This window comes from Paenibacillus sp. UASWS1643 (genome assembly GCF_008693195.1).
GTDB classification, from domain to species: Bacteria; Bacillota; Bacilli; order Paenibacillales; family Paenibacillaceae; genus Paenibacillus; species Paenibacillus amylolyticus_B.
This window is the reverse complement of sequence record NZ_VXKZ01000110.1, coordinates 1-115,343: the sequence shown is the minus strand read 5'-3', so window position 1 is coordinate 115,343 and position 115,343 is coordinate 1. Positions and strand designations below refer to the sequence as shown.

The following is a 115,343-nucleotide window of genomic DNA, read 5'->3' as shown; positions in this document are numbered from 1 at the left end:
GATCATTACCTACTCCGACCAGGCCAGTGAAATTGAGAGTTATCAAAAGATCGCACCTACCGTAGTGATTCCTTATGGTACATTCACCAATGTACATGACGAAATTCGGGGATTCGGAGAGTTGATGAACAAATCCGAAGCATCCGAAGCTTGGCTGAAAACGTACGATGAACGGATTGAAGCCGCTCGTGCCAAGGTGAAAACCGTCATCAAACCGGAGGAAACCTTCTCCATCCTTGAAGTATCCGACAAAAGTTATTATGGATATGGAGACAATTTTGGTCGAGGCGGACAAGCAGTCTACAGTGCTTTGCAACTTGCCCCACTCGAAATCACCAAAAAGGAACTGATGGGTGATACCCAATGGAAAGAGATTTCGCGTGAAGTTGTTGGTGATTATGCAGGGGATCATATCTTCTTAACCGTTGGAGAGAACAATAAAAATTATCAAGGCGACTCCATCTGGCAATCCCTGCCGGCTGTAAAAAACAATCAGGTGTATGAGTTGCTGGAAGACCGTTACTGGTACTTCGACCCGATTGCGATTCAAGGTCAGGCTGAGGAATTCGCCGATATGATCGTAGAACGTGCCGAGCAAAACCGCAAATAACATAAGCATGAATTCAGGTGTCCGGACAGGCTGATCAGCCTGCTCGGGCATTTGTGTCATATCATATGCTTCGCTGTTTTATGTCCTATTATCGCCCTTACAAAAGGCTCTTTATATTGGACTTCTCCTGTGCCATCGCCGCCGCGCTGCTGGAGCTGGCCTTTTCACTCGCCGTTAACCGGGTTGTCGATCAACTGCTTCCGGCTGGCAATTGGTCCATGATCTTAGCGGCATGTGTCGGACTACTCGGTATCTACCTGCCCAGTTCCTTTTTCCATTATGCAGTCACCTATTGGGAACAATAAGACCGGGCATCTGGTCTCCCGCATGACCAACGATCTGATGGATATTGGTGAGATCGCGCATCACGGACCCGAGGACTTATTTATCGCCTTTATGACACTCGCCGGAGCTTTCGGGATTATGCTGGGGATCAACTGGCAGCTCGCTGTGATGACGTTTATCATCGTGCCGCTGATGATCTACCTGTCACTGTATTTCAGTCGCAAAATGTCCAAGGCATTCAAGCGCATGTTTGCGGATATCGCCGATTATAATGCGTATTCCTCGGACCGATCGAGAAGATAACTCCGTCATCGAGACGTACCCCAAAGGCATCGCCGGATTCAGACGTTACCTGGAGCTGCTTGAAGCTGTACCGGATGTGAAAGGCGATATTGCCTTCCATAACGTTACCTTTTCTTATGGTGAACATAAACCTGCGCTGTCTGAGGTCAACCTTAATGTTCAGGCAGGCCAGACAGTCGCTCTGGTTGGACCTTCAGGAGGGGGCAAAACGACGTTATGCAGTCTGATCCCACGTTTCTACGATGTGGATGCGGGGCATATCTCCATTGATGGCATTCCCGTGAAGGACATGACGCTGGAATCACTGCGCTCCCATATCGGGATTGTGCAGCAGGATATTTTCCTCTTTGACGGAACGATTCGTGAAAATATTGCATACGGCAAGCTGAATGCTTCCGATGACGAAATCTGGCAAGCCATTCGCCGGGCCCAACTGGAAGAACTGGTACAATCCCAGCCAGATGGACTGGACACCATGATCGGTGAACGTGGCGTAAAACTCTCCGGCGGACAGAAGCAACGTCTATCCATCGCAAGAATGATCCTGAAGAACCCGCCTATCCTCATTCTGGATGAAGCCACCTCCGCACTCGACACCGAGACGGAAGCTGCCATTCAACTGGCCTTGTCCGAGCTTGCTCAGGGACGTACCACTTTGGTGATTGCCCATCGACTGGCGACCATCCGACACGCGGATCGCATCGTAGTAGTGGAGAACGGCAGCGTAGCCGAACAAGGCAGTCATGAAGAACTGCTCGCACGTAAAGGCTCATACAGCCGACTGCATCAAGCCCAGTTTGGTTAAGTAGCATGCCCTAACATAGCAACCATCGAAAAAAACAAATACGGAATGAAAACAACCTTCCCTCTGCAAACGAGGTGAAGGTTGTTTTATTCATTTCAGATATCCTTTTGATTTCCAGAATCGCTTCGCAAATGATTCAGCAGCGTACGGTGGCTCCCCATTCAGTAGATCCTCATTCGCTTGAATGAGCACTTGGCGTCCACGTTCGAGCAATTGAACGGCATGTAGTAATTGAGAGCCGCCTATATAATGAAGTTCAAGCAACAACGGTTCTTCTTCCTCATCCTCGTCATTCTGAGCCGAGTATTCAATCAACACACTTTCCGAGCCGTCCGCATGTTGGTGCAGGGTATAATAGTATTTCTCCACCTGAGTCTCCCCTTGAGCATCCACATACTCTCTTCCAATACGTAGCATGGCTGGCTGGGGAACACCATTAGACATCTGACCCGCTTGTCGAAATGCAAAATATAACTCTCCAATCCACAGTCCGTGCCGATCATCATCATAATAATCGTCATATGGCTCCACGACAGGCAGTGCTAATAAATCATAGATCAGTTGTTGCGAAATTAAGGAACGGGCATACTGATAATTCGATACAGACTGCAACAAGGTGCTCCATCCTTGCTCGCTTAACTGCTGAATATCAGCAGGTGAGTTCTCCGAGAATACGTTCCATTCCGAATTCTCATTGTGCAGATAACGATATGCTCCTGAGATCATCCAGACAGGTTTACCCGATTGTACGATATGTTTATCAGGAGAGTTGGAACCTTGATCTGATGGCTCCATCTTAAGCAACAATGCACAATTGTGGTCATCCTGAAAATACAGACTGCGGAAATACCCCTCCGTATGCTCATCTCCATAGACCGATACTCGGCAAAATTGCTCGTCCAACCAAAATTCATAACTGTTCAGCAACTCATCCGCCTCTCTTACAGGCAACAAAGATGGATGAGTAAGACGCTCTATGTTCTCAGCGGTAATCCGATGATCTTCGAACCAATCCGGCACATCTGGCTCTGATTCATCAGCATGAATGTACTTTCGGTTGATTACAGGTTGTCCTTGCTGCAGCCTCCTTAACATTTCTTCTCGCCAAGGAAAAGGCTCTGTATCTTCATCAATTACACATTCAGGAACCAATAACGTCAACATGTCAGAGCCCCGCCATGGTCCGAGATCCTCCCATTCTTCAAGCTGACGCTTCACATTACGCTGTCCTTGAACCTGAATCGTATATTGCTCGGTACTTACCAGCAATCCACCTTCTACATTCCCTCTCACTGTCAATTCTCCATGGTTATAATCCCCCCAGAACATATCCTCCACATAGAGATTACCTGTAATATATATTTCCTGCCCACCCACGATCATATAGGGCGTTATGAGATTCCCAAGTACAACCAGATTTGAACTGGCCGCGTCGGAACTTGTATTTCCAATATAACGATCCACTGTCAGATTTCCGTCAACCAAGATCAAAAAAGGTCCTTCATCCAACAACAGTTCACTGATATGAAGATCACCAGAATGTAACCATACTTCCTCGGCTTCAAATTCACCGTTGTTCGCTTCATTCTGAGTGTACATCCAACTTTTCTGAGGCAACTTCGTATGTATATCTGCAAAAGACACCTTGTGACCTATCTGATGTATGGACATGTCCTGACACTCCTCATCCCATAATATATGGATAGAATCTATCTGATCTACTGATAGGATGACTACCCATTTTTATTATACTAGAGGAAATATACACCACTCCATAACAAAAACCCTCACTCGAGTAGAATGAAGGTTAAGCTTGTGAACGATAACGACCCCAAGCTCATTAAATACATATATGATCTAGTCCATTCTTATAACTTCCCACCCAGAATGGCATTTGCCCGCTCACGAAAATCCTTTGCCGCCTGCTCTGGCGTAATTTTGCCAAACAACAGCAGATCATACAACTCACGTAACACGGCAGTCACCTCGGCTGCACCTACAGGATCAGGCGGGTCCATCTGGCTGCTGTGATCCGCAACCCAATCAATATAGTCAAACACCTGTGCCAGTTCCGGTTCAACCACCAGCTTCATTCGCTCTTTGACACGGGATGAGACAGGCACACCCCGCTCCCCTTTGAGCAGCAGATTGGCATCCAGATCATTTACGAAAAAGCTGATGAACTTGGCGGCCTCCTCCTTATGCCTGGAATTGCCTGCGATGGAGAAAAACATGCCTGGCTTCAGGAACAACCCATCCTGGCTGTTTGGCCCAGGCATCGGTGAAATGGTTAACGGTTTGCCGTAACGTTGAGTGGTACTGATAAATTGGTTGGAATACCCCCAGCTAAACAAAGCCTCTCTCAGATAAAACGGATCGTTGTCAGGTTTGCCAATGTCGGATGTCCAGATATCCGGTGCAAAAATAAGCTTCTTCTCCGCGAGTTGCTGCATTCGGCCAAAATAATCAATAAATAGCCCATCGTCCTCATAACCCAACCTCTTGCCATCCTCGGCGTACAGCTTGGAACCATATTGTCTCAAGTAATACGCAAAAAACTGTTCGGGCGTGAAATAGGTTCCCAGATAAATGCCTTTCCCCAGCAATTGCTCGCCCATCCGGTCAAAATCCGCCCATGTCCACGTATCCGTTGGCAATTCAATATCATTGGCCTTCAATACTTCCGGATCATAAATACTAAGCATGGCGTTAACCCCCAAACTGAGTCCGTAGGTTTTTCCATTCAGGCTCCCACTCTCCAGCTGTTCCTTCTCTATATCTGCCGTGTCAATCTGTCCGCTCTGGATGTACGGCGTCATATCCTCCAACAGTTGCAACGAACTGTACTGGGACAGATAGGAGACATCCATCTGGATAATGTCGGGTAACGCATTGCCTGCTGCATGTGGGGCAAGTTTTCTCCAGTATTCATTGAAACTGCTATATTCGTATTCAATGTTCACATGTGGGTTCAACTTCTCATACCGATTGATAACAGCTATCGTTGCATTGTTGCGAAACTCCCCACCCCACCAAGCGATTCGCAGTGTGATCGGCTCTTCTTCCACAATCATGCCTGGCCTTTGATCCCACTGGTTCACACAGCCAGAAAGAGTCAGTATAAGACAGATCATGCCTATGGCTCGCATCCATCTCCCCATATCTTCTCCTCCTTACCTGGCGATGGTGGTGGCAGCAATACCGTTACTCTCGTTCCATACCCCGGCTTGCTCTCCAGCAGAACATCATATTCTTCGCCAAAAGCCAAGCGTACCCGCTCCCTGATATTCAGCAGACCAATCCCTGTTCCTCTGGTCTTCACTTCTCCGCGCAGCACTTGTTCCACATATTCGGGTGCCATGCCAGGACCCTGATCTTCCACGATCAGGGCCAGCTTGCCCCCTGATATCTCGGCATACACTCGAATCAGACAGGATCCAACCTGTGGTTCCAAGCCATATTGAATGGCATTTTCCAATAGGGGCTGTAGGGTTAACTTGGGAATGGCACAACCCAGATAAGAAGCAGGCACATCCATACGGAAATCCAGCCGCTGCCGGAAACGGTAGGTCTGAATGGTGATGTAATGATTGACGATCTCCAGTTCTTCGGCAATGGTAATGATATTTTGCTTGAAGCTGATGGAGGAACGCAGCAAATACCCAAGTGACAGCACCATACTGGAGATTTGCTCCTGCCTGTTCTTTTTGGCGAGCCAATGGATCGAGTCCAGCGCATTATACAGAAAGTGAGGATTGATCTGCGCCTGTAGCGCCTTGAACTCCGTTTCTTTAATGACCAGCTGGCTTGCATAATTTTCTTTGATCAATGTATTAATATGTGTAATCATCAGTCGGTACGTACGTTGTAACAATCCCAGTTCATCCATGTGCTGGTGCGTTGGAATGGACAGATTGGCATCCATATTCTCCAGATCCCCATACTGAACCTCCTTCATCTGACTGATGAGCTGCCTGATCGGCCTTGTCAGACTGCGTGCGAACACCATACCAAGCGCAAGCACAACCAGAATGGCGATAAGATAAACGACAATCAAACTATTCTTCAACCATATAATCCGTTCAAAAATTTCATCGTAAGAGGCCATATTGTAATAAACCCAACCGGTGTAAGAAGATTTCTTCTGGGAAAGGAATATCTCCCTTCCATCCAGATTTTTGATCTCATAACCCCCACTACCCGGAAGTGGATTCAATCCCGCGGACACCGCTTCTGGAAGCTGGCGATAAGGATAGACCACCTCACTGCCTGCTTTCAGAATAATGTCACTGTCCTGGCTATCCATGCCCGCATACTCCTCAACGAGTCGCTCAATATTAATACGCAGAAACAGTATGCCTACCGGTTCCAGGGTCATCGGTTCGTAGGTTCGCACCTGACGCACCATAACCAGCATCGGATCATCGTCATCCGGGTATAACCAGCGTACTGCCCCGTTCGCCTGCTCCGCAGCCTCAATCATCCGATCATATTTTTCCGGGGATACGGTTAGTGTTTCACCATATTTATTCACTCTCCCCTTTGAATCAATCAGATGAACGGACTGCACATATCGTGCAGCCCCACTAATATGCTCCCATAGTCGATCTGTGATCTTCTTCCGTTCAATAAAGCTTGAATATGCGCTATCGTCATCCAGCAATGACTTCAAAGCCCTTTGAATCTGCGTATCTGAAATCATGTTTAATGATAACGCTTCCAACTTCCGAAGTTCAACATCCACTGTAGACGAGGAAAGGTTCAGAAGTCGGGACGACTTATCAAACAGCTGTTTGTCATAGACGGAGTACGTATAATACAAGGACCCAAACGCGAGGATGATGATAAATGCCATCATGAACATAATCATCAGAAACATTTTCATTTTGATGCTCAGTTTGCGGTAGGCTGTCATGACCAAAGCGCTCCTTTGAACCACGTGATACTACTAGGTATATCACATGCAGGAAGGTTTTCCCTAAGTTTTAGCGCTCGATTTCTCACGGTTTATTTGGACTGATATCGGTCATAGGCCGCTTGATGAACTTCAATCGCCCGGTCAATGCCCATGCTCTTGATTGTTTCGGCCATCGTGTCAAATTCGGTGATTGGCTTCTGTCCGCTAATGATGGAAGTCATCGTTTCATTCAAATACGTATTCACCTGGCTCATGATGGACGTACTTGTAGTTACCTCATCCGATGACAAACGAATTGGAGGAAGCGTTAATGCTGAGCTTGCTTTCATCCATTCCGCATTCGCTGCACGCTGTCCGTCGTCAAATAATAAGGCATCCAGGTAACGGCTATCCTGATTGATTGGACCGTCCATGATGGACAAGGCATAGGAAGCCAGCGCCTGGTCGTACGTCAGACCGTTCGGATTATCAATAATGGTATCTGTGAATTTGACACCTTCCCCGTCACGAACGTAGCTGTCATTTTCGATACCAAAGTTGAACAGATCACTACCCTCTTCGCTGTAGTTGTAGTCCATCCACTGTACAATATATTTCAGTTTTTCTTCGTCTGCGGAAGCTGTAATGGCCTCACCATAACTTAGTACCTTATTCTCCAGATTGAAGGTAGCATAAGAAGTGCCATCCGGAGATACAGGCCACGGTACCCCAGTTACATTAAAGTTCGGATCGGTATCTCTCATCAGATTGAAGTATTTCCCCATACCACTAAACACACCACCCTGATATGCGCCTGCCAGATTGCTGGTAACCTTATAGTCGAATGCTTTACCGTCATTGGTCATGATCTCGGGATCAATCAGCCCTTCCTTGTACCACTTGGCCATGGTCTCCAAGAAATCACGGTAGCCCGGCTGAATCGGTCCGAACTCCACCTTGTCTCCATTCATCTGGAAGCCACCAATTACACCAAAGGCCGCGGCAAAATCATGGAGCTTAGTCAGGTTACCCGGTCCCCAGTTTCCGGTGAATGGCAGCTCATCTGGCTTGCCGTTGCCGTTGGGGTCCTGTTCCTTGAATGCCTTAAGCACCGTATACCACTCATCGATGTTGGTAGGCACCTTAAGGTTCAATGCATCAAGCCAGTCCTGGCGCATAATTAAACCGGAAGTAGCATTCAGCTTCAATGCATCCAGCTTCAGCAGCGGGAACATATAGATCGTGCCATCGTCGAGTGCAATCTGTTTCTTCACATCTGGATCGGATTCAATAATCCGCTTCAAGTTCGGTGCATAACTGTCGATCAGTTCGTTCAATCGAATGATCCGACCATCCTTGATCATTTTTTCCGGTCCGCCAACGGCATCCGCCCAGTTATAATAAATGACATCCGGTAGCTCTTTCGTGGAGATCAACAGATTGAACTGGTCACGTTGTTGTCCAAGCGGAGGATGTGTGAACTTCACTTTGATGCCCGTCAATTTCTCCTTTTCCTTGTAAGACGCCATATCGCCAAAATTATTCAAGGAAGCAGTCAATTTGGCATCATTGGCGCGCCAGTAGTCAATGGTAAATGGCTCACTTGTAATCGGTAGTGGAATCTCGGTCAACGCCTGAACCGCAGGTTCTGTTCCTTCTGCTGGCTCTGCGTTACCTGGTTCATTATCCCCCGTACAGCCCGCCAGTAAAGACATGGTAAGTAGCGATGACAACAAGATGGACCCCATTCTTTTTTTCACGTAATTCGCCTCCATAGGATACATTTTTTATTGTTTCACAGCACCGATTAGAGCGCCCTGAACAAAATAACGTTGGATGAACGGATATACCAGCATAATCGGCAGGGTAGAGATAATGATGGTTGCATATTTGATGTTCTCCCCAATGGCAAAGCCGGTATCAGCGCCAGCGCCCATGGCCTCCGTACTGCTGCTGATCAGAATATCACGCATAATAATCTGGATCGGATACAGTTCCTGACTGCGCAGGTAGAGCATCGGTCCGACATAATCATTCCAATGGTCAACCGCATAATACAGCATCATGACCGCCAGGATTGGCTTTGACAATGGCAGTACAATTCGGAACAAAATCAGAAAGTCATTGGCGCCATCAAGCTTCGCCGATTCAATCAGACTGATCGGAATACCCTCAAAGTTTGTTTTCATAATGAGGAAATAGAATGTGCTGATGGCACCCGGAATAATAAGCGCAAAACGGGTATCCACCATGCCCAGATTCTGAATCAGAAGAAAAGTTGGAATCATACCCCCGCCAAAAAACATCGTGAACGTAATTAATTTCATCAGCGTTTTTCTGCCCATCAGATCACCACGTGACAGACCATATGCAGCCAGCGAAGTCATGAGCAGATTGATCGCAGTACCCACCACAACATAGAACAAGGTGTTCATATATCCCGTATAGATGCGAGTATCCTGAAATACCGACTTGTACGCTCCCAGCTGAAAACCTTCAGGAATGAGCATCAGTGAACGGGAACGCAGCATCTGGTCCGGGTCGCTGATGGAGGAATTGAACACGTACAGCATCGGGTAAAAGCATAAAACCATGATCACCAAGAGCAGCAGTGTATTAAATACATCAAAAAGTCGTTCCCCTATAGACTGTTTCATCGCTTCACCTTCCGATTACCATAGACTGGTTGAGTTAAGCTTTCTGCTGATCGCGTTCGCGATAATGAGCAGCGCAAAATTAATGACGCCGTTAAATAGTCCGATGGCGGTTGAATACGTATAGTTCCCCTCCAAAATACCTGATCGATAAACAAAGGTGGATATGACATCCGATGTCTCATAGGTCGGTGCCGTTTGCATCAACAATATTTTCTGAAAATCCGCGTTCATGACCGCCCCCATACGCAGAATTAACATAATCACAATCGTTGGCATAATGCCCGGCAGTGTAATATGTAATAGCTGTCTCCAGCGGCCTGCGCCGTCAATTTTGGAAGCCTCATACAACTGAGGATCAATACCACTTAGTGCTGCCAAAAAGATAATCGAGGCCCAGCCTGCGCCCTGCCATATGTTGGACAGGATGTACATCGGACGGAACATATCTTTTTCCGCCAAAAACATGATTGGCTGCAGATCGAAAAAGTCACGAATGACGTTAAATAACCCACCGTCCAGAGATGAGAACGTTTTCAACATTCCGACCACGACGACAACCGAGATGAAGTGCGGCATATAACTAATGGTCTGTACTGCGCCTCTGAACCACTTCTTCCGGACTTCATTCAGCAGCAGTGCTAGTAGAATCGGAGCCGGGAAACCAAACACAATACTGTAAAAACTCAAAATCAGTGTGTTCTTAATCAGTCGCCAGAAATAATAACTTTCAAAAAACATGGTGAAGTTGTCAAATCCGACCCATTCGCCTGCCAAGATTCCTTTGATCGGGTTGTAGGATTCCTGAAATGCCATCAGTAGCCCGTACATTGGCCCATAGCTGAAAATCAGATAGTAGGCTACCACAGGAACGAGCATCAGATACACGTATCTGTTGCGGACAAGTTCCTTTTTCACCAAACTCCATTTGCCAGCTGGCTTCAAACGCCCAGATTCAATCCCGCGGCTTCGATTCAGCTCCATCCACTCAACCTCCACTCTCGATGTTCATTCACTAACATGACACTTCTAATGATAGAATCGAGCGCCTTTTCTTCCCATGCTCATTTCCGATAAATGGATGTTCAAAACCGAGTTCCGTCCGACAAAAAAAGACCCTGCTGCCGATGAAATGGCGTACAGGGCCCGATCACAGATTAGATGTAGATCGGATATACAGGTAAGCTATGCAGAAGCCGGTATCAACGCTGTTCTAGGGTACTTTTTTATACTCGGAAGGGGAGAAACCCGTGTATTTCTTGAACATTTTGCTGAAATACGGCCAGTTGGCACCAAACCCTGTCTGCTCGGCAAGCGAGGATACAGTGCAGTTCCCATCTTGCTCCAGAAGCTCCAACGCTTTACGGATGCGGTAGCTTAACACATAGTTCGTAAATTTCTCACCGGTTTCTTTTTTGAACATTTTGCCGATGTAGTCTGGATTCATGTATATTTCCCCAGCGATGGACTGGAGTGTCAGTGTCTCGTCCCTGTAGCGTTTCTCTACCAACTGTTTCACACTACCTACCATCTGCGATTGTCTGGAACGATGTTGTTCATAGCGGCGCAGGGTGATTTCCTTGCCGACAGCAAGCAGAAACTGTTGAAAAGAATGCAGGGTGCTGGATTCAATCATGCCTGGCAACTGGTCCATATACCTTTTCATCTCGGCAGAGCCACTGAGTCGAATCATCTCCATAAACATCTGAATAAGATAGGACTTTGTTTGGGATATATCGTATCGCAAGCTGGCAAGCATCTGAAACATCCGGTTCAGCTCTGATCCAACTTCCTGCCAGTGTCCCGCCTTGATTGCAGTAACCATCCGCTCCGGATCGTATTCGAATTCAGGAAGAATGCGCTCTCCGGGAGAGTAAATATCCCGCTCCATAATGAGACTCCCCTCACCGAGGTAAAAGCGGTAATTGAGATACACTAGCGTCTGCATGTACAAATGGCGTGCCTGCGAAAGATCTCCTGGCTCGCTCAGCGCAATCGTGAGATCGTCATGATAATATCGGGTAAATGTGGCGCGAATCTCATCGATATTATGGAACAACTGCGTTTCAGACAACTTGTCCTCCATAATTAGTAACACATGCCCTCCAACCGTGGCACTTAAGATGGGATTGTGAAAAATATCTTCGGCAATGTTCTTAACCGCGAACAAGTGCAAATACTCGTGATCCCCCTCAATCTCTACCAGCAGCAACCGCACACGTTGATCCTGAAACTGTACATCGAATAATTCCTCGAAATATTTCCATTCCTTGACCCCGTATGTTCTGTTCGTGACCAGCTCTTTCAGAAAATATTCCTTGGCATGTGGCAGTACACGCTCCAGATTATATTGGATCGACTGCACAAAACGCTCCTGATCGGTTAACTCCCTCTTCTCACTGACCAGTTCACTAATAGCCTGTACAAGATGCTCTTCACTGCAGGGCTTGAGCAAGTAGTGCTTCACCCCATACTGCATGGCGGTCTTCGCATATTCAAACTCCGTAAAACCCGTGAGCATGATAAACGAGATATGCTGATACTTCTCAGCCACAGCTTCAACCAGCTGCAACCCATCCATTCCCGGCATACGGATGTCCGAGATGATGATATCCGGGCGTTGCCGCTCAATTGAAGCAAGCGCTTCCAATCCATCTTGAGCAATGCCGATCAGTTCTGTTCCTAATCGGGACCAGTTCACCACACTGGAGATCCCGTCCGAGATCATAAATTCATCATCAACCAACAAAACCTTGTACATCGTATGCATCCTCCTGCCTTTAACCAGTTCCATTCTATTATATGGGCATTATGCACAAATAGAGGGGAGGACATTGAATGACATGGAATTGCACCCTAACAAGTCTGATTTCTGAACATTTGTATCACGTGTGATGTTATTGGCTACAGAATAATGTTTGTGCTGGTCCTTTGATCAAACCAAACAACCTTCACCCTGCCACAGGGTGAAGGTTTGCCGCTGCTATGCAAATGCGGGCTATATAGGTGACCATACATGCCCGGATCGATTTATTTTTTTACTGCGTGAATGAAATGTATCGTTTCAAATGCCCTTAGATGATCGATTCGATCCTGGAAAAACTGTTCCTGAATCGCCTCGGGAGTCAGATGCTCATAAATAAGCAGCCCTGCTTCATCAAGCAAGGCCTCCATCTCCACATATGCGTAGCCGGATTGCATCGGCTCACCACCCATTGCAGCCAATTTAATCATATTTTCAACCCGATTAAACATTCCTTTTTCCTCAAAAAGGTGCTCATCTGCATAATCCAGAACTATAGAGCTTCCGATTGGCAGGTTTGCAAACACATGACGAATCACGTTAAACAGATCATTTTTGGGCAAATAATACGAAACACCCAAGAGGCTAGCCAACGTCTTCCGTTTCTTCAACCCTTCAAGAGTCAAGCTGTCATTCGAAAGCTCACGCGTAAAATCCATGGGTACAAAGTGAAGATTGTCCGGAATAGTCAGCTTGGCCTGATTCAGCCGCTCCTTCTTGAAGTGCTGTGTAGCCGGATAATCCACTTCAATGATATCCAGCGTGTCCTCCAATTCCGGATGCCTCAAAGCAAACGTATCCATCCCGGCGCCAAGAATGACTACCTGCTTCAATCCCAACGCAACTTCATGCAAAAGTACATGCTCACAGTAAGCGGCCCGAGCCAGAGTTATTGGAGATAACTGTACCTGGGTAATCCATTTTAGAATCTTTTCCGGGTCGTCCTTGAGCTGTTGAGCCATATCCGGGTTGAAAAAATGAATACCTCTAACCATGTTATTGCTAATATCTGAAAACTCTTGAGAAGAGATCAGCAATCTCGCCATAAAATCATTGAAAATAAGAGGTGTATCATATTGGCAATGATAGGCTCGGCCAAAAGCCGAAATCAAAGATGTAATACTGGATTCATTCTGCTTCATGCCTATTCCTCCCGTACAAACAAAAATAAGATTCCCCCTGGCCAGGAGAACCTTAGTATATACGGAATATTTTTATATGTAAATTATAGCATAAATATATTTTTTTGTCAACCATAATTTACGGATGAGCAGACAGGTTAAAGTAGCTTTCTTTCCTCCTCCACTCTAACCTGTCCTCTCCCTTCATCATACGATTCAGCCCAAAAAGGCTAGGCGTTCATCCCATACTCCTTCACTTCACGATTACGGTTCAACACTGCATGCAGCACAAAACCAAGTACCGCAATTGCCGCTGTGCCTGTTGCCAGCCACGCTACCGGAATAAGTCCCTGTTTGTCATACATGACCCCCATCGCATATGGCCCGATAACCCGACCAACCGCACCAATCCCACCCGATATCCCGATGTAAAAAGGTGCCGCCCTGCCAGCATGCTCCGAGATAAACGCAGGTGTTGCAGGGGAGATTAACATCTCCCCAAACGTGGCCAGTACCATTGCTAGCACCATGCCCGGATAGCTGTACATGGTGATCATGACAATGTAGGCCATGCCATAGAATACCGCACTCGCGGTCATCTGGGCAGTGGAGGTACGGGCCATGGTCCGTTTCACCCAGCTGGTGAAGGGTTGGCCCACAAAGATCAGCACCCCGTTCAGGGTCCAGAGCAGACCATACATTCTTTTTTCCATACCCTCAGAAATGATATACGGGGACACACCTGTGTTCCAGATGGAGTTGCCGAATAACAGGAAGAGCACACCCAAGCTCATAAACAGATATAATCGGGCATTTCCAAGCAATGCCCAGACGCCCGGCCCATCGGGGACAGTTTTCCGTTTCGTCAGATGTACTTCCCCCTGATCCGGTTCAACCCGGGACAGATAATACCAGAAGAAAATTGCAAACCCAGCTGAGGTCACCCCGTTCAGTACAAAGCTGAGGTGATAGGAAAAGTCAGCCAGAAAACCACTCAGCGCCGTTCCAATCGCCACCCCGATATTGTTCGCTACATAGATGATATTGAATAATTCACCGCGTCGCTCCGCAAACCGGAAGCCAATAAAGGCCTGAATCGCTGGCAGCGACAATGAACTGAACAAGCCAATCCAGCCCATGGCACATATAAATACGACCCAGTACGCGCTAATCCAGGGCAGCGCAAACAAACCTAACGCATTCAGCGCCAGTGAACCAATGATCAGCTTCTTCACACCCACCCGATGGTACAACGAACCTCCAAGCAATTGTCCAAAGATGCCACCCAGGGATTGAATGAGGATTACAAAACCCGCGTTAGCCATCGTCCGTCCTAGCTCATCAAACACATACATGGTGGTCAGCGGCCACATCAGTGCACTGCCTGTTGCGTTAACCAGACTTGCCAGCAAAAATATTCTCACTTCTTTTGGATAGTTATCCAGCCATCTCATCATCGTTAATTCATTCTCCTTAGTACCTCTGCACAAACAAATAGCCATAAAAAATAGACCTTTGCCCTGACGGCATAACCATAACCAGCCAGAGCGAAGGCCTTTGGAAGTGTTACATCTATTGCACTATAATCCTGCTCAAATTCTAGCCTTTGTTCATCTTACCTCAAAAAAATCATGCTGCAAGCACACTCATTGACGCTTCACTTCGACAGTGGCTGAGAAGAAGGTCGCCCCGTTCCCCATGTCCGACAACCGATTGGACGTCAGTGAATTCGCTCGCTGCTTCTTGCCGTCACCATCCCACCATAAGCCTTGGCTGATGACAGTTCCCGGCAACATGGCTTCACTCACCTTGGCGGTAAGTTCCATACGTCCACGATCATTCCATACGACCAGCGCATCTCCATCCTCCACGTTTCTGCGGCTAGCGTCCTCAGGGTGCATTTGCAATAGAGGCATCTTTTCCAAACGCTGGTGTTTGGATGAATTGCCAAAGGTGGAGTTCAGGAAATTATGGTTCGGCGGCGATAGGAACATCAGTGGATACGTATCGGCAGGTCCAGCCGGATTCTCCCCATCATATCCTTCAATCAGAGCGCTATAGGTAGGGAGCGGCGGAAGCCCTCGCTGTTCCATAGTCTCTGAATACAATTCAATTTTGCCTGAAGGTGTGGGGAGCTGATCCAGAAATGCAGCATGTGGTGTCATATCCAGCTTCACGAATCGGTGTTCCTTCAGTCCTTCTAACGTAACTCCATTCATGTAAGGATTGCCTGTATCCTGGAGTGCATCCTTAATCATCTGCTCCGGTGTTTCTCCGAAGATTGCAGGATCGTACCCCATAGCCTGCCCAAGCAGTGAGAACAGTTCCACATTGCTCTTGCTCTCCCCAATCGGTGCAATCACCGGCTCTTGCAGATGAACGTACTGATGCCAATAAGAGGTGTACAGGTCCGTCGCTTCAAATGAAGATGTGGCTGGCAATACGATATCTGCATATTTCGCGGTATCCGTTATGAACAGATCGTGTACAACCGTGAACAGATCTTCCCGTGCAAAACCTCGCTCCACCCGCTCGGTATCCGGTGCCACCACCAGTGGATTGCTGCAGTAAACCATCATTGCCCGGATTGGCTGCTCTGCTTCCAGCAACGCTTCACCAATCCGGTTCATGTTCACCACTCGCGGCTCTGGATTCTGCCGCAGCTCCGGACGTTCGAGCGCGTCGCTATTCGTGCTCGCGTAGCTGTTGGTGCGAATGGCACCGCCGCCTTGCTTCAGCCATTGCCCTGTAATAGCAGGCAGACATGCAACGCTACGCACGTTCATCCCCCCATTATCATGGTGCTGAAGGCCGTTGCCGATGTGAATATGGGCTGCCTGTGCGTTGCCGTATAGTTCGGCCAGCTGCACAATCGTCTCCTCCGGCACGCCCGTAATACGTGCAACGCGGTCAGGGGTGTAACTGCGGACATGATCACGTAGTGCCTCATGACCCACTGTATACTTTTGCATAAACGTTTCATCCGTTAGTCCCCGTTCGAACAACACATGCATCAATCCTAGCGCCAGTGCACTGTCCGTGCCCGGATACAGCGGAATAAACCAGTCACCCCACTGTGCGGTACGATTGCGATGAACGTCGATTACGACGATCTTGGCGCCTTTCTTGCGGGCTTTCTCCGCCAAAACGACTTGGTGCATATTTGTACTGACGATATTGCCACCCCACACCAGGATGAGATCCGCGTGTTCCGTATCTTCCGGCAACGTTCCCCGGTTGGCCCCCATCGTATATTTCCAGCCGGTATTTCCAGCGGCATTACAGATCGTCTGCTCCAGTACACTCGCACCAAGCGCATTGAAGAAACGCCGATCCATACCGTCTACGCCGAGAATGCCCATGTTACCGTAAAAGCTGTAGGGCAGGATGCTCTCCGGGCCGTAGGTTTCGGACAATGCAGTGAATTTGGTCGTAATCTCGCGAATCGCTTCATCCCAACTGATTCGTTCGAACTTGCCTTCACCTTTGGCTCCTACACGTTTCATCGGATATTGTAGACGCTCGGGATGGTACACCCGCTCGGTCATATTTCTGACTTTATTACAAATGGCACCCTTCGTTATCGGATGATCCGGATTACCCGCCACCTTCACAATTTTGCCGTTCTCTTTATGTAGTAACAGACCACAAGTGTCCGGACAATCGAGCGGGCATACCGCTGCAAATACCCCATTCTCCTGATCGATCATCGTATGGCTCCCCTCTTTAAAAGCTATCCCTATATCATATCTTCTTCGAGGTTATCGCGTAAAGAGAACAGTATGTTTTTGCTTCATATTCGCCGCTATGGCGGCTTTAAAATATTTTCAAAAAATGTTTTTGAGTTTGATTCAACTTCAGAATTCAGGGGTAAATTAAAAATAAGGCATTAGGCTAGTGTTTCCCCACTTCCTCCTCATGCCATATCATGGACCACTCCCGAAATTCGCCATGAACAGGTTTCGTTCCCCCGAACCTTGTCATGGCGAATTTATTTTGCGTTGAATTCCAATAAGGACGCCAAAAAAAAGATTCCGACCTGCTCCATCACAGCATATTTGCCATGAACCGAGCAAAGTCAGAATCGTCTTCACTTCTATGTGTATATGATGTGCGTGTATCGAGTCATGCACTGTAGGGCTATATTCCGCTACGCCTGCTTGCTCCACATCGCTCTGGCCTCCGTCTCCACAGCTTCGATCAACGTTGCTACCTCCGGTTTCACTTTCGGCTCAGTTTGGCGCAGGTACACCACCCAGTAGGCTGCAGCTACAAACAGAGCACCACCAGTCAGATTCCCGAGCCACACTGGAATGAAATTCATCACATATTGGCCCCACGAATAATGCCCTTCGAAGATTGCCGCCGGGATGAGAAACATATTGGCCACAACGTGCTGGAATCCAATGGCCACAAACGCCATCGTTGGAAACCAAATGCCCAGTACCTTGCCACTCATCGTATCCGATGCATAAGATAGCCACACAGCCAGCGCGACCAGCCAGTTACAGCCGATACCAGAGATGAAAGCTTGTAAGAAGCCGTCATGCAGCTTGTGCCCGGCCATATCCACTACTTTAGCCAAATACACGCCCTCTCCAGTCAGACCAAGCACATGTCCAAAGGCGTACGCGACAAAGATTGCTCCAAGAAAATTACCTATCGTTACGAATGTAAGATTCTTCACCATGCTGCCTACCGACAGCTTGCGTGCGATCGTAGCGAGCGGAACAGCCATCATATTGCCTGTCAGCAATTCACCGCCACCGATGAGCACCATAATTAGTCCCACCGGGAACACTGCTGCACCAATCAGATTAACCAGACTTCCCCACTCTGCCGGCGCGGATGCAATCACCCGGATATCCAGTAGAAAACCCAGCGCAATAAAAGCCCCTGCCAGAAAACTAAGCACCAATACAGAAGAAACCGGATATTGAGCCTTCTTCATGCCTGTTTGCGCCGTATATTGTGCAACCTCAAGAGGTGTTTTTGCTGCCATATCATTCATCCTCTCCTTCATTGTTCATCGTTTGGAAAAACGACCTGAATTTCATTGTTTATGCGTTGAATACCATATTTCAATTGTATCTTGGTACTGCGTGAAACTTTGTGCAAATTATCACAATGTTGTTTAAAAAGATACTTTAAGATTCTTGGAATAGTTAAGTCAGCAAGCGTATAGTAAGGCCTTTTGTAGCTAAAAAACCAAAAAAAGACTGACGATATACTCGCCAGTCTTCTTTTTCCTTTATAATCGTCCGCCTTGTTTCGTAATCCTGGCAGTTATTGTACACCTCATATTTACGGATAAACATGACTTATCTTCTTATGGCGTTTATCATGCTCGCTGTTCAACCGTCTATTCTGCTTCCTTACACCATTGCTGGTGCTTTTACTTCTATTGGAGGCAGTGCTTGCAGACCCGCCGTGTTCAGGAAGTTCCATGGTTTGTTGTAATGTGGCTGGAAGAAAAAGTCGATGAAGGCCAGCTCATCTACGGTCATGTTGTTTTGGATGCAGACCGAGATCGTATTAATCGATTGGGTCAGATCAACCTGAGACATCACCTGTGCTCCGACGATCCGACGAGTAGCCTGCTCATATACTACTTTGAGCAACAGTTTCTCAGCCGTTGGCATGAACTCCGGACGGTAGCTGTCTTCCAGTACGACAGATTCAACAATCAGACCTTCATCAGCAGCAGACGTTTCCGTCATCCCGGTACCCGCGATATTTTGCTCATAAATTTTGATACCCGATGTTCCTTGCGTACCCATATACGGTGTCGTAGGACGAACCAGGTTACGAGCTACGAGTGTACCCATCCGCACGGCGTTGGTTGCCAGTGGAATGTAAGATGCTTTGCCTGTTGGGTTGTAATGAATAGCACAACTGTCACCCGCAGCGAAGACGTCTTTTTGACTCGTTTGCATGTATTTATCTACGATGATTGCGCCGTTTGGCAACATATCCACTTGGCCTTTAAGCAGCTCTGTATTTGGACGGAAACCAATGCACAGAATAACCAGATCGGTATCAAACTCTCCTTTGGATGTGATCACTTTAGTCACTTTGCCATTTTCACCAGTAAACTTCTGTACCGTTTGACCAAGAGCCAGCTTGATGCCGCGTCCAGTCAACGTATCTTCGATCGCATCCGTGAATTCAGGGTCCAGGTATTTGTTCAAAATCCGGTCCACACTGTCGATTAGAGTAACTTCCTTGCCATTCATTTGGAAAGCTTCCACCAGCTCTACACCGATATATCCTGCACCTACAACAGTAACGCGTTTCGCATCTTTAGCTTTTTCGATAATCGTGTTGGAATGATTGTAGTTTTTGCACAGCAGAATGTTGTCCATCTCAATGCCTTCAAGCTTTGGAACGACAGGCCATGAACCTGTTGTCACAATCAGTTTGTCAAACGTATCTTCAAATTCTTCCCCGGTTTGCAGGTTTTTAGCCCGAAGGGTATGGCCCTTGGCATCGACTGCTGTGACTTCGTGAAGCATCTTGGTCACTACACCGAGATCTGCCAGTTGATTAGGCGAAGAATAGAACAAGCCGTCAGGGTCTTTCACAACCCCACCTACGTAGAGCGCAATGCCGCAAGATAGGAAGGAGATATTGTCATTGCGCTCATACACGGTGATGGTAGCATCCGGGTACAATTTGGCGGTATTTACGATGGCTGCGGTCCCTGCGTGTGTACATCCGATAACTGCGATTTTCATTAAAAGTTCCTCCTCGAAGTATATAAATGAGTTTGAATATAACGTTATTATGGTTGTGAAATATTTCACTTCTAGTTCGAAACTGTGTATGTGATTTATTTCACTTTATACACTCATTATAATGTGATCTTTTTCACATTGCAATAGGTAGTGCAAAAAAAGTTTGTCGAAGGAGGTCATTTCCCTGTATTTAAGCCTTTCTTCCCTTCATTGTATTGATTTCATTGTCCCCGGATTTGGGCGGGTTTATGCTATGTAATGGCTTCCGCGATCCCTGTAGGTCATATGGAGATATACAGTTAAAGTCCCCTCTTGCATTCATGTTTTACTTGTAAAAAAATAAATGCATTCAATTTCAACTACAGGGTTGATTTTTAAATTGGTAAGCGCTTACAATAATATTGATCCTTTAAATGGATTTTATGTAAATTAAACACCAATTCAATTATTCGTTCAGGAGGCGTTCATTTGAAGAAACGTTCAATGCCTGTCGTATTCCGCATGGTTCCCGTTACGCTTGCGATCACCATGATGACAACTGGAGTAGCTATCCCCTTTGCTGCTTCTGCCGAATCTCCACCCGTTACGATTAAAACCGAAGTTCTGTCCTCTAACGTTCCAGCAGGTGCCGATGTGTCTTCACTACTTCAGAAGTTTAGGGATTTCAGTCATTTTGCAATCGGCGACTTGGCCAAAGATACGGCCTATGCCCTGAATATCGTTTCGTGGCAAATGCCGCACGGTGGATTCTACAAAGACATGGAAGAGCAGTACGCAGCCCCATGGGATGGCGTAACCGCTCGATCAGGCTGGAAAGACCCGAATGGGATTGAACTTGGCACCTTTGATAATGATGCAACAACATCCGAGATCCGCTTCCTTGCTGACATGTATGATAAAACGGGCAACCAAGCCTTCAAGAACAGTGTGCGTAAAGCGGTGGAATTTATCCTGATCTCCCAATATCCCTCCGGAGGTTGGCCGCAGGTCTATCCCAAACGAAGTAACTACTCCGACGCGGTGACTTACAACGACAATGCTATGGTACAAACGATGGTTTTATTAGACGATATGATTGAGCGCAGAGGTGGGTTTAACAACGATATAATGACTGCCGCTGACCGCATCAAATTGAAAAATGCACTGGATAAAGGCATTGATTATACGCTGAAAGCACAAATTATCAATAATGATCAACCCACCGTTTGGGGTGCCCAGCACGATCCTGTGACCTATGTTCCTGTGCAAGGCAGAGCGTATGAATTAGCCTCCAAGTCGGGCTCAGAGTCGGTGGCGATTACTGCTTTTCTCATGTCCAGACCTCAGACTCCCGAGATTGAACAAGCCGCCAAAGCAGCTCTGCGATGGTTCGATAACGTTCGAGAGAACGGAACCAAGTATAACCGGCAAGGTCCAGTATATTTTGAACCGGATGCAGGGAGTTTGATCTGGTACCGTTTCTATAACGTGGATGAAGATGTGCCTTTCTACGCGGACCGGGATGGGTTGAAATATATGGACATTCTGGACATCAGTGAAGAACGACGACATGGCTACTCCTGGGCCGGAAGCTATGCACGCAACCTGCTTAAGCTGGCCTCCGATCAAGGTTACTACATGCTTAGTCAGCCCTTGCCCTGATTTGGAAGCCTGCTCCTTCTGTGAAGAGAATACCGCCGGTGTATGTAAAAATCAAAGAAGCCTATCCTTGCACATGCAAGAATAGGCTTCTAAAACGCTCATGTATTAACCGAGCAATTTCTCGATATCTGCAATCATTGTCTCCGGAGATTCTTTCGGTTCAACACGACCTACCACTTCACCTTCACGGTTAACAAGGAACTTGGTGAAGTTCCATTGGATGTCGCTTGTTTCGCCTACGCCAGGTTGTTGCTCCTTCAGGTATTGGAACAGGGGATGAGTGTCCTCACCATTCACATCTACCTTGGCAAACACCGGGAAATTCACACCATAATTAATCTGGCAAAATGACTCAGCTTCCTCACTTGTACCTGGCTCCTGCCCTCCAAACTGGTTACAAGGGAAACCCAGTACAACGAGACCCTGATCGCGATAACGATCATAGAGTTTTTGCAATTCACCATATTGCGGGGTTAGTCCACACTTGCTGGCTGTATTGGCAATGACCAATACCTTACCTTGATACAGATCCAGTGAGACTTCCTGGTTCGCGGTAGTTACCGCTTGATATGAATATACGGACATGACTGATTCCTCCCATGATACGTGTTGGTTTGGGCTGCGCCGAGCACATTAATATAACCAATGAACTTACAGCCTGTCTTATTATTATAAACCTGATCCGATGCGATTACCAAATTCCGGGTCTACCCATATTTCTATACTCCCATGAATGCGAAAGAGCCGCATGCGATAGCGCACAGCGGCTTCATTCGTTCTATTATGCAGGGCCAACATATGGCCGAATTCATTAACTTCCTATCGCTTGAACGCGCTGTTCTGTCCGTCCTCCAGCATGAACCATTGCACTGTTCATGACCTTCGTATCTGGCGTTTTCGATTGCTGGCGTTCACCAGCAAGAGCGTATGGCAAGCAAAGCGGTACACCGGAGCGTGGATCAATCACAATATCTGCTTCAATGTTAAATACTTCACGAAGCACATCCGAGTTCATGACTTCCACAGGCGAACCATGAGCAATGGCTTTACCTTTTTTGATACCAATCATGTGATGTGCATAACGGGAAGCATGATTCAAGTCATGTACAACCATAACAATGGTACGGTTAGCTGTGGCATTCAGCTGCTCCAGCAGTTGCAGTACTTCAAGCTGGTGAGCCATATCCAGGAACGTTGTAGGCTCGTCCAGGAACAGGATATCCGTCTCTTGAGCAAGTGCCATGGCAATCCAGGCACGTTGACGCTGCCCACCGGACAGTTGATCAATCGGGCGATCATGGAATTCTGTCATGCCTGTCACTTCAATAGCCCATTCAATCATACGTTTGTCTTCCGCACGCATGGAGCCAAATCCTTTTTGATAAGGAAAGCGACCATACGATACCAGTTCAGTAACGGTAAGTCCTTCTGGTGCTGTTGGATTCTGTGGCAAAATCGCAAGCTGCTTGGCAACTTCACGCGTGGACTGTTTATGGATGGACTTCCCGTCGAGCAATACATTACCTGCTTTTGGAGCCATAATACGTGCCATCGTTTTCAGGATGGTTGACTTCCCTGAACCATTGGCTCCAACAAGTGCTGTAATTTTTCCTTGGGGAATCTGAATATTCAGATCCTCTACAATTAGTCTTTCCTCATAAGCGATATCCAGCTTGGTCGTCTCCAGACGAAACATGCGATCATCCCTCTCTCATTTATCCCGGTTATGTAATCCGGCTATGACACAAAAACGAAATTGTAATTCTGTGTATTTCCGACGCAAATATCTTCTACACTAAAGATACTGATAATCATTATCATTTGTCAACATAAAAAACCAAATTTTCTTCTCTTTTCGTGCTTTATTTGGTCTTTATGTAGCAGAAATCCCGCTCTCTTCCCAAGTACACATGAGATCTTTTCTCATTCATTCCGCGCACTTTATCACTTCTGACTGTCTTTCAAACTCTTGAATCGCAAATTTTGTGTCTGAATTGTGAATGTGTGAGTTTTATTCATGCGTTTGCTATATCCACCATATCAAACAAAAAAAGATGACCTTGAAATTCAAGTTCAAGGTCATCTCACATACGCTCGTTTAATAAGGTATGAAGCCAGCATTTTTCCTTATTGGATCAAAAGACACTTAATGAATCTATGCAACACGCTCAAATAATATGACTTACAGCTTAATTAGGCTGCGGCATCAATTGGATCACTGTCATATTGCCCTGCGTACTCTTCACACTGACAATGCTCTCGGCATCCATATTCACTGGAAGATCGATCTGTAATCCATACGGATAGAGACGATCTACCTCTCCAATAGATATCTGTGCAGGAGTGGTCGCATCCGCATCCTGTTCATTGGATACTGATGTGTCAGGCGATGTGGAACCAGTAGCTTGATCGGCATCCTTACCTTGATCCGTGTCTCCACTCGCAGCATTAGACGATGCATTCGTCCCTGTATCCGTTGTTGCATCAGTAGTAGAATCTGAAGTGGCATCACCCGATGTTGCTGAATCTGCCTGCTGATCGCCATCCTCCGTCTGCTCTGTGTTCCCCGCGTTTCCCGCTGATGAACCATCCGTGCTTCCTTCGGAAGTACTTCCTGAACCACCATCGGAGGTATCTTGGGTATCAGGCTCTTCATTCCGATTAAAGCTCTCCCACTTGTCTGTAGTATCCAACTCCTGAGTACTATCATCCTTCATCGTCAATTGAAGTTTGCCTTGCTCAAACTCAGTGCTTCCCATATCGTTTCTGAAACGGATCACCAGTTGAGCAGGTGATTGCGTACCCTCCTGTTCACTCGCAGGAATCATATAAGCAATCTGCTCCGCGAGCTGCACCTCAGGTTCAGCCGGTATGACAGGCTCCTGGGTAGATGGAGGAGATGCCGCTGGCGGCTCTACAGAATCTTTCATCCATGCATATGTACCGCCCGCAATACCAAGAACCAGGATCAAGAGGATTAATCCGAACAGATTTTTCCTTTTACCCGTTAGCATTCGCACCAGTGGAGATGACAATTCCGTCTTCGCACGGTCATAGACCGGCTTCATTGTCTTGCTGGCTCTCACGTAATACGGTTTGAAAGCTGACTTCGACTTAAAAGCTTCACGGTCATGGGCTTTGAAATACGCCACGATGGCATCCGCATATCCTTTATGCACATTGGAACCTCGGACAAACATTCGATGATCTCCGGACCATTCGAAGAATGGATACAGCCCTTCAGCACGACTTGCATTCGTGCGGATGAATTCAATCAGTCCAGGATAATCCAACCGATTGCTGCCGCTTCCTCCCCGATAAAAAGCCATCGGCAAAGCTTCATATGCCGCAATCCCCGGATGAGCCTGCAGCTCTCCGGCAAGCCAGCGACGCGTCCAGCGTTGAAGTTCATTGCGTTCTGCCAGGGAAAGTGCCTCCAATGCCTCTTCTTCATTCCCCTCGCCACTAAGCCACACTCTCGCAGCCAGCATCATGTTCGTTCGAGCAGATACATCAGAGCCCTGACGTGCCGCCCAATCCCGAACCTCATTGCCATGCTGCAAAATATCAATGCTTAATAGCTGTTCACGGTTAACCCGTTCCAGATCCAGATCCTGAATCATAAACAGGTTAATAACATAAGCGAGCTTGTCTGCAAGGCGGGTTAACTCCTCCTGATATGTCGAATCTTGACTGGCAGACGGGGATCCCCCTTTGCGATTAGGGCGGGCTGTAGCTTCAGATTGACCAATTCTTGCCGTAATGCCTGTATCATAGGTGACATCAGCTGATACCCGATCCAATATACTAACACGCTGGAGGGCTTCATTCGCAGACTGTACCGGATTAGGCGCAGAACATAACCGTTCACGCAGCTCATTGGCTGTCCGCTCCTGCAAGAAGCTGTAGTGGATCGCAGATGGATGGGACGTAACCCATCTTCGGATCACTTCAACCACGTTCGCTGCCGATTCCGTGCGTTTTAGCTGATTGTCCAGATAAGGCTCGAACAACAGCTTGGTAAGCGATTCATTGGCCAGCACTTTATCAAAGAAGGCTTGATTCAGCTGCGGATCCCGATCCAGCACAGCATACAATTCCTGCACAGCACGCATACGCTTCTGGGCGCGGGCATTATTCACACCGTAGATGAAATAGTCCACAATCCGGGATTGCACCACGGGCGCGGCAACACTAAAATATTCTCCAATGCGAGCTGCGACGTCTTCTTCGGGTACGTTCTCACGCTTCACGCTGTCCAGTTCCCTGCTGAGCAAGGTCAGGAACAGTTCGTTCAGACGGGAACGTTGCTGTAATCCACCATCCGGCTTCAAATAGGTCAGCAAGCCACTCAGGACATGACTTTTGTTATCCAAATACAGGTCTTCCATGCCTTGTTCAAGACCATAGAACACCGCAAGTTCGCCATATGCTTCAATGGAAAGTTCCCGCCCAGGTTCCATGCCAGACAACATTTCATCCGCAAACGTATAGAAAGCATCCGCCGCACCAGGTTCCTGCAATAAAGCCCAGGCGAATTCCGCATAAGGTAACTTCGCTACAGATGCATCCGCATGTGTCACTCTGCCGGATACCAGATCAAAGGTGAAATCCTTCTCCGTATTCCGGTCTTTCGGACGTAACGTGCCTCGCTCTACAAACTGGACGTGAATGCCTTTCTTGGCCTGTGGCTCCTTGGCAAACGTCATGAATCCCAACTGCCGCCGGAATGCGAATGGTAAAGCCGTGTATAGCAAACGTAGCAATCCTTTGGCCCCTGCAGTCACTTCTTCTGCGGGAAGGTCCAGCGCAATGTATACTTTTCTGCGTGTTGCTACAGACTGCATTACCGCATAGAGCAGGCGCTTGAACAGCACTTCGTTCATCTTCAAGGCGCTCAGCACTTGGGTTGGTGATCCTATGCCAGCATCGGTCGCCCCACCCTGTCCGCTCCTAGGTGATATAGGCAATTCAGCAAGTGCTGGCAGAACTGTACCTTGTTCGATGTCATAGGACGTGGCGAACACGGCATCCAGCCACCCACCTTGTTTCATCTGCTCTTCCGAGCGCTTGGGAGACAAGACGTAATTATGTGCAAAAAGGGCACTGCGCAGCCCGGTGAAATCTGCAGACTGGTACACATTTTGCCCAAGAATCGTCTCTCCACTCTCCAGATGAAGCAGGTGAATGGAAGCCGGAAACTTCGTCTCGTCCTTCTCGCTACGGCCTGTTAGCTCCGCTGGAGCGTCATAGACACAGTAGGGGTGAAGCACTTTTTTGATAAAAGAAGGGTCCAGTCCCGGCGATGCCGCAACCGTATCAAACCCCTCTGTTGTGCGAAACACCCCGCGCCGCTCTCGGGTATACAGCTGCTGTTCAATGGGCGGGGTTACGGAAGAACGCATCATCCCACTCTCCCCTCAATGTACTTCAGCTTGTACAATAGCCATAAGAAGGGTTCATCCACGCGAATCGGACTAACCACACCTTGCAATTTCATATCCACAGGATTGCTACCCAGCGCAGAGACTGCGAAATAGGCTGTATCCTTGAAGTACACATCCATCGTTCCCTTGAACGGACGATCCACCTTCTCGATAAAACGCCGGATCTCCCCGTCGATATTCTCGAACTCGGTTAAGTCGAACCAATCGCGGTGCACCATGTTGCGGAAGACATTGCTGTTGGATTTGATATAATCCCCCTCTTCATCCTTGAGGGAATGCAGCATGTCGCTTTTCGTGAGCACAACGGCCGTTGGAATATTCGTTTTGGCTTTGTCCTGATACGCGATAAAATCTCCAAACATCGTCAGCACCACGTCACGCGGTTCATCGTATCGCGGTGTCCACTCTCCCGGCTCGTTGCCGAGGTTAATGCGGATTTTGTCCCGAATCGATCGAATTTGAAGCGGGTCCACCATAAACAGAATACCTGCCGAGTTCTTAATATGCTGCCCGTGAAGTCCGAGATAATCCTGCTCCACCATACCTTCACCCGCAACGTCAAAGAACACCAGTGTCAGCGGCGCTTTATCTTCGTCCTTGAACACAAACTGGAAGATAAACGGCTCCTGCAACTTTTCCTTCTGTGTGGAATCCAGCAGATCGCCCCGTTCAAACAACGGTTCTTCATAATCCGCACGGAACCGGCGGCTGATCTCCGCATTCAATGGCATGCAAGCGGCGTCAAAATGATCGGCCGTATAATGCTGCAATGTATGAATTAATGAAGTCATGTAGACGGATTTACCCACCTGGGATGCACCAATGATAGAAATGATGTTGCTCGGTGCTTTACCTGCCGTAACAGGTAGCTCGTTATGACATTGCGGACACAACCGGCGGCGTGTAACGACACCGTACCGATCGTTCAGACCCATCACGATGTTATCGGAATAAATACGATGTTCCTCCGGTACATCATGTGGGGCCAATACGGCCTCCATATCAAATACCGTATCAAGTCCGAACCTTTCGCGATACCGATTCAACTTCGCATCTTCCCCGAGTGCGTAGTCCTCATCATCATCGCGGTGATGGGCGGCGCGGAACACCACCTCTTCCGGTGAAAACTTGCTGAAACAATAAGGGCATACAATATCGTAAAACAGCGGACGTTCCTCCGGCTGTTGTCTCTTCAAAAACCGACTAAAAAAGCTCATAGCCACTCCCCTCCCCTGATCAGTCAGACTAAGGTGATTTACACTTGCACTACGATGACAGAGTAACCTTCCAATCGCTAGTCCAACTATCTAGTCTGATATAAGCCGATAGGCGGCTCCATATTTCGGTCCGTCCGTGAAGAATAATCGCACATAATCATCCTTGGCGACTTCAACGGGCGGCATCTCATTTCTTCCGGGAGCAAAATCACTCACAAAAGGGTACACCGTGCCATCTTCCTTATTCAGCGGTACCCCGCCCTGCTTGCGAACATAACAAAGGGCTTCCTTCGGAACAGGCACTTCCGCTGTGACGGTGATCAATACACTTTTTCGCTTCTGAAAAAAACCGCTCTTGTAGCGAATGGAAAAGCGGATATCCGCCTTGCCTGCGCTTGCAATCACCATATTGTCTTCATCTCGTTGACGGATCAGCACAGGCCCGTCTTCCTGCATCTGACACACATACACCGTGTACTTGATGGCACCAAAACCTGTGATCCGATCCGTGTAACCATTGCTCGCCTTATATTCCTCTCTCGTGTACAGCTTCATCTTGCCCTGTGCAGGCTCTTCCCCGGTACGATCATCGCTCATCATATCCAGCTCCAGCCGTTCCACATACACAGCTTCTACCCGTTCCGGCCAGAGCCAGCGAAGTGTACAACGTCCTTCGTCCACCGCAAGTGTCAGTCTTCGAATCAAGGGTGTCGAAGGGTCTGCATCCGTAAACCGCATTTCCATTGACCTCCCGACGTTAGAATCCTTTGCTGCGTGTATCTCTTGGTCTCTGACCAAACCCTTCGGCAGAAGAAGTTCCGCCGCCAGCTTCACGACGACCCCGGCTCTTCCGCGGCGTGTTCTCCTTAATCGGAACAATCCAGGAGAAGAGGGTCAATACGCCTGACAAGATGAGCATCGCACCAAGTCGTACAAATGTATCACCCACGTTCGAGCCGTCGAGGCCCCATTCCAGCAGAAGCCCTGCCAGTAGACCCGACACCGCACCACCAATACCAAAGCTGAGCGCGAGATGACGGTTATCAAATACAAGTCCGAGTGACACACCCAATGCTACTCCAATCAGTAACACTGCTGCTACACGGAAAATCGCCAGATAAACGCTGTGCTCCATCATGCCTGTACGTTCCGTTACCAGTGTCCGTTCATCAATCGTATCGTAGATCTGCTGAAATGCCAGATTCAGACCACCGGAATCCGGTACATCATAGTACATGCCACCCGTTTGCTGAGCAATATTACGCAGCAGATCCGTACCGGATGGGTCCACCAGGCTTAGGCCGACTGTATTAATAGAAATCTGTTCATTGGTATATTGGGACAAAATATCGGCTGTATCCGCTTCACTGAAGCCATCGGATAACAAGATGACGACCGTACCACGTTTCGGGTCCTGTTTGCCCTGAATCTGTTCCATGCCTTCCCGCAGCACAGCATCAAAATTGGTGCCGCCCGAAGTCGTGACAATACCATCGATTTTGCCATAAACCTCATTCTTGGCCGCTTCACTATCGAGCGCAATAAACGGTTGCAATAACTGCGGCTGGTCATCAAACGTAATGACAGCCACCTGTTTGTCACTCTCCATTTGGCTAATCAGTGTCTTGGCGGCTTCAAAGCGTCCGTTATCCGGATCTGTCTCGCTCATGCTGCCCGAGTTGTCGATCATCAGTACGATGTCCTTGACTTGCTTCACACCGCCCGGATTGATCTGATACAACAATTGCAGGGCGAGTCCAACAACAAACAACAGAGCCAGCGTTGCCGGAACAAGCAATTTCCACGACAGTCCCAGATACCGGAGCTTCCATGAAGCACCATTCAGCTTGGGTGAGATCATCTCTGCGATCAAACAGAACAATCCAACGCTCAGCGCCAGTACGCCAAAGTATAATCCCATCAGCAACAGACGTGGCATCTCCCCAAGCCATTGACGCAGCATGATTTCTCCTGCCGCAAAGCCCACTGCCCCGCCAATCAGGCTGAACAGGACCAGGAGAAGATTGATTTTTCGCTGCATGTCTACATGCATCCTTTCCATACCAGCCGTAAACAGGCTGAGTTAATACAAGATTGGTGCTGGGTGCAGGACACCGCCAGATGTCTTAACGAATGGGTGACAACTTTTCCACCAGACCTGCGGGGTGAAGCTCATAACCATTCTCCGTGTACGAGTCATAGTATACCTTGCCGTTTCGATACACCATGAGATCCTCCAGATGGAAACCTCCCATCAGATTCAGCTTCTCCACACCACTGCTGCGTTCTTCGTACACCACACCCAGCTTGTAGATGCGTGACGTCTCTTCGGCATGTGCCGCGTAGTCCATAAAAGCACTATGATGGTCACCAAAGAAATACTTCTCTTCATAGCGATGTTCCTGCGTATAATCGAATACCCGTACCCGAACAACCGCCTGATCCTCCAGCGTGTGGTACAACCTGCGGAACAGATCATCCCGGGTTAATACGTCTTTATCTCCGTAAGCAATCGTAACGTTGGCCCGCTGCAACAGCTCTTCTTCAAATGGTAACCGCAACGGCTCGGCTGTAAGCAGCAACGAGTGACATACCTCCATCAGCCGTTTCAACAGACGATCATCGCCTTCTGTGGCAAGCCGGTTCATGTCTCCCATGTAACGGTCCTCAAACCATACGTCCCGTCCGCGCTTGGCTTCCAGGTCGGTGATTAGCTCTTCCGTCACTTTGCCGTAGTATTCCATCACGTTCTGGCCGATGTATTCATCCGCAGCGGCGATACTTTGGACTGCTGTCTCGCGCAATGTGCGTTCCAGCGCTTCAAGTGCTGCTGTGACTTGGCCACTGAAACGATGAAGTTCTTCCATCTCCGTATCGTAGATACGCAGCAGATGTAATTCATTTTCCAGTCGCAGTAATTCTACCTTCGGTACATACACTCGCTCCAGCATACAGTCAATCAGATTGCGTACATTTTGTTTATCACGGAACAACGCACGTTTGAACGACTGATCTTCCACCCACTCTTGCTGACGCTGCTCCAGCAGAGCACGTGCCGATTCAAGCTGCATCGATTTATCCCGAATCAGTCCGAGCAGCGCTTCACGTACACTGCCAGGCTCATTGTCACTCCAGGCTGCCCACTGGAAGTACCCAACCTCTGGATGCTCCGCGCGAGATTGCTCGGCCTGACGGCGCAGAGAGCCGCCAGAACTGCGCTCGCGCACACGCTCTTCAACAAGACGGACGACGTTATCACGAAAGTACGCTTCAGCGCCTTGTCCGAACAGCGCTCTCTCCGCTTCACGAAGCGAGAGCGGCTTCAGATCGGAGAAACTGACGTTATGCGTCATGATGCCACTCATGCCACTAACCAGATCTTCATTAGGTAACAGGCCTTCGACTTTGCGTTCCACCGAAGCCGCGTCCAGTCCAAAGAAAGCGAGCTTGTCCTTGATGCTCCAATCCGGCTCTTGCCGCATGCGTGCGAGCAGATACCGATACATGTGATATAACACCGCCAGTGCTATCGGCTTGTTTGGCCGCCTGATCTCGGCAAAACCCGCGCTTGCATAACCATGCTGATCAGAGGTGGTACGAATATTGTTTTTGAAGGATGTATTGTTGTACGTGTTCGCTCCCGTGCTCGAAACGGTACCCGCGTGATCCGCATCCTGCTTCCTGTTCTTCAACAGGCAGATGCGGCAGATGATCTCGGCATTTTCGATCCAGCCCCCGGGAACGCCGGTTCCACGCTCATTTTTGTCGGACAACAGATATACAAGATCAAACAACGGTGACGCGTGATGTGTAACGGGAATGGAGATCCCATCCTCCGTCACCAGCAGATTACCGCTGAACGTGTAGTCCAGCGACTGCATATAATCCAGCTCCCTTAGAAAAGCAAGGCCTGCTGCGCTGGCATACCCGAAGGAATCCACCTGTTCCATCTCGCTGACCAATACATGCAGATCCGTCTGCACGGACTTGAAGGCTTGGGACAAAATGGTCTCCGTCAGCTTGGTGAGCTCTGGCAACAATACATTCAATGGATCATCGGCTCTGGTTACCACCGTAACGTAAATCCGATCAAATGACGAGTACAACCGTCCATAATCGGCAATTCGGTTACTGACCCGCCGAAGCGTACGATTCAGGTCATAGAGCGCCTGATCCGATTCGTGGAAACTGCGGTGCACATCCTTCCGCCGTGTTTTGGATGGTCGCTCCGTCTGCCCCGCGGATAGAGGCAAGCGGTGACGAGTCACCTGACCATCATCGGACGAGCCACTATTCCTCGTTTCACCCGGACCCGCTTCCTGATCTTCTGTCCCAATCTGAACGTAGACCACACCGTCTCCATTATCCCATTTCAGCCGATTGATCTCCTGCACAGCAGACACGGCAGGTGCAACCAGATCACCTACGAAAAGGAACAAAGCCGGGTAATGGATACTGCTGCGTCCATCCCCCAGGCTGCCTTGACGCTCCTGCTCCATTGCATACTGTGCTGCGTACTTCTCCAGATCGCGCTTCAGGGTATTGTTCGAATTGAACTCCATCCCGGTCACCATCTTACTTCAGCCTTCTGCGAATGTCGTTCAGCTTGGACGACATCGTTCTGTAGAACTGATAGATGTCTTCTCCGTTAGCCAGTTCTACCCGCTCATATTCCAGACGATCACGTGATTCCATGAACAGCGCAGCCAGATCATCCAGCTTTGTCAACAATGGGGTGATATCTTCTGAAGCCGTGAGATCGTTATCCCGACGGGAGGCTTTGCGCAGCAATGTACTGCGATCCTTCTCCGACAGACCGCGGAAGTTGCCAAACACTTCATACTCGGCAAAGTTACGGCTCTTCATCAGGTTCGCGAATGGTTCCCATGCGTCTTCTTCCGGGTCACGGTCATAGACGTAGAGCGCACCTTTTTTGACGATGGTGTCGGTATATAACGCTTCGATGAAGCGGTCGTACCACTGCTCTTCGTCCTGGTACTGGGCAAGAATGCCTTCGAGTTCGACGACTTTGGCCGAGATGGCATTCATCTTTGCCAGTTCCTCACGTACACGTGCGATCAGCTGCGGGGAGCGTACCAGGTTTTCTTTGGCCATATCTTCATTAATACTTCCGAAAATATCCTTAACTCCTACACGTGGCAACCCTTCGGATTGCAGACGTTTCAGCTCAATCACCGCCCGCTTCACTTCGCCGAGGTTCGGCGTGGTGGACGTCAGACGCATGTCGTAGGCTCCCAGTTTGGCAGACAAATCAAACGCTTCTGTTGTCACAATCGCATACCGGTTACTTGTATTCTCATCAATGGATTTGGCTGTCACGATGTTGTATCCAAGCGCCTGCTCGAATTCGCTACGCACACGGGCGTTATACTGCTTCACGCGGGCGTTCTCGTACACATCTCCCCATGATTTCTCCGGAATCGGTGACGGCAGATAGGTCCAGTTATTTTTCTCCGTTTGTACCAAGTGACGACCAATGCCTTCTTTGTCCAAAATGGTACGTTCATAACTTTCCTCATATACTTTGAGTGGTGTATACACAAAGAGCGGTACCCCGTTGCGGGTATTCAGCCAGAAGATCCGGTTACGTACTTCACTTTCCTTAACAGTAAAATGAGACTTGCCTACCGCATTGTTCTGATAATTACGAATCCCTTTCAGAATGCCCGGCGCCTGTGCCGGTACCGATACAAATCCCCATGAAGGGAAATGCAGACTGCCCGTACTGTTGCTCAGATTGAACACCGGAACGGCCTCATCATCCAACTTGCCGGCAATGAAACGTTCCACGAATTTTTCGACCGACTCATCCTGACCGTATTTGATCACCAGGAAATCTTCCATGGAACGAGTAATCAGATCACCGAATTTCTCGCTTAGGAAGTCGGAGATGGAGCTGACGATATCAATCTCGTTTTCCTTCACCCACTGGCTGGAGTTTTCCAGCAATTCACGGGAGAAGTCACGGATCAGATCATCTGTATCACGCTTATCCAACAGCCCGTCCACCACACTGACGATATCCGGTACACTTACGACGTTCCAGTAATATGTTTTGTTGCCTTTGTGGTCGGCTTGTTCTTCGCCGCGTGTCAGCAGGTCACCGTTCTTCGCAAAGATCGAGCTAAGGGCGTTCAGCGTTTCGGTAAATACGTTATAAATGCGGCTGTTCTCCTGGTTCAGCAACTCATACAGATCTTCATAGAACTCGATCATCTGATCGTTACGTTCCACGTCGGCGTGAAGCCAGTACTCATGAATTTTTGCTTCAATATAAGCATTCTTTTTCTTCTCTTTGGAGACAAAAGCACTCTTCGCATCGCCCAGCTTCTCTTCGGACTGCTCCTGAGCTGCTTCAATATCACGCGGAATGCGGAAGGCATTCTCACGCAGGGTTTCGATGTACGACTGAATCATCTTCAGTACACAGAATCCTTTTTCCGTATATATTAGACGGGAGACATAAAACGGACCTTGTTCGGGATGCAAAAACATACGCCGGATCTGTTCGGTGAACTGACCGGCAATCTCACCCGGCAGCTGTTTCTTCGCCTTGATATATTCCTCGCGGGCACGCGCCAGGAAGTTCTGTTCCAGTTCAGTGTCCATATTCACAACCTGTGATTTCACCACGTTGCCATAGGATAGGCGTTCACTGTTTTGATAACCAGGCAGCGGCTCTGGCACGCGGGCTTCAAAGGACTTGACCACACTTTCGAGATCAATGCCCAGCTTGCGTGCAAACTTCTCGGTATCCTCCTGGTTCGGTGCTTTGGAGAACATGGTGTTCATTTTATCGAACATGCGATACGCCAGATACGTGGTCATCTCTTCAATCGGCAGTACAGCCGAAGAGGCACCAATGATGTTGTAATCATAGTTGGCCGGGTACACCTTGTTCATCTGTGCAATGTTGGTCCGAATGTTGCTGATATAGTCATGGATCGCAAACTCCTCACCCGACTGCTTCTCCTCACTTGCCATGAAGTTGGTAATGTTCTCGGCCGTGACGTTCATGCAGTAATCGTAGGCGTTCTCCAGCAATTTGCCCTCGGTATTCGTCGCAGAGATCAGATGACACAGGTTAAATGGTGGCAGTGGTGAGTTAACGGTTAAAATATTGCCGTACTTCTGTGTAAACCGCTCACCGCGGCTATCCACGTTCATCCAATAATCCAACTCTTTGAGCGCAGCATATCCGTTCTTACGAATGTATTCGCGCGTGTGTTCGCTCAAGCTTTTGTTGGACAGGTTCACGTCTGGTGTGAACAGGTAGCCCAGCGTATTCACGCGGTCAATCCCGGCAGAGCCATGATCACGTTCGATAATACCGCGCACGATATAGGAAATGTCGAGGAAACAGCCACTGCCTGTACCGCCGGACAGACCTGTCAGCAGGAACACCATCAGTTTTTTGTTGGTGCCTACGGATAAGGTTTTGATCTTTTTGTCGATGGCCTGTACAACCTGATTAATCTTCGTGAACAGCAGCAGACGTCCAGCCTGACGCACACCTGCCGCGCCATTCATGCCGTCCGTGATGCTCAGTTCCGGAGACAGCCAGTCTGTAATGTACGGCTCCAGCACGCTGCGGTTCTGTAGCAGTCCGCCAATCTCGGCATTGGACAGCAATACGAATTCATTGATCGGATCAAGTCCGATTCCTTTATACTTTTTGGCGCGATCTTGTTCGTTCGTCTCAAAAGCCAGAAACTCCACATTGTCCGGCTTATCCATTTTTTTCTTGGAAACCGGATCCTGTGGCAGCTTGAAACGACGGTTGATCTGATATTTGAGACGCAACAGTGCGTCAATTCCCGTTCCCCCCAGACCAATAATCAGAATGGGGTTATCAATGGTATCAACTCTGATCTTCTCACTGACAATACCTCCGCCAAGTGATACATCCAGTTGCTGAATATGTTCTCTAACAATCGGTTTCATTCCATGTCCTCCTTTGATTAACGCACATATGCTTCAATCTATACAATTCAAACTAAAGAAATTTTACACTTGCCACTCCGATGACAGAACAACCTTCCGATCGCTGTTATCCCCGGATTTTTTGATTCTATTTTTCAATGGTGAAAATCTGGGGATAGCGTATGCTTCCGATGTAGCTTTCTTTCAGAAAGCTTTTAGGCGAACGCTTCCGCTTCTTCACGTTATTTCTGTCCTCTGCGTTCTCGTGTAAACAGTTGGTCCCAAATTATATTGGCATTCCTTTTAAACCAAACAATCAATTTAAATCAAATAATCCTTCACACCAAGTACTCGATCAAAATCGTTTTGTCCGCCTGTTGCAGCGGGATGCTCAGTCGGTCACCGTTCTTCAGTTCAACGCCTGAGCTTGCATCAACTGCACGACCGGATTTCTCCAGCGTACCGCCTGCGGTGTTACGGATGATAATTCGATCCCCATTGCTGGGCGTAAATACATATTTTTCGGTTTCCTTCAGCTCAGGGTCCAGCTGCAATAACTGATGCAGATGGAATCGACCCCGGAAGGATACCAGCTTTTTATATTGTGGATATGACTTGTCGCCCGTGTTCTCATCCCGAATCTCAACGATCATCTGACCGACAAAGCCCCGGTTTTTGCGTTTCAGCCAACCCATCAGGAACCAGACACCAACACCGACCACAATCAGGGCTATAACACCCAGGATGACAGGTAACCAAGGAAACGGCTTGTCCTGTTCACCGCCCGGCGTGGTCGGTTGAGCACCGCTTCCAGTTGCTCCGCCTGCGTTAATCGTGATTGGTGCACTTTCACGGTAGAAGCTGTCTTCTTCCGCACGGATGACCAATTCATAGTTATGATTGTCTGGTACTTCAAACGTTCCGGCAAAACCAGAACCTGTATTGTCCAGAGGTTGTTCTTCACTTTTGCCTGTATCCACATCTTTCACAACCAGCGTGGCCTTCATATCCGTATACAGGTCATTATCCTGAAGCGGCTGACCGCCATTCTCCAGTTTGGCTGCAAGATCAACTTTATCCCCTTTGGTATAGGACTTGGTCTTAATTGGGTCCACAACGAGCTGAAGATCATAGTTGAACAACAGGTTGATATCGATGCTGTCTTTCGGAGCCCCTTTTACCCGAAGTTTCCAGTCTCCTTCTTGGGGTTTCAACAGCTTCACGAGTGAATAACTCTTCGACGTCGAGAGCTTGGCTGCATCCGAGTTCAGATCCACGGCTTGTCCGGAAGGGTCCGTCAATTGCACTTCCACCGGCTTCGAGGACATAATCGAGATGTTTGCTTCCAGTACACTGTCATTTGGCACGTTCACGGTAACTTCCTGATAACTGCCGTTTCCTGTTACAGAGGGCAGCTTCACCACATTGAGTTTAGCATGATCGGCGAAGATCTCACTCAGAATCTGTGGCAGATCATCCGGCGTATCGGTAATGAATGACTTGCCTCCGGTCTGCTTCGCGAGGTCTGCGAGTGCATCCTTGTTCAACTTGCCATCCGCGTTCAGTCCAATCGTATACACCGGGATACCCTGATCTTGTGCTTCCTTCACGGATTTCGCCAGATCAGCGTCGGATTGTGCCTGTGTACGGCCTTTGGTTTTGTTAAAGTCATTGTTGCCATCCGCCAGCAACACGATCATTGGCGAGTGGGATGGGTCTGCATCATGATTCAGTATGTTCACGGCTTCGGCGACACCAACCGAGACATCGGTATATGGCCCCCGGCCGAGCTGATCAATAAAATCCTTCAGGCTGCTCTTGTCCGTATCGGACTGAATCTCCAGCATAGCCTTTTCCCGCTCCACCTGATCGGTATAAGCTACAATTCCTACCTTGTCCCCCTGGACGGGCAGCATATCAATAAACATTTTCATGGCTTCATTACTGATCTTGTCACGGTCACTTGTATTCATCGAGTTACTTACATCGGCTACAAGTACCGCATCGATTCCGCTTGTCTGTGCCTGAGCCGCTGCAGCTTGTGGCAGCAACGCTTGAGGTAACAGTAGCGTTAGAATTGCCAGCAGAACCATCGTTCCACTAAGCCAGCGTATTTTGCGTGTCCGCAGCATTGGGTGTACTCCTTCACGTTTGAGATTAAAATGGGAATAGTTTATTATAGGCGTCAAGCCTTAAGGAAATCTTAACAGTCTACTAATAAATTCTGAAAAGCACCCCTATCTTGAGTTACAGTTTTGTAATGACTGACAAAAATCGACGATTTCATGCCTTGAACTGGCACAAAAGTACCAACTATGGAAATATGATATAGTTATTGCCAGCAAACTGCAATATAACAGCGCTTGTTCACCAAGCCATAGAAGGGAACGGATTATGGTTACATACGGATGCCTCGCCATATTGTTTCTTTTTGTCATCATAAAGGTAATTGCACTCCAGCTTCATCGGCGGAAACCAATCTCCCGCGAAGACACGGATCGTACCCTCTACACTATTCTGAATGGTGAGCGTGATTAAGCATGAGTACTAAACTAGTTGTATCTATAAGACCATTTCAACGAACGACCTATGCCTATGAAAAGTTGCAAGTCTGCACCCGTTGTGGACAGTATACCTGCCTGTGGGAAGAGGAGTGCACGGCCTGTGGCCGGGGTACCCTGAATTCCGTTCAAGCGAAGGCAACTTCCCGTGTGAAACGTCGAATTGCACGCGACCTGTTCATTACCATATTGTTCGGTGCAGCTGCCACCTATTTTGGTGAGACCATAGATCAGACCATGGCGGCAGCCAGCGTTTCCCTGCTGCTTCTGGCCTTACTGATCTTCATGCAGAAACGTTCGTTCGAGGTAGAGCAGCAGCGCGAGTTGAAGCGCACGTTGCAACAGGATGAGGAACTCATCCGCCAGGGCATTAACCGCAACTGGGCTCTGGTCGCCGAAGCTCGAAAGCAGGATGAAGCACTTGCCTATGAGATGCTCCGCGAGATCGGCTCACTCGTCTACAATGACCGGATTCGACTGCAGCAGGTTGCGCTGTTACAATCCTTTGTCCTGCGCAGTGATATGGATCTGCAGCTCAAGCCCTTGCTGTTACGCAGCTTCGAGCGGCTGCTGGCTGAATATATCGGTGAGATTGCTCGGCTTAAGCCGGATTTGATCCGTGAAGATGCGATTCGTTATATCGCAACCTATGAAGTGAACATTTTACAGCTCCACAATGGAATTCAGATACTTACAGCCGTAGCTGCTGCTGCCGTGCGCAAGAGCAAATATATTGAGTTATTCCCTAGTCTTATTACCCGCTACGCCCGCTTTATGCCCAAGGATCGCTTCATGAGACTTTATCACACGATTGAACGCTATCCGAGCAAGGCACGAGGGGGATTGGCAGAGTCGGTAGGTCGGGTGTATAACGAGAAATATCGGGATCAATACGCAGATGTTCAGCTGTAGAGATGATATATTGAGAAAGAAAAACGTAGTTTAGTGCAAACTCACTCCCTGTATATAGACGAATGCAATTTCATCCATCCCTGCATGTGCGTCAGCACCACAGATCGAAGGTTATGCTTCTAATGATATAAGAATTAATCCAAAAACATCCCATCCTTAGGTCTAGGATGAGGTGTTTTGAATTTTATGGCATTCTGCCACGTGCTATACGCAGTACACGAAAAAAAAGAAAAACTAGATGGGTAATACCTAAATGGCATCTTCCATGGATCAAACAGGCGCGCAAACAGGCACTCGCAGATGACAAAAAGAATAAGCGGAAATGATCATCTGTCCTGTTGAAAAAGGGCCGCGACGTGGTTCCGCCCGCGACCCTTGATCTGAGGGTTCGGTACATGTGTACACGAACCCTCTCATATGTGCCATGCCAATCTCTGTGGCATGGCACAGTGCCTGCGCAATTGCGGCTACATCGCCGCTTGCGCCAAGGCTTTACCGTCCGCGACGAGAATCGCGACGGTCGCCCTTCGCCGGTCCGCGTCCTGCGGATTCCGGACGGCGAGAGCCTTCGCTGCTGCGCCCGGAGGTGCGCTTGTCAGCACTACGGCCAGCCCAGCCGCTGCTAGCTGCGCCACGTCCGCCTTGGCCCGCTGCACCGCGACTGCTGTCGCTGCTGCGCGCGGAACCACGACCTGCGCTGCGCTCGTCGCCACTGCGACCCGCACCGCGTCCACCTTGACCTGCTGCTCCGCGACTGCTGTCGCTGCTGCGGCCACCGCTACGACCGCTACTGCGGCCGCCTTCACTGCGTCCACCTTCGCCCCCGCGGGAACCACGCCCCCCACGTCCGCCATCTCTGCGATCGTTACGGCCTGCACCGCGACGGGCACTGCCAGTTCCGGAAGAGCGTCCGCCTGAACGTTCGTCATCCCCTTGACTGTTAATGGAACGTCTAGCTGCTCCAGTTGAAGCAATTGGACCTTCGCTCGTCCACTGGATACGGGACAGCTTCTGGTCGATACCTTGTTCAATACGTGCAAGTTCCGGTCTGTCGTGCTCTGTTGCAAACGTTACAGCAAGACCCGTACCGCCTGCACGGCCCGTACGACCGATCCGGTGAATATAACTTTCCGCATCATGCGGCATATCGTAGTTAAATACATGCGTAACGCCTTCAACATCAAGTCCACGTGCAGCTACATCTGTAGCAACCAGCACTTGCAGTTTGGCATCGCGGAACGCTTTCATTACGTTCTCACGCTTGGATTGGGACAGGTCTCCATGAAGTTCATCACTTGCATAACCTGCTTCACGCAGATCTTGGTTCAGCTTGGATGCACGACGCTTGGTCCGGCAGAAAATAATCGCCAAGTATGGGCGATACGTATCAATCATACCGCGAAGCGCTTCAAGCTTACCGCGATCCGTACATTCCAGTACCTGCTGGCGAATCTGTTTGATCGGAATAACAGATTGGGAAGATACCTTCACATCTTCCGGATCTTTCATGTAGGTCTTCGCCAGGTTGCGAATGCCCTTAGGCATCGTTGCTGAGAACAGCATTGTCTGACGTTTATGTGGTAGCTCGCTAAGAATCGTCTCCACATCGTCCAGGAAGCCCATGTGCAACATTTGGTCGGCTTCATCCAGCACCAGTTTTTTCACATTATCAAGCTTCAACGTGCCACGGCGCAGGTGATCCAGCAGACGACCGGGTGTACCAATAACGATCTGGGTACCATTCTGCAATTTACGCAGTTGCTTGTCCACATCCTGCCCGCCGTATACGGCAAGCACGTGCAGTTTATCGTCGTTAGCAGTAAGCTTCTTCGCTTCTTCCGTAATTTGCAGCGCAAGCTCACGCGTAGGCGCAATAATCAGCGCTTGCGGCGAACGGTCGGATACGTTAATTTTCTGAATAATCGGCAGCAAAAATGCCAGCGTTTTCCCTGTGCCTGTCTGTGCCTCGGCGATAATATCGCGTCCACCCAACAGTACCGGAATCGAACGCTCCTGTACCGGAGTCGGCACAGCGATGCCCTGATGTTTCAGGATCTCGCACCATTCCGGGCGAATGCCCAGTTGTTCAAAGTTTGCCAATCGTTACACCTCTGTATATTCATTTAGATAAGTCCATTTCATAATGACTCAGTATCAGTATCTGCCATCAACACTAGTTTTCCTTATATCAATCATGATTATGAAATGAATTTTTTAAAAAGCAATCCACTCGTTGCTCTTCTTCTCCATACCCTGTAGTTTACACGTTAGTCAAGCAAAACAAAAGGGGATACAGCGTTACCCCCTAACTTGTAGCACAAAATTCCAAGATCAGCGTAACTTGTATCGACCAAGTGACTTTAAGTCGGGTAGCAAGAGACTCTAGATCTGCCTTCAGGTTGCTGATCTGTGGATATGACCTAGCATGCCTCCGGCTCTAATAAAAAACAGCGACGCCCTCTCCCCGATTTCCGGAAAAAGTGCGCCGCTGATTATAAATTATCTTTTTATGTTATCTATTCGTTGTTTACTTCGTTCCAACCAGATTACGAACCGTGCCCGCCTGCTGTAGCAAATCCACTCCGTTCAAGAATACGAGAGCTTTCCTCGTTTAACCCGCGCAGGTGCACTGTTTTGCCCAGCTTCGCGTATTTGAACTTCACTTTGCCGATAGCCACAACCGCGGTATTATCCCAGATATGTGACCCTCCGAAATCAATCGTGATTTCCTTCGGATCGGCCTCTGCATCGAACTCATCCACAAAGCGGGACGAAGAACCAAAGAAGAACGGTCCGTGAACCCGATATATTTTCTGCCCTTGCTCTTGGCTCGCCTGTACACGGATCTTGGTCTGTTTCCAGCCAAAATGCAGCACACTGAGCACAACGCCGACCATAACCCCGATCGACAGATCGTGGGTATAGACCACAATAGCCACCGTCACGATCATGACAAAGGCTTCCGCCCGCGGCACGCGAGCAATATTTTTAATGGAACTCCAGTCGAATGTTCCGATACACACCATAAACATTACACCGACGAGCGCACCCATCGGCACCTGTTTCACCACTCCGCTGAGCAGCAACAACAGGATTGCGAGAAACGCACCTGCGGTAAACGTGGATAATCTTCCGCGTCCGCCAGACTTCACATTAATCACCGATTGCCCAATCATGGCACAGCCAGCCATACCACCGAACAAACCGTTAATGAAGTTGGCAATCCCCTGACCGCGTACTTCGCGGTTTTTACTGCTCTTGGTCTCCGTCATCTCATCCACAATGGTAGCGGTCAGCAGAGATTCCAGCAAACCGACGAGTGCCAGAGTGAATGAATAGGGCAGCAGAATCATCAGTGTTTCCCATGTCCATGCAATATTAGGCAAGTGGAACATTGGCAATGTACTGGTCAGGTTCCCCATATCGCCGACAGTCTTCACATTCAGATTTAACATCGCCGTAATGATCGTCATCACGATGATCGCAATCAGTGGAGCCGGTGCGGCTTTGAAAAAACGTGGCAAAATATAGACAATCGCCAGCGTACCTGCCACCATCGCATACATAATCCAATTCGCTCCCGTGAAGTGAGTTAACTGCGCCATAAAGATCAGGATAGCCAGTGCGTTCACGAATCCGGTCAGTACCGAATGAGGCACAAACGTAATAAATCGCCCAACCTTAAATATGCCTAGCAGAAACTGGATAACACCCGTCAGTATCGTAACTGCAAAAAGATATTCCACACCATAATCCTTGACGAGTCCAACCATCAGTACCGCCATTGCACCCGTTGCCGCCGAGATCATACCGGGTCTTCCACCTGCAATCGAGATCACAATCGCAATGGTAATCGAAGCGTACAGCCCTACCATGGGATCGACTCCTGCAATGATGGAGAAAGCAATGGCTTCCGGAATTAACGCCAGCGCTACCGTAATGCCTGCCAGCACATCTCCGCGAATGTTGCCAAACCATTGTTGTTTTAAAGTATTCATATGTTCTCTACCGTTCCTCCTACATGTCATTACTCAAATTGGAAGATGACCCTGAAGCTTAACGGAAGCATTCATCACTGATCAATACACTCAGCAATTAATAAAAGTGTGTGAGACAGCACAAAATAGCGGAATCTTCTCCGCACAATTGCCTATGCATCTGAGTTACATGCTCATTCACCACCCCTATCGTATGGATAGTTGGATGAATCATCATGTCTGTTTTCCGTTCCAGTGTTTTTGCTTCTTTTCCGTTACAACGATCAGTTATCTTCCTTGTGTGACATCCTGGTCTACTCCAGATGCCCATGGGTTTCCCTCTCTCAGAAAAACCGGGTCCGTTATTCTACTGACCTATTATTATAGTCACTGGAATGAATATGTACTAATACAGTTAAGCCTTAAAAATAAAACCTTATCTCCTATTATCTTAATATTTCTGTGATATACTCATCCATCCTCTATTCACGAAAAATAACCCGCAAAGATCCTTTGAAGAAGGTCTCTTTACGGGTATTCTCGCGATACTTTGCTAGAATCTTCCTGATTTGAATATCGAATAGAGCAGGAAAGCCACCATCAGAATCGCCACCAGGAAACCAATCTCAATGACCGGAATATCCCACAGCATCGTGGACTGATGACTGATCGACGAACCGATAATCAGGCCCACCATGATAATACAAAAGGCAAGTAACACAATACTGAAGGACAGCCGATTGCTGATCTGATCCATTCTGCGCATGAGTGCGTCCAGCTCAGGAACACTGATCTCCAGCCTCAGCTTGCCTTTGCTAATAATGGATGATAATTGCCTTAACTGCCCTGGCAAACCAATGACACTCTCAGCCATATCAGCCGCACTGCGGTACAACCGATTCTTGATTCTTCCGGCGCTAAAACGTTCCTTGATCAGCTTCCGCCCAAAGGGCTCCGCCATATCTACGATGCTCAGGGAAGGATCGAGATGTTCGATGACACCTTCCATCGTCAACAACGATTTACCGAGCAGCAGAATATCCGCAGGCATGACAACCCGGTGCCTCTGGGCTACGCCGAATAAATCATTCAACGCCTGACCCACACTAATCTTGGAAAAGGGAATATCGTAATATTTGCTACGCAACTTGTCCAAATCCACATGAAGACCACGCAGGTCCATGTCATCTGGCATCATGCCGAGCTTCTCAATCGCTCGGATCATACTGTCCGTATCTTTGCGCATTAACCCAATAATAAGCGAAGCGAGCTGTTGTTTCATCTCATCACTCAGACTGCCCACCATGCCAAAGTCTATAAAGGCAAGACGACCATCCTTCAATACCATCAGATTGCCCGGATGTGGGTCAGCGTGGAAGAATCCCTGAATAAAAATCTGATTCAATAATGAATCCACCAGCCGCTCGGCAATGTTATTCAGATCATGACCGCGTCTGACCAGTTCTTCACGATCATTAAGTTTGATACCTTCGATATACTCCATAGTGAGCACACGGGACGAAGTCTGATCCCAGTAAATTGCCGGGATTTTCACCTTGTTGTCCTGTTGGTATTGCTGTGCAATCTTTTCCGTATTGCGGCCTTCGACCGTATAATCCAGTTCGGCCATCAGTGCCTGAGCATATTCTTCGACCATTTGCGGAATCTGATATTGCTTCACCCAGTCCCAGCGCTTCTCGGCCATGGCTGTCAGTTCACGCAAGATATCCAGGTCACGCTGTACAATACGCGATATACCCGGCCGCTGAATCTTGATGGCTACCGATTCACCGCTTCGAAGTTTGCCGAGATGCACCTGTCCAATGCTGGCCGCAGCTACAGGGGTATCCTCGAACCGGGAAAAGATCTCCTCCAGCGGTGTATCCAATTCCTGTTCCAAAATACCCCGTGCCGTTTCGGAAGAGAACGGCGGGACCTGATCCTGCAACTTCACTAGCTCGCGAATGACAGACTCAGGCAATAGATCTGCCCTTGTGCTTGCGAGTTGCCCCAGCTTAACGAAAGCTGGCCCCAGCTCCTGCAGCACAAGCCTGATGCGCTCACTCAGCGTTTTGGTGGTGTGTGCTTCACGCGACATCCACCGTCTGGGCAGAGCCAGCAGCTGGAACAAACCCAGCTCCTCGACCATATAACCGAAGCCATGACGCACTAGCGCCATGGCAATTTCACGGTATCTGCCGACATGTTTGATTCGCACGGCCATCTACTCGATCTCGTTTCCTTTGAGAGGAGGAGGAACTTCAAGTGGAGCTGGGGATTCATCAGGTTGAAGCTGTGGTGATTGGCCCAGTTCGGCAAGTCTTTTCTCCAGGACAGCAACGCGCTGTTCCAGACTGGTTACATCACTTTCGGATGCCACACCGGCTTCCTGAAGCACTCGCTTGACCTGTTCCTGAATCATTCTCTTGAACTGACCCTGTTCTTCATCGCCCCGTTCCAGCAGACGTTCGACCAAAGCTTTGGATTCACCGGGCGCAAGTTCCCCGCGCTTGACCAAATCATCCACGGTTTTCTCAATTTTTTCTTTGCTTACAACAGTAAGACCAAGCCCTAACGAGATCGCCTTTTTGAACAAATCGCTCATTTTTGTCATCCTCCTCTTCGTTGATCTCTATATTATACCCCTTATACTCTGCATGCAAAGATGTCTGTCCGATCAGACGTAACGTGCAGCCCATTTGCCTGCTTGCAGCAGTAACTTCCGGTACGTTTCGTGTGCAAAAGACGGCACATGGTGACCCGGCATCAGATAAACAATACGCCCAACACCATATCGATGAGCCCAAACCGCAGGCTTTGGTCCATCTTCGGATTGATATTCCAGCAATATCTTCGTTTCGGCAAAAGAACCAAATTCGAACTGATACGGCTCTTCTTCCATTGTGAAATTCGATATGCCCTCCGTCACGGGATGGCTTTCCGCCGTTACAGTGAATTCAAGCGGTGCATACGCCGGATGATGCAGGAACTTGGCACCGATCATCTGTTTGAGTTCATAACGATTTTGGAGCGAAATGCCGTTATGTATAATGACCAGTCCACCTCCATTACTCACATAGGACAACAAACCTGCTGTCTGCTGAGGAGAGACTTTCCCTTTCCAATCGTCCATGTATGAGATACATACATCAAACCCGGTTATATTTTCTTGAAGCAACATATTCCGATTCTCACTGCACTGCACAGTCATAGTATCATGGAAAATTCGGCTAATCTCCGCATCCACACCTTGAAGCGGATGCCAATCTGGATGTGTATAATCGCCAAGTAGTAATGCTTTTTTACGATGATCCATTCAATCAATCTCCTTCCTTGTTCACCTCACTGTATCAATCAACTACCAGGGGAGCTTCTCGCCCTTGTAGTCCACATATGCGGGCTGATCTCCTTTAAACTGTTCATGGCGGTCAATAAGTACTGCGATATGCTGTGCAGATTGCTCGGGCGTGAGATCCGCAGAAACATCCAATTCGCCCCTCATATAACTCTGTACCCAACCGGGATGCACAAGCATCACTTGTCCGCCTTCATCCTTCAGACCATTGTGCACAAGACGGGCTTGCATGTTCAAAGCAGCTTTGGACATACAATAGGCAAACCACCCATCCCGACTGCATAGCTCTATACTTCCAGCCTCGGAAGAGATATCAACAATCAGCTTGACCTGTCCTTGAAGAAGGAGGGGTAACAGGGAATGAGTCACACGCAGTGTACCTAGGGTATTCACATTAAATACTTCAGCCATCTCCGCCATATTCAACGGCCCGCGGATATGATCCGTAATACTCCCTAGTATAGCCGCATTATTGATCAGCATATCCAAATGATTCGTACCCAGCTTCAATGTCTCCGTGAATAGAGCCACCGACAGGTCGTCCGCAATATCCAGTTCGATGGCGCGCAGATGGTCAGGATATCCTTCTGCAAGCATACGAATTCCCTCGGAATCTTCCACGTCCAGACCGGCCGCATACACGAGATACCCTCTCTTAAGCATCTGTGCCGTCAAAGCCAATCCCAATCCCCGAGCAGCTCCCGTTACACATACGGTTCTCATCATGATGTCCCTCCCTCGCATAATGATTCTGTCTTTTATTCATTCCACATATTCATCTGAAAACCTTTAATTCAGAATGGGATCGCCAACTTCACGACCAAAGACTCATTAGGCAAAAGCAAGATTAGAGCCATTTTGCTTATTGAATTCAGCTATCTATTTGAGCTATAAATAGCTGCTATTATCTCTGCATATATCGCTCCTGCCGATAGGCTAAACAATGTTCCACCCATCTTCGAGCGACTGCCGGGTAAGAGCCCAGATGAACGTGCGTATACCCCGCCACGATGTTGCCTGCCGCATACCCTTCTTGCTTCAGGCCACGCAACCCCTTGGTCTCATACGCATAAGGGATCGTTTCTTCATCACGATAAGTCATCGTGGAATAATGAAATTCATGACCCCGAAGCACTTCACCCTTTTTCAGCAAAAAGGAATCCTGAACGCTACTCGCTTCACGGTAGCCAAGCGCAGCGCGCTTCTTCTGCATCTGCACCTGCGCAGGGATAATACCCGCCATGTCGAAACTAATTCCCTCACGGTTGGTCAACGTTTCCCCGAGTACCATGTAACCGCCACATTCTGCGAATAAAGGCATGTTGGATTGTGCTGCTTGTCGAAGTCCTTCCAAGAACCCTTGGTTACCGGCAATCTCTGCTGCAAACTCTTCTGGAAATCCTCCACCCAAATAGATGCCATCCACATCCGTTGGAATACCTTCACCAGCGAGCGGACTGAAGTATTGTAATCGAGCCCCGGCTGCTTCGAGTAATTCCAGATTATCGGGATAATAGAAATTAAATGCGGCATCGCGCGCAACGGCAATGACAGGCTGTACCGCATATGATACATGTCGATTATTAACGTGGATCACTGAATTGGAATGTGGGTCGTAATTCGAGCCTGGTTCAGTATTAGCAGGATCAGTGTGGGTAGTAGCGGCAAGACTCCCTTCTTCTTGTTGAAGCGGCGGGGCGCTTGCCGCCAGTTCCAGCAGAAGACCCAGATCAGTACCTTCCATCAACACATCGGCTGCCCGCTGAAATAATGGTTCCAGTTCACCGCGCTCGATGGCAGGTACCAGTCCCAGATGTCTCTCAGGGATGGACATGTCCTCGTCACGCTTCAACCAGCCAACCACCGGAATGCCGCACATCTGCTCAATGGCTTTTTTCACAATCGTATAATGCCCCGCACTTCCACACCGGTTGACGATCACTCCGGCAATATTTAATTCAGGCTCCAACTGTTGAAAACCCAGTACAATCGCGGCTGCACTGCGAGCCATGCTGCGTACGTCCACAACCAGGATCACAGGGGTCTGAGTGACCAGAGCAATCTCTGCAGTTGAGCCTGTATTGCTGAGCGGATCTTTGCCATCATAGAGGCCCATAACGCCTTCTATAATGGAAATATCATGTCCGGCTGATGCCTTCTGGAACGTATCCCTCACATACTCAGGTGAGGTCATCCATGCATCCAGATTGCGTGACGGTCTGCCCGTAACAGCGGTATGGTATGTCGGATCAATATAGTCCGGGCCGCATTTGAACCCTTGTACACTCAAACCACGCTGAGCGATTGCTCTCATTAGCCCCAAGGTTACTGTCGTTTTCCCTGCACCACTTCCGGTGCCTGCAATGATCAGTCGGGGTCTGGCATTACGATCTGAAATGCTCATCGTCATATCCACCTTTTCTTCGAGATAACAAAAGCTTCTGATCGAAGCACTATCAAGGATGAACCATTCGTGTTTTAGTTGTAACGTATAAATTCTATAATCTAAACAAAACCGCATCATATAGCGATGCGGTCAAGATTAATGCACACTTTTTATTCATGAAATGAATGTTTACAAAATAACGGAGAGGGCCTAGGACAGAAAAAACCTGAAGAAGCGCGGCTATGCCGACCTTCTTCAGAACAGTACATGTTCAATCCTCAGCTCTGTTTACTCAGATTATCGAACCAGGCCACTAATCTCTAATCTTGGCCGCACGCCCTGCTGCAAAGTAACGTCCAAGCTCAACGATGAGTGCTCCCATCTTCTCTTCCTTCGGAATGACCAGTGCCTCAATGCCTTCTTCACGCATGGAGTTTGCTGTTACTTTACCTACAGACGCAGGGATTACACCTTGTCTGAAGGCTGCAAGCATCGGCTCAAGCTTGTCCTGGGAAGCCGCATATTGGGTCAGAAATCTGACCTGCGGTCCACTTGTGAACGCAACAGCATCTACCTCGAAATTTAGAATTTCATTCAATAACTGTTCCAGCTCTGCCTCTTCCGGCGGCACATGGCGGTAAGGAAGCACTTGTCTGACGAGTGCGCCTTGTTCTTCCAACCATGCGACAAGTTTGGGAGCTGTCTCCCCATGAAGCTGCAACATGACCTTTTTCCCTGCGAGGTCATGTGGGGCGAACTCTCGAATGAGCCCGTCCGTGCTACCGTCATCATCTCGTACCAGCGGTGTTAACTTGCGCTTTTTGAGCGCATTCACCGTCTTGTATCCCCTTGCCGCAATTGAGGATTCCGATAATACATCCAACAATTGGCCTGCCACTTCCATATCCTCAGCCATTTCAAACAATGCATCCAATCCCATACCCGTAGTTAACACCGCCCAGTCTGGCGGGTCTGAGATCCAGGATACCAGCCCATCCCTGATACTCCGATCATCCAGGAATACGGTCCCCTGTGCCGGTCGCACAAGCGGGATTCCACCCATTTTTTCAACCAGTACGGACATTTCTTTCGATTTTCGTGGTCCTGTCAATGCTACACGCACACCTGCCAAATGTTGAGCCATTCATGTTCCCCCCGTTAGTTCAGCCGAATGTTCATCAGTCTGACTACAGTATACAGGGTACTTCTGTGAAGGGATACTGTGCTTTCCCTCTTTTTGCCCGTTCATCTATAAGGATTTTTGATGGAATGCATCAGGAAGGCTGGAGTTCTCCGCCATGAGAATCTTTCCGCCTTTTCTCCCCGTCCTTCTCCGAATCAGCCGATTTTTGTTCCGGCTCATGGTTCTGTTTCTTTGACTGGTCTCCCGATCTCTGTTGGGTAGATTCTTTTTTATCCTTTTTGCGAGGACGAAGGAAAAGAAACAGCACAATGGGGAACAACACTTCAAAAATAATGGCAATCCATGTCCATTCCCGAGTAAAGCGATTGAGCTGAATGGCATTTCGGAAGAACCAGAATGCACAGACAAATCCGACGAGGGCAATCGGGCCTGTCAATACCTTTCCCGATGCGTTCGGAATCATTCGCTTCAATCCCCAGCAGACAAAGTACAGGTCAAAAGCAATCTTCGTGATCATGGTAGGCAAGGTTGCCGCTGCCAGCGCAAGGTCAAACCGATCCAAGAAGTCACTGATTTGCAATTGTCTTGCCAGTTCATAGGAGGGATACACCAACCTTGAAGCGATAGGAACTCCAATGGAGGTAATAGTCTCAACAAGGATTAGCATCATCAACAAGGCTGACAATATAATGCCTGACACAACCGACTTAAATCGAAAATCACTGCCCTTGATAACAAAAGGCAATGCAATCATCTCTCCGTAGAACGAAAATATGTACCAACTCCCCTTGCCCACTCCCGCAACATCAACGTGAAAATATGGCATCAGGTTATCCATATTGATCTGTTGAATGAGCATGAAAGGCACAATCACGGAGTTTAAGAGAAACAATGTCACATACAACTCCGACATACCGATCAAGGAGCCGAGCCCACCTCTGACGATAAAAACTCCCATAACGATCAGTGATAACACAATGATGGAAATGGGGGTGGTCTCTAACAACGTTATGCTTATATAATCACCCGTTAACCGGATATCCCTAGCAAACACAAAGAAAAAAAACAAAATGTACATCAATCCTGCGAGCCTTCCCAAAAAGGGGAACCGCCCAGCAAGGGCTTGAAATAGATCCTGATCCGGAAATCTCCGCTGAACCCGACTTATCATCCACATCGATGCAAGCATCACTACGACTACAGGTATATACGAGAGATAAGCGTGTTGTTCCGCATAGTAGATAGCTTGCGCGTGTGGCTGAATTAACGTTCCTGAAATACTGAGCAGGAGCACGAGCAGGATCGTCTGACGGTGTGTTACTCTCTGATTCATAATATACCTCCTTTCCCTCTCGCAAACTTAATGCATCCTGTCCACAACCTAGGGCAGGGGCAGTAAGCGCTGGATAATGTGGCTTATCCATACCGACACAAATAAGGTTTTGCTTAGATTAGTCACATAGAACCAAATGCCCGTAGCCACTGCTATCAAACTATAGGATAGCCAGCGATTAATGGCAGCTGCCTGTTTCAAATGTCTGAAATCCATCAAGATGACCACAATTGCCATGGCCAGGTAGGTAAATAAGAGTGGTTTAATCATGTACAACTTCCTCCTCTACGACGCCGATTGGTTTATTGCTCACCCCAACGTTTTCAATAATGACATGGGGGGTAACCGTCACCTCAACTTCAGGGTATATGTCATCCCAACGATCCTTCATCGTGTCCCACTTGGCTGGCATATGTTGATGAATGGATCGACCGATCCCAAGGATGTCCGCATGGTATTTTCCCTGTACCAACCGGACACCTTCCTCGATATCCAATTTTATTTTCTGGTGAATGGCTTCATGTAACTTCAGAATCTCATTCTCACGTCGGTCACCATAATTGGATTCGTTATCTACGAGAACTCCCTTGGCATATAACTCAATATTCACGGTGACCTTGTCAGCCTTGATACTGGGATGCAGTGAAGCGTTGTTCTCGTTCAACTTGATGAACATATCTCCATCTCCGCCAGGAGCTTTAACCATAATCTCCGGCGCATTGGCCTCGCCCATAGCAAGAATGAGCGCATCAGCCGGAGCTTTGTCGATCATGCCAACCAGCTTATCTTTCTTGAAAATGGCCAATCCATCAAGCTTGATGTTTGTTTTGGCGTCCTTCCACCCTTTTGGAACATTGCTCACTTTCGAAGCGACAGGCAGGAATGGATCCACACCTTCACTAAGAATGGCATCTATAAACGTTTTAAGTGAACGTGGATTACGCATATTGAGGAAGCACAGTTCCCGCACCATCTCGGATGGAAACTTCTCTATCGGTGCATCCGTATCCATGACCTCATATGCTGAACCTTTTGTGACCACTGGCAATGCAGAGAATCGGTTCAGCGGATACCGCGTAAACAGATCAAGCATGGGGGCCACTCCATCCTTGGCAAGCTCCTCACCAATAAGCATCGTACGGCGATGCGCATAATAGATTGTTCGTGAGAGTTCCTTTTGACCTTCAATAGACGTACCATGCAATGATTTGGCTGTATTGGATAACATGAACCAGGATTTGTCCCCACTTGTACCCCCGCCACCTCCCGAACTGCCGGTAGAACCGGATTGACCGGGAAGTGCAATCTGCAGACTGGATCTGTAGTTGTCTCCTTCCTTATCAACAGCAATACCAATCACAAAGGCAACATCGTTAATCTCCTTACGATCCCAGCAACCTGAAATAAAAGTGGTACATAACAACAGCGCTATCACTGCCCGGTACTTATATATGAACTGCATGGGTTCACCACCCCTCCTCAGCTTCAGGGGAACCGTTGATCTTTTCGGTCATCCGTTTCTGATCCCGATGTACCGTAGAAGGACGATTGATCATTTTCCACCATGGCACACGAATGAGAATGTCTTTGGTATCTGTTTTACTGTAAGGGCTAAGACCGGAGAGATATGGGACACCAAACGAAGTCATCTGTGTCAGATGCACAGAGATCAGGACCAAGCCGATGACGATGCCATATAATCCAAGCATACCTGCCAGTAACATGATCGGAAATCGGAGCAGACGCACCGTAATCGCAAAGTTAAATCGCGGGATCGTGAAGGAAGCTATACCTGTCATGGATACGATAATAACCATCGGGGCGGACACAATCCCGGCCTGAACCGCAGCCTGCCCAATCACAAGTGCGCCGAGAATACTGACGGCCTGCCCTACTGTTTTGGGTAACCTGACCCCGGCTTCCCGAAGGGCTTCGAACGATAGCTCCATAATGAGCGCCTCAACCAAAGCCGGAAAAGGAATGGCTTCCCGGGCACCTGCGATACTTAGAATCAGCGTAGTTGGCAGCATGTCCTGATGAAATGTTGTAATAGAGATATACAAGGCTGGCAGGAACAGAGCGATGGCTACGAACAGGAAGCGAATCCAGCGCACCAGATTACTGATGAAGAATCGTTCGTAATAATCCTCACTGGCTTGCAGCATCTGCCACATCGTGACTGGAGCAATCAGCGCGAATGGGGTTCCATCTACCATAATGGCAAAGCGTCCTTCCAACAGATTGCCTGCAACGGTATCCGGCCGCTCCGAGTAGTGCATCTGAGGGAAAGGCGAATACGGATGATCTTCAATCAATTCCTCGATATAACCCGTTTCCAGGATGCCATCAATATTGATTTTTTCCAGACGTTTCTTGACATCTTGAATCGTTTTTGGATCAGCAATACCTTCCAGATAGGTCAGCACAATATCGGTCTTGGTTTCTGTGCCAAGAGTCATGCTTACCATCTTGAGAGAAGGTGTTTTCAGCTTGAAGCGCAGCAAAGCCGTATTCACGCGCAGTGTTTCGGTAAACCCCTCCCGCGGTCCCCGAATCACGGATTCTGTCTGCGGTTCCTCCACACCACGTCTGACGCCGCCTTTGACATTGAACATCCAGGCTTCGCTACTTCCATCGACCACCAGAAGTGCGGAGGATGCCAGCACCCCTTCTGTCGCAGCAGCCCAGCTTTCAACGCGCTTCACCTGGGTCAGCTCAACGGTTGTATCGTCCAGCGGAACATCGGGTTCATCTGTGCGCTGCTGCACCAAACCTCGAATAATCGGACGCAGCATGTGTTCCTGGATATCAGCCGAATTAACAATGCCTTCGATGTAGACCAGAAGTCCTTTCACTTCAGGCGTAATCATGACATTGCGAAAAACCACATCCGAGCAATCGGAGAATATCTCCTTTACCGCCTGAATCTGAGTTTCATGTACTGCACTAATCGGCTGCCGAAGAAAAGGCGGGGATGGCAGTCCCAAAGGGATATGTTTTTTCTCTTCTGAAGCTCGTCCCGGTTGTCGGGACTTGACCTTCCCAGATGTTTTGTCCGCCATATGCCGCCCCTCCGTTCTTGTTTTTATACAAGGTAGCTTGTGCCAGACAGCTGGGAATTATGTGGTCTTTTTTGCAAAATTACGATAAATTCTCTGAGTTTTCAGACAGCAAAAAAGGCCTCTGTATTTAACAGAGACCTCTGGGATGTTCCAAGTTCTATAGTTACTTATAAGTTAATCCGCAAAATAATCTTCAGGCACATAACGAATCTCCGACTTCGCATAGATGCTTAGCGTGTGACTCTCCCTGTCGTACACAACCCGTTCACCTTCTACGTAGTACCAGTGTTTCAAAAGGGGCTGATCTTTGCGTTGGACGAAACGAAATACGTTCAGTTCCTGTCTAAGCTCCATAATCTGTTCCACAATCTGCTCGTCCAGACCCGTAACGGTAAATATGAAGCCTGTACCTTCCTGTTGGAACCGATAGGACAGCGAATCTGTTTTGCTATTAGCTAATCCTCGCCCGGTCACCGCATGTTTAACCATAAACCATTCCTGTTGCGCCATACGTGTATATCCTCCTTCATCTTGGAGTTCATTTCATCAGCCATCTACGGCAAATCAATAATCATATAGAACGTATCTTCGTTTCCTTGCAGTTCGATTGAATCCCGCTGTTCCACACGAGCCGTGTCGCCTTCGTTCAACAGGTACTCTCCATCCAATCCCAGCTTGCCTTCGATGGAGAAAATGTACATCCGGCGGCCCGAATCCTGATTAAAGGTTAACGTTTCGTCTTTGGCTAATCGGCCAAGGTAGATCGTCATATCCTGATGAATGGTCGCAACTCTTGGTCCCCCATCTGGGGATACAATCGGCACGAGTGCTCCTGCCAATGCCGCTGGATCAAATGATGTGGTCTCATACGAGGGCTCTAACCCTTTTGTCTGTGGCATGAACCAGAGCTGAAGCAAACGTACTTCTTCGGTATCGGATGCATTATGTTCGGTATGAATCATGCCACTGCCTGCTGACATCCGCTGAATACCACCAAAGCCTGTAACGGCTACATTGCCCAGGTTATCTTCATGTCGCAACTTGCCGTTCAGTACGATGGATACAATCTCCATGTCACTATGCGGGTGAGCTCCAAAACCGCGACCAGGCGCAATCACATCGTCGTTCGCTACCCGCATCGGTCCAAACGCCGTATTCTCCGGGTCTTGGTATTCTCCGAATGAAAAGCTGTGACTACCACGGAGCCAGCCTCGATCGAAGCTGGAGCGGGCATCGGATGAAATGACGTTAATCATAAATTGCATCCTCCTTATTTTTTCTTAGTAGCATACTTATTCTCATTGTAACAAACCTCAGGCATGTCGTCCAAACGAAAAAAGTTCTCTACTGATCAGCCCGGTTCGCAAATCAATTCCCGAACCGGCCTGGCCAATAAAGAACCTCATTACAGGACTAATCCTGCACTTCATTATTTTTAGCAATCGTTAGTCAAATCAAGCACTCACATTCTGGCGAGCGTTCCCCTGTCTGGAGAACAGATAATCCACGGCCAGGAGGCGGCTTCCGGTGAAGAGCAGTGTCAGGGAACCCGCAAGCAGCAGGTAATCTAACTCGGTACCACTCAGGAACGGCTCACCCATTTTGGCTGTAAACAGAACGCCAACCATCACGATGGCAAACAGGGCAGCAAACACACGTGTTCCCAGACCCAGAATCATCGCTGCACCACCTACCAACTCAATGATGGCTACAACGTATGCAAGAAATCCGGGAATACCGATACTTTCGAAGAAACCTACTGTACCGCTGATTCCACCTTCGAATTTACTCCAGCCATGCAATACAAAGATCAAACCGATCATAATCCTTGAGAAAAGTAATCCAATCTCTACACTTTTATTATTCATGTTCATCTTCCTTTCTCATTATATTCGACTTCAATTTAGCCCAATTAATCTATCCGATGGACCAAACAAACAAGATAGACAGCAATAGAAAAACAGTAGCCGACATCAAAACAGCATAACGTGGCAATCTCAGCGTCACGTCCTGTTCCGGGTCGAGCAGACGTGAAATTCGGACATTCACCGACGTATCCGCAAATGAGGACTGAACGGTCAGTTCCTTTGCCCCCCTAGGTTCAGGACAAGCACGAAGCAGCTTGAGCAAAGCACTGCCAATGCTTGCCACATTGCCTGTACGCTCAATAGCCTCATTGTCTGCCAGAATTTCTCTAACGATATTGTAATGTTTCGAAGTATGCTTCAATACGGGAATATATGGCATCATGATTGCAAATACCGATAACAGTGTCGTCTTCAGTGGGTCACGGTGCCACAGATGATGGACTTCGTGGTACACAACTGCCGTCTCCTCTTCTGCATCCAGCATCGTCAGAAGCCCCGTGGAGAGTACGATGCAAGGCCTCCATAAACCAATTGTAAATGCAACCGGAGAATGCTTGTCCACCACAATGAATCCCGGCTGTCCGAGATGGTGATACTTGGACTCCAGTTCGCGGGACAATGCACGCACTTCCATGGAGCGAAGCTTACGTACGGCTGCTCTGGTTTTCATCATACGCACCATTAGCAGCCAACCTGTACCCGCAAATGTTAGCAATACCAGTGCCAGCAGGAAATGTCCCACGGATAACCAACCGAGTCGACTCATCCAATGATTGCAGAGCCAGAGCAGGTTAAACGGGATATCCCAGCCAAAAATTTTGTACATCGCGTACATGAACATCTGCATGAACACGAGTAACGGAATGCCAAACCCGACGGTAAACAAAAGTTTCGAGCGGGTCTTCCACATCTTAATCGCTATCCTTTTTCCATTGTTTGATCTTCTGTTCCAGGCGTTCAATCAGACCCGCATCTGCTTCGTCCAGCGCATCCAGCATATGATTCAATGCCAGAGCTCCGAATTCATCCACCAACTCATGTGACAGTTCCTTGGATTGATCGTTCATAAACTCCTCCTTGCTCTGTACCGGTTGGTACAAAGATGTTCTGCCCTTTTGTGACTTTCCGAGAAGTCCCTTGTCTACGAGCCGGTTCATCACGGTCATGACTGTATTAAAATTGACGTCTTTGTCTTGTTCAAGTGCGGTCTGCACTTCACGGATGCTGCTGCCAGGACGAGCCCATAAAATGTCCATGATCTTGGCTTCCAGTGGACCAAAAAATCGGTTGAGCCCACGCTCACCCACTTTGAAATTGTGTATTCTCATTTTCTGACACCCCTCACACTACCCATTGTAGTGCCAACAAATGAGAAGTCAACCTCTATGTCAGCTATTTTATGTAAATGATTTGTAAATTTGTTTTCCATTTCAGTAAAAAAGGCCAAAGACCGGGAAATTCCGCACGTTCGCGGTTTTCCCGGTCTTCCCCAAATATTAGTCCGTATGATGTTGCGAGTACAGGGTCAAACTGCACTTTATTTTCCATCCTGTGACGGCATATGTGCAGAAATATCCACGCCGAGTCCATGAGCCAAACGTCCGCCAAGCTGTCCATCCGCCCGGAAGAAATGGCATAGAGCACGCATTTGAATATCAACAGATACGCCCTTAAGGTCATTGATCAGATTATCCAGCAAATGCTGCTGCTCTACAGGAGTAAATGAACGGAAAAGCTCACCTGACTGTGTGTAATCATCCGTCTTCTCGATTTTCTCTCTTGTAACATGCCCTTGCAGCGGAACCTGACTGTCCCGGTATGCCGGATCTTCTTGCGGGCTGTTTCCTGAACTGTTGGGTTCATAGTTCACCGGAGATGGGTCCTGATTCACATTCATGAGTCCATCACGCTGATAATTACGAACAGGTGCGTACGGGCAATTCACCGGAATTTGCAAATAGTTCGTTCCAAGCCGGTGCCGCTGTGTATCCGGATAGGAGAATAGGCGTCCTTGCAGCAATTTATCTTCGGAAGGCTCAATTCCAGGTACAAGCGCACTAGGAGAAAAGGCCGCCTGCTCCACTTCAGCAAAGAAGTTTTGCGGATTCCGATTCAGGGTCATGGTGCCCACCGTATGGAACGGTAATACATCTTCAGGCCATGTTTTGGTTGGGTCGAGCGGATCAAAAGCAAAATCATCCATTTGCTCTGGCTTCAAAAGCTGTACCTGTAACTTCCACTGCGGGTATTGCCCGTTCTTGATATGTTCATGCAGGTCCCGGGTAGCATGATTAAAGTCCTGTCCTTGTACCTCGGCAGCTTCCTGACGAGAGAAGCCTCGCACGCCTTGTGCAGACTCCCACTTATATTTCACATAATGGACTTGCCCCTGTGCATTAATCCATTTGAAAGCATGTACGCCGAAACCATCCATCTCCCGATAACTTGCCGGTGTACCCAGATCAGAGAACAACCAGGTCATCATATGTGTTGATTCCGGTGAGAGGGTCATGAAGTCCCAATAACGAGCTGGTTCCTGAATGTTTGTATCTGGAGCCGGCTTCAAGGAATGCACCATGTCCGGGAACTTCATGGCATCACGAATGAAGAAAACGGGCAGATGGTTGCCTACGATATCATAGTTGCCTTCCCGTGTGTAGAATTTGACGGCAAATCCACGTGGATCTCGTGCAGTCTCTGGTGATCCCGTACCGTGAATAACGGTCGAAAAACGAACCAGCACATCCGTCTCCGTACCCGGATCTTGCAGGAAGTCCGCTGTTGTATACTCCTTCATACTCTGCTCTAGCGTGAATACACCATGAGCGCCTGCTCCTCTTGCATGTACAACTCTTTCGGGAATACGTTCACGGTCAAAGTGGGCTATTTTCTCAATGAGATGGTAGTCTTCAAGCAGTGTTGGTCCTCTTCTGCCTGCTGTGCGGGAATTCTGGTTGTCACCTACAGGTGCTCCCTGATTCGTTGTCATACGTTCTGTCATCATGTCGTCCTCCTCTAATGGGTCTCACGGCTGCTATATATCTACTATTAAAATCATATTCGGCTTCAGTTTAAATATACATTTAGACTTGATCTAACTGTTAAATTGATTCTAACATGTCCCACTCTGCTCTTGCATGAGGTTCGCATGAGATTAAGATGAGGTTCTTCAACACTTCATGAATGAACTATGAACATGTTTTTAAGGAAGTGATCCGGATTTACTATATCTATTAGGTTCTATCCGAAAATACATGAGGTCAACGATAACATTAGGCAAAAAAAAAGCGGACTAATCCGCCAGGCGGTAGCCCACTCCTCTTACAGTGACAATATATTGCGGCGAAGATGCGTTATCGCCCAATTTTTTGCGCAAGCTTTTGATATGAACATCAACCACATTACTTCCACCCGTAAAGTCCGTCTCCCAGATATCGCTGAGCATCTCCTCACGGGAAATGACTGCACCTTTGGCATCAATCAGCTTGAGTAACAGATCATATTCGGTCTTGGTTAGATGAATCCGGTTATTATCGCGCTGTACACTCATCCGTTCACGATCGAGCCACAGATCCTTAAATCCGATACGGTGCCCTTCCTCAGGCAAAAACCCACGATTGGGCAAAGCAGGACTGTTGCCAATCATGCGCTGCACCCGGTAAAGTGCCTCCTGCGGGCGTGCAGGCCACACCAGCAATTCCTCCTGAAGCATCGGTCCACTCGCACTGCCAATCATCTTCTCACCGACCAGATACAGACAAGGGGTTGTATGCTCAGCCTCACGATTCAATCGGCTGCTAATTCCAGCAAAAGCATCGATAGTTCCGGCCACAGACAGGTCATAGATCAACAGATCAAAGACAAGACGCTCATGCAGATCCGGTTCCCAGCGATGGAAGACCAGTACATCAAAGCAGCTATCCGTTAAGGCTTTTACCAGTTCATGAACCTGCCCCGGCATCGGGCTGATCAGAATAACACGCCGTGTAACAGGACAATTGTCCACAAGCGGTGCTGAGTCGGACAAGGCTGGTTTAACCCTTAGGGGTAAACGGCGGCCAGGCAGTTTTATTTTTACTTGATCCGTTTGTTTCTGCATTCCCCGCAGACACCTCCAAAGACCACATGAGCATGATCGATTGCATATCCGGTTTCTTCAGCTACCTGTTTCATCCATTGTGGAGGAACCTCCGTCATCACCTCGTCCACTTTGCCGCACACTTCACACATGATGTGCTGATGATCATCCATACGGGCATCGTACCGGCTTGCTGTCTCTCCGAGTTTAAGTTCCCGTATCAATTCTTTGTCCGTCAGATAACGAAGAGAATTATACACCGTACCATAGGCCAGATTATATCCTTGTTCCACGAGTCGATTCATGACATCAGCAGCTGTTGGGTGATCCTCCGAATGACGCACCACATCATATACCGCTTGCCGTTGTATCGTCAGATTTAAAGTTCTCACAACCATTTCTCCTTTATTATTGATCCATTTTATATGAAATCAGACACTGATCTTCTACTTATGATGGTCTTCCCAAAAAGAAAGAATAAACTTTGATTTAGATTAAGTATAAATCTTATTGTATATTGAAGTCAATATCGCTCTAACATCCTGTATATGCAAATAAAACACCTTTCCCAGCAATCCCCTCATAAATTTGGGATAATATGGTTCGCTACAGCACCACTTTTCAGATAAAATGTAGGGATGTGCGTATAAAGGGGGAATGTCGGTTGTTTAGCACTTTTTTCATTAATATCTGTGTCATGATTACGTTTATGTATGTGTCTGGGATCATCGCAAAGTTCTATAGTATCCGATTGCCTTTTCCCTCGTTACGTGTTCAGTTGATCGGCGGCTTATTGTTCGGTATATATGGCACAGTACTCATGAACTATTCTTTCCCTCTGAACGAAACTACGATTGTAGACCTACGTCATCTGGCCATCGTTACCGCAGCGGTATATATGGGAGGATTGGCTTCGGTCGTTACGGGACTCATGATCTCGGTCCTTCGTATTCTGATGTTCGGCTTATCATCCTCTGCCATAGATGCAGGATTTGTCATGACTCTGATCGGACTGTCCGGTGTATACTTCGCCTATGCTCCCTGGTCCAGACTGACCAAAATAATTACAATGAATCTGCTTGGCATGACATTAATCTTTATCATCCTTATGTTGAATACAGACAGCATAAATTCATTAATGAAGATATATCCGTTACAAATGACCATTTCCTTTGCCGGTGGATTATTTATCTATTTCATCGCAGAATTCATTAATAAATCCAATGAAATGTTATTTCTATTGGAAAAAAGAGCATCTACCGATCATCTTACCAACCTTAGCAATCGACGACAGTTCGAAAAGTCACTTCAACTGGAACTCCAGCGTTCCCGGGATTACCAACAGAAGCTTTCCTTGCTTGCCATTGATATTGACCGATTCAAAAAGGTAAACGACACCTATGGTCATTCCGCTGGCGATGCGGTCCTGAAGCAACTTGGACAACTGCTCGTTGAGCATGCACGTGCTGCTGATATCGTGTCACGAAACGGTGGGGAAGAATTCGCCATTCTCTTGCTCGACTGTGGACACCGTCAGGCCGTGGCTACCGCCGAATCTATCCGACAGGCTGTAGAGAAATACCATTTTGCTCTGCCCGACGGGCACACGACACGTCTAACTATCTCCATTGGAGTAGCCGTGTATCCCGATCATTGTGATGATCATGACGATGACGACTTCTTCGAACAGGCCGACCGTGCTTTATATGAAGCGAAGAATACAGGGCGTAATCGTGTGTGTACCTTAACTATTCGTTCCTTGCCTCTTACACTTTAAAGTAAGATCTAACCTTTCAACGTTCTCCAAAAAAGGGATGTCTCTTTCGCCTATTCAGGCGCACAGGACATCCCTTGCTTTATGGATTATTATATTTCATCTCAATTTGTGTGCTGACAGGAGATCAAGCAAGGATGCTCTCAATCTCCTCGATAATGGCAGCATCCAGCTTCACGCCAGATGCAGCCGCGTTTTCTTTTACTTGCTCGGGACGACTCGCCCCTACAAGTGCACTGGATACATTGTTCTGGCGCAGAATCCAGGCAAGGGCCAGTTGGCCAACCTTCAGATCCAGCTTGTCCGCCACTTCAATCAGCTGACGAACTTTCCCGATACGATCCGCATTGATCTTTCCTTCGTCCCATCCTAGCTTGGCAGCACGGCTATTCTCTGGGATATCGGAAACGGACGTATATTTCCCGGTTAATAGACCTTGAGCAAGCGGGGAGTATACGACTTGTCCGATGCCTTTACGCTCGCCGAGCGGGATAATTTCATTTTCGATATAACGGTCAAACATGTTGTACACCGGCTGATTGACCACGATACGATCCAGGAGCAGACGGTCTGCTGTACCCAACGCAGCTTCCATCTGAGCCGCAGTCCACTGGCTGACGCCTACATATAACACTTTGCCTTGTCGTACCAGATCATCGAGCGCGCGGAGTGTTTCTTCAATTGGTGTTTCGGTATGATAACGATGGCAGTAATAGATATCCACATATTCAACGCCCAGGCGCTTCAAGCTGGCTTCACATTGCTCCTTGATATGTTTGCGAGACAACCCCTGGTCATTCGGACCATCACCCATTTTGCCAAATACTTTGGTTGCGAGTACATAAGAGTCACGGGAGTACGCTTTGAGCGTCTGCCCAAGCAGTTCTTCTGCTGCACCCCGTTCGTATACATTGGCTGTATCAAAAAAGTTGATGCCTTCATCAAATGCAGTTTCAATTGATTTCACCGCATTCTCACGTTCCACATACCCTCCGTACGTCAGCCAGCTTCCCAGGCTGATCTCGCTAACTTTCAGTCCGCTTCCACCTAATCTGCGATAATCCATTGATTGCATATCCTCCTCTGTTGGTTATAAAGATGAAGTTCACTTTCTATTGTAACGTAACCAGCTCGGAATAAAAGGGCTTTGGCTCAGAAAATGGAAAATGAAAAAAAGCGCACCTATAAGGTGCGCCGAATAAAGATTTGTCTTCTGATCATGATTTAAGTCAAAGTAATACTCAATGCATTCAACAGATCAGCCTGTCTGACCGGTTTCGTCAGAACAGCATCAAAGGTTTCCGCTTCGTGCGGGTCAATGTGCATACCATATGGAACCAGAACAATGACGGGCAGATTCTCCAGCCGCTGTTTCATTTCATGTACGAAATCAACTGCGCCGCCCTCTTGAAGTCCCATATCCACAACGGCTACATCCGGCTTGAAGCCCTCCTTGATCCACTCATGTGCTACACTCGAACCCGAGGTCATATGCACATCCATCTCCCATCTGCGCATCAGGGAAGAAACGCCTTGCAATATATCCGGGTCCTTGGCGAGCAGCACCTTTTTCCCTTTTAACCGCTGCTGAATACTTGAAAGTTGAGGTAACTCCCAGTATCTGCGTAAGGGAAGGGCAATATGGAATTCCGTCTCATTCTCTCCCACACTACTCACCTGAATACGGCCATGCATGAGAATGGCAAGATTTTGGCTTACCGCCAAACCCAGATTGCTTCCGATCAGTTTTTGGATATCCATATTTTCATCTTGGCCGTTCAAAGTACGCAAATTCTTATCGGATACCATCTGACCCGTGTACTTCACCTTGAGTGCAAGTGTACCCATATCCTCCGTCTCTTCGCCGTTCACCACGGCCGTGATCAGAACTGAGCCTTCACGTGTTGAATCCAGAGCATATTGAATGACATGTGCGAGCAGCTGTCCGATCTTGATCTCATCACCAACAAATACTTGCGACACATTCAAATCAAGATTCAATCCCAGATCAATATTCTTGCCCGATGCCATTCCGGCATAGAGATAAACGGTATTTTCAATGGTGCCAACCAGATCAAATGGATCATCATGGATAACCGTTTTGCCTGCCTCATTAATATTGAAGTTCATCATATTATTCAGGAGCGAGAGTAGTATGTTGCCACTCGTCTCGATCATATTTACATACTCCGATTGCTCTTCAGGCATGTCCGGTGTACGCATCAGATCTGTCAGTCCCAAAATACCGTTCAAGGGATTGCGAATCTCGTGACTCATCAACTTCAACATCTGTGTTTTGGTCATGGCCTCAGATTCGGCACGTTCTTTCTCTGCCTGGAGCTGCTCTTTCATTTGTTCCGAGTCACTCAATTTTCGTTCCTGCACATGCAGGGTGCTCTCCAGATCCACAACATATCCCAGAAAGACAGCCATCGCGTTCAGCGTCTTCATATCCGTTTCACTGATCACATAACCAGCATTGTCCATTAGACATATCGTTCCAAATGCTTCGCCAGATCTTCGTATGATAGGTACACCCACGAAGAAACGACTCCCAAGCCCACTCGTGACGTCCATGGAGCTTGTCATTGGGTTTTCACATGTATTCTGAATGGTAAGAACGCTACCTTTGTCTCTTAACACCAGACTGCAATATGATTCGTTAAATGAAAGCTCACTGCCTTTAACAATCAACTCTTCCGTACGATTAAAGGCCTCCAAAATGACATTGGTCACCCCGTCATTCGTGGCAACAAAGATGGTATTGACCTTCAATATACCGCTTAATACGTCTACGATATGGGCCGCAGCTTCCTTTATATCTTCATAGAAGCCTCTCGTAATGCCTTCTGCCGTCCCCATGATCCACCCCTTTTGTCTTAGCTGCACTTTCTAATCTGTATATCAGAATGTTTAATCACGTACAAGGGTTCATCAAGAATCCGAATAGCTGTCACAATCTATACTTATATGATTAACACCGTAGAAGTAAAAGAGAATCATTCTGCCTGCCGATAGCCCGTTGTCGGACAAAAGCAGGTCTTGAACTGATAGTTTAAAAACGGAAAATGTATTGCAAATTGCCTTTTCAGATTGATTAAAGTCCATCTTGTCCGACTTCGTATAATTATCCTTGCAGGATAACTAGCAATTATACGCTTCTACTCAGACTTTGGGAACCTTTATCCGCAGCAATTAAAGGAAAGTCCACTTTGCCCTCTACGTTGTGTGACCATTATCACACCCAAAAAACCACATATAGTTTATAAATGGATAATACGAATCTACATATAGTATTTATCGTGAATTGAATGATACCCAAAATCATTTTAGGAGGAACCTTACATGAACATGCTTGAGTATGCCACTCCACCGGCATCCGATCTATTATCCGACCTGGGAAGACGAATTATTGGCGCAGAAGACGCCGATACGCTGAGGGAAAATGCGAATCTGAACGGTGACTCCTTCAGCGGTAAGATGAGCAGGCTCGGTTCGGAGACAGCCAAGTGGCATGCTCTGCGTCATGTGTTGCCAGAAGAGCTTGCCCAAGCTGTGGAGAATGGGGATCTGTATGTACACGATCTGGATCAGTATGCACTTGGAACGACCAACTGCATCTTTATTCCGTTTGACCGTCTCCTTGCTGCGGGCTTCAATACAGGCAACGGATCGGTTCGCGCACCTCAGACGATCATGTCTGCAATGGCACTGGTTGCGATCATCTTCCAATCCCAGCAGAACAGTCAATATGGCGGTGTATCGGCCAATAAGATTGACTGGGATTTGGCCCCTTACGTACAGCGATCGTTCCGCAAACATTATCGCAAAGGGCAACGCCTTTTTGGTGAGCATACCCTGCTCGAGGATGAACAGCTTCATCTGGACAGCATCGAAGCGAAGAATCAGTGCCCGCGCGCATATGCCTTCGCCTATGAAGAGACTGAACTGGAGACAGGACAAGCTGCTGAATCACTGATTCACAACCTGAATACGATGAGCAGCCGGGCAGGTGGTCAGATTCCATTTACTTCACTGAACTATGGATTATGTACATCAGCAGAAGGTCGGTTGGTATCACGCTCATTGCTGGAAGCAACCATTCGTGGCCTGGGCAACGGGGAGACTCCCGTGTTCCCTCAACATATTTTCCAGTGCAAACAAGGGATCAATCAGGCTCAAGGTGAGCCGAACTATGATTTGTTCCGGCTCGCAGTCACCTGTTCATCCCGGCGGATGTATCCTAACTTTGTCAATGTGGATGCCTCTTTCAATCTGCCTTTCTATCATCCGGAAGATCCGGATACGATCATCGCAACTATGGGATGCCGCACACGTACACTGGCTGACCGGTTTGGTCGCAATCGTCAAAGTGGTAAAGGTAACCTGTCCTTCAACACCATTAACCTCGTCAAGCTCGGCATCCGATTTGGCATCTGCCAAGGTGCCAGAGCTGTCGCTGACCGGGCCGGATTCTATACTGCTTTGGAGTCGGTTATGCATAATGCCGCTTCCGGCCTGCTGCACCGCTACCGAATTCAGACAGCACAGCCTGCCAAGGCATCGGACTTCATGATGCGGGAAGGTGTATGGGAAGGTGGAGAACAGCTTGGTCCGAACGAGCCGGTTGCCGATCTATTAAAGCATGGAACGTTATCTCTTGGTTTTATCGGTCTCGCGGAATGTATGACAGCTCTCTATGGGCGCCATCATGGGCAGGACCCTCATGTACACCGCGAAGCGCTCAACATTATTCGGACCATGAGAGAGTTCTGTGACCGGATGAGCGAGCAGCATAACTTGAATATCACACTGTTTGCCACACCTGCTGAAGGGTTGTCCGGCAAATTCACGAAGATCGACAGAGAGCGATACGGCCTCATTGCTGGGGTTAATGATCGTGAGTATTATACGAACTCATTCCATATCCCGGTATATCACACCCTTCCAGCTTATCGGAAGATTGAACTGGAGGCCCCGTTCCACAATTTATGTAACGCGGGTGCAATCTCCTATGTGGAGCTTGACGGAAACGTTCGGGCCAACACCGCAGCTTTCCTGCGAATTGTGCAGTATGCACTGGCGCAGGATATCGGTTATTTCTCCATTAATCATCCGATTGATCGCTGCCCTGCATGTGGTTATGAAGGCGTCATTGGGGATGTATGCCCAGGCTGTGAAGCCCACGAGAACCATGTACACTTCCAGCGATTACGCCGCGTAACTGGCTATCTGACCGGAGATTACAAAGTACGCTTCAATGCTGCGAAGCAGGCCGAAGTGCGGGATCGGGTGAAACACCGGTGAATCTATATGGTTACATTCCGGAATCGGTGAATGAAGGGACAGGCCTGCGTGCCGTGTTGTTCATCAGCGGATGTCGTCACGCCTGTCCGGGCTGCTTCAGTCCGGATTCATGGAGCTTTCGAGCGGGTGAGCCCTTTACAGAGGAGCGGCAGCAGCAGATTCTGCATGAAGTGACGACCCATCCATTGCTGGATGGCGTTACGTTGTGTGGTGGTGATCCCTTTTTCTCGGCGGCAGAATGTACGTCCTGGGTCCAGCAGCTCCGCGCTGCACGTCCTGATCTGACGGTATGGGCCTACACGGGATTTGAATATGAAGAACTGATTACCGACCCTGCGAGAGCAGAGCTTGCCCGGTTATGCGATGTGATTATTGACGGTCGATACGTTGAAGCGGAGCGTGATGTCTCCCTGCCCTTCCGCGGCAGTCGAAATCAACGTTTGATTGATGTCAGTGCAACACTAGCCACTCGAACCATCGTTACAATACAGCTCAGTATGCTGTAAACATTGGTTTTATTCCCCTCACCAACTAACAAGACACGGGTCCCAGCGGACTCGTGTCTTGTTGGCGTATAGCGGTCTGCTTTAAGAAATAGGTTTTATCCATTCTCTCTATTTTCTTCTCTATTGCATGACGATATATAATATAGGTAGTTATTAAGTTAGCATTTAAAAATTTAACCGTTTACATAAGGTACCAGGGAGGAATCATCTTTTATATGGATATTGTTCAAGCATTAATTACATGTATGCCTTTCTTTCGAGATACGATTCGTCAGGATGTAACCCTCTCCGTTATTGATCATGAGAAATTCCTATATTTCTCAGCAGGGGAATCGTTAAAGCAACTGAATTATCAACCCGGCGACCCTCTATTGGATGGAAATCGAAATTTTGCCGATCTCAACGGCGGTACAGTCAAACGATTCGATCACTACCCTAAAGATTTATTCGGAGTTCCTTTTGACGTGGCCTTTATCCCCATTAAAAATGAACAAGGTGAAGTCATCGCCCTGTTTAACCTGCTCTACAGTATGGATGACCAGGACCAGCTGCAACAGCTCATGGATGCTACCGAAAATCTGACTAACCAGCTAATTGACAGTGTACAGCATGTGGCAGCACACTCCGAGGAACTCAGTGCCACAACCGAAGAGATCCGGAACAACTCCAAACAAGCCGTACAGAAATCAGGAAATGTAACTCAAGTCGCCAGCTTCATTCGTGAAATCTCCGAACAAACCAATCTGCTCGGCTTGAATGCAGCCATTGAAGCGGCTCGTGTAGGTGAAGCAGGTGCAGGTTTTGGCGTAGTTGCCAAAGAAATTCGCAAACTGTCTGTCGATACCAAAGAAGCAACGGCCCGTATTGAAGATTCTCTTCTCTCGGTTCGGCAATCCATTCAAGGCATGGAGAATGAACTGGGTGAGATCACTGCAAGCTCCCAAGAGCAGGCTGAACTCGTAAACAATTTTATGAGCACGATTGAGCAGTTGAATGAAACCAACAAACAATTGAAGCAATTTGTACAAAAAATGATTACGTTTGACGGAAAATAAAAATACGTTTAATGGACAATAAAAAATGCGTTTGATAGCAAACAACAAACAAAAGCCCCCGAATGTATTCGGAGGCTTTTTCATGAGCTATTTGACTTAATGAATCTCGAAGTGACTGATACGTACACCTGCCGACAGCACAATGTATACATCCTGCGCGCCTGATGCACCTGTGAGTTCCGCCTTCACGGTAGACCACTGCTGGGCTTCACCTTGCGCCAGTTCCACACGTCCTGCGAGCGTACCGTCTGGTGAACCGAGTCGAACTTCTAACACAGCACCTGCTTGTTCTGCGGAGACTCGCACTTCAATTGCTGCTGCCCCACTACCCAGATCGGCATCCTTGAAAGCAATCCATCCTTGCTCTCCAACTACACGGACAGCACTTCCGCCCTCTTTGCTCTCATCCAGATCAACACCCAGGTAAGCATCATAATTTTCAGCACGAGTAGCCACACCCAAATTACGGGCAGGGATCGTCTCTCCTTCTACCGTCAGGTCTGCAACCAGCTGAACATCAGAGGATGACTTGGCAACCATGATGGAGTAAGTTCCACTTTCCACGACATACCGATCACGAGTTACATCCCAGATTGCCAGTTCCTGAACAGGCAAGGTGAAGCTGACTTTAGCTGTACCTCCCGCTTCGATATGAAGACGACGGAATCCTTTTAACGTTTTGAGTGGACGTTTCACCCGGGATTTGCCTGCACGAACGTACAACTGTACAACCTCGTCACTGGCAATTGAACCGGTATTGGTTACATCTACAGTTACCGTAACGCTGCCCTCTGTACCCACTTGAGTTGGGCTAAGTTCCAAATTGCTGTATTTAAACGTTGCATACGTCAAACCATGTCCAAACGGATACAATACATTACCTTCAAAATATTGATATGTCCGACCGGATTGAATGATATCGTAATCCTTGATGTCGGTCAGTTGATCTGCTGATTGTACCCATGTCATGTTCAAACGGCCTGCTGGCGCATAGTCGCCATAAAGTACGTCTGCTACTGCGTTACCCAGTTCCTGTCCTGCGTGTGAAGTGTACAATACCGCCGGGATGTTCTCCTGAACCCAATTCGATGTGAATGGATAACTGCCCACGATAACGACTACCGTGTTCGGGTTCGCGGCATAGACCGCCTCAACCAGACGTTGCTGGGATTCGGCGAGATCCAGACTTGGACGGTCAATCTCTTCTTTCCCGTTTACAAGCGGATTATTACCGACAAAGACAATCGCCGTTTCCGCAGCCTTGGCAGCTGCTACCGCTTCCTCCAGTCCATTCACAACCACATCCTGCTTGAACGTCTCTGTGGCACCGAAGGTTTTCAGTTCTTCGGACACCGCAAATGCATCGTTTCCACCATTAGGAGCAGTCACCGTTTTGCCATTCCAAGTGGTCAGACCTACACTGCCGTCCTCTTGTGGCAACAGGTGAAATACTTCCTTCACGAACCAGCCGTACACTTCATCAGCGGAAGCCGTTACGGTCTCTTCATCTGTGGTCAGATATTTGCCGTTGCTTTCGGCCTGCAAGGTATAACTTCCGAAGCCCCAGTCGGACACCATAAACGTCTCCGCTTCTCCCGAAGCAACAACAGGTGATTTCTCACCATCTGCCAGTCCAATCTTCTGCCCATTGGCTACGGAAGTTAACGTAATGCGATCATTACCATCCTTGAACGATACTTTATCGCTGCCTACTTTGCCACGGATCGCCTCAAGTGGGGATACGTTATACGGCATGGTGCCTGCATACCAGTCACGATAGACCGTTCCGCCCAATTGACCAATCACAGCCACTTTACCAGCTTTTGTTTTGTCCAGCGGGAGCGTGCCTTTGTCGTTTTTGAGTAATACCACTTGTTCTCTTGCGGCTCTGAGCGACAGTTCTTTTGCTTTATCTGTCATCATGGACTCTTCACCAATAGCAGCGTACGGGTTGCCTTCTTCCGGATCGAACTCGCCAAGACGGAAACGCACACGGAACGTATTAAACAACGCTTTGTCGATGTCATCCATCGTGAGTGTACCTTGTTCCAATCCTTCACGCAGTGCCTGTTTGGACAGCTCAGCATCATCGGTGATGCTATCAATTCCTGCCTTCACAGACTCTACCGTACCTGGTGTGTGTGAATCATAGTATTTATGATCGTTCTTGATGCCCATTACGTCTCCTGCATCACTGACAATGAAACCATCCATGCCCCATTCGCCTTTGACAACCTCGTTCACAAATGGATGCAACAACGCTGGCGTACCATTAATGGAGTTGTACGCCGTCATCATGGACTGTGCGCCGCCTTCCTTAAATGGCTTCTCGAACGCCTTCAGATAATATTCACGCATGTTACGTGGATCAATGCTGGACGAACCGCTTCCACGATCTACTTCGTTATTATTGGCGAGGAAATGCTTCAAGGTAGCGACCGCTTTGTAATACTTCGGATGGTCGCCCTGAATTCCTTTGACCAATGCTGTTGTCAGCTCGGCTGTCAGTTCCGGATCTTCACCATACGCCTCTTCATTCCGTCCCCAGCGCGGGTCACGTTCCATATCCACTGTAGGTGCCCACAGCGTAAGACCGTTCACTGCCGGATTTCGTTTATAAAATACACGCGCCTCGTCTCCGAGCACGGAGCCAATCTCCTTCATCAGATCCGCATCCCATGTGCATGCTAGCCCCACCGGTTGTGGGAAGGATGTTGCTTCTCCAAGCCAGGCCAAACCATGGGCCGCTTCTGTTCCGTGTTTGTATGCAGGCACACCCAGGCGGTCTACTGCTGGCTGATATTGCAGCATGGATTCAATTTTTTCATCTTCCGTCAAGCGGGATACAAGATCCTTCACCCGGGTGTCTAACGCTAGTGCTGTATCTTGAAACGGATATTTCGTTTGGTTGGTCGTCATATAGAATCTCCTTTGGTTATAGGTAGTTAGGACGTTTCTCAAAACTCGCTAAATTCAAAATGATAGCGAATACATACCTCAAGAAAAAGCGAGGATTAATTCGGATGGATTTGTTCTTCCAATGGATGGATTAATCCTTTTGTAATCAACGTTTACAGGTGTATAACTCTATCTTCTTTTCAAAACCTAAAACGATTTCGGTAATCTAATCATATAGTATGTTTAGCAAAAAAAACAGAGGTGCTCCGCAGGAAATTGTGAACAGCTCTCTGCAAAATCTAAACAGCACCGTTTTTTCCTGGCATAGTCTGGCAATCATGGATAAGAGTACAACGATGTGCACTGAACGATAAGCGAATCAACCGAATGAAGATAAACAAGGAGGAAGAAAAATGAGCGACAATCAGCAGTCCAAGACGGGTCTGCCCCCCGTCCCCGAATCATTGTGGCGTGCTACGCATGAATTCAATGCCTATCCAAAACTGACCGAAGATATCACCGCCGATGTAGCGATTATCGGTGCCGGTATTGCAGGGATTACCACCGCTTATCTGCTGGCACAGACGGGTATGCGTGTAGTCGTACTGGAGGCTGGAAAAGTACTGGATGGCACGACCGGTCATACCACGGCCAAGGTATCTGCACAGCACGGTGTCATATTTAATGAGATCATGCATCACTTCGGACAAGAACAGGCCCGGATGTATTACGAAGGCAATGCCCAAGCCGCCAAATGGATGCGCAATCTGGTGAAGGAAAAACAGATTGATTGCCAGTGGGCAGAGGAAGATGCCTACGTCTACATTCAATCAGAGGAAAACATCAAAAAACTGGAGATCGAACTGACCGCCTATGGCAAACTCAATATTCCTGGCGAATGGGTAGACCCACTCCCTATTCCTGTTCCCGCCAGGGCAGGTATTCGCATGCCGGGTCAGGCACGCTTTGATCCGTTGGCCTACCTGCACTACTTGCTCGATTCCGCTGTGAAACATGGGGTACGTATCTATGAGCACACCACCGTAACCGATGTGGAGGAGGATGCTTCCCTGCATGTACGAACTTATGGCGATGGCCCATCCGTAACAGCGGAACATGTTGTCGTGGCTTCTCATTTCCCTGTCTATGATCCTGGATTCTATTTCACGCGGTTGCATGCGGAACGATCCTACGCCGTATTAGTCGAACCGGAGAAACCCTATGCGGGCGGTATGTACATCTCAGACGATAAACCGTCCCGTTCCTTGCGTACTGTCTTACATGACGGAAAAGAACATATCCTCTTTGGCGGTGAAAATCACAAAACCGGACAAGGCATCTGCACCTTCGGTCATTATGAACGCCTGGAGCAGTTCGCAGCAGAGACATTTGGCATTCGCAACATTCCATATCGCTGGTCAGCCCAGGATCTGATCTCCATTGACAAGGTGCCTTACATTGGACCGATTACCGGAAGACATGAACGTGTCTATGTGGCGACCGGGTTTGCCAAATGGGGTATGACAACGGGTACCATGGCTGGTCACATCCTCGCAGATCGCATCACCGGACGTGATAATCCGCATGCTGAAGTATTTGATCCAGCAAGATTCAAAGCAGATCCTGGCATGAAGAACTTTATTGTGGAGAACGCCAATGTAGCCAAGGAATTAATCTCTGGTAAAGTAGGCATTGTGCACAAAAATGTTAGTGATATTGGTGAAGACGAAGGAGCTGTCGTTCGACATAACGGCAAACGGGCTGGCGCCTACAAGGACACCAGTGGCAAGCTGTTTCTGGTGGATACCACCTGCACCCATCTGGGGTGCGAAGTCGAATGGAACGAGGGCGAGCGTTCATGGGATTGCCCATGCCATGGTTCCCGCTTCAATTATGCAGGTCATGTCATTGAGGGCCCTGCTGTGGAAGACCTCAAAGTTCTGGATGCACAAGAATAACCGACATTTAGCGATTAACCTGTAAACCAAAGAAACAAAAGTTCATCTCACAGACCGGATCGGAATCCGCCTCCAGACGGAAGTAACCGATCCGGTTTTTGCGTATGCTGAATTATAGCTAAACAGACCACTTCAGCTAAGCATCAGTATTAAACGAACTCATTATCGATCAATCGTGATACGGAACTATTTTAAAGTCACTACCTTGCATTAAACAGTACTGGATGCTATGATGACTTCACCACTACTGAACAATATATACTAGCTATAAATGAAGCTACGAAGGAGGAACCTGTGTGAATGTGAACATCCAGTTCAAAAAAGGAGTATTGGAGCTGTGCGTCCTGGTATTAATTAACCGCCAGGATCGGTATGGCTACGAACTGGCTCAGGCGGTCTCCAAACATATCGAAGTTGCTGAAGGTGCACTGTATCCCTTGCTTCGCCGGCTTGTGAATGACGGTTACTGCACCACCTACCTGCAAGAATCAACTGAAGGCCCGCCGCGCAAGTATTACCGACTGTCCGATACAGGTCGCGACTACATGACGGCACTGACGACAGAATGGAATGAATTTGTGCGCAATGTCGCAAATCTGATTGAGGAAGGAACCCCTAATGAATAGACAACAATTTATGAAAGCCATGGAAATTCATCTACGGCCGATGGACCCACTCGAACGGGCTGAGTTGCTCGCCGACTATGATCAACATTTCGAGCTTGGACTACGAGAAGGCAGGCTGGAAGAAGAGATCGCTCGGGAACTCGGTCAGCCGGAAGAAATCGCCAAGGAAGCACTCGGTGATCGTTATGACATTCATACGCCGGGTTCAGATGCGTTCTATGCACCGACGTATCGCGAAATGCGGTCACCCAGAAACAACACCAGAGCCACTCGCAAATTTTTCACTGCCATCGGCCTGTTATTCCTGAATCTGATTCTTGGCATTCCTCTTGGTCTCATGATGTGGTCGGTATGGCTTGTTATTGCCAGCCTTTCCTTGCTGGTATTGGCTCCTGTGGCAGCAGTGGTGGATTTCGTATTCCTGAGCCAACTCGATAAAGCAGAGATCTTCGTTGCGATTGGCGCATTCGGTGTCGGCATTTTGTTTGCCATCGCATCGAAGTACGTTTTTAAAGCCTTCAAGAACATTACTCTTCAATACATTAGATGGAATAAAAACAAAATGAAAGGAGATGTTTCCGCATGAACACTAAAAAATGGCTTGCGCTTGCCGTGATATGTATCGGAATAGGTTTACTTGGGACATCCATCTATGGCGTTCAGTTCGGGGATGAACGGGAGCATTATTCTAAACGATGGGATTTCAAAGCAGATGAATTGCAGAACATTATCATGAATGCTAATTTCAGTGCAGATATTGAATTTGTTGTAAGCCCGGATTCGAATGGTTATATCGAAGTGGATGGCAAATGGGACCCTGCTGTAGTCAAAAGCTTCGAACAGGCTACCTTATCCAACGGCACATTCCAACTGGCGCAGACAGAACGTGAACGATTCCAATTTTTCACCTTATACTGGAATGATCAAGACTCCACAATAACCGTTGCCTTGCCTGAAGGACTCCAGTTAAATGAGGTTAAGCTGGACTCCTCTTCAAGTGACTGGGATCTGACAGGTCTAAATGCCAAACAGCTTGAGCTGAGTAATACCTCAGGTTCCATACGTCTGGAAAACATCAAGGCGCCCAATATTGAATTGGTTCTAACTTCTGGCGACATTAATGCTTCCATGATTGATGGAGACATAACCGTGAAACAGACATCCGGAAGCTTCACGGCAGATCAGATTGCCGGTCATGTAAACAGTAAGATTAAATCAGGAGATATTGAGATCACTGAATTAAATGGTGCTGCCGATGTTCAATTCACTTCGGGTAGCATTCATATTGAACAGTCCCATTCCGCCCCGATTAATGCATCGGGAACATCAGGAGACATTTTCATTCAAGCTGCACCTGATTTCGACGGAATTTACGACGCCAAAGCTACTTCCGGAAGTGTCGATGTACCTGAATCCCCAATGGTGAGCCGAGAAGTGATCAAAGCCCGTACCTCTTCCGGGAGCATTGAGATTACCAAATAGTGATGAAGCAAATTTCCGAACTGTGGGTAATATAGTATAATCAGATGCCAGTCCAATTCTAAGGAGGAATTACCCACATGGAACTTAAAAATAAAACAGCGATCATCACAGGTGCCGGTAAAGGCATCGGTCGTGCGATCGCTGAAGCACTTGCCAAAGAAGGAGTGCACATCGGCCTTATCGCTCGCACCGCTTCCGATCTTCAGGCTCTGCAGCAGTCTCTTAGTCAAGAATACGGTGTGAAAGTAACCAGTGCTGTAGCAGATATCTCGGATCGTACACAGGCGGAAGCCGCTGTAGCAGCCATTGAGATGGAACTCGGTGCAGTGGATATTCTTATCAATAATGCAGGTATCGCAAGCTTCGGCACACTGCTGGATATGGATCCAGAAGAGTGGGAACGCATTCTGCATGTTAACGTTATGGGTACATATTACGTCACACGCGCTGTCCTTCCAAGCATGATCAAGGAAAGTAGCGGCAGCATTATCAATATTGCTTCCACTGCAGGTGAGCGCGGATTCGCTACAGGTTCGGCATACTGTGCATCCAAGTTTGCGCTACTCGGCATGACTGAATCTCTGATGCAGGAAGTGCGCAAGTCCAACATTCGTGTGACCGCACTGACTCCAAGCACCGTTAATACGGAGCTTGCGACCAATGCCGGACTGAAAATTGGCGACGAAGATCGCATGATGCAAGCGGAAGATGTAGCTGAACTTGCACTCGCAACACTCAAGCTGTCTGACCGTGTCTTTGTCAAAGCAGCAGGTATCTGGACGACTAATCCACAATAGACATTGTGCTTCTGATCTTTTCAGTTCGTTAGAAATATAAAAGGACGTTTCCCATTGTACATGTATGCAGGTTCGCATGTTCATGACTTGGGAGCCGTCCTTTTTATTTTATAAATGATCCAAACCCAATTCTTTGGACACCGCAATGAGCACCACCGCAGGCTCCTCACCGATATTGGTCACTTCATGGGGCACTATTGCATTCCAGGTAAACGAATCACCCACTTCAAGAACTTCCACATCTTCGCATTGCTCCGCACGAATCTTCCCCTGCAACACCAGATGGCTTTCCTCCCCGGCATGTTTGCTAACCCCGGTTGAAGCACCTGGTGGTAACTCCACAATGGACATACGCATCGCACCTTTGGCTGTAAGCTGCTGCACTTTGATCTGTCCGCTTCCCGCCGTTGTTTCCTTGCGCTCGTTCTTACGTACCACATTCATCCGTTGCTCCGGTGTCAGCAGCAAATAGGGAAGTGGCACTTCCAGATAATCCGCAATACTTTCAAGCGTAGCAATGGAAGGTGACGTTTTGTTATTTTCTACGTTGCTGATAAAACCTTTGGACAACCCCGTGCCCTCGCACATCTGCATGATCGTAATCTGTTTCTGTTTGCGGATCGTACGAATAGCCAAGCCAATATCCATATTGCGTCCCTCCCCTTCTATTGATCTATATAAGACACCAGACGTAAGCTTCGCTACTTCAGGTTATCTATTCAGCGCTTGCCTCAACAAATATAATCCGATTGCCAAACGGATCTGTCACGGTCATTTCTCTTGATTGCCAAGGGGTCTCCTCGATACCGGGTCTCGCATTTTTGTACTCTTTCTGACGAAGTGCACCATGAAATGTATCCAAGGTATCTGTTTCCACGCGCAAGGCAGCTCCAGGTGTACAATCTCCATGATGTTCGGACAGATGAATCACGATGGAATCGAGCGAAACCTGCATATATAAGGGCATATCCGGTTCGAATCGATGTTCCCAATCCAATTGAAAACCCAGGTATTCAAGGTAGAACTCTCTAGCTTTATTTTCATCAAATATTCTCAAAATAGGCACGATACGCTTTAACATCCTGATCACGTCCTTGGGAATAAAATATGAACCATGCGCAGTGGCTTATCTATTAACTGTTTTTAACTTTTTTTATAAACAACATATATTCATCATACAAAAAAAGTATTGACCCTACAATGAAACCATGATAAATTTTGTTCATAAATAAGAATATTTATTTCATATTAGTGAACTTTATCATCAAAGCGATATATTAACTCATTCCTCATCAGGTGGTGTTTTCAATGAATTCTCCTTATATACATGAAGTCCGATTACCGTCTCATTACAATCCAGATCAACGTTATCCTGTGATTTTCGCCTTACATGGCATGGGATCAGATGAGCAAGATATGCTTCGTTTAATGGAGCCTATGCAGTCTGATTTTATTATTGTTGCCATCCGTGGGCCTATCGTTCAGGGTAGTGGTTATGCTTATTTTCAGATCAAAAGCATTGGCAACCCCATCCGTGAATTGTATGATGCCTCCGTGTTGGGACTGCAACAGTTGATTGTTGAGCTGTCCGCCCAATATGCTATTGATCCCACGCGGCGTTATATCGCCGGATTCAGCCAGGGCGCCATTATGGCAATGACCCTATCGCTGATCATGGGAGATGCCATTAAAGGCATAGTAGCGATGAGTGGGTACATCCCGCAATTTGTGAAAGACGAGTACAAGCTGCAACCCGATTCGGAGCTGTCTGTGTTCATCTCACATGGGGATCAGGATCATCTATTCCCGCTGCAACTGGGCGAAGATAACGCCAATTTCTTCCGTCAACATACGAGTCACGTCACATATGTACCTTACAACGGTGGGCATCAGGTGACCCCCGATCTATATCAGCAATTCCAACAATGGCTTCGGACGAATGCAAATCTGACTACCGAAGACCCGAAAGGACTGAATTCATAATGATGCCATCCCTGTTTATTGCTCACGGTGCCCCATCGCTGGCTCTGGAGGAGAATGTGTACACTGAATTTTTGCAAAAGCTCGGGCAGGAACTGCCAAAACCCAAAGCAATCGTATTGTTCTCTGCTCACTGGGAATCCACTACTCAGCTTGTATCCTCGGTAGCTAATTACGAAACCATCTATGATTTTGGCGGTTTCCAGCCCGAGCTGTACCAGATCAAGTATCCGGCTCAAGGACAGGCAGAAACCACTGCTGAAGTAGAGCGTTTATTGCAAGAAGCCGGGATTCCGGTACAGACCGATGACGTTCGTGGCCTGGATCACGGCGCTTGGGTCGTTCTGCGCATGCTCTACCCGGATGCGGATATTCCCGTGGTTGCTCTGTCTGTGAATCGCTATCTGACAGGTGAGCAGCAATATCAGGTCGGACAGGCACTCGCTTCCTTGCGTGAGCAAGACATTCTCGTGATTGGCAGCGGCGGAACCGTTCATAACCTGCGTCGATTGAACTGGGAAAGTAACGGCGTTGACCCGTGGGCATCGGAGTTCGACAACTGGCTGCATGACAAGCTGGTGAGTTGGGATACGGAGTCTCTCTTCTCCTATGATAAACTGGCACCTTCAGCTCAAGCGGCCGTGCCTACCCCGGAGCATTTTGTACCGCTGTTACTCGCCATGGGTGCGGGAGATCAGAACAAGCGCGCATCGCTCCTGTTCAAAGCCTATCAGTATGGTAACCTGAGCTTGTCCTGCTGGAAGTTTGATTAAAGAGGACGATATGAAAGGTTAGTTTCACTTATATAGTAGATAAATAATAAGCTAGGGATACAGGGATTGCCCCTGTATCCCTAGCTTTATTTGTTGTTAGGAGCGACTTTCATGAAGGTTGTAGATGTTGATTGGGATGGAGCCGGGTATGCTGATTATGCAACAACCGCCTTTGAATAATGAGACCATTGTAGTATGTAAGCAAGGACTCCGGTTTCTTGTGTGCTTTTTCGGATTATAACTATAATATGAGGTGAAATTAGAATCAGTTTGCGCGCATATCACTCACCATATTATCTGAATAGTTCATAGGGAGGGAATTGGATGCCAGAACAGCGTATATATGAATTGATGGATGAACTTGATGCTTTACTTGAAGAGAAGGTACAAGATGAGGAAAACCGGGAGCTTCTGGAGGCATATCACCAGTTTGAAGGGGTGACGGATGAGCAGCTTGATGCATTCGAGCGGGAACATGGCATTCGTTTACCTGCTGATTTTCGTGCGTTTTATAAACGTAAAGATGGGAGCGGTTATGGCTTTCACGTCTTGTATCCAAGCCTTGAGGACGGACGGGAGACTGAGCCATTTTATCTGTTGTCCCTGGAAAGGATTCAAAAGGAGCAATCCACGCTGGTGGAGAATCGCATGGATGATTATTTTACCGAAGAAGAGATCGGAGAACTTGATCCCCGAATCAAACCGTACCTTTTTCAGAAAAAATGGGTTACGTTTGGCATGCTCGGAGGTGGATCACTGTATCTGATGTTCGACTTTGATCCGACAGAAGAAGGTTCGTACGGGCAGATTATTATGTACATACATGATCCGGATTTTGTATATTACGTGGCTGGGACATTTACGGAACTGTTGGAACAGTCCAATCGGAATCTACGTGCCTTGGAGGCCATTGAATACTAAGGAAGTGTAAATTACTCCAGCTGTAATCTCTTACTTCCTATGGATCACATGAATCTATGATGATATGACCTTTTTTGCATAATGCTGGGATATGTCAAAGCGGTTATAATAACATTTAGTGGAAATGCACATGCTGTATAGATAAACTGCCTTTTCTACACCTAATACATTGATCTGGGAGGAACATACGAAGTGGCTGAACAACCGAAGTCTGAGAGCTTTATGTCTCTTGTCAAAAAAGGAAACACATCCTCCGCCGTAGCGATGGCTGGTAATGCCGTTCTTGCTGTGTGCAAAGGGGGAGCCTTCCTATTCAGTGGCAGTGGTGCCATGTTCGCTTCGGCGATGCATTCACTCGCTGATGCCATTAACCAAGGGTTTGTATTTGTCGGAAGTGTGTTGTCCGAGAAAAAACCTACACGCCGCTTCCCGACCGGATTCGGACGGGTCATTAACATTTTCTGCATGATCGCCGTGATTGTCGTGACGATTATGGCGTATGAAACGATCCATGAAGGCATCCATCTGTTGCAGCATCCTGTTGGTCATACCGGCGGTCTCTGGATTAATATCGGAGTGCTTGTTCTGAACATTGTCATTGACGGGGCCATTCTGATCAAAGCGATGAAGGAAATTCTCAAAGAAGCACGCGCACCCAAAGCCGCCGGATTTGCCTTGGTCCCTGCTGCCATCAAAAATGTAGGCCGTGCTGCGCCACCAACCCGTCTCGTATTCTACGAAGATGTTGTAGCAGTACTCGGTGCGACACTCGCCTTGATCTCCGTTGTAGTCATTGCATTGACCAATTTTGCTTTGCTTGATGGTATTGTGACGACGATTATTGGATGTCTGATGATCGCTGTAGCCTTCCGGGTTGGTTATGATAATATGATCGGATTGATCGGTGTTGCGGCTCCCCAGGATATTGAGGACAAAGTGTCCCAAACCATTCTGGCAGACACACACGTTGCCGATATTCAGATGATGCGTATCATTCAGGAAGGGCGTTATTATCATGTGGAAGGTCTGATTGAACTGACCAAAGGACTCAGCCTCGCCGATGCAGATGACATCAAGTTCCGTATTCAGGAGAAACTGATGACAAACCCCGACATCGCCGACGCTGCCATCTCCATTATTGAGGATGACGGTGTGAACAGCTGGGGCAAGAAACATTCGGATGTGGTGAAATAACAAGTTTCGTTCTGTATAAAAAAAATGACAGAACCCACTCTTCAACAGAGTGGGTTTTTAGCATGTTCAACTATACCCTCATCTAGGGAGTATAGTTTCTCAAATTTACGTACCTAGACTTTGGTCTAGGTCCACTTTAACTCCAAAGACGGAGGATAGACTTTTCCATTTCATGCTATGCTGTGAATAACGAAAGTAATTGCTCTACATACAACCGTTCGGAAAATTGATTTTGTATTGAGAAGGAGAGATATTATGGCTAAACGTACGATCCTTGCGCCTGTTCTCATTTTGCTGGGCGTGTACCTGATTCTCAACCAGGGAGGTTCACTCGGTCCGGGTATGATCTTTGCGACTTTCTGGCCCACGTTATTCGTGATTCCACTAGGACTGTTCTTCCACTGGCTCTACTTCTCCATGATTGGCAGAGGGGTTGGGCTTCTGGTTCCTGGTGGGTTGCTACTCACGGTTGGTATCGTCTGTCAGATCGCCATGCTGTTTAACAACTGGGGTACGATGTGGCCGGGCTTCATTCTGGCTGTAGCTGTTGGTTTGTTCGAATTGTATTGGTTCGGTGGTCGGAACAAATGGTTGCTGATCCCCATCAACATTCTAACGGTGATATCGTTGCTATTCTTCGCTGTGATGTCGATTGGCACGATGCTGAGCAGCTTGAGCTTTATCCAACCGTTCGTGGCGATTGTGCTGATTATGGGTGGGGCATGGATCATGGTGGGTCGCAAAAAGCGTATGTAACCCTTTATTCGTTTCCACTTGATCACTGCGGTGACAGAACAACTTCGGATCGCTGTTATCCCCGGATTTTTTTGAATCCCATCTGAAATGGGAAATCCGGTGATAAAGGCGAACGCTTCGCTTCCTTCGTTTGTTCTGTCCCCTCCGTTAACGTGTGCACGAAAAAAACATAACCTACGCTATTGCTCTGAAGCAGGTAATAAAAAAGGGTTGCAGCTCGTCATTCAATTGAAATGACGAGCTGCAACCCTTTTTGTCTTTTTTGCAAATCTAACGAACTGTGCACACGTTATTGACGGTTATTTGCTATGCATTTTAAACTCCAGGAACAGGTCATTGTAATGCGAGAGCATTTTTTTACCCAGATTATCGTAGACCTCCAGCTTGCCTGTCAGTGCCTCGTCTGGATAGAAGCGCTCATCCTCGGAGATGTCCTCTGGCAGTAACTTCAGTGCCTCAGCGTTCGGAGTGGAATATCCGACATACTCCGCATTACGAGCGGCATGGTCGGGGTCCAGCATGAAGTTGATAAACTGGTGTGCTCCTTCAATATTACTCGCCGTCTTCGGAATAACCATGTTATCAAACCAAAGGTTCGAGCCTTCTTCCGGCACCATATAATCCAGCTTGTCGTTCTCATCCATAATCTCGGATGCATCCCCGGACCATACAAGTCCAACTGCTGCTTCCTCATTGGCGAGTAACATTTTGATCTCGTCTCCGACAATTGCTCTGACGTTTGGTGTCAATGTAGACAGCTTCTTCAGCGCTTCTTGCAAATGGTCTTCGTTGGTATCATTCAGAGAATACCCAAGACTGTTTAATCCCATCCCAATGACTTCGCGTGCACCGTCAAGGAGCAGGATTTGGTTTTTCAGACGCGGGTCCCACAGGTCGTTCCAGCTATCGAACGTTAATCCGTCCACCAGCTCAGGATTGTACACAACCCCCACCGTGCCCCAGAAATACGGGATGGAATACTTGTTGCCTTCGTCAAAGGACAAGTCCAAGAACCGCGGATCGATGTTACTCAGGTTAGTCAATTTGCTGTGATCAATTGGAACGAGCAGGTCTTCCTCTTTCATTTTGCTAATCGCATATTCGGAAGGAATCGCCACATCGAACGTAGTACCGCCCTGCTCAATCTTGGTCAGCATCGCTTCATTGGAATCAAACGTCTGATAGATAACCTTAATGCCTGTCTCGTCCTCAAACTCCTTGAGCAGATCCGGGTCGATATAATCGCCCCAGTTATAGATAGTCAGTGTGTTGCCGCCAGAATACCCCTGACTCTTATTCAGATACGAAGCCAGAATCATCAGGGCAAACGCGGCCACAAAAACAAGCGCAAATGTCCGTACCAGTTGCTTCATGGTCGCAGCCCCTTTCCTCCTGGAGGTATCCGTGTTGCACGACGGTTAATGAAGTAATATCCGACTACCAGCAGCACCGTGAGCAGGAATAACAGGGTAGACAAAGCGTTGATGGACAACGAAACGCCCTGCCTTGCTCTGGAGTATATCTCTACCGAGAGTGTCGAGTATCCATTACCCGTGACAAAGAATGTTACTGCAAAATCATCGAGCGAGTACGTTAACGCCATGAAGAATCCGGCAAAAATACCCGGTTTCACGTATGGCAGCACCACACGCGTCAGAATCTGCCATGAACCAGCGCCCAGATCACGCGCCGCATCCATCAGTGTTGGACTCATCTCCTGCAGCTTCGGCAGTACCATGATCACAACGATCGGTACACTGAATGCGATATGAGACAGCAGGACCGAAGTGAAGCCCAATTTGATGCCAATCATGGTAAACAGGATCAGGAACGATGCACCAATGATGACATCGGGACTCACGATGAGCACGTTATTGAGTGACAGCAGCGTGTTCTTGGTCCGTTTGCGACGCACATGGTAGATCGCCAGTGCTCCTGCTACACCGAGGATCGTTGAGATCGCTGATGACAGGAGCGCAATGATAAATGTATTCAGCACAATGATGAGCAGCCGAGTATCAGCGAACACCTCTCTGTACCATTCAAGCGTGAATCCCTCGAAGCTGCGCATATGGCCGCCACTGTTGAAGGAATAGAAGATCAGATACGCAATCGGTGCGTAAAGGATGGCGAATACAACGGCCAGATAGACGTTAGACAGCTTTCCGTTTCTTCCCATTACGCACCTCCTTCTTGCCTGATCCAGTCAGGAACATAATAATCGCCATCGCAATAATCAAAAAGACGGCAATCGTAGAACCCATCCCCCAGTCCTGGGTGACGAGAAAATGCTGTTCAATCGCTGTTCCCAGCGTAATTACACGGTTCCCCGCAATAAGGCGGGTAATCATGAACAGAGACAGCGCAGGAATAAATACAGCCTGACAGCCTGATTTCACACCGCTAATCGTCAGCGGAAAGATAACCCGGCGGAATGTCAGCCAAGATGAGGCTCCCAGATCCCGCGCCGCGTAGATCAACGACGGATTCATCTCTTCCAGCGCATTGAAGATCGGCAGAATCATGAATGGAATGAAGATGTACACCGAGACAAAGATAAAACTGAAGTCGGTGAACAAAATCTGCTGTGTGCCAATACCCACCACTTCAAGCAGGGAGTTGGTCAGACCGTACGTTCCGAACAAGCCGATAAAGGCGTACGCTTTTAACAAGAGATTGATCCAGCTTGGCAGAATGATCAGCAGCAACCACAGCTGCTTGTGCTTCGTACGGGTCAGCATATATGCCGTTGGATACGAGATCAGCAGTGAGAACGCCGTAATCAGAAATGCATACCAGAACGAACTGAGCGTCATCTGCAAATACACCGGTGTGAAGAACCGGGCGTAGTTGCCAAACGTAAAGTTACCCTCCACATCGAAGAATGAATAATAGATGACCAGCAGAACCGGCGCCACAACAAACAACACCATCCATAGTACATATGGAATCAGATACGCATTGCGTGTGCTGGCCTTAGTCTGCATGAGCGGCCTCTTGGTAGGCTTCGAGTCGTTTGTCGAACTCTTCTTCGGTCTCGTTAAAGCGCATGACGTGTACAGCTTCCGGGTCAAAATACAGTCCAATTCGTGCGCCTACAACGGCTTTCTTCGTGGAATGAACAAGCCACTCATTGCCCGCATCGTCGTACGTGGATATCTCGTAATGCACCCCGCGAAACAACTGGGAGTCCACATTGACTTTGAGCTTGCCTTGTTCTTCGGTTGTAATCTCCAGATCCTCTGGGCGGATAACAATCTCTACCGGCTCGTCCGGCTGGAGACCCTGATCGACACACTCATGCTGTGCGCCAGCAAATTCCACCACAAAGTCCTGCTTCATTCTGCCCGATACAATATTTGATTCTCCGATAAAGTCCGCCACAAAGCGGTTAATCGGCTCATCATAGATATCATTCGGTGTACCGCTCTGTTGAATCACGCCGCCATTCAGGACAAAGATCTCATCCGACATTGCCAAGGCCTCTTCCTGATCATGTGTAACAAAAATAAACGTAATGCCCAGTCGCTGTTGCAGCTCCCGCAGCTCGTACTGCATCTCAGTCCGTAGCTTCAAATCGAGTGCGGATAAAGGCTCGTCCAGCAGCAGAATTTCAGGTTCGTTCACAATTGCGCGTGCAATCGCAACACGCTGCCGCTGTCCGCCGGACATTTCGCCAATCTCGCGGTTCTCATAACCGGACAGATTGACGAACTTGAGGGCTTCCAACACTTTGCTGCGAATTTCAGCCGTTTTCATCTTTTTGATCCGTAAACCAAAAGCCACGTTCTCAAATACATTCAAATGTGGGAATAACGCGTAATCCTGAAATACAGTATTCACCTGCCGCTGATGGGCAGGCACCCGGTTGATGAGTGCACCATTAAAATAAATACTGCCCTGAGTCGGCTCCGCAAAACCGGCAATCAGCCGCAATATCGTTGTTTTTCCGCAGCCCGATGGGCCAAGAAGCGTATAAAATTTACCCCGCTCAATCTCAAAGCTGACTGCCTTCAATACGGCTTCATCCTGATCGTATTGCTGAGTCACCATTTCGAAGCGGATAATCGGTTGTTGTTCTGACATGCTTCACATCGCCCCCTTATACTTGAGGTACCTCTTAATTCTGTACACTTTCGTTCATGCATCCTTATAGATAACCCATCTATTATATATGATTCAGGTATATCCGCAATGGTTTTGATGTAAACGCCGCGTGTCATTTTCTTCTTATTTTCAAAAATCCTGCATACATTACGGGTATATGTCGATATCTACGCATTCCTTTGGGAAGTGAAGCACGTTTGGGATTCCATTTTATGTGTGAAAGGAGTCTTGGCTCTTGGATATTCGTCGTAACCTGCCCTTGCTGATAACCATTTGTTTCCTAAGTCAGATGGGCGGATTCATGATCCTGCCCCTGTTTCCTTTGTTTATTGAGGAATTCGGCCTGTCCGGCTGGATGATGGGGGTTATTTTTGCGCTTTTTTATGTCGGGAAAGTGATTGGTGGCGTTCCTGCAGCGGCAATTTATAAGAAACTCGGGGGTAAACGCGCGCTCATCCTCATGCTGTTACTGCTCGCTGTCTGCATGGGTGGCTTCGCGATGTCCTCTGCTGCGGTGTTGTTCGGCCTGCTCCGACTGCTGCAAGGGCTGGCTTCCACCGGGCTTACCGTGGTCGTGCGTTCCATCATCGGGGATGGGGGTAATGTAGACAACCGCGGCCTGTACAATGGGTATATCAGCAGCAGTGAGGGTGGCGGAATGGTGCTCGGTCCGGTTATAAGTGGCTGGCTCGCGCTGCACTGGCCATTGTCGGTGCCTTTTTTACTCGTTACCGTATGTTGTCTGATGGCCGTGGTCGCTGCGATGGGGATAAAGACGACAGCACAAGCTAGAGCTACTCATGAATCCGGGAATACGTTAAGTGATCATCTAATAGAAGATCCTTCTGCGACGGTGACACAAGAACCTCTGGACTACTTAACACATTCAGTGCTCTCCACGGATGAAGTTGTTGTAGATTCCACCACAAGTGACTCCCACCCTGATACTACTATATCGACTGCCCCTCCTTTATCTTCATCACCATCTGATGCAAAGCATACTCAAGATTTGTCTACAGAGCTCACACAGCGTCAACAGCTTCTCGGCTACGGTACAGTACATTTTCTGGAGATGAGCGCCTATGCGGTATTCCTCACCTATTTTGCACTGTATGCAGCTCACATCATGCACTGGGACCCCTTTGCCACCAGTCTAGCCTTCACCGTATCCGGGATTTCTACGCTTGCCGCTGCACCCTTTGTTGGTTATCTCTCTGACCGGATGGGCGATCGCCTGTTGCTTTGCATGCTCGGCATGTTCCTGATTGGAATCGAAGTTGCTGTATTTCTAAGCACGTCCTCCCATCTATGGGTCTATGTTGGCATGTTGATTGGCGGGGTTGGCGGTGCATGTTACATGGACTCGTTCTTTGCTCATATTGGTGATCATATCCCGGACGAGAGTCGAAGTTCTGTCATAGGCAAAATTGTCTCTGCTGCCGAGATCGGCTCCATTGTATCTCCACTGGTTGCTGCGTTGCTTATGGAAGTTGGATCGCTGTACTCCGTGTTTGTGTTCAATCTGGTGCTGATTGCTGCTGCCATTGTAGTTCAAGCCGTGATGCGCAGTCGGTATCGATTGAAAAAGGGGTAGTCCTTCATTTGATAAAAAAGGATCACAAAAAATAACCCGCCTGCACAATTTAATGTGCAAACGGGCATTTCATTGGCGCATCCCCGGCCAGTGGCTGGGGATTCTCTACCTGTGCATTCTGCTGCTCACTGCTTCGCAGTTCTGCGGCAGATGCCACGCCATCTTTCAGGGTATACGCCTGATCCTGATGGAAAAAGTTCGGCTTCACAATCTCATTGCGATAGGAGCTGTGGAAAATATGCGTTGTCGCCGGAGATACCGGCGGAATCAGCCACACCCAATCCCCGGTCAGCTCACGCCCAGCCTTCTCTTCCCGCTGTTCAAACATCGCAAATTGCGCTGCCGCCGTGTGGTGGTCCACAATGCTCACACCTGCTTTTTTGAACGAATGCAGCACAGCGACATTCAGTTCCACCAAAGCACGGTCCTTCCATAATGTCGTTTCACTTGATGTATTCAACCCAAACGCTGCCGCCACCGCAGGCAGCTTGTTATAGCGGAACGTGTCCGCCAGATTACGGGCGCCAATCTCGGTACCCATATACCAACCATTAAACGGCGCTGCCGGGTAGGATATACCGCCAATCTCCAGACGCATATCGGCGATCATCGGCACACCATACCAACGCATACCCAGCTCAGTAATCTCCTTCTGCTCCGGGTGCTCAATCATCACTTCCACAATCTCTTCTTCGGGTACAACATACCATTCCGGAGCTTGTCCTTGTGCCTGTATAATGAGCGGTAACACATCATAGGAGCTACCTGCTCCCTGCCAGCCAAGTGTCATCGCCGCCTTCGTCAGTTCCACCGAAGCAGGGTCTCCAATAATGCCGTGCTCTGTCTCATATCCCGCATAACGAATGAGCTGATGATTCCAGAGCCGTATCGGAGTTCCTTCCGGTCCATCCGGTGGAAGGATGGTAATCATCGGAATCACTTTGCCTCCGTTGGATGCCACATGAATATGATTCAACACAGCATCCGCTGCCGTTCCAGCCGTATCGGCATGACGGGCATCCACGATCCGCAATTTATCCCAGAACAGCCGCCCGATGCAGCGGTTGCTGTTCCGCCATGCCATTTTACAACCCTGCTCCAACTCCTCTGTGGTATGCACATAGGTCCCCGTTACTTCGATCTCGCCCATAACGGCAACAAGCCGGGCCTGCGCGTCTTCACGCGAATGGCCCAGCTCTTCATAACATGTATATATAAACCGTTCAGCTTCTTCCTGCATTTGTTCCAGGTCTGACCGCATCATTCATTCCACCATTCTGTACATCATGAATGCCATCATTATACGGCAAGCGCACCGGTTTTGTAAGCGAACGGACACTTTGTTCACGGACTCTACATATCGTTGTCAGGATGAAGGGTGACTTTGCTTATTTGCCCAAAAATGCGTTTAACATCCAGACCTCTTTATCCAGGGCAGCGGTGAAGCCAATCAACATATCTTCCGTTGCGTTATCCTCTGCTTCTCCCGCTTCGTGAATGCCTTGATGAATCACTTCCACCATCGTACGCAGATCAGCAACCACCGACTCTACCATACGCTCAGCAGACAACTGTCCTTGTGCCTCTTCAATCGGAGACAGACGCAGCTGTTCACCCATCGTAGCCACTGGACGTCCACCAATAGCAAGCAAACGTTCTGCAACTTCATCCATATTTGCCGTAGCCAAGTTGTACAGCTCTTCGAATTTGGCATGTAGTGTGAAGAAATGAGGTCCTTGGACATACCAGTGGAAGTTATGCAGTTTCGTGTACAATACGGACCAACCTGCGATCTGACGGTTCAGGACCTCTTGAAGTGCTGTGGCGTTGTTAGCAAAATTGTTGTTTCTAGTTTGGATTGTGCTCATGGAATTTATCCCCTCTCGAATATAAAAATAGAATTTGAAAGATTGTTATGGACTACTTTGATTCGTTCCTTTAATTTAGACTTAATCTAAATCTTGTTTTAATTATAACACCGCATATACGGTTTGGAAAGGCTTTTGCACTGTCTTGTGAATGAAGATTTCATGAAGCACAGCTTCATAGAAACGTTGGCACAGGCAATTAGAAGATTGATGATTGCCAGTAAACTATTCCACAACGATTGGAGCTATGATAGACTCATCTGATTGGGTTTCCATATTTTTTTGGAGTAGGATGATACCCATCATAAGGATTGTTGCCATTGTAGGAAGTTAACTTAGTCACTATTACGGAGGTAAACATGAGGATATTTCAATTCAAACAAGAGTCCGGGAAGAAGATTACCAAATTTGATTCTAATTTCGTCATGTCACGTATTACGCAGACCGACAAAACAGCTCATATCGGATGTATGCACTTGCCTGAGGATGGAGTAGTAGGTTATCACCAAGCTGTGGTTCCTCAACTCCTTTTGATCGTAAGCGGAGAGGGTTGGGTTAGAGGTGAAGCAAATGAATACATCAAAGTGCATTGTGGCGAAGCCGTACTCTGGGATAAACATGAATGGCACGAAACCAAAACAGAAGCTGGACTCATGGCAATTGTAATTGAAAGTGAAGAGTTAGACACCTCATTATTAATGCCTCTATAGAAGGTGTAACGTAAGAAATGAAGTCCTTCTTTAACACCAAAAAGCAGACCTGCACCTAAAACGGTAACAGGACTGCTCCTTTCAACATATATATCCTTAAACTTATACAACCTCAAAAGTCAGAATACGACTGATTTCTTCATAGCTCGATGCTACAAAATGGGGTTGATGATCGGATTCCGGCAGCGCCTCCCGATGATTGAACCAGATAACCTTCCAGCCTGCATCCACTGCACCTACCACATCATTACGCCACGAGTCTCCGATGTAATAGCTGGAACGCGCATCTGTCCCGGACTGCTTACTCACATATTCAAACAACCTGCGATCCGGTTTCGCATAACCAGTCGTACCGGAGATGAAAATCAGATGCTCGTCCACGAGACTGAGCACATCCAGTGCTTCAAGCTTGCGGCGCTGATGCTCTCCTTCTCCATTGGTTATTAGACCAACGGTATGGCCTTCTGCCTGAAGCCTTCTAATCAACTCATATGCTCCTTCAAAAGGCACAATCTCAAACTGTCTGCTCAGATACTTAGCTTGCAGTTCTTCAGCCTGACCCGATTGTAGAGGGAGCCCGAACACTTCCATCGTCAACTCAAACCTCTGACGGCGCATTCGCTCTACTGCATCCGGTTCTGGTACAGCGGACAGATCTTCTTGAGCAGACAGCCAGTCACTATAATATCGAAAACGATGATAGGCCTCAGCATAAGGGAAATTATCCGGCAGGCCGAGAACGTCCTGCAAAGCGCCACGAAGCGGCTGCAAGTGATCATATAACGTATCATCCACATCGAAAAATATCGTCTTAGCATTATTTATTTCATTCATAATGGTTGTCTATCCTCCTGCTTTTGCGTCCAAACATTCTCTTCTTACTATATATGTATTCATTTGTCCCGTCCAAACCATGAAACATCATGCTATGGAGATACATTAATTCCATGTGAGAATAAGCCCATTATTCAGCTCGCATTAGATGATTGCTTCATTCCATTTAATGGAATACAATTATCTAATAACACATCAAAAACTAATTACTAAAAGGTGGAATAAGCGATGAATATTTCAGAAAAGAAATGCACGGATTGCGGAGGCACGTCTTTCGTACAAGCCTCGGACTTCATCAATCTTCGTCCATTGGATAAGAAATTGTCAATTGGTTCGGAAAGAGTATATACCGTTTGTTTGGATTGCGGGGAAGTGGTCTCCATTAAGGTGAAAAATCCAGAGAAATTAAAATAAGCGGGTTCGGATTATATATAATTACACGAACATGATAATACGATAATGAATCCGCGAAAAAGAAGCCTGGTTCACCTGAGTGAACTGGGGCTTCTTTTTCTAATAGATCACGCAAACGATATAATAACGAATAATCTAATGGATCATCGCAAGCAGACCACCAGATGTGTCTGTCACACTTAAACAATTAACGTTACAACCTTACCTGCATTCACATCAATCAGGCCATGGTCCGTAATCTTCAACGCGGGACTTACTGCAAGGGAATGAGTACTGATCGACATGATCGGGTTGTAATGTACATATCCAAGAGACAACATGGCTGCCCTCAGCTCCTTCACTTGATGGGACACCACTGCCAGTGGTTCTTCCGTCAAAATGCCACCTACGGGAAGTTCCAGATGGGACAACACCTTGCCGTCTTCCACCACACAGAAGCCGCCTTGGCTCGAAATTACGGTGTTAGCTGCCAATATCATATCTTCACGATTGCGTCCCACAACCAGCAGGTTGTGATTGTCGTGTGAATATGTCGTAGCAATAGCCCCGCGTTTGATGGTATCTCCACCGATCAGACCATGTGCATGATTGCCGTTCACGCCATAACGTTCAAAGGTTGCGATCTGTGCATATCCGCTTTCTTCCCAGCGCAATTCGCCATCCGAAGCCTGAACCGGTGCAATATGTTCTTCCACAAAAGTAGAACCATCCTTCACCATCATGACACGGCATTGGTACTCACCTTCACCAGCGAGATCAACATCTGATCCACTGACTTTCGGGTCGGACAACTGAATTGCAAAGTCTGCTGCGCCCAGCTTCTCCAACTGTACACTCTTATAGAAGTGAGGTGGAAACTGACCGGTGATCCGTTCCTGCTTATACGGTTCGTAATCGTCATAAGCTTTGCGGCCGTTTTTATACACCTGATCAATCGACAGATCCTCCAGGTTGGATACCAACACATAATCAGCCACTTTGCCTGGGGCAACACTGCCACGATCGGTCATTTTCATACGGGAAGCAGGGGTAGACGTTGCTGCATAGATCGCATCTTCCGGACGCATCCCCATCTGAATTGCCTTGCGTACGATATGATCCAGATGACCACGCTCCACCAGTGAATCCGGCATCACATCATCCGTTACAAAGCAGAAATGCTGTGCCACATCATGTTGAATCAGATACTCCATGACTTCGGGTGTCATCGATTTCTCCTGAATTTCAATAAACATGCCTGCTGCAATCCGCGCCTGTAATCCCTCAATGCTCTGATGGGTATGATCGGAATCGATACCTGCGTAGATCAGTCGATGCAGATCGAGCCCAAGCAGTTTCGGTGTATGACCTTCGATCACCAGATCGGGATAGTTTTTGCGAATATACTGTAAAATTTGGTTGGTCTTGCACTCCGGATCACGGATGACATCGACATAGTTCATGATCTCACCCAGACAGATGATCTCGCCAGTGGCGAGCAGCACGTCCATATCTTCGATTTCAATCGAACCACCTGTTGTCTCCATCGGGGTTGCCGGAACAGAGCTTGGGATTGCGTAGAACATGTCCACCGTCGTCTCCCGACTCGCAGCCATCATCTCCTGCACACCTTCCAGCCCAAACACATTCGCCATCTCATGCGGTTCCGCTACAATGGACGTTACCCCGCAGCCAATCAGACCATGGGAAAAGGTTTCCGGTGTCACCATCGTGCTTTCGATATGCAGATGGATATCGATCAAGCCAGGAATCATGTATCTTCCCCGCGCATCGATGACTTCGTCTGCCTGAATCATCTCCGGTCCACCGGGTCCAACATATAGGAATCTGCCGTCCAACACAGCGACGTTGTTCATTTCAAACCGTTTATAATAACTGTTATACACATGTACATTCACAATTAGTTGATCTGCACGCATGGGGCATAATCTCCTTCTTCACAAACATTTCACCACGATCCGGACTGGGCAATGAACCTGTACTTTAATCAGATATTCTGCACTTGATTGCGTACCTCTGCCTCGTCCGGAAAATCGCATGAAATGCTTTCTTTACTGCTCTTATTTCTTAATACTGTTCCTTACATTTACGACTACTCCACCAGTACAAGCTTGTCCTGTGGGAAAATCAGGCTAACACGCTGCCCACTAAGGTACGGTGTTTCCATCTCCTGATTTGCTGTAAAATCACCCAGCTCCGTCTCGATTACATATTGATAGCTGCGTCCAAGATACGTGCTGACCTTGATAATCCCCGGCAAAGCATTCACCACATCCGCAGAAGTATCTCCACTAACGATCAGATCATCCGGCCGAATCGCGCCTTTACGTGCACCGGGACGTGCTGTTCCGGGATGCGCAGTTGCTGTAAACGTGCGTCCACCTGCGGTCAGTGTGATCACTTCACCTGCATCCGTACGCTCAGCGAATTCAATGAAATTATGGAAACCGATGAATCGTGCTACAAACTCCGTGGCCGGATATTTGAAAATCGTTTCCGGGCGGTCGAGCTGCTCGACCACGCCTTTGTTCATAATCGCGACCTGATCCGAGATCGAGAAGCATTCTTCCTGGTCATGAGAAACATACAGCGTTGTGATACCCAGCTCTTGCTGAATCCGGCGAATCTCCACCCGCATATTGAGTCGCAGGTTCGCATCCAGATTACTGAGCGGTTCGTCGAACAAGAGCAGATCAGGCTCGATGACCAATGCGCGGGCAATCGCCACACGCTGACGCTGTCCACCCGACAGTTCTTGTGGAAAACGTTTCTCAAATCCATTCAGGTTAACCACCTCAAGGATTCGCATTACACGGGAAGAGATATCCTTGTCTTTTACCTTGCGCATCCGCAGGCCAAAGGCCACGTTGTCATAGACAGACAGATGCGGGAATAATGCATAACTCTGAAATACAAATCCGAAGTTCCGCTTGTTCGCCGGAACCTTCGTATAATCCTTGCCGCCGAACATAAACTTGCCCTGTGATGCTTCCAGAAATCCGGCGATGAGGCGCAGCGTAGTTGTTTTGCCGCAACCGCTCGGTCCGAGCAGGGAGAGCAGTTTACCTTTTTCCAGCTCCAACTGAAAATCCTTCAGGATTGTCTGCTTATCGTATGCCACGGATACGTGGTCTAATGTCAGCAATGCCATAGCGTTCTGCGCCTCCAATTAACGTTTAGTAAAGTATGAAAATCCGCCCATGATCCGTTCGATCACGAACATTAAGAGTCCGGTCAGTACCATCAATAGCATGGAAATCGCTGCAATCGTTGGGTCAAAGTAGTTCTCCACATACGTCAGCATCTGAATTGGCAATGTACTTACCCCTGGTCCGGTCATGAATACCGAGATGTCCACGTTGTTGAAGGACTCCAGGAAGGCAATCAGCACCGCCGCGATAATTCCTGATCGGATGTTGGGAAGCACGATCGTGAAGAACGTTCTTACCCGTCCCGCACCAAGACTCAGCGCTGCTTCTTCCACGGCGAAGTCAAAGCTCGACAGACTCGACGCGATAACCCGAATGATGAATGGAAGCATGATAATCGTATGACCGATCAACAGTCCGAGGTACATCGGCAGATGGTAGATTACGATCAGATATTTCATCAATGTAAATCCAAGCACGATTCCCGGGATCAGTACCGGAGACAGAAACAGTGCGTTCAGCACAGACTTACCTTTGAAATCGTAACGACTGAGTGCATACGCAGCCGGAACTCCAAGCACCAGTGCCAACAGGTTCCCCAGCAAGGAAATGATGATGGACGTCTGGAACGTGCGGAGGAAACCGCCTGTGTTGAAAATATTCTCATACCAGCGGAAGGAGAACCCTTCCGGCGGAAATTTGAGTACCGTTCCCGGTTCAAACGAAGTGATCGATATGATCAGAAGCGGGCCCAGCAGAAAGATAAAGACCAGCAGACTGAACAGGCCCAGCCCGATATGTTTCTCCCGCATATGTCTACCCCTTCGGATTTAAAGTTTTGGCCATTTTGTTCATGACACCGACCACGACAAATGTAATCACAATCATAATCGCGGCAACAACCGAGGCCAGATACCAGTCGTTGAGAGTCATGGCGTTCTGATACAGGAACGTAGCAATCACGCGCTGCTTGCCTCCAAGGAGGGCAGGTGTGGTATACGCCGTCAGGCTTCCGACAAAGACAAGCACGGCTCCGATCACAAGTCCTGGCACAGCCAGCGGGAATACAACCCGGCGGAATGCCGTAATGCGCGATGCGCCGAGACTTTGCGCTGCCTTGAGCAGATCACCGTCAATGTTCTCCAGCACGCCCACCAGAGAGATAATCATCAGTGGCAGGAACAAATGCGTTAGACCGATCATCATCGCTGCGGGCGTGTACAAAATGTCCAGCGGCTTGTCCACGATCCCCAGACCAACAAGGGTGTTATTAATCAGCCCTTTTCGTCCAAGAATGATCATCCAGCTAAACGAGCGCACGACCGGGCTCGTCAGTAGCGGGAAGATCGCCAGTGCCAGCAAAATGCCTTTGCGGCGTGGCGCTTTCTGCGAAATATAATAAGCTGTCGGGAATCCGAGCACCACACAGACGATAGTGGTGACCACGCTGACTTGCAGCGTCGTAAGCAATATTTTCAAAAAGTATGGGTCTCTGAAAAAATGCATGTATCCTTCAAACGTGAAGGAGTTTTCTTGGAAAAAAGTCGATCCGATCGTCAGGACAATCGGAATGATCATAAATGCCGCCAAAAACACGAATCCCGGCAGCAATAGCCAGTAGATTACTGATTTCTTCATCGCGATACTCCTGACTTGTAAAATGGTTTTATTCACACGTTTCACTGGCGCACATTTCAAAAATAAACGTCCATGTTTATCGCACCAGCCGTTCCGGTTACGAATCGTTCTTACGATCGCTGTTATCCTTGGATTTTCTTGATCTCCTTCTTAATAGAAGGAAAAATCCAAGGATAAAGGCGAACGCTTCGCTTCTTCAGAATCGATTTCGTCCCCTACACTACCAGCGAAATAGGTGAGTTGATTTTAGACTGAACTCCAATGCCGTGAAGTTCATAGCTACGCGTTTAACGCGTTGATAAACAGTTCAAGGAAGCTTTCTGCGTCTACGGTTTCGCAGACGAGGGTGTTGGGCTGCTCACCCAAACGGTTTTGGAAGTCGCATACCATCTGGCCATCGCACAGGCGGCTGGCGGTTTCAACATCCACGTAATACGATTTGCGTCCTACCAGCTCAGGGGCAAGGGCTACACCCACAGCTAGTGGATCATGTAAAGCGCAAGCTCGGACGCCGTTCATTTGTTCGTAACGGTCGATATAAATCTCTGTGCTTTGAGCAACGTACGCGCGCAGTGCAGGTTCAGTGAGACGTTCAATCGTTGCTTCATTCAGCAGTGTTTGACGCGTCACATCCAGTCCGACTTGAGTAAGCTTCTCGATGCCTGCGTGCAACACGATGCGGGCCGCTTCCGGATCGGCGTATGTGTTGTACTCGGCTGTCGGTGTAATATTGCCATGTCCGCGAACAACACCACCCATGAAGATGACTTCCTTCAATAAAGAAGGCAATTCAGGACACTTCATCAACGCGAGGGCCAAGTTCGTTAAGGGTGCGGTCATGATTAATGTCAGTTCGCCCGGATACAACTTGGCTTGCTCCACGATAAAGTCTGGCGCAAAACCTTCCTCAGCTTTCTTAGATACGGCCGGATCAGGCAGCGCACCGCCCAATCCGTCCTGTCCATGTACCCGGTGTTCATAATGAGACTTGCGAGTGAGCGGTCCAGCTGCTCCGGCAATGACCGGAATTCCAGGTGCACCCGCGAGTTCAAGAATTTTGCACGTATTCTCTGTTGCCTGCTGGAGTGATACGTTCCCACAGACTGTGGTGATGCCGAGAATGTCCAGCTTCCGGCTTTTGACGGCCAGCAAAATCGCCAGTGCATCGTCAATCCCCGTGTCCACGTCCAGAATGATGCGATTTTGCGCTTCACTCATCTGTTCTCAACTCCTATACGCTAATTGGTTGCTTGCTGCAAATGATAAGTTGAACTAAAGAATATTTACACTTGCCACTCCGATGACAGAATAACCTTCCGATCGCTGTTATCCCCAGATTTTTTTGAATCCCTTCTTCAAAGGGAAAATCCGGGGATAGCGTATGCTTCCGAAGCAGCTTTCTTTCAGAAAGCTTTTAGGCGAACGCTTCGCTTCTTCACGTTATTTCTGCCCTCTCCGTTCTCGTGTAAAAAGTTTAGTTAAACTATATAGATCAAAGATAACCATTTAGTCGGTTACTTGTTTTTATTGTGCAATCTCGCGGTTCCAGCGATCTGTCCAGCCTTTAACCTGTTGATTCACAAATTCCATATCCAGCTTGTTCAGCTTCTCAACAACTTCAGCGCCATATGTTACGCCTTCTGCTTCTTCAGCAGTCAGTTCAACCTTTGTGTTAACCGGGGAATCGACTTTAGCTTTGGCAGATTTCGCTTGTACATCTTGGCTAAGCTGCCAGTTGATGAACTCTTCAGCGAGTTCTTTGTTTTTGCTGCCCTTCACGACATTGATTGTGTTCATCACGGCATATGCACCTTCGCTAGGTGTAACAAACTTTGCATTAGGCACGGCTGCTTTCAGATCTTTGAAATACATTTCCATGATCGGTCCGCCCGCAATTTCTTCTTGGGAGAACATGTTCACAAACTCGGAAGTTTGGCTGTAGAATTTCACCACATTGCCACTCAGTTTTTTCAGTTCAGCAAATGCCGCATCTTCATTAAACGTATCGTTTCCAGCTACACGGGAAGCTGCATCCACAACCATTGGCCCTGCTGTTGCCGTAATATTCGGGATGGTCAGGTTACCTTCGAACGCCGGGTCCCACAGGTCACTCCATGAAGTCACTTCTTTGGATACGAGATCCGGGTTATAAGCGATACCGAGCTGTCCAACCGTGTAGGCTGGGCCATAATCTTCACCAAGTGGGGCTTTGGCAATATCATAAATGTCATTTACATTTGGAATTTTGGAACGATCGATTTTCTCGAACAGACCTTCATCGATACCCTGTTGTGCATAATAGTCAGACAGGTAGATAACATCGACATTGGATGTACCCTGACGGATTTTGTTCAGACGTTCAGCGTTATTGCCGACTTCGAGCACGATGTCTACATTATGTTCTTTTTCGAATGGACCAAATACCGATTCATTGAAGAAATCTTCCGAGAAGCCCCAAGTGGAGATAACCAGTTTGTTCGCTGCTGTTCCCCCACTGCCTGATCCGTCTGTCGCATCATCCGTGCTGCTGCCACAACCTGCAAGTAATACCGATGTCATTGCCACTGCTGCCAAACCGCTAATCCACTTTTTCATCATGATCCTGATTCCCCCTGATATATGTGTTTTAACAACCCAACCATTAAGTTGAACTAGCTTGATATTCTCAACTAAAAATTTTACACAATAACGTAGAGGACAGAAAAAACCTGAAGAAGCGGAGCGTTCGCCTTTATTCCCGGATTTCATCATTTTTAAATGCAATCAAAGAAATCTGGGAATAACAGCGATCGGAAGGTTGTTCTGTCATCGGAGTGCCCGTGTAAATTACGTTAGTTGGGCTCTATAGTTCAACTTAAAAAACAAAAAGAAAAGCGCTCTTGTATAAACAAGAACACTTTTCTTCGTAAACAAAGGAAAGCGACACCCGCTGCCGGTACATCATCGGTTTCTGCTTCAGAATCAATCCAAAGACAGACGCCATCATATGAAATTGTACGGAACCTAATTATGAATCCGTGCCATAACCTCTGCATACATCAACACGAATCAATCCTGCCGATCCATCCTTAGGCCTGTTCCAGAATCACATTTGTGATTGCCCACTGAGTGGACGCATCATAATCCCGCAATATAGCTTCAATTGGCAAACCCATGTGTTGCTCGAGCTTCTCCCGGAATTTCTTCTTATATAAGACAGACATGCGGAAGTCCACTTCCAGCTTTAAGCCGGGGGCCTCCCCTTCCAGGGCGTCAGAGCGCGGTGAACGTCGGTGCTTCGCGTAGAAGGTCACAATGTTCTGGTCAATGGTCACTCTCAGGAGAGTGGTGCCAAATCCGAACAGTTCCTTCGAGATTTCGTTATAATACTGGCACATCTTCTTCTTGCTCTCATTGCTGTCCAGTAGTTCCATGAACTCACCCACATCTCTTACTACCGTACATTCGACGTGTTAACACGATTGATTATACATAAATCTTCTGAAATGAGCAACCCAAAAGATATACTTAACATGTAAATCACACACAGAAGCGAACGATAAGACATTTACCTCCAAAAACAATTCGTCTTAAACCACAGTAAATTTACATTAATATGCCTGCATGTCAGTCCTATACTATTGTTACTTCTAAACTACGTTTTAATACACCTTATTCGAGGCTTCGTTTCAACTTTCCCCAAAAGGGTATTAATTCCTGCGAAACATAGACAAACTTCGTCAACAACCGTTAAAATGAGACACAATGTTGACATGTTTTTATTTTCTAGAAATTGGAGGCTTATACCATGCAATGTCCAGTATGTAATCATGAAAATGGAGATGCCCAGTTTTGCGAGAGGTGCGGAACTAATCTAACGCAAACTAACTCTTCACCCTCACTTGTAAAGAACCCGGAATCTGCTGCTGCTTCAGAACCCGAATATACTCGCTGGTCCAGCACGCAGGCTACCTCTTCCCAGGCATCCGCTCCATCCAACACACCATCCGTCTCCATCCACAAGGAACAGGCGAGAGAATCAACTGGTACTAGTGACCATGCTTCTGCAGGAGACAATAGCACCAATCAGTGGAATAATATTGTGCAGAATGAGAAAGTTCAGCAAGCCAAAGAAGTAAGCAAACAGTATCTATCCTATTTCCTCAGTGTATTAGCCCGTCCTTATCAGACGATGAAAACCGTTGGTGACCAGCATTCACTAAACGGGTGGCTAACGATGGCGCTGATTGCAGTCCTATCTTCTACATACTTCTTAATTACCTTTAGTCGCATAGGCATGGATGGTTTGTTCATTGGTGGATTTGTAAGGCCGCTATTGTTCACCGTCATTATCCTGATTGCCTCAATTGCACTGATGTACGCTATTCTGAAAATTGAGAAAATAACCTTCCGTCCCAAAACACTGGTTGCCCAGTTCGGTACATTGCTTGTCCCTGCTGTCGTTTCCCTTGTTCTGGCGAATTTATTTATTATCATCTCATATTCCATCGCGATTGCCTTGCTTGTGGTCTCGTATATCATCATATTTGTCGCTCTGAACTCGGTGCTATTCCAGTATCCACTGAATCGTACCAAAGCAGCCATTGACAGTATGTATAGCGTACTCATCGCCAATGTGGTCGTATTCTTTATTCTGTATCGATTGTTGGGTGAGGTAATTATTGGACTGATCGGTCTGATGCTTTCGCCGTTTGGCCGTCTGTAAACTATATCCGTTGGAATAAAGCTATTTACACTTGTTACTTCGATGACAGAACAACCTTCCGATTGCTGTTATCCCATTAGATTTGTACTAGGCGCTCCCTGCTCACGTGGGGAGCGCCTTTTTTTGTTTTCCAAGGCAGCATTGCACTGTGCATGTATCATACACTATAATGTGTAGTGCAACAGGTATGTTCTTATTGACGTAACAAACCAATCCAGCAACTCCCGTTACGTAATAAGAGGATTCATCTTTGCCATTAACACTACATCATGTAGTGTTATGTTCACTCATTTTACAAAGAAAGCAGAGGAACTCTCTATGGACATGACTCATATGCAAATGGAGCATGAGGCAGGTACATCCTACCTGTGGCTCATCGTAGGTACAATCGTGTTACTGTTCTCCATCGCCGCCTATATCTGGGCATCACGCACACAGGGAAAAATCCTGGGCCACATGAAAAAGAAAGAACGGGCGGACATCCAGAAAAAAAGTCGATCCCTTCGGCTGGTTGCACATGTAATGATGGCTGTGTCGATTATTACGTTTGGCCTGTTCTTCATGCAAGGAGCAGGTAAAACATATAATGTAGCCGATCTGGAATCCAACGCGACAATCGACGTGACTGACGATAAATACTATGGAGCAGACCATACAGAGGACCCCATTCAGTATGAGATGACAATTCCAACATCGGGGCCGCATAATCCGCATGATATCAAGTTTGGATTTTATACCGACTTCCCGGGATATAATTACCTGGTACACAATCTGGAGCACGGGGATATCATCATCTATTATCGGGAGAACGCAAGCGAGGATGTGAAGGAACATCTGAAATACCTCGCTAAATTCCGCGAAGCCGGAGCAGGTATTCTGGCTGTACCCAACAAGGATATTCCCGAAGGCAGTGAAGTTGTGGTGACCGCATGGACCAAAACGATGAAACTCGACCAATTCGACGATGCCAAGGTGGGTACTTTTATCAATAAATATATTAATCAGGGACCTGAAAAGATTCCTGCCTCTGTTCGCCAGGGCGGCGGAACAATGTAATGACGTAATCACTCAGTCATATGAAGCCCCTCTAAGGAGTAACAATGAGGTTTCTTCCAATGATGGGCATGGTCAATATAGGATTGAAACGAAACTAGCTCCCGGATCAAATTGACTCGGGGGCTAATTCTTTATAGAACAGATGCCGATATTTCAAGTAGAAAACGGTATATTTGATATACAATACATACGAACCAAAGAAGAACGACAAGCACCAAGTAAAGAGACAAAGAGACGATTGATTCAACAGATCAAGGGGGAACACTTTTACCAATGAACAGTTTGTTTATGAGGATCTTTTTATTTTTTTCCTGTCTGATGCTGGCCGCGGGTGCGGTTCTTGGCATTACCATGTATCGTTCATCGGCTCAACTGGTCGAGCAATCCATGGGGATGCAGGCACAGGCTGTAGCTGAACGGGCAGCTGCACTAATTGACACCTCTCTGTATGCACCACTCAGTACCGGACAGGACGAGACAGCGTATTACGGCACATTGCGTGAGCAGCTTAGTCAGCTGCGCGAGGCCAATGGACTCAAGTATCTGTACACCCTTGGTACACGCGAAGAAAATGGAACAAATACATATTTCTACGTTGTAGATGGGGCTGCTGCGGATGTGGCAGAGGATGACTTCTCCCCTTACGGTTCCGCAGAAGAGACCCATTATGAAGGAATGCTGCAAGCTTTTGAACAGAATGAGCCTATTCGGGGGGAACTCACACAGGATGAATATGGCGCTACCATTACTGCGTATGTGCCGATCCATGGAGATGACGGGAAAGTACTAGGATTGGTCGGTGCGGATCTGGACTCCACTGCGGTCTATGAACTGATGTCCCGCAACCGTATGACCATGATCTGGACAGCCTTGGCTATTGTTCTGCTGAGTGTCTTGTTGGTGTATGGATTCGCCCATTACTTGACCAGACCATTGGTGAAGTTGAAGAAGTTAATTACCCAGGTAGGAAAAGGCGACCTGACCGTCAACGTTGAACTTAGTCGCAAGGACGAGGTGGGACAGCTCGCTTCCGAGTTCAAACATCTGGTTACAGGTACCCGTGATGTCATGACGGGCATCCGTCATAGCTCCGATTCTCTGCTACAGGCTGCAGAAGGTGTATCGAAACATTCACAGGCGACTGCAGAAGCCAGTCAGCGTATTGCCGAGCATACGAATCATACGGCCAGTGGAGCTGCCGAACAGGTCGCTCGTGCGGGCGAAGTAACGGTAGCCATGGAAGAAATTACACGAAGCATGCAGCACATTGCGAATTCTTCTTCTATGGTCGCGGATGTCTCACAGGAAACGACCAATAACGCGGTGCAAGGTCAAGCCAACATCAACACGGCGATGGACAGCATGGACAAAATTCATCAAGCAAATGTGCAGATGGTGGCCTCCACCTCTCAGCTGGAGCAGTACTCAGGTAAAATTGAGTCGGTGGCACATCTGATGAAAGGCATCGCTTCACAGACCAATCTGCTGGCACTTAATGCAAGTATTGAAGCGGCTCGGGCAGGAGAGTATGGCAGCGGGTTTGCGGTGGTTGCCTCAGAGGTTCGCAAGCTTGCGGGGGAATCAGAGCAATCGTCCCAGCATGTAACCGAACTGATCGCCGAGATGACACGCCAGACTGCCCTGTTGTCAGAACATATGTCTGCCAGCACATCAGCAGTCCAATCCGGTCTCGCTGTTGTTCAGGAGGCAGGCCGTTCATTCACATCCATTCATACCGGGATTGAGACGATGAATGAACGTCTGCACGAAGTATCCGCAGCATCTGAGCAGCTGTCTGCCAGTGCAGAAGAAGTATCCGCTTCTGTGGAGGATATGGAACATATCTCACGCGAATCCTCTTCGAGCATACAGAAGGTATCTCATGCTACCGGAAGCCAACTGCAATCCATGGATGAGATGAGTGCGTCTGCTGAATCTCTGCGGGTATTGTCCAGTGAGCTGAACGGATTGATTGGTCGATTTAAAATATAGCGGGTAGCTTAGATTGCTATATTAGATCGGCTATATAGTTGGACTAAAGAATATTCACACTTGCCACTTCGATGACAGAACAACCTTCCGCTCGCTGTTATCAATTTATATAGATCTGCCCACAACCAAAAAAGCCGCACGGCAGGGACAGGATTATGGGGTCCAACCCCATATCCAGACCACTGCCTGCGGCTTTATTTTTGTTGTACCTTTAATGTTGGCAAGCCCTGAGGCTGCCTGAATTAGTAGCGCTGCGGAGCAGCTTTTTTACCCAAATCCGTCATGTACGTAAAGAACGCTTCCGGATCGGTATCATACACCAGTTGTACTGGACGTCCGTCTGCTTGCTCCACCGTGCGACCTTGGCTAGGACCATCAGGGATAACAATACAGTTTACGGTTTTCTTCTTCACGATGTCCTCGCGTCCAACGGAAGCCGTTGTCAGCACATCCCACAGATAGTATGTGGAATTCGTCTCACTGTACACCAGTGGCGGACAACCTGCGTAACAGTTACCTAGGAAATCAACGCCTTCGAAGCGACGCTCTGCTGCCCAGCGGTTACGAACGGCTGGAGTCAGAGGTACTTTGTTGGTGCTTTCCAGTGCAACCAGATCGATCTGGATACCACTTTGCCATACACGGTAAGCCGCTTCCGGGTCCCAGAATACGTTCCACTCCGCTGTGCCGTCATGCTCGGGCTCTTCTACGTTACCACGCTCAAATGTGCCACCCATCCATACCAGCTTGTCGATTTTCTCTTCAATGTCTGGTGCTTCGTCCAGTGCACGCGCAAGGTCCGTCAGTGGTCCTGTGAACAGAAGCAATGTTTTGCCTTCGGTATTGCGCACTTTCTCGATTAGATGCTGGTGTGCAGGAACTGTAGACAGTGGTGCTTCCATTTTGCCGGACTCGTTCAGTACAGGAAGTGCATCTACATAGAAGGAATGCAGTCTCCACGCCGCAGGAAATGGATTTTTCCCTCTGGAGTTGGATTTGGATACCTCTACGGAATATGTACCGAAACGATCGATAATTTTGCGGCTGGCATCTGTTGCTGGCTCCAGATATCCGTCTGCCGGAATAACCGATACGCCGGTTACATGTACATTGTCCATTTGCAGAAGCATGAACAGCGATACGAGGTCATCCACGCCGCCGTCATGGTTAAAATACACATTAAGTTGGTTCGTCATGCTTGCTTTCATCCTTCCCCTGGTTGTCCCATTGATGTTGATCATCCGTCTGCCCAAGGCCGACGCTCTCTCTATTATGTCCCATAACCCTTGGCTACGTAAACCTTCCCGATGCAAAGAAAACAAGGATCACGCCTCGTCCTGCGGATATTTTACAGTTCCACCATTCCATCTCAGGAGGACAACTGGTAGAGGTCATTATCGTTCGGAAAATAAAGAAATGGACAGCAGGCTTGAAGCCCCGCCGTCCATTTCACCCAATCCATGCATTACATAGACTGGTTTTGTTTCTCCTCATTCTTCTCTGCAATCGGAACATACTTGCCTGGCCAGAAGGCCCATTTGCCCAGCAATGCGGTGATCGCCGGTACCATGAACGGGCGAACCAGGAAGGTATCCAACATCACACCAACAGCTGTGATAATACCAAACTGCACCAACACCTGAATTGGTAATGTAGCAAGTACCGCAAATGTTCCTGCCAAGATCAGACCTGCTGATGTAATAACAGAGCTTGTCTCACCAACACCTTCTCTAATCGCTTGACGAAGTGGCATCGTTTTGCGTTTCTGCCAGATGCTAGAGATCATGAAGATGTTGTAGTCTTCACCCAATGCCACGAGGAATACGAAGGAATACAGCGGAATCGCTCCCTGAATGGCATCTGCGCCAAGTCCGTAGTGAATGATGATCCAACCCAGACCCAGTGCAGAGAAATACGACAGAACAACCGTTGCAATCAGATACGCCGTAGCTACAACTGAACGCAGGTATAATAGTAATAACAATGTAATCATGCCGATGACCACTGGAATAATGATCTTGGCATCCCGTTCTCCGGTTACTTCAATGTCATACTGTTCAGCCGTCTGACCATCGATCCAGACCTGACTCTCTACATTGCTTACTCCAGCATCTTGAAGCGCCTGTTCGGCAGTAGCCCGCAGATCCGGAATATGCTGCATTGCCTCCATGGAATATGGATTCAGATTGAATTCCACATCAAAGGCGGTAATGTTGGCATTCTCGGCACCCTGCTGAGCATCGCCTACTTTGCTAATGTAATCCAGCGATTCGAGACGCTGCTTCAGATCGGTTTCTTTGCCTTCGGCATCAACGATCACTTTGACAGGAGCCAGCTCACCTTGGGAGAATTGTTCGCCGATGACGGTGAAACCTTCGCGGGAAGGCACATCCTCCGGGAAGGAAGACAACAGATCATACGTGAATTTAACCTGAGTAGAGAATGCCGCCAGTCCTCCCAGCAATACCAACGTAATTGCAAGAACGGTCCATGGCTTCGTTACTACAACACGGCCAATCCAGCTTTCCTTCACTTTGCGCGGGGCAGGAGCCGGTTTGCCTTTTTTCTTCGCACGTTCCACTTCCATCTCATGTGTACGTGGTACGAATGGATAAAATGAACCCCGACCGAAGATCGCCAAGAGCGCTGGAACCAGCGTCAGACTTGCAATAAACATAATAAAGATGGACAGACTGAATGGTACGGCAAAGCGATGATATGCACCGTATTCAGCCAGCAACAGCACGAGCAGTGCTGCAACGACCGTGAATCCACTCATGGCAATGGCGCCAGATGATCCGGTAATTGCCTGGAAGATGGCTTTCTTTTTGTCCGGCTCATGATAGAGAATCTGGCGGTATCTGGAGATCATGAACAGACAGTAATCCGTTCCTGCTCCAAATAACAACACGGTCATGATCGAGATCGACTGTGCATCCACCGTGATCCAACCTTGATCTGCCATGAATCCGAGAATGGGGCTTGTCACCATATACGCGAATCCAACCGCAATAATCGGGATAATCGCCAGTACTGGCGAGCGGTAGATCAATAACAGCAGCACTAATACCAGTACAACTGTAGCGATCAGCAAGGATACATCGGCGGAGGAGAACAGTCCGCTCGCATCAATGGATATTCCTACTGGCCCTGTTACACGGGCAATCAGTGTATTGGTATCATCTATGGCTACATCGAACGGGTTTGCCCCGAAGATGTCTTGTGTTTTTTGCTCAAGTGCTTCAATAGCTGCCTTCAATTGTTCCGAATCGGCACCTTCATTGAAGAAAAGTGGCATAACCAAGGTACTTCCGTCTTCCGAAAGCTGGCCTTTCAATGCCTGTGGTGGTAATTGATAGAGTGGCACAACGGACTGCTGTTGTTCTACCGGATCTTGATCCAGTCGCTCCGTTAATGCCTGAATGTTCTGAATCTGCTCATCCGTCAGACCGCCGGCTTGACGCCATACGATCAGCGCGGGCAATCCTTCACCGCCAGGGAATTCCTTCTCGGCAAGTGCAGCTGCCTGAACCGATGGTTTGGATTCACTCAGATCCTGTGCGTTATTGGTTTCACGATCACCTACAGCAGGCCATACCATGCCAAGCACAACGGCGATAATGATCCATACCAACAGCGTAATCCATTTGCTTCGTTTGCCGGCAACCCAGCGGCCGTAACCCGAACCTTCCTGCATTGTCTCTTCATCTCCCTATTCTGTTTCTATGAAGCCCTAATATATATGATGGTGTAGTAATGAACCACGGGTCATAGTATAATCGATTTAATTATATATACCGGAAGGTTAATTTTGCAATGCCTAATTTATGAACTTCCTAAACTAGCGATTAAATACGTAAAGAGGTCAGTGATTATGAACAAAAAAACAAACATTCCCCGGTCACCGGGCAGACCAAAAACGGGCGTCGATCAAGCATCTGTCCAAACCAACATATTGATGACAGCTTCACGTCTGTTTATGGAATATGGGTATGAACCCGTCTCCCTCCAACAGATTGCTTCATTATGCAATGTAACCAAAGCATCAATCTATTATCACTTCACCAGCAAAGCCGATCTGTTCACCGTTGCCATTACCCGCATAATGACGATGAGCATGCAGCAGACCTCACTCCGCCTGGATGAACCTGGCACATTACAAGAGCGACTGATCAAGGTTGCGCAAGCGAAGATGCAACACTCCCATATTGAGACGGAGAGCATGATGCGAGAAGCCGAGAAACATCTGAATACGGAGCAACTCAACCAGATTCGAGAAGCTGAGGTTCAGATCTTCGAAGTGCTCGCGACCCACTTCCAGCAGGAGATGGACAATGGTTATTTGCGGGTGGCCAGTCCCATGCTGCTTGCCCATGCATTTACGTCACTGCTCATGCTTGCAAACCGCGAAGATGTACGCAACATGAACGGCGGCGGCATTGAGGAACTCGCACGGGAACTTGTGGCCCTATTTCTGGATGGAGCGGTTAGGCGGAGCTAAAGACCCTTCTATACGTTTGTCTATGAGCAGCACAAGATGATGTCCGGAATGTTGACCCCTTATTCCATCACATTTTAGGAGGAACAACTTATGTCACATTCAAAACCATCCCCACGTATCCCCCGTCTGCTAGAAACGTCGCGCATATATCTCCGTCCTTTCGAGATTACAGATGTGGATGCTTATTTCCCCGGTCTGTTTGACGCCGAGATGCGCAGGCTGACAGGAACACAGAACAGTTTCACACGTGCTCAGGTTGAACGTTATGTTGAGAGCGCTGCACAAGATGACGCCAGACTCATGCTACTTATTGCTTTACAGGAAAATGACCAGATCATCGGAGATGTTGCCCTGATGGACATGCATGCCAAGAATCGCAGTGCACATATTCGGGTTGCCATCGATCGGGTGGAGCATCAAGGAAAAGGCTACGGTAGCGAGGCATTACTGCTTATGCTGGACTACGGCTTCGGCATCTGTAACCTGCATCGAATCGAGCTTGAGGTGTACGCCTTCAACGAGCGAGCCATTCGCACGTATGAGAAACTTGGATTCCAGCGCGAGGGTGTGAAACGGGATGTCATGTTCTACAATCATCAATACCATGATGCCATACAGATGAGCATGCTGGAGGATGAGTTTAGGCAACGTCATATGAAAGATCAGGTAGGGAATGTTTAAGTTTTCGGTCAGCTAAAATCAAACTAAAAAACCGGGGGATTTAATAACCCTCCCCGGTTAGAAACTTCAGATGACCCGTCAGCACCGAAAGCTCGGCGGGTGTCTTCATATACAATTCTCCGTCCGTGTCAGCTGACATCGGCGCATCTGTCTTCACTTTTAGCGTAGATGCCTTGAAGTATGAAATGCTCTCACTCTGAGGTTGCCAATCTCCCTCCGGCTTGTGCGACAGAACCTCTCGCAGCAGCGGAATGCCTGTCTCATGAATAATGAGCACGTCCAGTTCGCCATCCTGCAACGCATCCGGTGCAAAGGGCAGGGCATTCGTTCCCAGAAAACGGCCATTGGCTGCGTAGATCATCACCGCTTCGCCTTCCATCTCTTTCCCATCCGCCTCCAGTTGGTATCGAAATGGCTCTGTATGACTAATTGTCTGTAAGGTGCTGATGAAGTAACTGAGCTTACCCAGCGCGCCTTTCAGATTCTCGTTAATATTCTGCGAAGCATCACTGATCAATCCAATGCCAAAAAAGTTCGTGAACACCCGATCATTAGCTCGTCCAACATCAATGGATGCCACTCGACCTGCCAGCATTTCTTGTGCCGCAGTCTCTGCATCCGGTGAAATCCCGAGCGAACGCGCAAAGTCATTACACGTGCCTCCAGACAATATACCAATCAACGGAGGATGTTGCAGATCAGCCAGTCCATTCACGCATTCATGCACTGTGCCATCCCCACCCAGGATAAACACCACATCGAATTGTTCCCCGCGCTCACGACACAGCTTCTCTCCTTCACCAGCTTCATCCGTACGCACAATGACAAGTTCATGGACAGCGGGAGCCAGCACACCAGCCACAAGGCCCACTGTATTCTCACGATTGGCCTTGCCCGAATGATGATGATGAATTAACAACGCTTTGTTAAATTCCATCCCTCTTCCTCCATTCCAATGCTTGTTAACCTTTACCCATAAAGGTTGAAGCCGTAAACAAGCCCTTCGTTAAGCACTCATCATGATTCCAAATAGGTTTCCCAATCAGGGATGCATCCTAATCCTCATTCAATTCGTAATAGCTAGATGGCCCGTTTATCCATAAAGCAATTCCTTTTTTAACCAGATTTATGCATGAGAATGAGGGTTTCTCCGCACCTTAATGTCATAAGGCTGCAAATTTTGCTGGTGAGAACCCATTCAAATCGAGTCAAAACGGTTATATCTATACCATATACGAATGGAGGGATTCCCTATGATTCCGGCAACGTTGGAACAATTGGAGCAAGTTCGCAAGGAATGCCGTACCATGGTTCGCAAAAGAGCTACCGCTTCCGCCGGTACAACACTCGTTCCGCTGCCCGGTACAGACGTACTGGCTGATGTGGGGATGCTGATGCAGTTGCTGCCTGCCATTAACAATAAATTCGGATTATCACAAAAACAGCTGGACGGTATGGACCCCGAGACCAAATCCATGATCTATGGATTCGTCATGTCCATCGGAAGCAAAGTCATCGGTCGTATGATCACCAAGGAATTGGTGGTACAGGTTCTGAAAAGAGTCGGCGTACGCGTAGCCACCAAATCGGTCGCCAAATTTGTCCCCTTTGCAGGACAGGGATTGGCTGCTGCACTCAGCTTCACAGCCATGCGCTATGTTGGTAACAAACATGTGGATGACTGTTATGAGGTCGTCAAACGCATGATTGAGCAGCGCGAATTGATTCCGGGTGAATCGGCTCCGTCTGCGCTGGAGGAAGCTAACAGCGACGACGTAAAAGTAGAAGCGAAGTCGGTCTCTAGCAACGACACTGATGAACCTGCGAAGGAGTCTAAGGATCAGTAAATAAAACAATCCATATCCTAATGTCAATCCTCTGGATATACGACAAATAGCCGAGAGCACCCCTAGGGATGCTCTCGGCTATTCTTGTTAGTTACATCTGTAATCAGATCGCCTGCGGTTGTTGCTCCGCAAACTGACTATTGTACAGATCCGCATAGAAGCCCTGACTCGCCATCAATTCATCATGATTGCCCTGTTCAATCACGTTACCATGATCCATAACCAGGATCAGATCAGCGCCACGAATGGTAGACAAACGGTGTGCAATGACAAAGCTTGTGCGATCCTTCATCAGATCATTCATTGCTTTCTGGATAAATACTTCAGTCCGTGTATCCACGCTACTCGTCGCTTCATCCAGAATGAGGATGGCCGGGTTCGCCAGAATCGCTCTTGCAATGGTCAGCAACTGTTTCTGCCCTTGAGAGATGTTCGACGCCTCTTCATTCAGCACCGTATCATAACCATCAGGCAGTGTACGGATAAAGTGATCCGCATGTGCCGCAACGGCTGCCTTGATTACATCCTCTTCCGTAGAACCTTCTCGACCATAGGCGATGTTGTCCCGAATCGTTCCGTTGAACAACCAGGTATCCTGAAGCACCATGCCGAACAGACTGCGCAGCTTGCCACGCTCCATGTCCTTAATGTCGGCACCGTCAATCGTAATCCGACCATCCCGAATTTCGTAGAAACGCATTAACAGGTTGATCAGGGTTGTTTTACCGGCTCCCGTTGGTCCAACAATGGCTACCGTCTGTCCCGGCTTTACATCAATATTCATGTTATGAATGAGCAGTTCATTTTCTTTATATCCAAAATTAACACCTTGGAATGTAACCGCACCTTTAGGCTGCTGTAGTTGCACGGGTTGTTTGGACTCCGGAACTTCTTCCTCTTCATCCAGCAACTCAAATACCCGTTCTGCTGAAGCAATCGTTGATTGAATGATATTGGAGATATTTGCAATCTGGTTAATCGGTTGTGTGAATTGACGGGAGTACTGTGTGAAGGCCAGAATATCCCCGATAGAGATCGACCCGCGTGTAACGAAAATCCCACCAACCACACAGATCAGCACATAACCCAGGTTACCAACAAAACTCATGAGCGGCATAATAATACCGGAGATAAACTGGGCTTTCCAGCCGGATTCATACAGTTCTTCATTGACCTTCTCAAATTGCTGTACGGATTGTTCTTCACGTCCAAATGCTTTGACGACCTTGTGGCCCGTATACATCTCTTCGACATGACCATTCAGTTCCCCAAGGGATTTCTGTTGACCGGCAAAGTGTTTTTGCGAACGGGAAGCGACCAGCATGACAACAACCACACTAAGTGGCAGCGTCAAAATTGTGATCAGCGTCATCCATGGACTAATCGTCAGCATCATGATAATTACGCCGACAATCGTTACGATGGACGTAATGAACTGTGCCAAACTTTGCTGAAGTGTATTACTGATATTGTCCACGTCATTCGTGGCACGGCTAAGTGTCTCACCAGTTGTGCGGGAGTCAAAATATTTCAAAGGAAGGCGTCCAACCTTCGCACTGATCTGCTCACGCATGTCATAGACAACACGCTGGGCTACACCAGCCATCAGGTATTGCTGAACATACATAAATGCAGCACTGAACAGATAAAGCCCGCCAAGCAGGTATAATACTTTCATCAATGCAGGAAAATCAATCCCGGCCCCTTGTACACCCTGAAGGATGGCAATGGCTCCTTGGCTGAGAATATCCGTTCCTTCGGCCATAATTTTTGGACTGATGATGCTGAATACGGTACTCAAAATGGCTGCAACCAGCACACCTAGCAGACGAGAACTATGGGGCTGGAGATAACGAATCAAGCGACGCAGTGTGCCTTTGAAATCTTTTGCTTTCTCTGCGGGAGGTCGCATGCCCATTCCGGGACCTGGACCCGGCCCACCATGGGGACGTGGCGACTTGCGTTCTGTACGTTCACTCATGCGATCTCCTCCTCTGTCAGCTGGGAGGATACAATCTCGCGATACACTTCATTGTGCTCCAGCAGCTCTTTATGTGTTCCTGAACCGACAATTCGGCCCTCATCCATAACCAAAATGCGATCGGCATCCATTACTGTACTTACGCGTTGCGCAACAATTAGCACAGCCGCTTCTGTCGTTTCGGACTTCAGCGCAGCACGAAGTTTAGCATCCGTTTTGAAATCGAGAGCAGAGAAACTGTCATCAAAGATATAGACTTCCGGACGGCGAACAAGTGCGCGAGCGATGGACAGACGTTGCTTTTGTCCACCAGATACGTTGTTACCGCCTTGCGCGATAAGACTATCATATCCCTCTTTCATCTCGGTAATGAAGTTCTCCGCCTGAGCCGTACGTGCCGCATGCACAACTTCATCCATTGTGGCATCGTCTTTCCCGTGACGAATATTCTCCGTAATCGTACCCGTGAAGAGAACTGCTTTTTGTGGTACAAAGCCAATTTTGGCACGTAAATCTTCCTGCCGAAGCTCACGCACATCCGTACCATTTACCCGAACACTGCCCTCGGTCACATCATAGAATCGTGGAATAAGACTGAGCAATGTCGATTTCCCAGAACCCGTACCGCCAATGATGGCTGTTGTCTCACCTGAGCGAGCTGTGAAGGAGATATCGGACAAAGCTGGATTCTCTGCACCCGGATAACGGAAAGTTACATTGTCAAACTCAATCATACCCTGCATGGATTTCATACCACGAGGCTGCTCGGGATTGCTAAGATCCGGCTGCATATCAAGCACTTCGTTGATCCGTTCTGCCGATGCTGAAGCTCTTGGAATCATGACAAAGATCATCGAAACCATAATCAGTGAGAACATGATTTGCATTGCATATTGGATGAAGGCAATCAATGCACCGATATTCATATTGCCGCTGTCGATCCGCATTCCACCAAAATAAAGGATGGCAATCATCGAAAAGTTCATAACCAGCATCATCACAGGCATGATGGTCGCCATGAGCACATTAACTTTGATCGATGAATCTCTCAGTTCTGTGTTGGCCCCGTTAAAGCGCACTTTCTCATGCTCACCACGGT

92 protein-coding genes and 1 pseudogene (1 of these 93 running past the window's edge) are annotated in these 115,343 nt (G+C 47.9%); 28 read left to right on the top strand and 65 right to left on the bottom strand.

Annotation, left to right across the window (positions count from 1 at the left end):
* Both FE296_RS17510 and FE296_RS17505 read left to right on the top strand, forming a co-directional pair.
* A protein-coding gene (locus FE296_RS17510) for an ABC transporter substrate-binding protein (protein WP_150365814.1) crosses the window boundary here: on the top strand, positions 1-610 show its 3' portion. The gene continues 419 nt to the left of window position 1, outside the view; the window shows 610 of its 1,029 coding nt (coding positions 420-1,029); its start codon lies off the left edge, out of view; its stop codon occupies positions 608-610.
* A gap of 65 nt (positions 611-675) precedes the next feature.
* Positions 676-2,003: pseudogene (locus tag FE296_RS17505) on the top strand (ABC transporter ATP-binding protein).
* A gap of 90 nt (positions 2,004-2,093) precedes the next feature.
* On the opposite strand, the gene FE296_RS17500 reads toward FE296_RS17505, so the two are convergent.
* The 12 genes from FE296_RS17500 to FE296_RS17445 all read right to left on the bottom strand — a co-directional run bounded on the left by FE296_RS17500 (position 2,094) and on the right by FE296_RS17445 (position 20,215).
* A complete protein-coding gene (locus tag FE296_RS17500) occupies positions 2,094-3,674 on the bottom strand; it encodes a hypothetical protein (RefSeq protein WP_150365813.1) in 1,581 nt (526 codons plus the stop codon).
* Positions 3,675-3,871: 197 nt separating this feature from the next.
* Positions 3,872-5,164: an ABC transporter substrate-binding protein gene (locus FE296_RS17495; protein ID WP_150365812.1), complete on the bottom strand. Its 1,293-nt coding sequence runs from the start codon at positions 5,162-5,164 to the stop codon at positions 3,872-3,874.
* Positions 5,140-6,918, bottom strand: coding sequence for a sensor histidine kinase (locus FE296_RS17490; protein WP_150365811.1), 1,779 nt, complete (start codon positions 6,916-6,918; stop codon positions 5,140-5,142). The genes FE296_RS17495 and FE296_RS17490 overlap by 25 nt, the downstream gene beginning before the upstream one ends.
* Positions 6,919-7,010: 92 nt before the next feature.
* Positions 7,011-8,660: a type 2 periplasmic-binding domain-containing protein gene (locus FE296_RS17485; RefSeq protein ID WP_150365810.1), complete on the bottom strand. Its 1,650-nt coding sequence runs from the start codon at positions 8,658-8,660 to the stop codon at positions 7,011-7,013.
* 27 nt (positions 8,661-8,687) lie between these two features.
* Positions 8,688-9,557: a carbohydrate ABC transporter permease gene (locus FE296_RS17480; RefSeq protein ID WP_076209737.1), complete on the bottom strand. Its 870-nt coding sequence runs from the start codon at positions 9,555-9,557 to the stop codon at positions 8,688-8,690.
* Between the two features lie 15 nt (positions 9,558-9,572).
* A complete protein-coding gene (locus FE296_RS17475; RefSeq protein ID WP_150365809.1) occupies positions 9,573-10,538 on the bottom strand; it encodes an ABC transporter permease in 966 nt (321 codons plus the stop codon).
* A gap of 229 nt (positions 10,539-10,767) precedes the next feature.
* Positions 10,768-12,315: a response regulator gene (locus FE296_RS17470; RefSeq protein WP_124116592.1), complete on the bottom strand. Its 1,548-nt coding sequence runs from the start codon at positions 12,313-12,315 to the stop codon at positions 10,768-10,770.
* Between the two features lie 269 nt (positions 12,316-12,584).
* Positions 12,585-13,499: a class I SAM-dependent methyltransferase gene (locus tag FE296_RS17465; protein ID WP_150365808.1), complete on the bottom strand. Its 915-nt coding sequence runs from the start codon at positions 13,497-13,499 to the stop codon at positions 12,585-12,587.
* Positions 13,500-13,708: 209 nt separating this feature from the next.
* Entirely contained in the window at positions 13,709-14,932 is a 1,224-nt protein-coding gene (locus FE296_RS17460; RefSeq protein ID WP_124116894.1) for an MFS transporter, read from the bottom strand.
* Positions 14,933-15,124: 192 nt separating this feature from the next.
* A complete protein-coding gene (locus FE296_RS17455; protein ID WP_150365807.1) occupies positions 15,125-17,188 on the bottom strand; it encodes a molybdopterin-containing oxidoreductase family protein in 2,064 nt (687 codons plus the stop codon).
* Between the two features lie 440 nt (positions 17,189-17,628).
* A complete protein-coding gene (locus FE296_RS17450) occupies positions 17,629-18,480 on the bottom strand; it encodes a formate/nitrite transporter family protein (protein WP_150365806.1) in 852 nt (283 codons plus the stop codon).
* Between the two features lie 373 nt (positions 18,481-18,853).
* On the bottom strand, positions 18,854-20,215 hold the full coding sequence (locus FE296_RS17445; RefSeq protein ID WP_150365805.1) for an FAD-dependent oxidoreductase: 1,362 nt from the start codon (positions 20,213-20,215) through the stop codon (positions 18,854-18,856).
* Positions 20,216-20,683: 468 nt separating this feature from the next.
* On the opposite strand from FE296_RS17445, the gene pelA reads away from it, so the two are divergent.
* Complete coding sequence (gene pelA / locus FE296_RS17440; protein WP_317889420.1) at positions 20,684-21,856, top strand: pectate lyase; 1,173 nt, start codon at positions 20,684-20,686, stop codon at positions 21,854-21,856.
* Between the two features lie 105 nt (positions 21,857-21,961).
* On the opposite strand, the gene FE296_RS17435 is transcribed toward pelA, so the two are convergent.
* The 9 genes from FE296_RS17435 to FE296_RS17395 all read right to left on the bottom strand — a co-directional run bounded on the left by FE296_RS17435 (position 21,962) and on the right by FE296_RS17395 (position 38,596).
* Positions 21,962-22,441 carry a glutathione peroxidase gene (locus tag FE296_RS17435; protein WP_047840764.1) on the bottom strand — a complete coding sequence of 160 codons (480 nt, stop codon included), beginning with the start codon at positions 22,439-22,441 and terminating at the stop codon, positions 21,962-21,964.
* A 226-nt stretch (positions 22,442-22,667) separates the two neighbouring features.
* Positions 22,668-23,552: an ABC transporter ATP-binding protein gene (locus tag FE296_RS17430; protein ID WP_150365804.1), complete on the bottom strand. Its 885-nt coding sequence runs from the start codon at positions 23,550-23,552 to the stop codon at positions 22,668-22,670.
* A gap of 493 nt (positions 23,553-24,045) precedes the next feature.
* Positions 24,046-27,264 carry a GAP1-N2 domain-containing protein gene (locus FE296_RS17425; protein ID WP_150365803.1) on the bottom strand — a complete coding sequence of 1,073 codons (3,219 nt, stop codon included), beginning with the start codon at positions 27,262-27,264 and terminating at the stop codon, positions 24,046-24,048.
* Positions 27,261-28,520, bottom strand: a complete 1,260-nt coding sequence (locus FE296_RS17420; protein ID WP_024632789.1) for a TRAFAC clade GTPase domain-containing protein — start codon at positions 28,518-28,520, stop codon at positions 27,261-27,263. The genes FE296_RS17425 and FE296_RS17420 overlap by 4 nt, the downstream gene beginning before the upstream one ends.
* 90 nt (positions 28,521-28,610) lie before the next feature.
* Positions 28,611-29,258 carry a beta-mannanase gene (locus tag FE296_RS17415; RefSeq protein WP_150365802.1) on the bottom strand — a complete coding sequence of 216 codons (648 nt, stop codon included), beginning with the start codon at positions 29,256-29,258 and terminating at the stop codon, positions 28,611-28,613.
* A 19-nt stretch (positions 29,259-29,277) separates the two neighbouring features.
* Positions 29,278-30,561 carry a vWA domain-containing protein gene (locus FE296_RS17410; protein WP_124116600.1) on the bottom strand — a complete coding sequence of 428 codons (1,284 nt, stop codon included), beginning with the start codon at positions 30,559-30,561 and terminating at the stop codon, positions 29,278-29,280.
* A gap of 85 nt (positions 30,562-30,646) precedes the next feature.
* Positions 30,647-33,094 carry a transcription initiation factor TFIID gene (locus FE296_RS17405; protein ID WP_150365801.1) on the bottom strand — a complete coding sequence of 816 codons (2,448 nt, stop codon included), beginning with the start codon at positions 33,092-33,094 and terminating at the stop codon, positions 30,647-30,649.
* A 1-nt stretch (position 33,095) separates the two neighbouring features.
* Positions 33,096-36,485: a tubulin-like doman-containing protein gene (locus FE296_RS17400; protein ID WP_150365800.1), complete on the bottom strand. Its 3,390-nt coding sequence runs from the start codon at positions 36,483-36,485 to the stop codon at positions 33,096-33,098.
* 317 nt (positions 36,486-36,802) lie between these two features.
* A complete protein-coding gene (locus tag FE296_RS17395) occupies positions 36,803-38,596 on the bottom strand; it encodes a vWA domain-containing protein (protein ID WP_150365799.1) in 1,794 nt (597 codons plus the stop codon).
* Between the two features lie 262 nt (positions 38,597-38,858).
* Between FE296_RS17395 and FE296_RS32840 the strand changes: the two genes are divergently transcribed.
* On the top strand, positions 38,859-39,002 hold the full coding sequence (locus tag FE296_RS32840) for a hypothetical protein (protein WP_167483717.1): 144 nt from the start codon (positions 38,859-38,861) through the stop codon (positions 39,000-39,002).
* Between the two features lie 2 nt (positions 39,003-39,004).
* Positions 39,005-39,937 carry a hypothetical protein gene (locus tag FE296_RS17390; RefSeq protein ID WP_047840770.1) on the top strand — a complete coding sequence of 311 codons (933 nt, stop codon included), beginning with the start codon at positions 39,005-39,007 and terminating at the stop codon, positions 39,935-39,937.
* 492 nt (positions 39,938-40,429) lie between these two features.
* Here the strand turns inward: FE296_RS17390 and FE296_RS17385 are convergent, their stop codons facing one another.
* The 20 genes from FE296_RS17385 to FE296_RS17290 form a co-directional block, all read right to left on the bottom strand.
* A complete protein-coding gene (locus FE296_RS17385; RefSeq protein ID WP_150365798.1) occupies positions 40,430-42,037 on the bottom strand; it encodes a DEAD/DEAH box helicase in 1,608 nt (535 codons plus the stop codon).
* A gap of 446 nt (positions 42,038-42,483) precedes the next feature.
* The gene (locus FE296_RS17380; protein ID WP_150365797.1) at positions 42,484-43,935 is read right to left on the bottom strand and encodes a SulP family inorganic anion transporter; all 1,452 of its coding nucleotides are present in this window, start codon (positions 43,933-43,935) and stop codon (positions 42,484-42,486) included.
* Positions 43,936-44,467: 532 nt separating this feature from the next.
* Positions 44,468-46,138, bottom strand: a complete 1,671-nt coding sequence (locus FE296_RS17375) for an ABC1 kinase family protein (RefSeq protein ID WP_150365796.1) — start codon at positions 46,136-46,138, stop codon at positions 44,468-44,470.
* Positions 46,139-46,519, bottom strand: coding sequence for a phasin family protein (locus FE296_RS17370; RefSeq protein WP_124116606.1), 381 nt, complete (start codon positions 46,517-46,519; stop codon positions 46,139-46,141).
* Between the two features lie 72 nt (positions 46,520-46,591).
* Positions 46,592-47,230: a ThuA domain-containing protein gene (locus tag FE296_RS17365; protein ID WP_074092596.1), complete on the bottom strand. Its 639-nt coding sequence runs from the start codon at positions 47,228-47,230 to the stop codon at positions 46,592-46,594.
* 42 nt (positions 47,231-47,272) lie between these two features.
* A complete protein-coding gene (locus FE296_RS17360) occupies positions 47,273-47,995 on the bottom strand; it encodes an SDR family oxidoreductase (RefSeq protein WP_223868919.1) in 723 nt (240 codons plus the stop codon).
* 178 nt (positions 47,996-48,173) lie between these two features.
* Positions 48,174-49,673 (bottom strand): cobyrinic acid a,c-diamide synthase CobB, encoded by a 1,500-nt coding sequence (locus tag FE296_RS17355; protein WP_223868918.1) that lies wholly within the window; start codon positions 49,671-49,673, stop codon positions 48,174-48,176.
* A gap of 295 nt (positions 49,674-49,968) precedes the next feature.
* Positions 49,969-50,799, bottom strand: coding sequence for a uroporphyrinogen-III synthase (locus FE296_RS17350; RefSeq protein ID WP_150365794.1), 831 nt, complete (start codon positions 50,797-50,799; stop codon positions 49,969-49,971).
* Between the two features lie 130 nt (positions 50,800-50,929).
* The gene (locus tag FE296_RS17345; RefSeq protein ID WP_150365793.1) at positions 50,930-52,132 is read right to left on the bottom strand and encodes a GerAB/ArcD/ProY family transporter; all 1,203 of its coding nucleotides are present in this window, start codon (positions 52,130-52,132) and stop codon (positions 50,930-50,932) included.
* Positions 52,133-52,180: 48 nt separating this feature from the next.
* Entirely contained in the window at positions 52,181-52,402 is a 222-nt protein-coding gene (locus FE296_RS17340) for a hypothetical protein (protein WP_124116610.1), read from the bottom strand.
* Positions 52,395-53,594, bottom strand: coding sequence for a Ger(x)C family spore germination protein (locus FE296_RS17335; protein WP_124116611.1), 1,200 nt, complete (start codon positions 53,592-53,594; stop codon positions 52,395-52,397). The genes FE296_RS17340 and FE296_RS17335 overlap by 8 nt, the downstream gene beginning before the upstream one ends.
* Positions 53,595-53,598: 4 nt before the next feature.
* Positions 53,599-55,194 (bottom strand): spore germination protein, encoded by a 1,596-nt coding sequence (locus FE296_RS17330; RefSeq protein ID WP_124116612.1) that lies wholly within the window; start codon positions 55,192-55,194, stop codon positions 53,599-53,601.
* A 174-nt stretch (positions 55,195-55,368) separates the two neighbouring features.
* Positions 55,369-55,704 (bottom strand): hypothetical protein, encoded by a 336-nt coding sequence (locus FE296_RS17325; protein ID WP_124116613.1) that lies wholly within the window; start codon positions 55,702-55,704, stop codon positions 55,369-55,371.
* Between the two features lie 44 nt (positions 55,705-55,748).
* Positions 55,749-56,450, bottom strand: coding sequence for a pirin family protein (locus FE296_RS17320; RefSeq protein ID WP_150365792.1), 702 nt, complete (start codon positions 56,448-56,450; stop codon positions 55,749-55,751).
* Positions 56,451-56,648: 198 nt separating this feature from the next.
* Positions 56,649-57,062: a DoxX family protein gene (locus FE296_RS17315; protein WP_150365791.1), complete on the bottom strand. Its 414-nt coding sequence runs from the start codon at positions 57,060-57,062 to the stop codon at positions 56,649-56,651.
* 49 nt (positions 57,063-57,111) lie between these two features.
* A complete protein-coding gene (locus tag FE296_RS17310) occupies positions 57,112-57,972 on the bottom strand; it encodes a M56 family metallopeptidase (protein WP_124116615.1) in 861 nt (286 codons plus the stop codon).
* 1 nt (position 57,973) lies between these two features.
* Complete coding sequence (locus FE296_RS17305) at positions 57,974-58,390, bottom strand: BlaI/MecI/CopY family transcriptional regulator (RefSeq protein WP_017691824.1); 417 nt, start codon at positions 58,388-58,390, stop codon at positions 57,974-57,976.
* Between the two features lie 209 nt (positions 58,391-58,599).
* Entirely contained in the window at positions 58,600-60,063 is a 1,464-nt protein-coding gene (locus tag FE296_RS17300) for a catalase (protein WP_150365873.1), read from the bottom strand.
* A gap of 291 nt (positions 60,064-60,354) precedes the next feature.
* The gene (locus tag FE296_RS17295) at positions 60,355-61,161 is read right to left on the bottom strand and encodes a winged helix-turn-helix transcriptional regulator (protein WP_150365790.1); all 807 of its coding nucleotides are present in this window, start codon (positions 61,159-61,161) and stop codon (positions 60,355-60,357) included.
* Positions 61,137-61,532, bottom strand: coding sequence for a Fur family transcriptional regulator (locus FE296_RS17290; protein WP_036612807.1), 396 nt, complete (start codon positions 61,530-61,532; stop codon positions 61,137-61,139). The genes FE296_RS17295 and FE296_RS17290 overlap by 25 nt, the downstream gene beginning before the upstream one ends.
* A 272-nt stretch (positions 61,533-61,804) precedes the next feature.
* Between FE296_RS17290 and FE296_RS17285 the strand changes: the two genes are divergently transcribed.
* Positions 61,805-62,917, top strand: coding sequence for a GGDEF domain-containing protein (locus FE296_RS17285; RefSeq protein WP_150365789.1), 1,113 nt, complete (start codon positions 61,805-61,807; stop codon positions 62,915-62,917).
* Between the two features lie 124 nt (positions 62,918-63,041).
* Here the strand turns inward: FE296_RS17285 and FE296_RS17280 are convergent, their stop codons facing one another.
* Together FE296_RS17280 and FE296_RS17275 are read right to left on the bottom strand one after the other, a co-directional pair.
* Positions 63,042-63,980 carry an aldo/keto reductase family protein gene (locus FE296_RS17280; RefSeq protein ID WP_124116619.1) on the bottom strand — a complete coding sequence of 313 codons (939 nt, stop codon included), beginning with the start codon at positions 63,978-63,980 and terminating at the stop codon, positions 63,042-63,044.
* A gap of 158 nt (positions 63,981-64,138) precedes the next feature.
* Positions 64,139-65,776 carry an ATP-binding response regulator gene (locus FE296_RS17275; RefSeq protein WP_150365788.1) on the bottom strand — a complete coding sequence of 546 codons (1,638 nt, stop codon included), beginning with the start codon at positions 65,774-65,776 and terminating at the stop codon, positions 64,139-64,141.
* Positions 65,777-66,259: 483 nt separating this feature from the next.
* On the opposite strand from FE296_RS17275, the gene FE296_RS17270 reads away from it, so the two are divergent.
* From FE296_RS17270 to FE296_RS17260, 3 genes are all read left to right on the top strand, one after another.
* Entirely contained in the window at positions 66,260-68,221 is a 1,962-nt protein-coding gene (locus FE296_RS17270; protein WP_124116621.1) for an anaerobic ribonucleoside triphosphate reductase, read from the top strand.
* Complete coding sequence (gene nrdG / locus FE296_RS17265; protein ID WP_124116622.1) at positions 68,218-68,727, top strand: anaerobic ribonucleoside-triphosphate reductase activating protein; 510 nt, start codon at positions 68,218-68,220, stop codon at positions 68,725-68,727. Before FE296_RS17270 ends, nrdG begins: the two co-directional genes overlap by 4 nt.
* Positions 68,728-68,942: 215 nt before the next feature.
* Positions 68,943-69,782, top strand: coding sequence for a methyl-accepting chemotaxis protein (locus FE296_RS17260; RefSeq protein ID WP_074092610.1), 840 nt, complete (start codon positions 68,943-68,945; stop codon positions 69,780-69,782).
* Positions 69,783-69,878: 96 nt separating this feature from the next.
* On the opposite strand, the gene FE296_RS17255 is transcribed toward FE296_RS17260, so the two are convergent.
* Positions 69,879-72,701 carry a glycoside hydrolase family 3 C-terminal domain-containing protein gene (locus tag FE296_RS17255; RefSeq protein WP_150365787.1) on the bottom strand — a complete coding sequence of 941 codons (2,823 nt, stop codon included), beginning with the start codon at positions 72,699-72,701 and terminating at the stop codon, positions 69,879-69,881.
* A gap of 392 nt (positions 72,702-73,093) precedes the next feature.
* Between FE296_RS17255 and FE296_RS17250 the strand changes: the two genes are divergently transcribed.
* The 5 genes from FE296_RS17250 (at position 73,094) to FE296_RS17230 (ending at position 77,543) form a co-directional block, all read left to right on the top strand.
* A complete protein-coding gene (locus tag FE296_RS17250) occupies positions 73,094-74,638 on the top strand; it encodes an FAD-dependent oxidoreductase (RefSeq protein ID WP_150365786.1) in 1,545 nt (514 codons plus the stop codon).
* 296 nt (positions 74,639-74,934) lie between these two features.
* Positions 74,935-75,264, top strand: a complete 330-nt coding sequence (locus FE296_RS17245; protein ID WP_091036026.1) for a PadR family transcriptional regulator — start codon at positions 74,935-74,937, stop codon at positions 75,262-75,264.
* On the top strand, positions 75,257-75,850 hold the full coding sequence (locus FE296_RS17240) for a DUF1700 domain-containing protein (RefSeq protein WP_150365785.1): 594 nt from the start codon (positions 75,257-75,259) through the stop codon (positions 75,848-75,850). The genes FE296_RS17245 and FE296_RS17240 overlap by 8 nt, the downstream gene beginning before the upstream one ends.
* Entirely contained in the window at positions 75,847-76,746 is a 900-nt protein-coding gene (locus FE296_RS17235) for a DUF4097 family beta strand repeat-containing protein (RefSeq protein WP_150365784.1), read from the top strand. Before FE296_RS17240 ends, FE296_RS17235 begins: the two co-directional genes overlap by 4 nt.
* A gap of 77 nt (positions 76,747-76,823) precedes the next feature.
* Complete coding sequence (locus FE296_RS17230) at positions 76,824-77,543, top strand: 3-ketoacyl-ACP reductase (RefSeq protein ID WP_076332439.1); 720 nt, start codon at positions 76,824-76,826, stop codon at positions 77,541-77,543.
* Positions 77,544-77,651: 108 nt separating this feature from the next.
* Here FE296_RS17230 and FE296_RS17225 read toward each other — a convergent pair whose 3' ends face one another.
* Together FE296_RS17225 and FE296_RS17220 are read right to left on the bottom strand one after the other, a co-directional pair.
* Entirely contained in the window at positions 77,652-78,191 is a 540-nt protein-coding gene (locus FE296_RS17225) for a helix-turn-helix domain-containing protein (protein WP_017691808.1), read from the bottom strand.
* Positions 78,192-78,258: 67 nt separating this feature from the next.
* Entirely contained in the window at positions 78,259-78,624 is a 366-nt protein-coding gene (locus FE296_RS17220; RefSeq protein ID WP_124116627.1) for a glyoxalase superfamily protein, read from the bottom strand.
* Positions 78,625-78,851: 227 nt separating this feature from the next.
* On the opposite strand from FE296_RS17220, the gene FE296_RS17215 reads away from it, so the two are divergent.
* The 5 genes from FE296_RS17215 to FE296_RS17195 all read left to right on the top strand — a co-directional run bounded on the left by FE296_RS17215 (position 78,852) and on the right by FE296_RS17195 (position 83,167).
* Positions 78,852-79,526: an alpha/beta hydrolase gene (locus FE296_RS17215; RefSeq protein WP_150365783.1), complete on the top strand. Its 675-nt coding sequence runs from the start codon at positions 78,852-78,854 to the stop codon at positions 79,524-79,526.
* The gene (locus FE296_RS17210; RefSeq protein ID WP_150365782.1) at positions 79,526-80,296 is read left to right on the top strand and encodes a DODA-type extradiol aromatic ring-opening family dioxygenase; all 771 of its coding nucleotides are present in this window, start codon (positions 79,526-79,528) and stop codon (positions 80,294-80,296) included. Before FE296_RS17215 ends, FE296_RS17210 begins: the two co-directional genes overlap by 1 nt.
* Positions 80,297-80,620: 324 nt before the next feature.
* Positions 80,621-81,217 carry an SMI1/KNR4 family protein gene (locus tag FE296_RS17205; RefSeq protein WP_150365781.1) on the top strand — a complete coding sequence of 199 codons (597 nt, stop codon included), beginning with the start codon at positions 80,621-80,623 and terminating at the stop codon, positions 81,215-81,217.
* Positions 81,218-81,409: 192 nt separating this feature from the next.
* Entirely contained in the window at positions 81,410-82,411 is a 1,002-nt protein-coding gene (locus FE296_RS17200) for a cation diffusion facilitator family transporter (protein WP_091036009.1), read from the top strand.
* Positions 82,412-82,666: 255 nt separating this feature from the next.
* Positions 82,667-83,167, top strand: coding sequence for a hypothetical protein (locus FE296_RS17195; protein ID WP_124116631.1), 501 nt, complete (start codon positions 82,667-82,669; stop codon positions 83,165-83,167).
* A 299-nt stretch (positions 83,168-83,466) separates the two neighbouring features.
* On the opposite strand, the gene FE296_RS17190 is transcribed toward FE296_RS17195, so the two are convergent.
* From FE296_RS17190 to FE296_RS17175, 4 genes are read right to left on the bottom strand one after another with little or no spacing between them, the layout of a single operon-like run.
* Positions 83,467-84,540, bottom strand: a complete 1,074-nt coding sequence (locus FE296_RS17190; RefSeq protein ID WP_124116632.1) for an ABC transporter substrate-binding protein — start codon at positions 84,538-84,540, stop codon at positions 83,467-83,469.
* Positions 84,537-85,346 carry an ABC transporter permease gene (locus FE296_RS17185; RefSeq protein WP_062836831.1) on the bottom strand — a complete coding sequence of 270 codons (810 nt, stop codon included), beginning with the start codon at positions 85,344-85,346 and terminating at the stop codon, positions 84,537-84,539. Before FE296_RS17185 ends, FE296_RS17190 begins: the two co-directional genes overlap by 4 nt.
* Complete coding sequence (locus FE296_RS17180; protein WP_017691799.1) at positions 85,321-86,154, bottom strand: ABC transporter permease; 834 nt, start codon at positions 86,152-86,154, stop codon at positions 85,321-85,323. Before FE296_RS17180 ends, FE296_RS17185 begins: the two co-directional genes overlap by 26 nt.
* Positions 86,144-87,253: an ABC transporter ATP-binding protein gene (locus FE296_RS17175; protein WP_150365780.1), complete on the bottom strand. Its 1,110-nt coding sequence runs from the start codon at positions 87,251-87,253 to the stop codon at positions 86,144-86,146. Before FE296_RS17175 ends, FE296_RS17180 begins: the two co-directional genes overlap by 11 nt.
* A gap of 256 nt (positions 87,254-87,509) precedes the next feature.
* On the opposite strand from FE296_RS17175, the gene FE296_RS17170 reads away from it, so the two are divergent.
* Positions 87,510-88,868 (top strand): MFS transporter, encoded by a 1,359-nt coding sequence (locus tag FE296_RS17170; protein ID WP_150365779.1) that lies wholly within the window; start codon positions 87,510-87,512, stop codon positions 88,866-88,868.
* A 49-nt stretch (positions 88,869-88,917) separates the two neighbouring features.
* On the opposite strand, the gene FE296_RS17165 is transcribed toward FE296_RS17170, so the two are convergent.
* On the bottom strand, positions 88,918-90,129 hold the full coding sequence (locus tag FE296_RS17165) for a nitric oxide synthase oxygenase (RefSeq protein WP_150365872.1): 1,212 nt from the start codon (positions 90,127-90,129) through the stop codon (positions 88,918-88,920).
* A 127-nt stretch (positions 90,130-90,256) separates the two neighbouring features.
* Entirely contained in the window at positions 90,257-90,736 is a 480-nt protein-coding gene (locus FE296_RS17160) for a Dps family protein (protein WP_190945313.1), read from the bottom strand.
* Between the two features lie 359 nt (positions 90,737-91,095).
* Between FE296_RS17160 and FE296_RS17155 the strand changes: the two genes are divergently transcribed.
* Positions 91,096-91,446 (top strand): cupin, encoded by a 351-nt coding sequence (locus FE296_RS17155; RefSeq protein WP_124116636.1) that lies wholly within the window; start codon positions 91,096-91,098, stop codon positions 91,444-91,446.
* A gap of 102 nt (positions 91,447-91,548) precedes the next feature.
* Here the strand turns inward: FE296_RS17155 and FE296_RS17150 are convergent, their stop codons facing one another.
* Positions 91,549-92,280 (bottom strand): HAD family hydrolase, encoded by a 732-nt coding sequence (locus tag FE296_RS17150; RefSeq protein WP_150365778.1) that lies wholly within the window; start codon positions 92,278-92,280, stop codon positions 91,549-91,551.
* Between the two features lie 228 nt (positions 92,281-92,508).
* On the opposite strand from FE296_RS17150, the gene FE296_RS17145 reads away from it, so the two are divergent.
* Positions 92,509-92,694: a hypothetical protein gene (locus FE296_RS17145; RefSeq protein ID WP_124116638.1), complete on the top strand. Its 186-nt coding sequence runs from the start codon at positions 92,509-92,511 to the stop codon at positions 92,692-92,694.
* Positions 92,695-92,873: 179 nt separating this feature from the next.
* Here the strand turns inward: FE296_RS17145 and FE296_RS17140 are convergent, their stop codons facing one another.
* The 7 genes from FE296_RS17140 to FE296_RS17110 all read right to left on the bottom strand — a co-directional run bounded on the left by FE296_RS17140 (position 92,874) and on the right by FE296_RS17110 (position 100,894).
* Entirely contained in the window at positions 92,874-94,613 is a 1,740-nt protein-coding gene (locus FE296_RS17140) for an adenine deaminase (protein ID WP_150365777.1), read from the bottom strand.
* A gap of 173 nt (positions 94,614-94,786) precedes the next feature.
* On the bottom strand, positions 94,787-95,845 hold the full coding sequence (locus FE296_RS17135; protein WP_062836823.1) for an ABC transporter ATP-binding protein: 1,059 nt from the start codon (positions 95,843-95,845) through the stop codon (positions 94,787-94,789).
* 18 nt (positions 95,846-95,863) lie between these two features.
* Positions 95,864-96,655: an ABC transporter permease gene (locus FE296_RS17130; protein WP_124116640.1), complete on the bottom strand. Its 792-nt coding sequence runs from the start codon at positions 96,653-96,655 to the stop codon at positions 95,864-95,866.
* A 4-nt stretch (positions 96,656-96,659) separates the two neighbouring features.
* Positions 96,660-97,481, bottom strand: coding sequence for an ABC transporter permease (locus FE296_RS17125; protein WP_036612869.1), 822 nt, complete (start codon positions 97,479-97,481; stop codon positions 96,660-96,662).
* A gap of 279 nt (positions 97,482-97,760) precedes the next feature.
* Positions 97,761-98,699: a nucleoside hydrolase gene (locus FE296_RS17120; protein ID WP_150365776.1), complete on the bottom strand. Its 939-nt coding sequence runs from the start codon at positions 98,697-98,699 to the stop codon at positions 97,761-97,763.
* A gap of 306 nt (positions 98,700-99,005) precedes the next feature.
* Positions 99,006-100,076 (bottom strand): ABC transporter substrate-binding protein, encoded by a 1,071-nt coding sequence (locus FE296_RS17115; protein ID WP_150365871.1) that lies wholly within the window; start codon positions 100,074-100,076, stop codon positions 99,006-99,008.
* A gap of 473 nt (positions 100,077-100,549) precedes the next feature.
* Positions 100,550-100,894 (bottom strand): Na-translocating system protein MpsC family protein, encoded by a 345-nt coding sequence (locus FE296_RS17110; RefSeq protein WP_017691786.1) that lies wholly within the window; start codon positions 100,892-100,894, stop codon positions 100,550-100,552.
* Between the two features lie 374 nt (positions 100,895-101,268).
* On the opposite strand from FE296_RS17110, the gene FE296_RS17105 reads away from it, so the two are divergent.
* The 3 genes from FE296_RS17105 to FE296_RS17095 all read left to right on the top strand — a co-directional run bounded on the left by FE296_RS17105 (position 101,269) and on the right by FE296_RS17095 (position 105,234).
* Positions 101,269-102,186, top strand: a complete 918-nt coding sequence (locus FE296_RS17105) for a zinc ribbon domain-containing protein (RefSeq protein ID WP_124116642.1) — start codon at positions 101,269-101,271, stop codon at positions 102,184-102,186.
* Between the two features lie 324 nt (positions 102,187-102,510).
* Complete coding sequence (locus FE296_RS17100) at positions 102,511-103,242, top strand: DUF3105 domain-containing protein (RefSeq protein ID WP_190945311.1); 732 nt, start codon at positions 102,511-102,513, stop codon at positions 103,240-103,242.
* A 273-nt stretch (positions 103,243-103,515) separates the two neighbouring features.
* A complete protein-coding gene (locus FE296_RS17095) occupies positions 103,516-105,234 on the top strand; it encodes a methyl-accepting chemotaxis protein (protein ID WP_124116644.1) in 1,719 nt (572 codons plus the stop codon).
* 242 nt (positions 105,235-105,476) lie between these two features.
* Here FE296_RS17095 and FE296_RS17090 read toward each other — a convergent pair whose 3' ends face one another.
* Positions 105,477-106,430: a nucleoside hydrolase gene (locus tag FE296_RS17090; protein WP_091035973.1), complete on the bottom strand. Its 954-nt coding sequence runs from the start codon at positions 106,428-106,430 to the stop codon at positions 105,477-105,479.
* Positions 106,431-106,699: 269 nt separating this feature from the next.
* On the bottom strand, positions 106,700-108,931 hold the full coding sequence (locus tag FE296_RS17085) for an MMPL family transporter (protein ID WP_124116645.1): 2,232 nt from the start codon (positions 108,929-108,931) through the stop codon (positions 106,700-106,702).
* A 177-nt stretch (positions 108,932-109,108) separates the two neighbouring features.
* Here FE296_RS17085 and FE296_RS17080 point away from each other — a divergent pair, with 177 nt between their 5' ends.
* Together FE296_RS17080 and FE296_RS17075 are read left to right on the top strand one after the other, a co-directional pair.
* A complete protein-coding gene (locus tag FE296_RS17080) occupies positions 109,109-109,735 on the top strand; it encodes a TetR/AcrR family transcriptional regulator (RefSeq protein ID WP_150365774.1) in 627 nt (208 codons plus the stop codon).
* Between the two features lie 90 nt (positions 109,736-109,825).
* Entirely contained in the window at positions 109,826-110,416 is a 591-nt protein-coding gene (locus tag FE296_RS17075) for a GNAT family N-acetyltransferase (RefSeq protein ID WP_150365773.1), read from the top strand.
* A gap of 40 nt (positions 110,417-110,456) precedes the next feature.
* On the opposite strand, the gene FE296_RS17070 is transcribed toward FE296_RS17075, so the two are convergent.
* Entirely contained in the window at positions 110,457-111,353 is an 897-nt protein-coding gene (locus FE296_RS17070; protein WP_150365772.1) for a diacylglycerol/lipid kinase family protein, read from the bottom strand.
* Between the two features lie 316 nt (positions 111,354-111,669).
* Between FE296_RS17070 and FE296_RS17065 the strand changes: the two genes are divergently transcribed.
* Positions 111,670-112,263 carry a hypothetical protein gene (locus FE296_RS17065; RefSeq protein WP_124116649.1) on the top strand — a complete coding sequence of 198 codons (594 nt, stop codon included), beginning with the start codon at positions 111,670-111,672 and terminating at the stop codon, positions 112,261-112,263.
* A 103-nt stretch (positions 112,264-112,366) separates the two neighbouring features.
* On the opposite strand, the gene FE296_RS17060 is transcribed toward FE296_RS17065, so the two are convergent.
* Both FE296_RS17060 and FE296_RS17055 read right to left on the bottom strand, forming a co-directional pair.
* Positions 112,367-114,244: an ABC transporter ATP-binding protein gene (locus FE296_RS17060; protein ID WP_150365771.1), complete on the bottom strand. Its 1,878-nt coding sequence runs from the start codon at positions 114,242-114,244 to the stop codon at positions 112,367-112,369.
* Positions 114,241-115,343, bottom strand: a 1,103-nt coding sequence (locus FE296_RS17055; RefSeq protein ID WP_150365770.1) for an ABC transporter ATP-binding protein, incomplete at its 5' end; no start/stop codon positions are given. The genes FE296_RS17060 and FE296_RS17055, both read right to left, overlap by 4 nt.

Coding starts and splice junctions, on each gene's coding strand:
- FE296_RS17500 (WP_150365813.1), bottom strand. CDS start 3,674: ATGTCCATACATCAGATAGGTCACAAGGTGTCTTTTGCAGATATACAT.
- FE296_RS17495 (WP_150365812.1), bottom strand. CDS start 5,164: ATGGGGAGATGGATGCGAGCCATAGGCATGATCTGTCTTATACTGACT.
- FE296_RS17490 (WP_150365811.1), bottom strand. CDS start 6,918: ATGACAGCCTACCGCAAACTGAGCATCAAAATGAAAATGTTTCTGATG.
- FE296_RS17480 (WP_076209737.1), bottom strand. CDS start 9,557: ATGAAACAGTCTATAGGGGAACGACTTTTTGATGTATTTAATACACTG.
- FE296_RS17475 (WP_150365809.1), bottom strand. CDS start 10,538: ATGGAGCTGAATCGAAGCCGCGGGATTGAATCTGGGCGTTTGAAGCCA.
- FE296_RS17470 (WP_124116592.1), bottom strand. CDS start 12,315: ATGTACAAGGTTTTGTTGGTTGATGATGAATTTATGATCTCGGACGGG.
- FE296_RS17465 (WP_150365808.1), bottom strand. CDS start 13,499: ATGAAGCAGAATGAATCCAGTATTACATCTTTGATTTCGGCTTTTGGC.
- FE296_RS17460 (WP_124116894.1), bottom strand. CDS start 14,932: ATGAGATGGCTGGATAACTATCCAAAAGAAGTGAGAATATTTTTGCTG.
- FE296_RS17455 (WP_150365807.1), bottom strand. CDS start 17,188: ATGATCGATCAGGAGAATGGGGTATTTGCAGCGGTATGCCCGCTCGAT.
- FE296_RS17450 (WP_150365806.1), bottom strand. CDS start 18,480: ATGGCAGCAAAAACACCTCTTGAGGTTGCACAATATACGGCGCAAACA.
- FE296_RS17445 (WP_150365805.1), bottom strand. CDS start 20,215: ATGAAAATCGCAGTTATCGGATGTACACACGCAGGGACCGCAGCCATC.
- FE296_RS17435 (WP_047840764.1), bottom strand. CDS start 22,441: ATGTCCGTATATTCATATCAAGCGGTAACTACCGCGAACCAGGAAGTC.
- FE296_RS17430 (WP_150365804.1), bottom strand. CDS start 23,552: ATGTTTCGTCTGGAGACGACCAAGCTGGATATCGCTTATGAGGAAAGA.
- FE296_RS17425 (WP_150365803.1), bottom strand. CDS start 27,264: ATGATGCGTTCTTCCGTAACCCCGCCCATTGAACAGCAGCTGTATACC.
- FE296_RS17420 (WP_024632789.1), bottom strand. CDS start 28,520: ATGAGCTTTTTTAGTCGGTTTTTGAAGAGACAACAGCCGGAGGAACGT.
- FE296_RS17415 (WP_150365802.1), bottom strand. CDS start 29,258: ATGCGGTTTACGGATGCAGACCCTTCGACACCCTTGATTCGAAGACTG.
- FE296_RS17410 (WP_124116600.1), bottom strand. CDS start 30,561: ATGCAGCGAAAAATCAATCTTCTCCTGGTCCTGTTCAGCCTGATTGGC.
- FE296_RS17405 (WP_150365801.1), bottom strand. CDS start 33,094: ATGGTGACCGGGATGGAGTTCAATTCGAACAATACCCTGAAGCGCGAT.
- FE296_RS17400 (WP_150365800.1), bottom strand. CDS start 36,485: ATGAAACCGATTGTTAGAGAACATATTCAGCAACTGGATGTATCACTT.
- FE296_RS17395 (WP_150365799.1), bottom strand. CDS start 38,596: ATGCTGCGGACACGCAAAATACGCTGGCTTAGTGGAACGATGGTTCTG.
- FE296_RS32840 (WP_167483717.1), top strand. CDS start 38,859: ATGGTTACATACGGATGCCTCGCCATATTGTTTCTTTTTGTCATCATA.
- FE296_RS17390 (WP_047840770.1), top strand. CDS start 39,005: ATGAGTACTAAACTAGTTGTATCTATAAGACCATTTCAACGAACGACC.
- FE296_RS17380 (WP_150365797.1), bottom strand. CDS start 43,935: ATGAATACTTTAAAACAACAATGGTTTGGCAACATTCGCGGAGATGTG.
- FE296_RS17375 (WP_150365796.1), bottom strand. CDS start 46,138: ATGGCCGTGCGAATCAAACATGTCGGCAGATACCGTGAAATTGCCATG.
- FE296_RS17370 (WP_124116606.1), bottom strand. CDS start 46,519: ATGAGCGATTTGTTCAAAAAGGCGATCTCGTTAGGGCTTGGTCTTACT.
- FE296_RS17365 (WP_074092596.1), bottom strand. CDS start 47,230: ATGGATCATCGTAAAAAAGCATTACTACTTGGCGATTATACACATCCA.
- FE296_RS17360 (WP_223868919.1), bottom strand. CDS start 47,995: ATGATGAGAACCGTATGTGTAACGGGAGCTGCTCGGGGATTGGGATTG.
- FE296_RS17355 (WP_223868918.1), bottom strand. CDS start 49,673: ATGAGCATTTCAGATCGTAATGCCAGACCCCGACTGATCATTGCAGGC.
- FE296_RS17350 (WP_150365794.1), bottom strand. CDS start 50,799: ATGGCTCAACATTTGGCAGGTGTGCGTGTAGCATTGACAGGACCACGA.
- FE296_RS17345 (WP_150365793.1), bottom strand. CDS start 52,132: ATGAATCAGAGAGTAACACACCGTCAGACGATCCTGCTCGTGCTCCTG.
- FE296_RS17340 (WP_124116610.1), bottom strand. CDS start 52,402: ATGATTAAACCACTCTTATTTACCTACCTGGCCATGGCAATTGTGGTC.
- FE296_RS17335 (WP_124116611.1), bottom strand. CDS start 53,594: ATGCAGTTCATATATAAGTACCGGGCAGTGATAGCGCTGTTGTTATGT.
- FE296_RS17330 (WP_124116612.1), bottom strand. CDS start 55,194: ATGGCGGACAAAACATCTGGGAAGGTCAAGTCCCGACAACCGGGACGA.
- FE296_RS17325 (WP_124116613.1), bottom strand. CDS start 55,704: ATGGCGCAACAGGAATGGTTTATGGTTAAACATGCGGTGACCGGGCGA.
- FE296_RS17320 (WP_150365792.1), bottom strand. CDS start 56,450: ATGATTAACGTCATTTCATCCGATGCCCGCTCCAGCTTCGATCGAGGC.
- FE296_RS17315 (WP_150365791.1), bottom strand. CDS start 57,062: ATGAATAATAAAAGTGTAGAGATTGGATTACTTTTCTCAAGGATTATG.
- FE296_RS17310 (WP_124116615.1), bottom strand. CDS start 57,972: ATGTGGAAGACCCGCTCGAAACTTTTGTTTACCGTCGGGTTTGGCATT.
- FE296_RS17305 (WP_017691824.1), bottom strand. CDS start 58,390: ATGAGAATACACAATTTCAAAGTGGGTGAGCGTGGGCTCAACCGATTT.
- FE296_RS17300 (WP_150365873.1), bottom strand. CDS start 60,063: ATGACAGAACGTATGACAACGAATCAGGGAGCACCTGTAGGTGACAAC.
- FE296_RS17295 (WP_150365790.1), bottom strand. CDS start 61,161: ATGCAGAAACAAACGGATCAAGTAAAAATAAAACTGCCTGGCCGCCGT.
- FE296_RS17280 (WP_124116619.1), bottom strand. CDS start 63,980: ATGGATTATCGCAGATTAGGTGGAAGCGGACTGAAAGTTAGCGAGATC.
- FE296_RS17275 (WP_150365788.1), bottom strand. CDS start 65,776: ATGGGGACGGCAGAAGGCATTACGAGAGGCTTCTATGAAGATATAAAG.
- FE296_RS17270 (WP_124116621.1), top strand. CDS start 66,260: ATGAACATGCTTGAGTATGCCACTCCACCGGCATCCGATCTATTATCC.
- FE296_RS17260 (WP_074092610.1), top strand. CDS start 68,943: ATGGATATTGTTCAAGCATTAATTACATGTATGCCTTTCTTTCGAGAT.
- FE296_RS17255 (WP_150365787.1), bottom strand. CDS start 72,701: ATGACGACCAACCAAACGAAATATCCGTTTCAAGATACAGCACTAGCG.
- FE296_RS17250 (WP_150365786.1), top strand. CDS start 73,094: ATGAGCGACAATCAGCAGTCCAAGACGGGTCTGCCCCCCGTCCCCGAA.
- FE296_RS17240 (WP_150365785.1), top strand. CDS start 75,257: ATGAATAGACAACAATTTATGAAAGCCATGGAAATTCATCTACGGCCG.
- FE296_RS17235 (WP_150365784.1), top strand. CDS start 75,847: ATGAACACTAAAAAATGGCTTGCGCTTGCCGTGATATGTATCGGAATA.
- FE296_RS17230 (WP_076332439.1), top strand. CDS start 76,824: ATGGAACTTAAAAATAAAACAGCGATCATCACAGGTGCCGGTAAAGGC.
- FE296_RS17225 (WP_017691808.1), bottom strand. CDS start 78,191: ATGGATATTGGCTTGGCTATTCGTACGATCCGCAAACAGAAACAGATT.
- FE296_RS17220 (WP_124116627.1), bottom strand. CDS start 78,624: ATGTTAAAGCGTATCGTGCCTATTTTGAGAATATTTGATGAAAATAAA.
- FE296_RS17215 (WP_150365783.1), top strand. CDS start 78,852: ATGAATTCTCCTTATATACATGAAGTCCGATTACCGTCTCATTACAAT.
- FE296_RS17210 (WP_150365782.1), top strand. CDS start 79,526: ATGATGCCATCCCTGTTTATTGCTCACGGTGCCCCATCGCTGGCTCTG.
- FE296_RS17205 (WP_150365781.1), top strand. CDS start 80,621: ATGCCAGAACAGCGTATATATGAATTGATGGATGAACTTGATGCTTTA.
- FE296_RS17195 (WP_124116631.1), top strand. CDS start 82,667: ATGGCTAAACGTACGATCCTTGCGCCTGTTCTCATTTTGCTGGGCGTG.
- FE296_RS17190 (WP_124116632.1), bottom strand. CDS start 84,540: ATGAAGCAACTGGTACGGACATTTGCGCTTGTTTTTGTGGCCGCGTTT.
- FE296_RS17185 (WP_062836831.1), bottom strand. CDS start 85,346: ATGGGAAGAAACGGAAAGCTGTCTAACGTCTATCTGGCCGTTGTATTC.
- FE296_RS17180 (WP_017691799.1), bottom strand. CDS start 86,154: ATGCAGACTAAGGCCAGCACACGCAATGCGTATCTGATTCCATATGTA.
- FE296_RS17175 (WP_150365780.1), bottom strand. CDS start 87,253: ATGTCAGAACAACAACCGATTATCCGCTTCGAAATGGTGACTCAGCAA.
- FE296_RS17165 (WP_150365872.1), bottom strand. CDS start 90,129: ATGCGGTCAGACCTGGAACAAATGCAGGAAGAAGCTGAACGGTTTATA.
- FE296_RS17160 (WP_190945313.1), bottom strand. CDS start 90,736: ATGAGCACAATCCAAACTAGAAACAACAATTTTGCTAACAACGCCACA.
- FE296_RS17155 (WP_124116636.1), top strand. CDS start 91,096: ATGAGGATATTTCAATTCAAACAAGAGTCCGGGAAGAAGATTACCAAA.
- FE296_RS17150 (WP_150365778.1), bottom strand. CDS start 92,280: ATGAATGAAATAAATAATGCTAAGACGATATTTTTCGATGTGGATGAT.
- FE296_RS17145 (WP_124116638.1), top strand. CDS start 92,509: ATGAATATTTCAGAAAAGAAATGCACGGATTGCGGAGGCACGTCTTTC.
- FE296_RS17140 (WP_150365777.1), bottom strand. CDS start 94,613: ATGCGTGCAGATCAACTAATTGTGAATGTACATGTGTATAACAGTTAT.
- FE296_RS17135 (WP_062836823.1), bottom strand. CDS start 95,845: ATGGCATTGCTGACATTAGACCACGTATCCGTGGCATACGATAAGCAG.
- FE296_RS17130 (WP_124116640.1), bottom strand. CDS start 96,655: ATGCGGGAGAAACATATCGGGCTGGGCCTGTTCAGTCTGCTGGTCTTT.
- FE296_RS17125 (WP_036612869.1), bottom strand. CDS start 97,481: ATGAAGAAATCAGTAATCTACTGGCTATTGCTGCCGGGATTCGTGTTT.
- FE296_RS17120 (WP_150365776.1), bottom strand. CDS start 98,699: ATGAGTGAAGCGCAAAATCGCATCATTCTGGACGTGGACACGGGGATT.
- FE296_RS17115 (WP_150365871.1), bottom strand. CDS start 100,076: ATGAAAAAGTGGATTAGCGGTTTGGCAGCAGTGGCAATGACATCGGTA.
- FE296_RS17110 (WP_017691786.1), bottom strand. CDS start 100,894: ATGGAACTACTGGACAGCAATGAGAGCAAGAAGAAGATGTGCCAGTAT.
- FE296_RS17105 (WP_124116642.1), top strand. CDS start 101,269: ATGCAATGTCCAGTATGTAATCATGAAAATGGAGATGCCCAGTTTTGC.
- FE296_RS17100 (WP_190945311.1), top strand. CDS start 102,511: ATGACTCATATGCAAATGGAGCATGAGGCAGGTACATCCTACCTGTGG.
- FE296_RS17095 (WP_124116644.1), top strand. CDS start 103,516: ATGAACAGTTTGTTTATGAGGATCTTTTTATTTTTTTCCTGTCTGATG.
- FE296_RS17090 (WP_091035973.1), bottom strand. CDS start 106,430: ATGACGAACCAACTTAATGTGTATTTTAACCATGACGGCGGCGTGGAT.
- FE296_RS17085 (WP_124116645.1), bottom strand. CDS start 108,931: ATGCAGGAAGGTTCGGGTTACGGCCGCTGGGTTGCCGGCAAACGAAGC.
- FE296_RS17080 (WP_150365774.1), top strand. CDS start 109,109: ATGAACAAAAAAACAAACATTCCCCGGTCACCGGGCAGACCAAAAACG.
- FE296_RS17075 (WP_150365773.1), top strand. CDS start 109,826: ATGTCACATTCAAAACCATCCCCACGTATCCCCCGTCTGCTAGAAACG.
- FE296_RS17070 (WP_150365772.1), bottom strand. CDS start 111,353: ATGGAATTTAACAAAGCGTTGTTAATTCATCATCATCATTCGGGCAAG.
- FE296_RS17065 (WP_124116649.1), top strand. CDS start 111,670: ATGATTCCGGCAACGTTGGAACAATTGGAGCAAGTTCGCAAGGAATGC.
- FE296_RS17060 (WP_150365771.1), bottom strand. CDS start 114,244: ATGAGTGAACGTACAGAACGCAAGTCGCCACGTCCCCATGGTGGGCCG.